Genomic DNA, 109,658 nt, shown 5'->3' on the forward strand with positions numbered 1-109,658 from the left:
AAATAGGTCTTGGTCTTGATGAAGGGGCGGGGATTGGCGACGACGTTGAGGATGCGCTGGTAGAGCCCCTTGGCCGAGATCGGTTTGGCCAGAAATTCGGTAACGCCGGCGTCGCGCGCGACCGTCACGCGTCGCTTCTCCGAATGCCCGGTCAGCATGATGATCGGTGCGTAGGGGTTACCCTTGGATTCCGGCTGGCGGATCATCTGCGCAAGCTCGAGGCCGTCGAAGATCGGCATCGCCCAGTCGGTGATGACGATATCGGGCACATAATGACTGTACATTTCGAGCGCGGTTGCGCCGTCCTCGGCCTCATAGACCTCGCGCGCGCCGAACGAATGCAAGAGCGTCCGCAGGATGCGGCGCATATGCGGATTGTCGTCGCAAATCAGAAATCGCAGCTTGTTGAAGTCGATGCGATACATGGTCCGGCCCGGCCCAGCAAAACGGTATATTGCCGTTAACCATATCGCGGCGCCCGTTAAGGAATGGTTGCGAGGAGGATCTTATGGCGCTGGCCATCGTGGCGTTTTTCGCCGCGAAAATCAGTCTTGTGGCAAGCCAGGGGATCAGTAGCCGAACTGCTCGCGCAGAATGCGTTCCTCGAGGCTGTGACCGGGATCAAACAGCATCCGCATCGAGATCGTTCTGTCGGATAGCACCTCGACGCGGCGGACATCGCGCACCTCGTCATGGTCCGCCGCGGCAGCGACCGGACGCTTTTCGCCCTCAAGCACCTCGAGCACGACGAAGGCGGAATTGGGGAGCAGGGCGCCGCGCCAGCGCCGCGGGCGGAACGGGCTGATCGGGGTCAGCGCCATAAGCGCCGCGTTGATCGGCAGGATCGGCCCTTGCGCCGACAGGTTATAGGCGGTGGAGCCGGCCGGCGTTGCCACCAGGATGCCGTCGGCGATCAATTCTGCCATCCGTTCGTGCTCATCGATCAGGATGCGCAAATGCGCGGCCTGGTTGGTTTGACGGAATAGCGCGACCTCGTTGATTGCGTGATGCAGATGCACCGCGCCATGCACGTCGGTGGCGCGCATCAGCAGTGGATTGATCAGGGATTCCCGCGCCGCCGCCAGCCGCGTATGCAGATCGTGGGTGGTGTATTCGTTCATCAGGAAGCCGACGGTGCCGCGATGCATGCCGTAGATCGGCGTTCCCGTGCGCATATGCGCGTGCAGGGTCTGCAGCATCAGGCCGTCGCCGCCGAGCGCCACCACGACATCGGCGTCCGCGGCGGCGTGATTGCCGTAGAGCTTGGTGAGCTGCGCCAGCGCCGACTGCGCCTCGGCGCCCGCGCTCGCGACAAAGGCGATCCGTTCGTATCGCTTCGAGGTGGCCATCGGACGACGAACTCATGAGTAGCGCCGGATTGCGCCGCGCTCGTCTATACACCTTGGGAAGGCTTGTCGAGATGGTTAAGCGGCCGGTTTTGGGCCGGTAACGTAAACCGACGGTCATCGGAGCGTCATTTTTCCTGCAAGGTCCGGATCGGGTCCCAATCAGCGCCCGGCGGGTTCTGGGCCAATTCCCGCGCCCGCACCGCAAACAGCGATGCCGGGCGATCGATCTCGGCCGAACGGCCGAAACATTCCGCTGCGCGGTCGAATTCGCGCGCCCGCCAATGTGCAAGCCCGTCGGCATAGTTGGCGATCAAGGTCGCTTGCGAGGACTTCAAGTCGGCCGATAGCGCCAGCAACTCGTAGATCTTCAGCGCCCCGGTCCGCCCCTTGACCCTGATGGCGTCGAGTTCGCGCCAGGCGAAGGCTTCGCCCGCCAGCGCAACCGTCGTCTCGGAAGCGATGACGGTGGTGCCGTAGAACTTGTTGGCGCCTTCCAGCCGCGACGCCAGGTTCACGGCATCGCTCATCACCGAGTAGTTGAAGCGCCGCCGCGATCCGAAATTACCGACCAATGCCTCGCCGGAATTGATGCCGATCCGCTGCGCGAGTCTGTACCCCTGGAACAGAGGCGACGAGGCGTTGAGCTCGGCCAGTTGCGTGCAGCAATCCAGCGCTGCGCGCGCTGCATTGGCGGCATGCTCGGGATCGTCGGCCGGCGCGCCGAATACCGCCACGACGGAGTCGCCGATATATTTGTCGACATAACCGCCATGGCTTTCGATGACGTCGGTCATCGCTGAAAGATATTCGTTCATCAGCTCCATCAGGCCGTCGGGCGACATCTTTTCCGCGATCAGCGAAAATCCTTCGATGTCTGAGAAGAACACCGTCACGTTGCGGGTTTCGCCGCCGAGCTCGGGCAGCTTGTTCGACGACAGCATGCGGTTGATCACATGCGGGGCGAGGTAGAGCGCAAAGCTCTTCTGCAAGAGGCGGCGGTCCTTGTCGGCGACGACGAAGCGGAAGCCGATCGTGGCGGCGAGCGCGAACAGGCTTGCGAGGAACGGCTCCGTGATTGGCAGCGCCAGTGCCTGATTGAAGGCGATCGTGGCGCCGGCAACGCTGCTCATGATCACGGCCGCCCAGGCCAGCGCCGCACTGAGCGGTCTTAAGCGCCACGCCGCGATGGCAGCGAGCGAGGCAAACAGGGCGGAGATCAGGAAGCGCCACAGCGGTCCGGGCTCGACCACGGCGTTGCGCTGGATCAGATTGTTGACTGCGGTAGCATGGATATAGACGCCCGCGATCGTGCTGATCCTGTAGCCCGCGGTGACCGGCGTGGTCTCGGCCGCGCAGCGCGGCGTGCGTACGCCCTCGATGCCGGTCGCAAAGCGCTTGGAGGTCTGCCGGCGGTCCTCGATATCGAGAACGCTCCCGAAAATGACGACCTTTCCGGCGAACCAGCGCTTGAAGTAATCCTTGTCGTTCTTGACCGCGCAGGCGCGAAGATCGGCAAAGGAAAAGGTTGGAATGTCGTCGGCGCCGCCCTCGAAATTCAGCGTGATCGTGTTCGGTACCCGACCGGGGACCTGGTAGCCCGCCAGCGTCATCCTGCCGCTCGCGTCGAACTCAGGCGCGGCGCCGAGGGCGCGCGAGGCCAGCTCGACCGCCATCGAGGGCACCCTCGTGCCGTTGACGGCAAAGCTCAGCGGCAGGCGGCGCACGATGTCGTCGTGATCGGTATGAACGTTGAGCGGCCGGATGTTCAGTTGCTGGCGCACCGCGACGCGCTGTCCGGGCGACGGCCTGACCGGCTGGTTGCCGCCGAGAATTTCGCCCAGCACTACCTTGCCGTTGGCTGAAGCAGCCGCCAGCGCCCGCAGGAAGTCGCGATCGAAACCGCGAACCTTCTCGCCCAGCATGCCTTCGCCGAACGGCAGCTGCGATTGCTCGATCGAGCTCGGGATCACCACGTCGAAGCCGGCGACCTTGGCGCCGCCTTCAAGAGTTGCCGTCAGTACGCGGCCGATCTCGCCGGTCCAGGTCAGCATCGGCGAATCCTTGAACGGCGCGGCGCGCAAGCTCTCCTCGTCGATCGCGACAACCACCGCAGGTGATGCGGCCGGATCCTGCCGGCGGCCGAACATCTCCCAGCGCAGTGCGGTGAGAATATCGAGCGAGAGCCCGCGGATCGGTCTGATCACGGGAGAGACCGAAGCCGCCGCGCAGACCAGCGCGATCGCGGCAACGACCATCCTGTTGCGCGTGCTGCGCCTTACCTTCAAGAGGGCAGGTCCGTCACGCCTATTCCAGCCGCAGCAAGCGGCCGACAATCGGCGTTGCACCGGGCTTGGCCTGCGCGTCTACGCGGAACACGATTTGCGACGACTTGAAGCTGGCGGCGTAGAGACCGCCGGGAGCGAGCGCGACATTCTCGCTGGCGAAGTCGAAGAATTTTCCCCTGAGCTGGGTACCGCCCAGATTGATCTGCTGCCGCTCACCAGGAATATCGAGGCGCCGCACGGTGAGTGTCCCGCGTCCCTTGGCTTCCACGAAGGGCGACGAACCGTAAAGCGTGAGCTGCGGTTCTGGCAGCGCTTTGTTGTCGACGCTGCGCAGCACGGTCGCGGCGACTGCCCTCGTTTCGCGCGTGGTCACATTCACCTGGCTGGGATCGCAGTCGGTCTTCTCCACCAGGAGGCCGGCGTCCGCGACAGTGCTCTCATCGGTGCCGATGGTCACGGTGCCGGCTCCGTTGATTGTCTCGCGCCGGCAGGATTTCAAATAACTGAGCACGATCGAGCCGCCGTCGCCGATCTTGATGACGGATTTCGGCGTCACATAGTCCATGAACTCGGCGCCGGTCACCTTGCCCTTGATATCTTCGACGACCGCAACCGGCGACTGCGCCGCGGCCGGAGAAGCCAGCGCCACCAGGCCGAGACAGACAGCAATCGTACGTTTCATTTGTGCAAAACCCCATTAAAAAGCGCAGGTTCATTAGTCGCGCCAGCGCCCGAATGGTTTCATGGATGGCTCAAAATACTTGGCCGTGACGGCGGCGGAACCGACCGATAGCACCTAACCGCCAAAGGGGACAACCACCGGAAGCGGCAGCCATTTTCTCACGGGATGCTGTCGGGATTGTGATTTTCCGACAGGTTTCTCGGTGTTGTGCACCACCGCGCCATTATCGCAGTGTTGCGACGGAAACCGGGGCACGATCGGATCGCGGGGCGCAGGGAGCAAACGACATGACTCTTCGATTCGGGGTGGCGCTGCGCCTTGCCGCCACGCTTCTGATCGTGTGCTACGTAAGCGCTGCGCGCGCCGAGGAAGCGGCGCCGCAGCCGCAACCTGCCGCGAGCCCGTCGCCGTCTCCTCCTGGTCAAAAGGGCGAGGCAGGGCGCGGCGCCGCCGCCGCTCCGCCGCCTGCATCCGAACAGCATCGCCTGCCGCCGGATTCGACCACCAAGCACACGCTGGCGCTGCCGGGACGCACGCTCAACTTTACTGCTACCGCAGGCTCGATCCGCCTGTTCGACGAGAAGAGCGAGCCGCAGGCCGATATCGCCTATACTTCGTATCAGCTCGACGGCGCCGATCGCGCCAGCCGTCCCGTAACGTTTTTCTTCAATGGCGGCCCGGGCGCGTCCTCGGCCTGGCTGCAGTTCGGCGCGGCCGGGCCCTGGCGCGTGTCGATCACGGGCGAGGGCGCGGTGGCGTCGGCGACGCCCGAGCTCTTGCCCAACGCCGAAACCTGGCTCGACTTCACCGATCTCGTCTTCATCGATCCCGTCGGCACCGGCTATAGCCGTTTCGTCGTGTCGGGCGAGGGCGCGCGTAAACGGTTCTACTCCATCGACGGCGACGTCAGCGCGGTTGCGCTGGTGATCCGGCGCTGGCTGGAAAAATACGACCGACTGCTGTCGCCGAAATTCGTCGCCGGCGAAAGCTACGGCGGCATCCGCGGACCGAAAGTCGTGCGCAACCTACAGACCCAGCAAGGCGTCGGCGTGCGCGGGCTGATCCTTGTCTCGCCCTTGTTGGACTATCGCGACTTTTCCGGCTCGAGCATGCTGCAATACATGTTCAGGCTGCCGAGCATGGCGGCGGTGGCGCGCGAGGCCAAGGGAGAAGCCAAGGTGACGCACGCCGATCTCGCCGATGTCGAGCGTTACGCGCAAGGCGAGTTTCTGACCGATCTCGTCAAGGGACAGGCGGATAGCCAGGCCGCGACGCGGCTTGCCGACCGCGTGGCGTCATTGACCGGTATTGATCAGGCGGTGAGTCGTCGGCTTGCTGGGCGCTTTGAGGTCGGCGAATTCCGCCGGGAATTCGACCGTCGCAACGGGCGCATCACAGGGCGCTATGACGGCTCGGTCTTAGGCTTTGATCCCTATCCGGATTCGAACTACGCGCATTTCGGCGATCCTTCCGGCGATTCCCTGAAGGCGCCGCTGACGAGCGCGGCCGTCGACCTCACCAGGCGCAAACTCAACTGGCGTCCGGATGGTTCGTATCACCTTCTCAACGAGGATGTGTACAAGGCCTGGGATTTCGGCCGCGGGCCGGCGGAGTCGGTTTCGCAGCTTCGCGAGATTCTCGCGCTCGACCCAAAAATGAAATTGCTTGTTGGGCACGGGTTGTTTGATCTCGCCACGCCCTATTTTGCCTCGAAGGTCATCCTCGACCAGTTGCCGGCCTATGCGCGGTCGGACCGGGTCAAGCTCGTCGTCTATCCCGGTGGCCACATGTTCTATTCGCGCGACGGCACGCGTCAGGCGTTCCGTGCGGAAGTCGAGAAGGTGGTGAAGTAGGAAAAGAAGAAACCGGCGCAGTCATATGACCGCGCCGGTTGTTTTGTTCGTCATTGCGAGGAGCTCGCGACAAAATTGCACAGCAATTTTGCGCTGAAGCGACGAAGCAATCCATCTATCCGCTATGCCGTGATATGGATTGCTTCGCTTCGCTCGCACTGACGGGGAGACATTCCGCCTCAGTAAACCAATCCGGTGCCTGGCGGCTTTTCCAGCGCGGCGGCGAGCGAGCGATATTCTTCGCTCGAGGTGCCCGCAAGCTGGGCGATCTTGTTCAGGTGAAATTGCGCCTGATCGCGGTTGCCCTGTTCGACCTGCCACAGGCCGTAATATTGCCAGGTCTTGACGTGCGCCGGATCGGCCTTGAGCGCGCGCTCGTACCACATTTGCGAGACCCTGTAGTCGCCGAGCTTGCGATACGAGTAGCCGATCAGGTTGGCGACGGCGGCTGTGTCGTCACGGCCGAGCGCCTTGAGCTGCGCAATCGCAGAGGCATAGTCGTGGCGCTCGTAGATCGCGGCATAGGCGGCGCGATAGCCGTCGGCGAATGCGGTCTGTTCGCTGCCGGGACGGGCTTCGCTGGATTTCTTTTTCTTCTTGTCCGGCGGTGGCGGATCGTTGTCGGGGTTTGCATAGACGACGGTAACGACAGGGGCTGCCGCAAGGGTGAGCGACAACATTGCAAGAGTCAAAAGCCTGATCGCTAGTTTATTCATGCAAGTCTCCTGATGGCCGGTTCGGCGATCCTACACCAAAGTCCGCTGGTTTGAACCCCTGGCGCCCAAGATCATTCCCGCGCACTTCATCTCGATTCCGCCAATTTTCATCGGTGGTGCGTCGTCAACGGACATGACGAAGATGTCATTCAGATGAACGGCGCCCGAAAGTTCGATTCAGGAGAGGTTCAGTGCGCGGCCACTAGCGTCGCCTGCATGATCGGCGAGCACAGCCTGTGATCGGAAATGCCCGCGGGTCGCATGGGGCAGGAATAGGAAAAGGAGACAACCATGCTCAAGACCATTTCCGCAGCGCTCGTTGCCGTTTCCGTTCTCGCCGCACCTGCGATTGCCGGCACGGCAGGCAAAACCGCACAGGCGCCGGTCAACAAGACCGCACAGGCCCCCGCGAACAAGGCCGCGCAGGCGCCCGCCGTCAAGACGGAGCAGGGCAAGGCGAAGGCGCTGAACGCCAATGCAAAGATCGATCGCCATCACAAGCATCAGCGCAAGCATATCAGCATGGTGAAGACGCATGCGAAGCCGGATGTCGCCGTCAAGCACGCGAAGCCGGCCGCGAAGCGCAGCTAGATCTGATTCGCCGGCGCGCGTTTCGCTCCCATTGCCCCGGCGCCGGCGAATGTCAGGCCAGCCCACACGCCATTTGCTTCGCTAATGGCGGTGGGCTGGCGCATGCTCAACTTTTCGAGAGCTCTGTGAAGAGATAACCGAGTTGCGAATTCCATTCTTGCCTCAAGCGGTCTAAGAGACGGCGAATTGGGGCAGGGGAAACTTCGCTTGGGGCGTTTGGTCAAAATTGCGGTGATGGTGTTGCTGCCGCTCATGCTTACGGCCTGTGCCGCCAGCGATGAGGGCAAGCCGATCACCTTTACCGAGGATCGCGGCATCTCCAGCCAACCGTTTCCAAAAAATTACCGCGGCGAAGTCCTGGCGTTTCTGAAGACCTATCTCAACAATCCCGTCGGCGTGCGCGACGCCAGGATGGCCGAGCCGGTCGAACGCGTCATCGGCGGCCGGCAGCGCTATGTCGTCTGTCTCCGTTTTTCGGCGCGCGAGTCCGACGGCGGCTACCGCGAGCCGCGCGAACGCGCCATCCTCTTTGTCGATGGCCGGCTCGATCGCGTCATCGAAAATGCGGCCGAGCCCTGTGCCGGGTTGGCCTACGCGCCATTTCCGGATCTGGAGAAACTGACGCGGTAGGTTGCGCGCTGCTTGGGGATGAGGCGGATTCGGTCCCAGGCGCAGATTTCGAAACCCGTTCTACACGCGAGTGTGATGGTTCGGGATCATTTTTATCGCATGCGACTAAATCGCAAACTTGACATCTGGGGCACGTCATCATTTATAGCGTGTACGATCGAATCGTATCAGATATAAATCTCGGAGTAGGATCCATGCCTCTGCACATCAACCCCGACCGCCGCCGTTTTCTCGGCACTGCCGCCGCGACACTTGCGGCTGCACCGTTCGCCATAAGCGGCGCTGTCTTGGCGCAGTCCGGCGTCGCGATGCCCGGTGCGGGCGCGATCCGGCCGGGCGCCCACACCTCGTTTGCCGCGCTGAAACAGATCGAGGCCGGCGTCCTCAATGTCGGCTACGCCGAGGCCGGGCCTGCGGACGGCCCCGCAGTTATTCTTCTGCACGGCTGGCCATACGACATCTACGCCTTTCGATGTGGTGCCGCTGCTGGTATCCGCGGGTTTTCGGGTGATCGCGCCACATCTGCGCGGCTACGGCACGACGCGTTTCCTCTCGGCGGACACGCCGCGCAATGGTCAGCAGGGTGCGCTCGCGACCGACGTCATCGCGCTGATGGATGCGCTGAAGATCGATAAGGCGCTCATCGCCGGTTTCGACTGGGGCGCGCGGACTGCCGACATCGTCGCGGCGATCTGGCCGGAGCGCGTCAGGGCGCTGGTCTCGGTCAGCGGCTACCTGATCGGTAGCCAGGAAGCCAACAGCAAGCCGCTGCCGCCTTCGGCCGAGCTGCAATGGTGGTACCAGTACTATTTTGCGACCGAGCGGGGCCGGCTGGGCTACGAAAAGTACCGGCGCGAATACTCCAAGCTGATCTGGCAGCTCGCTTCGCCGAAGTGGAAGTTCGACGACGCCACCTTCGAGCGCAGCGCGGCGTCCTTCGACAACCCCGACCATGTCGCCATCGTGATCCACAATTACCGCTGGCGGCTTGGGCTTGCCCAAGGCGAGGCGAAGTATGACGAGCTGGAAAGGCGGCTGGCGGAATTTCCGGTCATTGCGGTGCCGACCATCACCCTGGAAGGCGATGCCAACGGTGCGCCGCATCCGGACCCCAAGGTCTACGCCAAGAAGTTTTCCGGCAAATATGCCCACCGCCTCATCACGGGCGGCATTGGACATAACCTTCCGCAGGAAGCGCCGCAGGCTTTCGCCGACGCCATTATCGAAGTAGCGCGCGCCTGAAGGTAGCGCTCCGTTTGAGGAAGGCTCCGCTGGCGGCCGCGGCTTGCCAGCGGGCCATCTTTGGCGTTCCCGGGGCGGAACCGTGAACGAAATCGGATCACTTTTCGGCGAGGGTTGAACCTTGCCTTAGCCATTCCGGACATCAAATACAGTGGAAAACCCATCACCTTAACGGGGAAAAAAGCCCTGCGTGCGAGGAACTGAAACGGCTTGTTGCTGCGCCGTCACGCTAACGCGCCATCCGGTCGCGGGCCAATGCCGCAAAGCAACCTAAATGAGGTCACGTTGTTTGGATTGGTATCCGCAACGTCTGTAACGGGGATTAGTAGATGAGAAAGATTCTGCTCGGCACTGCCGCGCTGGCCGCCCTGGCGGCTCCAGCTTTTGCGGCCGATATGCCGCCGCGGCCCTATACCAAGGCGCCTGCCTATACCGCGCCTCAAGTCGTCTACAACTGGACCGGCTTCTATATCGGCGGCCATGTCGGCGGCGCTTTTGCAGGCAGCAACTCTCTGCAGAGCAGCGACGCACGCTTCCTGGGCGGCGTTCAGGGCGGCTTTGACTATCAGTTCGCGCCGAACTGGGTGATGGGTGCCGAAGCCCAATACAGCTGGCTGTCGGGCGGCAACAATAATGGCGTGCTGTTTCCCGGCGGGACGCTCGTGACTTCGAATACCGACCAGCTCGGCTCGGTAACGGGGCGGCTCGGCTACACCTGGGGCCCGGCGCTGCTCTACGCCAAGGGCGGCTACGCCTGGCGCGACGGCAACAATCTCGGGGTGTCGGTGGCTGGCGCGCCGGCGGCCTTCACCACCAACGGCAATCACAAGGACGGCTATACCGTCGGTGGCGGCCTCGAATACATGTTCGCCCCGAACTGGTCGGCCAAGGCCGAGTATCAGTACTATAATTTCGGCGACACGACCTTCACGTCAGGTCCTGCCGATATCACCGGCCGTAGCTTCCGCAACGACGAGCACACCGCCAAGGTCGGCGTGAACTACCGGTTTGGTTGGGGTGGCCCTGCCGCCGCCAAATATTGATCAGGACGCTTCACGTCCACACAGCAAAGGCCGGCTCCTGCCGGCCTTCGTCGTTTTGAAGCCGGGCCGCTAGCCCTGTCCGCTACCTGACAGAGTTTGCGTGCGGCAAAAAAATTTTCGCGCTGCACGCAACTTTTCGTCACGATCCGCTATTATGGTCCGGCCGGCTGGGTTGGACATCAAAACATGCGTGCTTTTGCGTTAGCGCTGATCATTTCCGCAGCGGCGTCTCCGTGCCTTGCTCAAACTGTCCTGAAATCTGAACCGTTTATCCTTGCTCCTTATGAAGTCGCCTTCGTGCAGGATCCTTCGTGCGGGGTCGGCAAGGTGCGCAAGGTAACCGGCGCGATCAGGGGACTGCAGCGGCGCAAGGCCTGTGTCACTCTGGCTTCGGAGCAGGCATCGCTGGTCTCGGCGACGCCTTAGAAGATTTACCCATCTCGGATTTCGTCCCCGGCGAACGGGACCGATACGCCGAGAGGGGTCGTTTTGTCCGCCGGGCTGCCGGCGTCCTTTCCTATGATGCCAATTGCAATTCCATCTGCGCTTCGCGCTCGGCGTCGGCCTTGTTGCGGGCGGGGTCTTCATGCGGCTCAAGCTGGCACGGCCGTATCTCGTAGTCATGGTCCAGTACCGGGCGGGGTGCGGTGCCGCCTTCGCCGGAAACGACGTCGACCACTAGGCCGCTCTTCTGGGCGATCTTCCAGACGTCGGCAGCGGTCGGATAGGCCTTGCTCAGCTTGGCATCGTTCGAGAACAGCGCGTAGGGCATTGCTAGCTCCGGTAAAAACGGTCAACGCGGAAGCGGGGTCCGGGTTCAGGCGTGGCTGCCATGTCGCGATTTCACAGGCTGTTTCGGGAGCAAATTGGCTCGTTTCGGCCCATTTTCGTGGTGTCTCTGAGTCTTTAACGAGCCGTAAACTCCGGAAAAAAGAATCCCCGAGACTCATCAGCCAGAATCGCCGGATGTTCCCGGCCATGAGAACGAGCCGCGTCCAAACCTCCTGTGAGCGTGTCCAACTCACGCTGAGCGTTTGCCTGCTGGTCGCCTGCGCGGCCAACATGGCGCTGGTTTACGCCTGGCTGTGAATGTGGCGGCGCCGGGCGGACGCCGGCCGGAATTCAGCTCTACTTCGCCGGTGGCCGCGTTGGTGGATTACCTTCCCTGAGTGCGGCGTGAACTTTCGCCATGGTCGCCGCGCAATAGGCTTCGCGCTCGCGGTTGAACCGCTCCTGGTGCGCGCGGAAATTGGCGACCCGCGCCTTGATCTCGGATTGAAAGTCGTCTCGCAGGTCGACACGCGGAAGAGGGGTAGGTCTCGATACCTCCCGCGGCTTTTCCACCGGCGCCGGGGTTGCGGCCGGGGGCGCGGGCATTCTTTGAGCCAGCAGGGAAGCGACGTCGGGGAACGGCGCAGCCACGACAGTCGATTCGGATGTCTCGATCGCTGGTACGGCAGCCGGCGCAATTACCGTCTTCTCGGCTTCCGGCGCTTTGCCAGTTACCGATTGAACAAACGCCATCGTTTGCGCGATCAGGAGATCGCGTTCCCTCATCCATTTCATTGGAAATCACCTCGGCAGAAATCCACTCCATCAAACGGCTTTTGTGGAATCAAGCGGCCGAGGAGGCGACAGTGGATAACTGCTGCGCTTTTGTACGCAAGGTGACAAAACGGTGACAGTTGGTGACCGTCAGCGTGCGCAAGTGGACAGATGACATCCGCACTTCCGACGTGCCGTCATCGACTGCCGATCTCAGCGCTCGCGGGGATTCGTATTCGGGACAAAGGGCGCGCCGACCACGCGGGCAGGCGGCTGCTCATTGATGTAGATGATTCGCTTGTCGGGTGACGGCGCGGGTTCAACACGACCGCTCGTGCGGTCAGCGAAGCGGACCGGCCTAGTGTCCTCGAATCCCAAGAGGCTGACACCGCCTGCGACGGCCACGCTGACGCAGGTGACCACAGCGAGCAGAACCATGTTGCAGTTTTCTTCGCGAATTCTCATGTGAGGAGAACGGAAGAGGGAAGGGATAGTTCCTGCCAGCAAGCTCGCGTGCGTGGATGCAAGCTAACCATGGCGGCCGTTCGAGCAAAACAGGCGAAAAATTTTGAAGTGATTGTCTCGAGTGCGACAGCATCGTGACATGCACCGAACAATGAGTGCGTATGACAGTTTGGTATTCAATACTACTCACGGCTGTAGCGACGGGGCCGCTCAAAAAAGCTGCAGTGGCGGCAAAACGAACGCACTGACACAAACCTGTGCTTGTCGCATAGCAGGGTGTCCTGTAGGACACGACAAGTTGTCCGCCAGCGAGATGGAATTCGTTGTAGATGGCTGACGCTATCAATTAAGTTGCGCTGGTAAATGAAAATTCCCTTTGGTCCGAAAGGCCTGGTTCAATGGCTGGACAATGAAGAGTATTCGATCGAATTTCAGAGGCTGCTCGGGGCGGCCCAGGAGGGCGGCTCGATGGTCGCCGAATGCTTCGCAGTGGCGCGCCGGATTGATCCGAACGACTATGCCGATTCCTGGTATCGGGAATGGACTGGGATCGCCAATCTCAGCCATGAGCGCGGCAACGCCGCCTTCGAGCGCGGACATGTATTGACCGCGCAAAGCAATTGGCTTCGCGCCATCAATTACTATCACGCATCGACGTTCGCATTCGATCCGGCCGACAACCAGCGGCAGGATGCGCTCAGGGCCATGCGTGCCTGTGCCCGCCGCTACATCGCGCATTTGACGCCGGCGGGCGAGGTGGTCGAGATTCCCTGGCTGGATGGGCACACGCTGGAAGGCTATTTCCTGCCCGCGACGAACAGCTTTGCTCGAACGCCTGTTGTCGTATGCATGGGCGATCCCGGGCATTGGAAGGAAGAATATCTCTTCAAGGTGGCGCGTTACGCCCGCGAGCGCGCCGTGTCCTTGTTGGCTGTCGATCTCCTCGGCTCTGGTACCGGCAGCGAATTCGACGAGGTGATTGGCCGTCCCGATCTGGAAACGTCGGTCAGCTCAGTGATGGACTACTTGAGGATGCGCGACGATGTCGACGAACAGCGCATCGCCATTCTTGGCGACGGGGCAGGATCGTCCTTTGTGGCGCGCGGTGTTGCGCTCGACGGCCGCTTCGCCGCCGTGGTCTGCGACGGCGGGATCTGGGACATGCATGAGCACGCCTTCCTGATGAATCGCCTTGCGCCGGATGGTGCGCGGAGCAGGGGAACAGAAGGAGGCTGGCCCGCACGGCGATTCCACTGCCCGGTTCTGGTCACCGTGGGCGGGCAGGGCTGGCTGGAAAGCGGCGTGGTGGCCGATCTGTTTGAACGATTAAAGGCCCGTCATCCCGGGATTGCCCTGAAGATTTTCGAAAGCTCGGAAACGGCCGCAGCCCAGGGCCATAGCGACAACCCGACGCTGGCCAATGAGTACATCTTCGATTGGGTCGCCGATCGCCTCGAATCAATACCGGCCTGATGCCGCAAGCCTCATAAGCCCATCGCGACCTTCAGGCAGGCCTTCTCGAGCCTGCTCTTGAGTGATGCGAGCTTGTTGGTGAACTCGCTGAGCTCGCGTTCGCTGAATTCGCCGAAAATAAAATTGTTGAGCTCCTCCTGCTGGGAGGCGAGGCCGGCGATGTACTTATACGTCTTGTCCGTCAGGGACATCTGCACGACACGGGCATCCTCGCCCGACGTCCTTCGGCGCATGAAGCCTTTCTTTTCCAGCATCTTCGACTGGGTGGTCACGAAGGACGGGTCGACATGGAGCATCTTTGACACCGTCTTCACGGACACGCCTTCGCCCTGGTCCAGATCAGCGAGCGCCATCAGGATCATCCATTGCGGGCCGCTGACGCCGAGCGCCTTTGCCCAGAAATAGCGAATCTCCTGGAGATGCACGTTGATGGCGGCAATCTCCCAGGCGAACTGCCGGGCGATGTCGTGATTCTTCCCGCCGAGCTCATGCGACTCTCCGCGCTTGGCGCGGCTTGGTGAGTCCGATCCCTTGCGGGGTTCCTGTCCCATGGCGCTTCTTATTCCAGGTCTGCTTAAAGCAGCTTAGCTGATTTAATAACAAATTCATCCCATTGGGGAGCGTCTAGGCAGTCCTCTGGAGAAAAACCATAGGATAGGCGGTGTTGCTGCAGCGACACAGTCGGTCTGCATCGATATAGCTGAGTTCATAAAGTATTTTGATTAAGTAAATTGCGCATGCATAGTTCTGATCGACGGCGAGGGGGGTCCTCGATCGTTCCGTTTTGGTAGTTCGCTCAAGTCCCTCGCGTTCATGCGGGTGTGTCCGACGACGCGAAACGACTGAGCGGTTTTCGAAGGCGAGGGCGGATCTTCCTCTGGGGGAAAAGCCACGGCTCCGTCCTCGCCTTGTTAGAGCAACTTGGAGGTTTAACATGAACTTGATCAAGAGCCTTGTTCTCGGCTCAGCGGCGGGTCTAGTCGCCCTGAGCGGAGCGCAGGCTGCCGATCTTCCCGTCAAGGCCAAAGCGGTCGAGTACGTCAGGATCTGCTCCCTTTATGGCGCGGGCTTCTTCTATATCCCGGGCACCGACACCTGCATCAAGCTGGGTGGCTATCTGCGCGTTGACACCACGTTCAACGGCAACGTCTACGGTGGTCCGGCCTGGTCGGGTGATCTCGGACAGGGCAATCGCTATCGCGATTACTTCGCGTCCCGTTCCCGTATGGCGCTGACGGTCGATACCCGCACCGCCACCGAATACGGCGTTGTCCGCACCTTCGGTCAGGCTGACTTCCAGTTCAACAACTTCGGATCGTCTAACCCCTCAGTCCTAACCTCTGGTTCGAACCCGCTTCATACTCCCGGCGGCGGTTACGTCGCGGTTGAAATGGCGTTCATCCAGTTCGCCGGTTTCACCTTCGGTAAGTCGGCTTCGGCCTACGCGACGCCCTGGAACGGCTATCCGGGCAACAACAACTCGTTCTTGATGGGCGGTCCGGACTACGTCACCGGCGTCAACAACATCCAGTACACCGCTCAGTTCGGCAACGGCGTGTCGGCCAGCATCGGTCTCGATGATCCGACCGTGTTCAGCCGCACCTCGGTGCTGAACCTCAATGCCTCGGGCTTTGCCACTGTCGGCTCCAACGCCTACGGCGGAACGCACGCTCCTGATATCGTCGGCAACATCCGCGTCGATCAGGCCTGGGGTGTGTTCCAGATCGCAGGTATGGCGCACCTCGTGAACGCCTCCTACAACAACCTCACCGGTGCCGCTCCGAACAATCTGTCGGAGATCTCCGGTCACCCCGAAGACAAGTGGGGCGGTGCTGTGACGGCTGCGTTGCAGATCAAGAATCTGCCGACCGGTGCGGGCGACGACATCAAGATCGATGCCACCTACTCGCATGGTGCGACCAAGGCTGTGGTCTCCACGAGCAGCACTTCGCCGAGCTTCGTGATGTTCGGTGATACCGGCGTTGCGGGTGGTTACCAGAGCATCGGTTTCGGCCAGACGGCTGATGGCGTGTACCGGCCCGGCTTCACCGATGGCATCAAGCTGGTTGATGCGTGGGGTATCCGTGGTGCGTTCAACCACAACTGGGATCCCTACTGGTCGACCAGCCTCTGGGGCAGCTACGGTCAGGTCCGCTACGGCGGCTCCGCTACCGACCTGACTTCGGCGCGGGGTGCCTGGTGCGCCGTCTACACTGCTGGCAAGGCCGTGTCTGCAGACTATGCCTGCAACCCGGACTTCAACTTTGCCCAGGTTGGTCTGACCACCCGCTGGACTCCGGTCAAGAACCTGACGTTCTCGGCTGAAGTTGGTGCATTCTTCCTCGATCAGAAGATGCAGGGCTCTGCCATCCTGACGCCGGCGGCTCCGAAGCCGACCGCGATCTACGAGTTCAAGGACCAGAGCACTGTGTTCCTGAACGTTCGCGCTCAGCGCAACTTCTGATCCGATCGTCAGATCGCTCTACGACAAGAGACCCCCAGCGGCAAACCGCTGGGGGTTTATTTTTTGATTCGCGTCTTCGTTTAAGCTTGCTCCGCAAGTCGATCACGCACGCAGGACGCGAGAAGACAGAGACCGATAACAAGTGCTTGAAGAGTTCAAAAAACTAAAAAATATGATTTACTCATGTAACTGCATAATCTAATGTGGCTTCAGGGTAGCCAATGAAATTCCTTGGCCACCTTCTGATAAACCTCCGAAACCTCCGGCAATGCCCTGCCGGAGGTTTTAGTTTTTGGGCAGCTGCATCAGATGCATTGAGGCTCGCCGCATAGGCCGAAGGTTGTTCTCGGCTTGCCGGAGGAAACCGCCCGTTAAGCAGGTAGGGCTTCATCTCAAGGATTGAATATGGTGCCGGCTGAGGGGATTGAACCCCCGACCTTCGGTTTACAAAACCGCTGCTCTACCGCTGAGCTAAGCCGGCGAATTTGAAGCGATGGGGCGCGAGATCTTCCATTGCCCGCGGGTCCGATCTTCGCGGCTCGAATATCAGACTTGCCTGCAAAGGACCAGAACCTCTGCAGCCCTCCAAGCCATCAGACGCGCGAAAAAACGGCCTTTCGACCGCCTTTTTCGCGCAATTCTGCTTGGCGTGACTGACAGATGTGCCTGCGGCCGTCGTCGCGGAACCAGGTGCCGGGGCAGACAAGCCTCGCCGCCGATCGGCGCGCCAGCGATCGCGAGGCGGTGTCGATTTTGGTTGTACGATCTCCCATCAGATGTGAAGTTCCGGCTGCTTATCGTTTGAAGCATCAGGAAAATTCATGCAGGCGACGGCGGCGCACGGGCAGCAATGCGGTGCCTGTTCGATGAAGTCTTGACCTGACAAGTGCTTCCAACTGGTATTTGGTGATGTGATACAGCGAGCAGGGGCGCATGTTTGGAATTCTGGGGCTGGGGTTTTTGCTAGGCATGCAGCATGCGCTCGAGGCCGATCACATTGCCGCCGTCTCCAGCATCGCCGCGCGCCGCAGCCATGTTGCCGATATCGTCAAGCACGGGCTGACTTGGGGGCTCGGCCACACGCTCACACTGTTCGTGTTCGCCGGTGCCGCCATTCTGCTCGGCCGCGCCATTCCGGAAACGGTTGCCCGGCCGATGGAGACCGCCGTCGGCATAATGCTGGTCGGCCTCGGCGCCCATGTGCTGTGGCGGCTGTGGCGCGACCGCGTGCATTTTCACCAGCACGGCCATGCTGACGGAACCGTCCATTTCCATGCCCATAGCCATGCCGGCGAAACCGCGCCGCATGCCCGTAGCGTCCATGCGCACGACCACGGCTTCCGCTGGCGCACGCTCCTGGTCGGCCTGATGCACGGCATGGCGGGCTCGGCCGCGCTTCTGGTGCTTGCGGTCACGCAGGCCTCCAGCCCCGCCGCCGGGCTCGGCTATATCGCGCTGTTCGGGGTCGGTTCGATGATCGGCATGGGCGCACTGTCCTCGGTGATAGCGGTACCGCTGGTGGTGTCCGCGCGCTCGCTCACCTGGGCCAATCGCGCCCTGCAGGGGGCCGTCGGCCTTGCCACCGTCGCGATCGGAATTATGACCGTGGTCGAGACGATCTCGGCCTGACGCAGCCTTGCCGCAGCGCTGCAGGCCGGTGAACAACGATAGAAATCTTGGGAGAGGAAACGGAGATGAAACGCCGAGACTTTCTGGCCGCAAGTGCCGCAAGTTCGCTGGTCGCGATGACGGGCAAAGCGTTCGCGCAGGCCGGACCGCTGACGAAGATCATTTTCCCGTTTGCGGCCGGCGGAAGCGGCGACCTGCTATGCCGCCAGCTGGCGCAATACCTGCCGGCGCTCCTTGATCGCAATTTCATCGTGGAGAATCGCACCGGCGGCGATGGACTGATCGGGATCCGGGCGGTGAAAGGCGCGAACCCGGACGGCACCACCATCCTGATGACGACGGGCCCGACCATGTACCTGCTGCCCATGGTGGAGAACCAACCGAGCTTCGATTCCGCCAAGGATTTTGTGCCGGTCTCGCAGCTCACCCGCTTCGAATTCGCCGTGGTCGCGAGCCCCGCGATCGAAGTCAAAGACTTCAAGGGATTGGCAGCCTGGTTGAAGGCCAATCCCGGCAAGGCGACTTATGGCACTCCGGGTAGCGGCAACATCCCGCATTTCACCGGCTGGCAACTCGAGCAGGCGCTGGGTCTATCGATGACCAAGGTGCCGTATCGTGGATCAGCGCTGATGGTGAACGATCTGATTGCGGGACACCTTCCGTTTGGCATCACCACGGTTTCCGATACGATTACACAGCACCGCGCCGGAGGTCTGCGGATTCTTGCCGTTGCCAGCGAGACTCGTTCTTCGTTCTTGCCAGACATCCCAACCCTGAAAGAGAGCGGCGTCAATCTAGTGGCAGACGGCTGGTACGGCATGTGGCTGCCGGCCGGCAGTTCGCCAGATTTCGCGAAGAAGCTGAGCACAGCCGTCGCCGAGGTGCTTGCGAAACCCGACGTGAAGGAAAAGCTGCTCGCGGTCATGCTGATTCCAGTCGGCTCCACGCCGGAGCAGCTGACGCAGAGGCTCGCGGCTGATCACGCGTTCTGGCAGCCGATCGTAAAGGCGACGGGATACAAGATTACGAACTGAGGATATTGAACCTCATCCTGAGGAGCGCGAAGCGCGTCTCGAAGGATGAAGGCCCCGTCTGTGGCCTCATGGTTCGAGACGCGCTACGCGCTCCTCACCATGAGGGCCTCCATTCTCATCCCACCGGCTTCATATCGATTTTCTTGCGCCGTGAAACAGGGCGATAGGCCCGCATGCCGCGATCCTTCACGCATCGATGGCGGATGGCGCGCGCCACCGCGGCAAGAAAAGTGGTGACCAAATAGTCGAGAACCCGGCCGGCATGGCCGAGCCCCGGGCTATCTTGCTTGGCTTCCAGAACCTGCGTCATGACTGGGTATCCTCGCCACCGGCGAGCGAGTGCTCCCGGTGGCTCAAGAAGTGGCAATACAGTTCGGCCTCACCGCCGCGCCTCGATGACGATGTTGAAGGGCGTCTCGGCGGCGATCCGCACACGCCCAAATCCGGCTTCGCGCAGAACCGCCTCCAGCCGTTTCGGCCCGGCCTGTCCGCCGAGGGCGAGCCCGACCTCCTGCGCCAGCGACACCGGCGTGCAGATCATGGTGGAGCCGGCATAGTAGAGGCGGCCGACCGGATTGAGGTTGTCCTCGAGCGTGTCGCCTGCGCGCGGCTCCACGGCCATGAATGTGCCGTCGGGCGCGAGCGCCTGCAGAATCCGGCTCGCCGCACCGACGGGGTCGCCAAGGTCATGCAGCGCATCGAAACAACAGATCAGGTCGAAGTTACCGCCAATGAAATTCTTGGCTGTCGCGACATCAAATTCCGTCCTGGCTGCCACGCCGTCGCGTTTTGCGGCGTCGCGGGCGCAGGCGATGGAATCTTCGTGGTTGTCGACCCCGAAAAATCTGGATCGCTCGAAGGCTTTCGCCATGAGAATGGTGGAGATGCCATGGCCGCAGCCGATATCGGCGACCCGCGCGCCGCGCTCGAGCTTTTCGATCACGCCGTCCAATGCGGGAAGCCATTCCTGCACCAGATGGGCCTTGTAGCTCACGCCGAAGAAGCGCGCCATTCCGCTGAACAGGCAGTTGCATCGCCCGTGATAGCCGACGGCGCCGCCATTGCGAAATGCCTTGCTCACCTTGGGCTGGTCAACCATCACAGCCTGGCAAACCTCGAACGAGCCCAGCATGTAGACCGGGCTGTCGGGATTGCCGAACACCATGGCCTGTTCCGGATTCATGACGAAGCGCCTGGTCGTCGCGTCGTAATCCAGATAACCGGCGGCGGCGTGCGCGCTCAGCCATTCGCGCACAAGGCGCTCGACTGTTCCGGTGCGGCGCGCCAGCTCTTCCGGTGTCACCGGCCCTGACTCGGCAAGCGCACTGTACAGGCCGAGTTCGTCACCGATACGTACCAGCGGTGCAATCATGGCGGCGCCGAGATCGTCCAATATCCGTGTAACGAACCCTTCCAGCTTCTGCTCGTTCAATTCTCTAACTATCATGTTCATTGCTGCCTCCTTTGGCGCGATGGGACATAAGTCCTCGCGAGGGTGCGGCAAATGACCAGGCTGCCGGATGGCTTGACTGAGCGTCTAAATCATTCCTATTTTTTGCCGTTCGTCCGAAACGCGTGATCGAGCGTCCGATTGGAGCTGTGATTATGGGCGCGGATGCCCTGTCCGATGTGTTGCGCGCGGTACGGCTCAGCAGTGCAATGTTCTTCCATCTCGACGTTCGCGCACCGTGGGTGGCCGCGGCGCCGGCCTCGTCCGCCTGCGCCTCGGCCGTCCTGCCCGGCGCGCAGCATGTCCTTGAGTATCACGTCGTTCTCGATGGCTGCTGCTGGGGCGGCTTGATCGACGAGCCATCGGAGCGGCTCGATGCCGGCGACATCATCGCATTTCCGCAGGGCTCAGCGCATGTGCTTTCCAGCGGGCCCGGCATGCAGGCGGTCCCTGACTTGAGCTATTACCGTCAGCCGACCACGGATCAACTCCCCCATCGGATCAGCCTCGGTGACAACGGTCCTGCCGACGCGCGCATCCTGTGCGGATTTCTCGGCTGCGATGCGCGCCCCTTTAATCCGCTCCTGGAGGCGCTGCCTGCGGTCCTGCATCTGCGAGGAAGCGACTATCGCGACCGTACGAGCCTTGCATTTCTTATCAATGCCGCACGGACCGAAGCTGAAGGACGCCGGGCGGGCGGAGAGGGCGTCCTTGCGCGCCTCGGCGAACTGCTCTTTGTCGAGGCGATCCGCTGCCATATCGAAGCGCTCGGTCCCGAACAGACCGGCTGGCTTGCGGGCCTCGGCGATCGACATGTCGGTCAGGCGTTGAACCTGCTGCATGGCGCCCCTGCGGCAGACTGGACGCTGGATGAGCTTGCAAAGTCAGTGGGCCTGTCGCGCTCGACGCTCGCGCAGCGCTTCACCCATCTCATCGGACAGCCGCCGATGCAGTATCTGACGCGCTGGCGCATGCAGCTTGCGGCGGGCCTACTCGCTTCCGGGCGCGACCCGATTGCCCGTGTCGCAGAGGCGGTGGGCTACGATTCCGAGGCCGCCTTCAATCGTGCGTTTCGGAGGACGGTTGGAACGCCACCGGCCGCCTGGCGGCAGGCGCATATGGTGTCGGAGTAAAGCACCCTGCGGCGTGCGTGCCTTAAATTCAAACGAATCACGGCCGCAGGGTTGAACGGCCACATTTGGGAGAAATTGTCGCAACACGCGGCGGTTCCCGATACCCCCATCTCATTTAGTCGCCTGAATTATTGCATTATTTGTCGATGCTGGCAGCGCATTCGGGCGGGCTGTACAATGAGCCGCCGGCGCTTTGACTTGAACAGGATTCCCAAGTTTAAGTACCGTTGTGTCTCCAACGGGAGTTGGGGCATCGAAGCAGGTTTGCCGGATCTGGTTTGATCCGGCTAGCCGCGTTTGCCGACAGCAGAAGGATAAGCACCGCATGGGTTCATATTTTCGGCGGCAGCTTGCGGATTACGTTGAATACCATCGGGACCCCTGGAATTGCGCGATGCATGTCTTCGGCATCGTTTTCTTGTTCCTGGCCGCTATTCTTCCGCTCAGCCTGTGGTCCATCACCGTGTTCGGTTTCCAGACCAGCGCTGCGACGATCGCTGTCATACCGGTGCTCATCTACTGGTTCCTGCTCGACTATGCGCTTGGCGCTGCCATCCTTGGGGCTGCCATCGTGTTGCTGTCAGCCGCTGCCGCGATCGTCAGTTACATGACGACCGCCGGTATGTGGTCGCTGACGGCTATCCTGATTGTCGTTGGCATCGCATCGCAGATTATTGGGCACCGCGTGTTCGAAGGACGGCAGCCGGCGCTGGTCGACAATCCGGCTCACCTGCTGCTTGGACCAATGTTTGTCATGGCGAAGTTGTTTATCGCGCTCGGCTTTCGGCGCGATCTCGCCATCATCATCCAAGGGCATCCGCAAGTCGCTGCATCTTAATCTCGAATAGTTCAGCTTGAAGTGCACCCATAGATGACACGCGTACTGGTTACAGGCGGCAGTGGGTTCATCGGAAAGCACCTCGTCGCTGCGCTAATCGCGCAAGGCCGGCAGGTGAGGGTGCTCGACCTTCAGCCACCGCCTCGCACCTTGCCGCAGATTGAGTATGTTGGCGGATCGGTGCTTGATCGTGACCTGGTAGGCCGGGCGATGGACGAGGTCGACGAGGTCTACCACCTGGCCGGCTTGCCAGGCATGTGGTTGCCGCGAAAAGCCGATTTTCACACCGTCAATTGCGGTGGCACCGAGATTGTGATTGAGACGGCACGCAAGCGCGGCATCAAGCGCTTCCTGCACTGCTCGACGGAATCGATTCTGTTCCGCGCCTCACCATCGATGGTTCCGGTCGCCGATGATGCCTTGCTGCCGGACGACATGCCCGGCCCATATACGCGCTCGAAAATGCTGGCCGATCGGGTTGCTATGCAGGCGGCCGCATCCGGATATCCGGTTGTTATCGGCTGTCCCACCATGCCCGTCGGGCCTTACGATCACAACGTGACCCCGCCGACGGCGATGCTCAGGTATTTTCTCGGCCAACGCCTGCATTTGCATCTTGATTTTGTCGTGAACCTCGTCGACGTGCGCGACGCCGCCGAAGGGCTGATCCTTGCCATGGAACGCGGACGCGCCGGACATCGCTACGTTCTCGGCGGCGAAAGCATCCCGCTAACGCGGGTTCTCGAAATCATGGCTGAAATCAGCGGCCGTCGCGTCTGGCGCATTCAAGTGAATGGCAAGGTCGCCGAGATAGTCACGGCAACGCTGGAATTCATCGCCGATTACGTGACGCGCCGGCCTCCGTCCGGTACGGCGGAAGGCGTTCGGATCGCATTGCGAGCGGGGGCCTTGTCAATCGAGAAAGCGCAACGCGAGCTGGGCTATGCGCCAGGCCCGGTCGAGCCTGTGTTGCGGGAAACCATTGCGCATCTGCTTGATGCCGGCCACAATCAACCTGAATGGGGCTCAACGCCGAGTACGCGCCCTCGACCGTTTCACGTCGAGCGCCGGGTTGGCGGTTGATCCAATCGCTTAAAATACGGTCCGCGACATGCTGAACGATCCCAGTCAATGGTTGGCTTTCGTCTTGAGTGGCTGGACCACTACGTGGCCCACCCAGTTGCTCGCCATCATCTGGATTTTGTGGGTCATGAGTTGGGTCGTCGCATCGTTCTGGTCCGGGCAAACCAAGAAACACGTGATGACCTGGGAGTCGCTCAAGTACCGCTTCCCGATTCTCCTAGGGGCCATTCTGTTTTTGCCATTGACTGGCAAGATCATCGGGGAGAAGCCGCTCTGGCAGTTTGGCAACCCCGGCATCTACGCGCTGGCGTGTCTTGTCCTTGCGGGGATCTCGTTCACATGGTGGGGGAGAATTCATCTCGGACGTTTCTGGTCAAACGCGATCACGCACAAGGAAGGCCATCAGGTCATTGACACCGGCCCCTATGGTCTTGTGCGCCACCCGATCTATACCGGGCTTATCGCGGGAATGCTGGTGACGGGTATCGCTGTCGGAACCGTGACGGCGATGCTGGGCGCCGTGCTGATCTCGCTCGGGATGGGGTTGAAGGCACGTATGGAGGAAGGCTTCCTCACGGCTGAACTTGGTGAGGATGCCTATGGCTCGTATTGCCGTCGCGTTCCGATGCTGATTCCGTTCCTGCCGCGCACCTGACGCCGCTGCAAGCTACCGTTTCGGCCGCGACGCCACGGATGTCGCGACAGGTGGCGGTGGAGTAAGACGGCGCGGAACCAGAACGCGCTGGCCTTGTGGCAGCGGCGCACTCTCTGAAACCTGATTGGCTTGGGTGAGTGACCACAGCGGTACATGGTTGAGAGCAGCAAGCCGCTGTAAGGTATCGCCCGAACGGGCAGATTGCTGCGTGCCGCTATCCCACAGCTCAATCGGGGCATCGGGAGGAACCACGTAACGGAGCGGCACCGCCTCTCCCTTGGCCGGCGTCGCCGCGAGTTGCGCAATTGCGGTTACCAATTGCTCGTGGATGGAATCCTGCTTGTCGATGTTGATGTGGGTGACTTCCTCGTGCTGCTTCAAATCGAAGCTGGCGTAGTGACCCTGGTAACCTCGCTCCGCCACCACATCGCCGCCGCCCAATATGCTGTCGGACAAGAAAATATTTATGAAACGCTCGACGTTCAGCGGCACTTTCGGGCTTGCCTGAGCCGGATCAATGGTGACCACCAGGCTGACCGGGATGTTTTCGGACTTCAGGATCCCGGCGAACGTCAATGCGCAAAGTCCGCCCATCGAATGACCGATCAGGGCGATCGGAGCGGGATTGTCCCGGAAATCACGAATGGCCTGATCCGCGATCAGCCGGCAAATGGTGAATTCGTAGACGTCGGCCCGGATGCCGGCTTCCTGGAGGCGCTTGGTCAGGCGGTCCATCCCGCGCGAAAAGATCGGGCCGAGCGCGCCCCGGAACAGGTAGACGCGCGCCTGTGGCTGGGTTGTGGCTGGCGGAGCGTCGGGAGCGATTGTAGCGGTGGCGTTGGTCGTGCGTGCGACCGGGCCGGCGAGTGCCAGATTGCAAACTGCAGAGAATATGCAGAAGGAAAGGGCCGCACGGATCACCACGGCCGCAACCTGCGTCGGACTGCTCATGCGCGCTCCATCAGCGATTTTAGGCACACCCCAACGCCGCCCAGCGCTTCGTGCGTGATCTATCGCCGAGGAATTGGCAAATTTGCGGCACTCGTCGCTTGGCGGCCGCCCAGCCCGGCCGCGAGAGCTTCGAGCTTAGAGAAATTTCCCAGGGGCACCTCGCGGTGGCTGGCGGTGGAGGGGCCCCCGTGGCCGTTCTTGGCCGCTAATCAGGGCTACTTTCGACTAGCGGAGGGCGAGCGGTCGCAGCGCCGTGCCGGCCACAGTGCCGCGGATGGCATTTGTGGTCAGGATATAGGCGAACTCGTAGACACGATCGGCGGCGAGCCGCTCGAGGTTATTGAACTCCAGGATGTGAACGCCCTGCTGGACGAGCAGATAGACGTGGACCGGGTTGAAGCTGCCGCCAACGGCCTGAGAGTCGGCCGGCTTCGGCGGCACATATTCGAGCCCGGACGTATCCGAACCAAGCATAAGCGCGCCCTTCTCCTCGACGAGCCACTTCGCGGCTGTCAGGCCGATGCCTGCCGAGTCGTGCTGGCCGATCTTGGCGTGGTCGCGCCCGTTCTCGCCCCAGTAGCGCGCGGTTCCCGTGCGCAGCAGCACGACGGTGCCCGGGGTGACGTCAACGTTCTGCGCCCGCAAAGCGCCCTCGATATCAGCGACAGTGATCTCATAGGAAGATGGAAGGGCCTCCACGTTCTTGAAGCCAGCAACGTCGACCAAGACGCCCCGCGCGATGATCGGCGGGATCGTCGTCACGTCGGCCTTGCGAATGCCGAAGTCGCCGCCCCACTCGTCGGACGTGAAACCGTTGTAAAACTCGTTCTTCGGTCCGTGCGTGATGTGGCCGAGTCCATCAATCTGGGTCGCCACGTTGTCGTTCATGAAGATCGCGTTGCTGTGCCAGGCGGTGATGCCTGTATTGCCGCCCTCCGGCGTGGTGAACGACAGATCCTTCTGGCTCCTTACGCCCGCGGGCGACCGGAAGCTGATGATTTCGCCCGGGCTGTGGCCGGGCCATTTGTATGAATAGCGGTCGTACGGAAGTCCGAGATCGTAGACCTTACCCTGTGTGACGAGCTTCAAGGCGGCCAAACGTGATGCATCGGTCATCTCGTTGAGGTTTCCGACCTCGTCCTGAGGCCCCCAGACCCAGCCCCACCCTTTTCCTTTTGTCCACTTCTTCATGCCGCCGTCCTGCGCATAGCCGGCGCCGGCTGCGAGTGCGAGAACGATCACGGCGAGCAGGAATCGCGAAACTACCTTCATGGAATCCTCCCGGGAACGACATGGATAGCTCAGCTTGGGCAGTCTAGGCCTGAGGTGATCGTGCGATCAACGAGATTGTCGGTCAGCCGCCGTAACGCCACGCGGAGACACGAACGTCAGCTCATGGCCCAACTCGGGCCTCTGGTGAGGTGCGCAATCAGGGCTGCGGACGACTACGTACGCGCCCTTATCTGCAGCGCGAGCTTTATGGGTACAGGGCCCGCTAACGTACCGCTGCGGCGCTAGCGGTGCCTGGTCTCGCCGCGCTTGCCGCTCCAGCGGCTCCAGCCTGCCGCGGTTTCTCTGCCCTCGAAGCTGGTGCGGATCGGCCGAAGACGACAGCGTCAATCTCGCTTATCACCTTCCGCTGTATGATTTGGTTCTTTTCGATGGACATGTGCCCAACGCCAGGCACGTCCTGCACATTCACATTCTCGAGCTTGCCCTGGAATTGGCCGGTCTTCATGACCGGCGTGCCGGCGCCGTTGGCAATGTAGAAGTTTATGTAGCGTCCCACGCGTCCCGAGAGGCTGGTGCGAAACACCGAATCCAGGCCGATTGCGAGCTTCACGGGAGCGCCAAGCTGATCCAGCTTGGCGACCATGTCAGGCAGCGCGGTGGCTCCCGAGGAATGCCCGACCAGAATGATCGTCTTGATCCTGCCGCTCTTGTATCCGGCGGCGGCTTCGTCGGCGAGCGACGACCAAGAGGCGAAGTTCGCGACAGTGACCGGAATGCCCTGCGCCCGCAGCTGTGCCGCAATGTCATCGAGCCCGAGCGAAAAGATATTGAGCACGCCGCGGAGCAGATAGACGTGGGCAGTCGAGGCCGCCGACGCTGAGTTCGGCACTGCCAGCGCGGAACTTGCGCCGATCGGCAGGAGCAGCAAGACGGCGATCGCTATCGCGTGCACTCGCCGCCACGATGCTCGGCGGGAAAAGGATGACCAGCCGACAGATCCGATGTTGCCGCGATAGGGCTTCATTGCGCTCCTCGAAGGACTGCAAAGTGTTTCGCGGGGCGACCGTAGCGCCCGCGCGCTCGGAACTGCAATAAACGTGGCGTGAGCAGCCGCAGTTTACCAACGCGACGTGGCTCCGCCGCAACACTATGTTCCGCCGCCACGATGACCGCGGCCGGGAGCTGTTTAGCGTGGCTGGTCTACCGCTATATCGGTCTCTTATAGCCGGGAGGCATCGACGGCTTCCGCCTGTGGTGTGGCGTTTCCGGACGCGACCTTCGAATCTTTCGAAACAACCTATGAGTTAACTCACAGTCGCCGAACGTAAGATGCGCTAGGCTGTCAACAGACGACCAGCAAGTCTGGGGAGACCGAGGCCATAAGGTACCGTCGCCGGGTCAGCGGCTCAATCTGGCAGTTCTGACCGAACTGCAAATCCGATAGCGACACGCCGAAGGTCCCTGACGTGAATGGCTACTAGTTCAGGCCAGGTCGCAGCAATCCAAAAACGAGCAACGCGTGCCTGACTCCGGTCCGGGACATTCTCGCAATTGAGCAATTGGCTGATGTGCCGACGGGATGCTGGCCGATGGTTTGAGAAACGGGAGGACCAAATGCTGTCGAGGTCGAGCTTATTGCTGGCGCTTGTGGCTTGCTTCGCATTTACCACAATGGCCGACGCCGGGCGGATCGAACAGAAATCGTTCATGAAGAAATCCTACTCGGGGTCGCGGGATCGCCAATATCAAGTCTTCGTCCCTTCGGGCTATACAGGGCAAAGCCCTGTGCCAATGGTGATGGTCCTGCACGGCTGCAATCAGACCGAAACCAACATGATCAACGAGACGCGATTCAAGGACCTTGCGGAGCGCGACAACTTCATCGTCGTCTACCCCTTCATTACAAGTTTTGACCCTATGCCACAGCGCGCACCGAACTGTTGGGGGTTCTTTATCGACGAGCATATCCATGAAGGCGCGGGGGAGGTCGAGGACTTGTACCAGATCGCGCTTGAGGCGGAAGCTGCGTTTAAGATCGATCCTAACCGGCGCTACGTCACTGGCTTGTCTTCAGGCGCCGGAATGGCGGTGGACTTGGCGGTCGCACGCAACGAATATTTCGCGGCCGCGGGATCCGTTGAAGGTCTGCCCTATTCGGAGACTTCGTCCTCGGTCGTATTCTTCGGCTGTAATCTGCAGGGACGTTTCAAGCCGGTCTCCGCAGTCGTCGCCGCCATGCGGGCGGAACAGAGCAGGCCGAACGAGCAGCGACCAATCCCGATCATGGCGATCCATGCCCGCAATGACTGCAAAGTCAATGCAACAGGTTCGGAGAATATTCGGGATTCGTGGCTCGCCCGTTTTGGAATCAACCAAGCGGCTGTCGCGACCACGGACTGTACGGCAGAACGCGTGGCCTGCACGCACACGAAGTACGGGCTACCTCGGCGCTCTGTCGTCGAGACAGTCTTTTACGAAGGCGATCGCGGGTTTAACAGCGCGCATTACTGGGTTGGAGACAACAGCGGACAGTTCGCCAATCCGAACGGACCAAGCGCCAGCGAATTGCTGTGGACCTTTTTCAAAGGCCACCCTTTCGCTGACAATCCACCTCCATCTGTTTCCCTAACGTCCGCCTCGGCCACCGGGACTTCCATAACCGTAACCGGATCGGCCGCTGCTTCGGGCGCGCCGCTCGCGGAGGTTAGCGTGCGATTGGATGGTCAATTCCCACAACCGCAAAAAATCGCCTCGGGAACGACTACCTGGACGGTTGCTTTCGATAATCTGCGCAACAATGCGAATTACCTGCCAGTGGCCACCGTGAAAGACAATGACGGCCTGACGGCGAGCGTGACGGGCCAACCTGTCGCCGTCGGATTGCCACCGACCAACGCCCCGCCTGTGGTCGCTATCGACAACTTATCGACCAGCGGCGATTGCATCACACTGATCGGAAGCGCCTCAGACCCTGACGACCGAGTTGCCAAGGTGGAGGTCCAGCTCGCGACGCGCGGCTTCAAGCCTGCGGATTTGAGTCAGGCGAGTTATCAATATCAAGAGTGCGGATTGCCTGCCGGCACCTATTCGACGCAGGCTCAAGCAACCGACGTTCTGGGCGCAAAAAGCGCCATTGTTTCGGGCCCAAGTGCGAATGTGAGCGATCTGGAGGTCGTTACCGCCAACTGGCAAGTGCATATGAGCGCCGGCAGGCTCCGGGTTTATGGCGCGCGCTGTCCGAGCATGGGTTTCGGCGCTTGCGATGTTGGCTTCTCAAATCTTCTTGGCGCACCAATTCAATCCATTTCCGCTGCTGCGGAAGGCTGCCTCACCGGATTGGTATGTCCATCGGGAGAATATCCCATGAGGGCTTACGGGGCAGGGAGGGGCAGATACGTTCGTGTCTGCGGGATCGCAGTCTTACGGCTTCATCCCGATCTTCTGCCTGATTGCGCCGAGTTCCGCCTCGTCCCAGATGCCGATTAGCACGCCGTTCTTCACCTGCAATTGCTGGGCGGCATAGGCGGCAATCTTCGCATTCGGTGTCGTGACGTGCATCTTCGGATGCAGCGCCCAGTCGAACAGCTCCGACTGCAGCCGCGCCACGATATCGGCGCAGGCAGGATCGGCGCCGCGGTCGACAAATTCCTGCGGGTCGGTTTCGAGATCATAGAGCATCGGCCGGAAGCCGGAGGCGTGGATGAATTTCCAGCGGCCGTCGAACACCATGAACAGGCGGCAGCGTTCGATCGGCTGGTTCAGCATCACGCGAACATCCTGCATGGCGTAGTCGTATTCGGAGAACACCACCTTGCGCCAGTCGGCCGGCTTGTTGCCATGGACCAGCGGCAGCAGCGAGCGGCCCTCCAGGATGTGATCGGGCGGGGTGGCGCCGAAATAATCGATGAAGGTTGGCGCCAGGTCGATCGCCTCGACCAGCGCGTCGCTGACGGTGCCGCGCGTTGAGTTTGCGGCAGGCGAGGGATCGATCACGATTAGCGGGATCTTTGCCGATTGCTCGTGGAACAGATCCTTCTCGCCCATCCAGTGATCGCCAAGATAGTCGCCATGATCGGAGGTGAACATGATCATGGTGGTGTCGAGCAGTCCGCGCGTCTCGAGGAAGCGCATCAACACGCCCATCTGATCATCGATCTGCTTGATCAGGCCCATGTAGGTCGGGATGACCTTCTCTCGCGCCTCGTTGCGCGACATGTTGCGGGAATAGCGCATGTCCATATAGGCGGCGAACACCGGATGGGCGTTGGCGCGTTCCTCTTGCGAGCGGATCACCGGCTGCACGTCGTCAGGCCCGTACATACTGGCGTAGGGCTCCGGCGCAATATAGGGCCAGTGCGGTTTGATGTACGACAGATGCAGGCACCAGGGCCGGCCGTCGTCTTCCGCCTCCGCGATGAACTCCATCGCGCGGCGCGTCATGTAGGGCGTCTCGGAATGCTCATCCGGCACGCGCGCTGCCTTGTCGGCGTGCACCAATAGCCAGCCGTTCTGCAGCGTGCCGTCAGGCGCTTCGCCGGAATTGGCCCAGTGCTCCCACGGATTGGGTGCATCATAGCCATGCTGGCGCAGATAATTGTCATAGGCCGGGCGCGGCCGTCCCGTCGGATGCAGGCCGTCGTCCCGCTCATAGGGCTCGAAGCCGCATTCCGACACATGAACGCCGATGATGGAGTCGGCGGGGATACCGAGATTCTTCAGCCCTTCTACGTCCGGCGCCATATGCGTCTTGCCGACCAGCACGTTGCGCACGCCGATCTTCTTCAGGTGATCGCCGAGCGTGGGCTCGCCGACGCGCAGCGGCCAGCCGTTCCAGTGCGAGCCGTGTGAGCGCATGTAGCGCCCAGTATAGAACGACATCCGCGACGGGCCGCAGATCGGCGACTGGACGTAGGCGTTCGAGAACAACACGCCGCGCCTCGCCATCGCGTCGATGTTCGGCGTCTTGAGCACGGGGTGGCCGGTACAGCCGAGATAGTCGTAGCGAAGCTGGTCGCACATGATCCAAAGGATGTTCTTCGCAGGCTTTTGGGGCGTCATCTCAGGCATTTCGGCTGGCGTTGGGAGGGGGCGGGATGGTGCGATATCGCACGCCATAAGACAATCGAGCGGCGGGACCGTCTAGATGTGTTAACGATTGGATAGCGCGCTTTCTCGCAATTGAGCGGCGATCCAGCCTTACGCGTTAGCCTTACCGGCAGTTTGGCCGGATGCCTTAACCCTTGAATTGCCCTGCTGGATTAAATTGGGACGAGGAAAAACCGGGTCCCAAGCGATGCGTATTGGCGTCACGCTAGCATTTTTTATCGCGACGACGTCGTCCGCCCAGGCTGGCGGCGGCTTCGAGATCGTGATTCCGGGCCGTCCCGGGGTCCCCGTCATCATCAACGGCATCGACGCGTCCTATGCGGTCGTCGAGGGCGACTGGGGTCTCGGCAAAGGCACCCAAGTCGAGCCAACTATTTACGGCGGCCGCTACATCGATCCGGTTCCGCGCGTCGGTCACTACTATCCGAGCGCCGGCCGCATGCCCGGTTACGGGCGACTGGAGATCGAGCCGCCGGCGAACCGAAGGTTGCCGCCGCCGGCCGAGAGCTATCACCAATCCTGGTCGGCGCAGTCGGCGCCGCTGCCTGCGCAATCCAGCGTGCCTGCCGATCCGCCCGAGATCATCTACGCGCCGCGGGATTGGCGGGGGCCGCCGCACCGTCCGCACTGAAAAATACGACAACGAAAAACTTCGACAGGAGAGAGTAATGCGTCAGATACTTAAGGGATTGGTCGCGGCAGTTGCCGTGATGGCTGCAGCGCCCGCGATGGCCTGCGGTTACGCGCCCTGTGCCGCACCGGTCTATGCCGCGCCGGTCGTGGCCTATGGCTATGCGGGCTGGGGCTGCAATCCCTGCGGCTGGGTACGCGAACGTCTGCCCGATCCGGAGCAGCAGTATTATTGGGTCAACCAGGGCCCGACCTATACCGGTCCGGGCAATTTCGCGCCGTATCCGGTCTATCGCGAAGGCACGATCTCCGGCTACGGCTATGGCTACAACCGGCCGTACTATGGCTATCGCGCGCACTACCAGCGCAATGGTTACCGTTACACAGGGCGTTATTACAACGGCCGGCCGGTACTGCGCCGCCACTACTGATCCAGCACAATCCTGAAGCTTCGGCGCCCGTTCGCATTGAGTTGCGAGCGGGCGCTCACCTATTTCATCAAGCCCAATCGACTCGCGCCGATATAGAGCGCCAGCACCGCGGCGTTGGAGACATTCAGGCTCTTGATCTCGCCGGGCATGTCGAGCCGCGCCACTACGCGGCAGGTCTCGCGTGTCAGTTGCCGCAGGCCCTTGCCCTCGGCGCCCAGCACCAGCGCGAGCGGCTGCTGCAATGTCACGGCGCCGAGATCTTCGCAGCCCTGACTATCGAGGCCGACCGTCATGAAGCCGCGGTCGTTCAGCTCGGTCAGCGCGCGGGCGAGATTTTGCACCGTGACCAGCGGCACTAGTTCCAACGCGCCGGAGGCGGATTTGGCCAGCACACCGGTCGCCTCAGGGCTGTGGCGGGCGGTGGTAACGATCGCCTTGACCGCAAACGCCGCCGCCGAGCGCATGATGGCGCCGACATTGTGCGGATCGGTGATCTGGTCGAGCACCAGCACGATACCTTCCTGCGGCAGCGTACCGATATCGGGCGAGGGCAGGGGATCGGTCTCCGCCAACATCCCCTGATGCACCGCGTCGGGGCCGAGCCGCTGGTCGATCGTGGTCGGGCGGACGATTTCGGGCGTAACGCGGGTATCGATATTTTCGTCCGCCAGCCGCCGGGCGGCATTTTCGGTCAAAAACAGCTTTCGGATCCGCCGATCGGGGTTGGCCAGCGCCGCCGAAACCGTGTGCCAGCCGTAGAGAATCACCGGTCCGTCGAGACCGCTGCCGCGCTCGCGCCTATCAGCGGAACGCACGAATTTTCGACCCTTTTCGAAGGGTTTGCCGCCGCCCCGGCGGAACGGCGCTTTTCGGTCGCGATCGCTCATGGGGAGCTTGTGTCACGAGGACCCGAATATGGCAATTTGGCCCTCACGGGCGCATTTTTGCTGGTCCGCCTTGGTTGACTTTGCTACCTCCATTCGCACATAAACGCGCCGGTCGCAGCCGGTTCGATCCGCGCTTTCGGCCTCAGCGCCATATCCATGGTCCGGTCCTCCGCCGCTCGGGCGGCCGGTTCCTGACGCTGACAGACGGGGAAGTGTCCCGAGTGGCAAAGGGAGCTGACTGTAAATCAGCCGCCGTATGGCTTCGAAGGTTCGAGTCCTTCCTTCCCCACCATCCTGTATTTGCAGGCGAATTCTGTCCGGACTGTGCAGGTCTGTAAGCAATCCGTAAGCAACTCTGTAAGCAACCACGATGTCACGATTTGTTCTTGCCGGCGGGCGGCCGGGCGCGATCTGATATTGATATGCCCGCGCTAACCCGCCGCCGCGATCGCTACCGCACCGACTGCTGGCGCATCTCTTTCGAAGATGGCCACGTCGGCGATATCGGACCTCGCGCTGGTGCTCCCGCAGCTCTCGCTCGCGTATCCAACCAGCCCATAGAACGTCCGTAGGACTGTCCCAATTATGGTCCAAATGCGCCGCCCACCGAGCAGACAATAAATATTTATTCACCAAATTGAACATTATCAGGCCGCGCGAATTAAATGGTGCGATCTTTACAAGGATAACCCATCGGAGCCAGCTCATGCATGACCGCCAGCAACAAGAGACCGAAGACCGCCGGAAGTTTCTGATTTCAGCCGGCAGGTTTGCAGCCGTAACGCCTCCAGCCATTACGCTGCTGCTGTCCACTTCCTTGACATCGGACGCAATCGCGCATTCGGGCGCGGGTGGCCATCATGGCAATAACGGTTACGGCAACGGTGGCGGCGACGGGAGTCCCAATGGAAAGAACGATAGATACCGCTAAACGAAGTGCGGCCGTCAAATCGGCCGCTGGTTGAGTGGTTTTCCGGTGACCAAGACCCAAGGCCCGACCCGGAAGAAGGCGGCCCCAGCTTCTTTCCACAGCAGCTGGGGCCGTTTTAAATGCGGGCTATGAACGGTCTACGCTGGCACCTTTTTTTAAAAGGCTGACGGTCGCGAGTGGCCCGCATTGGCTTTGAACGATCTTGCCAGCTGGGTTGAACCTTACGATCGCCTGCACGATTCCATCGGGCACGGCGTATAATTCCACGATCGTATCGCCGTTGACCTGCAGATCTTCAAGATCGCCCGCTGGTTTTTCGATAAACCGTTGCCGCCAATACTCGGTTATTGCGTTATGGCCGATCAAAGTTTTTTGCCCCATGCAGCCACACTCCAGAGTAGCATCAGGCGCATAGAGAACGAGTCTAATGAACCCATCTGAACGAGACGGCAAATAGTTGAATGAGTTCCCGAACCTGACCGCCCCCATCTGAGCAGCAAAAAGCCCTCGCCGTCTCTGAGGCGAGGGCTTTCGTCCAAGCCCTAATAAGTTTTAAGAGATCACGTCAGCGGCAAGGGAATCCGCACTCAACGGTAGCCCTTGCACTTCGTTTCTTCCTTATACTCGCCGTTGCGCTCCCACTTACGCTCGATCTTGCACGGCCCCCGGTAGAATTCCTGCTTGTAGTCGCGATCATAGCCGCGCTCGTAGCCATAGGCCCGGTAGCCGCGCTCGTGTTTCCACCGCCCGTGCCCACTCTCATCTTTCCAGGGATCTGCGGATGCCGGCGTGCCCAGGAGGAGAAGCGCAGAAATCCCGGCAAGAAATAGTTTCATCGATGTCACTCCTGTTAGCGGATGTCCCGAATAATACGAACACTTGCCACTTGTTCCCGCGTCAATCGGGAACTCGCAGTCATTCTCGCCGTTGTGTGCGCGAGAACGTAGGTATATGGCCATGAAGTGGATGCTGGTAGTCCTGGTAGGCGGCGTCATGCCGGTCAATACTGACCTCGTGTTCGACAAGTTCGCCGATTGCCTCAGTGCCGAAGAACAGATGCGCCAACACTACGCTGACGCATTCGACGCTTGGGACCGAGGGGCCGCGACTAAATTTGATCGGCGGCGAGACTACGCCAGAGCTCGCGAATTGCAGGCCAAACGATTATTGAGCAATATTGGTACCTGTGTGCCGCACGGTGGCGCTGATCAGCAGCTTGCCACACCGCAGCAACCTACAAGAACACCTCAGCAGCCCGCCACGTCACAAGCTTCACCCGCACAGCCCTAGCCCCCTCCATGTTGAAGCGCTCGCCATCCAGAAATGGGGGTTGTTCGTCTGGATGTAGACCCCATTTTCGGGAAAAATTGGCAATCTAAGAGCCATGAAGCTATCATGTTGGTCGTGGTTGCCGGGGTAGCCGCGTGCCTTGAGTTCGGCGATCAGCATCTGGTCGGTGGCGCCCGGAAACTGGCTCTTCTCGCGATCGAGTGATGCTCCGAGTTCGCTCATCGCGCCACCCCCAAGCTGATGCGGCGGACGGAATAGGCAAGCCTCCTTCGCCTTTACAATCGCCGTACCACCTCAACCCTGCTTACTGTCCTGCGCCATTTCCGGCAACGCCTCACCCGGCAGGTAAAGTCTGATCGGCCGAATCTCATACACCGCTGACGGATTGACACGGCGCAGATCGCGAGCAATGGCGATGGCGGCATCCTCGTCCGCGCAATTCACCACGTAGAGGCCGAGCAACTGCTCCTTGGTCTCGGCAAACGGCCCATCGATCACCATACCGTCGCCGGGTCCCCGCAAGGTGCGGGCCTCCGCGGTGCCGCCGAGCCGCGCCGCCGGCCCGAGCAGCTTGTTCGCGTTGAGCCGATCATGGACTGCGAGCAGGCCGGTCATCACGGCCGCATCCTCTTCCGCTGTCCAGGACATCACTTCGGCTTCGACGTGATAGGCGAGAATGGCATAAAGCATCATGTGCTCCTTGATCGGCCTTGCCGGACTGTCGACCCTTTAAAGGACGATTCGGCCCTGCTTATTCCGACATAGGGCTCGCGACGAAACATTCCGGAAACACGATATATCGGATTGCCCTTGAACGCGGCACGGCGGGTTCCCGACTGATGAGCAGAACGCGATATAGCGCGCACCTTTCAAGGAGACGGTCATGCGACGCCAACCAGCCACGATCATCTGCGATGCCGCCAGATTGCGCGCACCGTCAGCGTCGTCGCTATCAGGCGATTGGCACGACGTCACCGGCCACCATCGCTATTACGGCAGTTCGGCCACGAATGGCGGCGAGCGCATCGTCGAGAACCGCCGCGGCCGCAGTCCTCGCTTGGTCGATCTCTGCGGCTTTTGATCCAAGACAGGTGCAAGCAAAAGGCGCGGCGGGATGGCTCCCGCCGCGCCCCAACTGTTGAACTCGCTGGTCCAGGGCTGAGAGCGCCCCGTTGCCAGGCCAGAACAAAGCCTAGCGGGCGATCCCAGCGAGGTGACAGCGCTTGGTATAAGACACTGGATCACCTCCTTTCGTTGTTAACGGAAACATCAATATAGGCGGCGAATCAGCCGCTGTTAAGGGTCCGACCGATGGCAGGAGGCTTGGATAGGGCTCCGAGGGCGGTTGAGGCCGCCAGCTTGGCGTGTTAGGTCAACGCCCAAGCGCGGGTGTAGCTCAATGGTAGAGCAGCAGCCTTCCAAGCTGAATACGAGGGTTCGATTCCCTTCACCCGCTCCAGCCTTCGCTCGCGAAGCGGGAGAAGGCTGTCGCGCCGTAGCCCAACGGGCGAAGGCGGGCCTGTGGCCGCGAGCTACGGCCCGGCAAGCCATGGCGCTCGCCGGGAATGAATTTGTTTGAAGAGACGGACAGGCGGCAGGTCTGATGCGCATCATCTACTTCAGCCTCGGTTGGGTGATGGTTGCGCTCGGCGTGATTGGCCTTGTGATGCCGCTGATGCCGGGGGTGGTTTTCCTGATCGTTGCAGCGTGGTGCTTTGCGCGCTCGTCGCCTCGGTTCGAGGCGTGGCTGCTGGATCATCCGACGCTTGGCAGACCGCTACGGGATTGGCGCGCCGCCGGAGCCATCCCGCGGTCGGCGAAGGTCATGGCTTGCATCGGAATGACGATCGGCTTTGTCGTGTTCTGGTACAGCGTCGATCCGTCATTGCCGCTTGCCGCAGGCGTGGCGGCCATGTTCCTTGCCTGCGCCGCCTACGTCGTGTCGCGGCCGGCGATGGCAGATGAAAACGGCATCTAGCCGCGGTATCAGGTCCGGCTTGGTGCGATGAGCCTGCTACAGGTGTCACTCATTCAGAGGAGGTTCATCAGTGGTCTCCTTTCGACGGCCTGAGCGTTGCGCTCGGACGCGTCGCGGTTTGCGACCGATATAAGGGCGTGACGAGCGCAAGTCTCGGCGTATGTTCCTTGGGTAGTGGCGAGCACCGAAGCGGCGCTCGCCTTCCTTTAAGCCGAGGCAATGGCGCCGGAGGTCCGCGGCAGATCAAGGCGCCCATAGTTGGACAGCGTTCCGCCGAGGCGAGTGCGCAGTGCGCCCCTGATTTTTTGCAGTGCGCGAACCTCAATCTGCCGGACCCGTTCGCGGGACACGCCGAAGGTGGCACCCAGGTCCTCGAGGGTTGTCGGCTGTTCAGCCAGGAAACGCGCTCTGACGATGTGGCGCTCGCGAGGCGTCAGACTAGTCAGGGCCTCCTTCAGTGCGGTCCTTACCTGGTTGCGATCTTGCGCCTCCGACAGCAAGGTTTCGGGATCTGGCGCCGGATCGAGCAGCCAATTCTGCATTTCCTCGGAACCGTCTTCCCGCGTCGTGGGCAGGTTGAGTGAAATGTCACCTCGCATCCTCCCGTTCATCTCGACCACCTCGCGGGAATCGACGTTCAGCTCGGCGGCAATATATTTTGCCTGTTCGGGTGACAGGTCGCTGTCCTCGCCTGCGGAAATCCGGCTTTTCAGCTTTCGCAGGTTGAAGAACAGCTTCTTTTGGGCAGCCGTCGTGCCGATTTTCACCAGCGACCAGGACCTCAGAATGTACTCATGGATGGTCGCCTTGATCCACCACATCGCATAGGTGGAGAGCCGAACACCTTTTTCAGGGTTGAACCGCTTTACCGCATGCATCAGGCCCAGATTCGCCTCCGAGATCAGATCGGCGATGGGAAGGCCGTAGCCGCGATACCGCAGGGCCAGCTTCGCAGCCAGCCGGAGATGGCTTGTCACCAGGCGATAGGCCGCTTCGCGATCGCCGTGCTCGTGCCAGCGGCGCGCGTACATGGCTTCGTCGTCCGCACTCAGCAGCGGAAACTCGCGAACGACCGTAAGATAGCGGGAGAGCCCGCCTTCCGAATGAAGCGCAGGTAGATTTGACAGAACAGACAGGGTGCTCATATCCAATTCCTCCTGAGAGCAAAGTGGGTGCGAGCTGCCGAGCATTGCGCTTGGACCCGGAGAGGCGCCCAAGCGCGTCAAGCCGGCGGCGTCCACAAAATGTCGTAACTTCCGGATTGTTCCGTTGAGATTGGCTTGAAAGCCAAAGGCGATCGGCGGCGCACAGGTGGAGGCGGCAGCCGAGGCGTTGCAGCTCAGGCTGCGCGTTCTGAAGCCGGCGCCACGCGCTCGACCGGCGCGTTTGCGCGCTCGAGAGCCAGCAATGCAAGCTCGACCTCGTGAAGGCGCGACGGCCGGCCGTTCTCCGGCATGCCCTCGTTGGTCGCCTGGTCGATCAAATATTCGGTCCAGGCCCAGTCGATCAGGATCGAGCGTTTCGCATCGAGCGAAAGGCTGGCATCGCGCACCACCGCCATGGGTGAAGTCCAGCCTTCCTCGCCACGGCGATCGTGCCGGGCTTCCGCGCCGGCAACGGCTTTGTCGTAGCTTTCCTGAAGGGAACCAAGTCCCAGCCTTGCCAGGGTCGCATCGGAGAAGGCGCGTGTCATCTTATGCGGCATAGCCTGTAGCTCTTTCGCGTTCTGCTCCGGTCCGCCCTCAACGACGTACGGGATTTGCTGCCGCTCGGCATAGCGGATCGCTGCCTTGAGCGTCGGGAAGCTGAGTCCGACAGTCGCGAGCGGATCATCGTCGCCGGTCCATCCCATTAGGGGCTCAACATAGGGTGCGCTTCGACGCTCGAAGACAAGCCGCCAGCCCTTGCTGCGAGAATTTCCGGAGGTCATCGCCGATCGCTGCGGCCGGAAGATGCGGGCTACCGCGTCCCTTGGAAATAGGGACGGGGTCAAGCGCCCGTCGGGCATATGATCGTCATTGGCCGCAAAGGCCGCTTCTCGTCGTGTCTTCTTCAATCCGTTGATCGTGACTGTCTCCATTTTTCCCTCCCATTTCTGGCGAAGGAAAACCGCTTCCAGCCGCGCACGTGTCATTCGTCCGTACCGTTGCGGGCAGACCGGCCAGCCGGTCAGGAGGAGCACCCCTTGCAGATATCCGGAACGATATCCTCGGCCCGAAACGTCGGGCTTGCGCTGATCGCACGGTTGGGCCTCGTACTCCGACTGGACACCGGCTGCTGCGGCCCGTCCGTATGAACGACTGCGCTCGAATTGGTATGCTGCTGAGGCTTCTTCCGCTGCGCACCCGCCGCTTCGCTTGCGACGAACAGCATGGCGAACGCGACGAAAGTTGCGAGTAGACCGCGCATCACTCTTCCTCCCGCATTACTTGTTGCGACGAGCGAGCCTGATGCGCCAATTCCTGACTGTCGCGGCTGTCTGACTGGCCAGTCGCTCCAGCAGACGGACGATTGTCCTGCTCAAACGGAGCGTAGACTGAACGTGAGATGTCATCTTCATAACCACATCCTCCCGAAAGCAACGTGGACTCCTTGGCGCCGTCTCCCTGGGGACCGGGCGCGCCAATCCCGCAAAGGCTTTGGCGGCGGTCGATCTAGGTAAGTTCCGCGCGGGGTCAAGAGGTGCGACGCTCGGACGCGAGGGTGGCGAGAAAATGTGACGCACTCGCAGGTTGTGGCCTTGAAACCGAGCTAAATCCTTCTAGTTCTTTCGGTGTCACAGGCGTGACGCCGGATGCTGTCAGGGTCCGGCCGAGGCGCCGCCGGGGATGTCCCGGCGTTGCTCCTATCCATGTTGCTCACAAGGAGGATGTGGCTATGGGAACCTACGATCTGTCCCCGCTCTGGCGTTCGAGCGTCGGCTTCGATCGCCTGTTCGACCTCGTCAACGACACGATGAACGACAGCGAAAATTATCCGCTGTACAACATCGAGCGTACCGGCGAGGACCAGTACCAGATCTCACTGGCGCTGGCGGGCTTCAGCCCGGAGGAGATCACCATCACCGCGGAGCAATCGAAGCTCACGGTCGAAGGCCGCAAGGCCGACAAGGGTGATCCCGACTACCTGTACCAGGGAATCTCAATGCGGCCGTTCCGCCGCCTCTTCAACCTGGCGGACTATGTCCAGGTGAAGGACGCCGCCTTCGAGAACGGCATGCTGAAGATTGCATTGGTTCGGGAACTGCCGGAGGCGATGAAGCCGCGTCGTATCGCGATCGAGGTCATCGCCAACGACAACCAGCAAATCGAGCAGAAGCAGGCGGCCTGACGGACTTCGCGTTCGAGGCTGCCGAACCGCCCGTGCGCGGCGTGGCCGCGCGCGTGAGCTCTGTCCAGTGAACCTAAAGAACAAAGGAGGACAATTATGGCACTACGCGACCTTATCCCGTGGAACAACGGCTCTCGTGATTTGAGCCTGCACCGCAACGAGCCCAATCCGTTCCTCGCGCTTCATCGTGAGATGAATCGGCTGTTCGACGATGCGTTCCGCTCCTTCGATGTCGCTCCGTTCAGCTCGCAAGCGATGAGCTGGCCGAGCGTCGAGGTCGACGAGACCGAGAAGGAGGTCAAGGTCATCGCTGAACTTCCCGGTCTCCAGGAGAAGGACATCAACATCGAACTGAGGGATGGGCTGTTGACGATCAGCGGCGAGAAGAAGAGCGAGACCGAAGACAAGGAGCGTCGCTTCAGCGAGCGCTACTACGGGCGCTTCGAGCGTTCGATCCCGATCGATGATGTCGATCAGGACAAGGTTGGAGCGTCGTTCAAGGATGGCGTTCTCACCGTGACGCTGCCAAAGCTACCTGCCGCGCAGCAGAAGGTGAAACGGATCGCCATTAACGGCAAATAACCGCGGGCGGGCGGGAGTTTGGTGCTCCCGCCCGTACCGGTGGTTTGTCCCACCAAGGTCAGCCGCCGCTCTGGTCAGAAGCTCGACTGATCTTAGGAAGAGAGTGAATTGAAAGGAGCCAATCAAAGCAGCCAATGTAAGGAGCAGCACAATGAACACTGCCTGGAAAAAAGACATGATCGCCGATGCGGTAAATCTTGTACTCGGCCTGGCCCTGTTCTTGTCACCATGGGCCCTTGGGTTCTCCGCTGAAAGTCCCACTAACTGGAATGCCTGGTTAAGCGGCCTCTTGGTCGCCGCGCTTGCAGTAGCAGCGCTGGCGGTGTTTGCCGAATGGCCGGAGTGGATGTCCCTCGCCGCCGGTGTGTGGGTCGCGCTATCGCCGTGGGTGCTGCAGTTCTCGTCTAATGCAACTGTCACACCACTCCATGTCGTAGCCGGACTCCTGGTGGCGGCCGCTGCTGCTCTGCGGATCTGGTTTGTGCACCAGAGCCATCCGCACGTGACAGCCTAATACCCTGATACTTGGCGAAGGGAGGGGGCTTCTGCCGCCTCCCTTCGTCTTGTAGCTGCGGTGCATCAGGAGATGCCGCCGGCCGTCGTCAATCGTTGATCATGACGGCCGGCCGTCTCGGTAAGCGGTTCAATTGTCCTTGCGCGCGGCCGCCGGGGAAGCCTCGATGCCGTTGGCCGCGGCCGAAAGCGCCGCCATTGCTGATATCTGAAGTTGCGGGGCGGGCTGCTTGCGCAGCATTTTCTGGTAGATCTTGACGTAGTCCGCCGCCATCCGCGCAGCGGAGAAGCGCTCCTCAAAGCGGGCGCGGATCGCGCGGCGGTCCAGCGCCAGCAACTCCGGAACAGCGCGCACCGCCTCGTCGACGCTCGAGACGATCCGGCCGGTCAGCCCGTCCTCGACGATTTCCGGCACCGATCCACACCGGAATGCCAGAACCGGCGTGCCGCAAGCCATGGCTTCGATCATCACCAGGCCGAACGGCTCGGGCCAGTCAATCGGGAACAGGAGGCCGGCCGCCTGGCCCAGGAATTCACCTTTGGCATTGTCGTTAATCTCACCGATGAACTCGACGCCGCCTCCACCGAGCATCGGGGCGATGACGTTTTGGAAATACGCTTCGTCCACCTTGTCGACCTTGGCTGCGATCTTCAGCGGAAGACCCGCCGCGCGAGCAATCGCGATGGCGCGGTCAGGGCGTTTCTCAGGCGAGATGCGGCCGAGAAAGGCGAGATAGCCGCCGTGCGGGTCGAAGCTAGGCGCATGCAGGCCGCGCGGAAGCCCATGATAGACGGTGCCGACGAAATTCACGCCGGTAAGCGGCGCGCGTTGCGCGTTTGATATGGAGACCAGCGGCATGTCGGAAAATCGCCGGTAGAACGGCATGTGATCGGCGAGGTCCTGCCTGCCGTGAAGCGTCGTCAGCGTTCGGCCGCGCTCGGACCGGAACAGCGGGAAGTGCAGATAATCAACGTGGAAATGCAGAATGTCGAAGTCGTCGGCGCGTTCGCGCACCTTGTCCAGCATGATCATGTGGTGGGGAAGATGATCGCGGACGTCAGGATCAAGGCGCAGGGCGCGGGGCGCGCAGGGAACGAGTTCGGCGGAAGTGATGGAATCCTCGCTCGCAAACAGCGTCACCTGATGCCCCTGCCGCACCAGCTCCTCGGTCAGGTAGGCAACGACCCGCTCGGTTCCGCCATAGAGCCGCGGCGGCACGCTCTCGAAAAGCGGAGCAATTTGCGCAATCCTCATCTTGTCTCTCCGTTCGTGCAGTCCAGGCCGGCCTTGCCACCGGGTGGGGCGCCCGGCGTTTGACCGCCTTATTTTCTTGATCACTGTGTGCGCGCTGCCGCACATGGCCGGCAGCGCGAGCCTATGAACTTGGAAGGGCCGGACTGGTTCCAGCAGGTTGTCGGGGAAAAATTCGGCTGATCGCCGCAGAGCCCGGCAACAAGAGACAGTAGCGATCAGCCCAGCCGGCGCATGCGATTTGGCGCAGCCAGGCGCGGTTGGATTCCCTTCGCCAGCCGCAAGGTCGTGCGCCGTGGACATCGGCGCTCGCACGTCGGCACCACGATGGTGTAGCGAGTTAGCGCCGATGCCGTGCATTTCTCGGTCGAAGGGCGTCCGTAGTAACCATGTCACACGGAGCGCCTAGACTCGCCATAAAATCAGTCCGATTGGGACACAATGTCGGCGAGTAGCGTTGAAAACCTACTCGTCTGCGCAACGCGCAATTCAGCAAATAACAAAAATAAAAATGGGGAACACAAAGGGGGGACCGCAATGCGGGCTAATACCGATTCACGTCCACAAACAGGGCAGATCTCCCGGTCTCGGACCGGAGAGGCCGTGCGCCGGCTTCTCGCCGCGCCTCGGCGTAAGGCGGCAGCGGCGCTGATGCTGGCCGCGCTTGCCGCGCCGACGCTCGCGGATAGGGCGTTGTCGGCGCCGGGCGACAACGAGATCCGGATCGGCAACACCATGCCCTATACCGGCCCGGCCTCCGCCTATGGCGTGATCGGCAAGGTGCTCGCGGCGTATTTCGACAAGGTCAATGCCGAGGGTGGCATCAGGGGCCGCAAGATCAATTTCATTTCCTATGACGACGCCTACAATCCGACCAAGACGATGGAGGCAACCCGCAAGCTCGTCGAGGAAGACAACGTCCTCTTTATTTTTGCGAGCCTCGGCACCAACACCAGCCAGGCCGTCCACCCCTATCTGAACTCGAAGAAGATCCCGCAGCTCTTCGTCGCCTCTGGTGCCTCGATGTGGGACCAGCCGCGCGATTTTCCCTGGACCATGGGCTTTCTGCCCAGCTACCAGACCGAAGCCCACATCTATTCCCATTACATCCTGGAGAACCATCCGCGCGGCAAGATCGCGGTGCTCTATCAGGATGACGGTTTCGGCAAGGATTACCTCAAGGGTCTGAGGGACGGCCTCGGCGGGAAGGTTCCGATCGTGGCGGAAGCGCCCTACAAGGTGACGGACACCAACATCGATGCCCAGATCGCTAAGCTGAAGGCCTCGGGCGCCGACATTTTCATGCAGTTCACGACGCCGAAATTCGCCACCATGGCGATCCGCCGGCTGGCCGACCTCAACTGGAAGCCGGTGCATTTCCTCGCCTCGGTGTCTGAATCGGTTTCGGCCGTGATGGCGCCGGCAGGCCTGGAAAACGGCGAAGGCATCATGTCGGCCATGTACCGCCTGGAGGGCGAGGATGCGCAAGCCGCGGGACCTGCGGCGTTCCGCGACTGGAGCGCCTTCATGGAGCGCTATGTCCCGAGCATCAGCAAATCGAACGGCCAGGCAGTCTACGCCTATCTGAACGCCAAGCTCGTCGTCGAAGTCCTGAAGAACTGCGGCGACGACCTGTCGCGTGAAAACATCATGAAGCAGGCCCGCTCGATCAAGGGTCTGCAGATTCCGATGATGGTGCCGGGCATCCTGATCAACACCAGCCCGTCCGATCATGCGACGATCGAGCAGATGCGGATGATGCGCTTCACCAATGGCCACTGGCAGTTCTTCGGCCCGGTGCGCAGCGGCATCGATCCGGGCACCGTCAGCGACTCCTTCAAGACGCTGTTCAAATACGGCACCGCGACCAAGCGTGAACTGGCCAACCAGCTCAACGCCAACACGGTGAGCTTGATGACCGGTTCATTCGGTTCGACCTATGCCCAAGTGGGCGCCGATCTCGCCTCCGTGCTCGACAACGGCACGGCGCTGCGGATTCTTCCCGTGATGGGCCGCGGCTCGGTGCAGGCGGTGGCGGACATTCTGCTGCTGCGCGGCGTCGATGCCGGCATCGTGCGCAAGGACACGCTCTCCTATCTCGACCGCAAGGACTTTGCCAAGGACATCCGCAACCAGTTCGTCTATGTCGCGAAGATGTTCAATGAGGAAATGCACGTCCTCGCGCCCAAGACCATAACCAACGTGCGGGATCTCGACGGCAAGACGGTGGTCGTCGACTTGCCCGACAGCTCGACCTTCGTGACCGCGATCAACGTGTTCGAGCGTCTCGGCATCAGGCCGCACTTGGTCTATCAGGAGCCGCGCCTTGCGGTGGACATGCTGCGCAAGGGTGAAGTCGATGCGATCGTGGCGATCGAGGGCAAGCCAGTGCAGTGGCTGAACCAGATCACCGACCGCAACCTGCATCTGGTTCCGGTCGACTATGCCAAGACGCTGCAGGAGGAATATCTGCCGTCCAAGCTTTCGTCGCAGGACTATCCGAACCTGCTGGCGGATGGCGGGTCGGTCGAGACGATCGCGGCCGAAGCGGTGCTGGCGTCGTATAACTGGGCGCCGAACAGCGACCGCTATCGCCGTCTGGCGCTCCTCGTCGACACCATGTTCGACAAGGTTGCGCAGTTGCAGCGGCCGCCATTCCATCCGAAGTGGAAGGAAATGGCGCCGCGGGCGACGGTGTCGGGCTGGACCCGCTTCAAGGCGGCGCAGGAATGGCTCGACCGCAATATGCCTGCAAGCGCGGCCGTATCGTCGGCATCAGGCGCTGTGCCGGTGCCGCCGGCAGCTGCCGCGCTCTCTCCGCAGGAACGCGATCCCCTCTATCGCGAGTTCCTGGAGTGGCGCGCCAACCGCGCCAAAGCGGCCGGCAACCGGTAGTCACGGCAACTGTTCGAGATTGGAACGGCCTGCCATGTGGCGGGCCGCCTTATTTTGGCCCACGCTTCCTGTTTTGTGCCGCGCGATCGCACCGGCCGACGCCAATTTTCGCGAATCCAAATATGGACGACAGCTGCGCAACTGTCACGCGCATGGACAAGCACGGGTACTGCGCGCAGTTTTGGTAACTCTAATGTCCTAAAATTGTCGTAGCCGAACACACGATCGACTAACTGCGCCAAACGTCTGGCCTTGACACAAAATCAATCCAATTGAGACACAATGTCTCCGAGTGGGCCTGAAACGGTACATCTTTCGCAGCTCGAAAAATCACACAATAGTATTGCTCAAAGGGGGCAGAATGCGGGTTTTGATCAACACTCGTGGGGCAGCGCAATGGTCCGGGTCCGTGGCCCGTGAAGCCCTGCGTCGGCTTTTCACCGCGCCTCGGCGCAGCGCGGCAATGGCACTGGCGCTTGCCGCAATGGCCGGCTCGGCGATGAGCGAACAGGCGTATGCGGCGCCGCCGACCAGCAACGAAATCCGCATCGGCATCACGGCTCCCTATACCGGTCCGGCTTCGGCGTACGGCGTCATCGCCAAGGTCATCGTGGCCTATATGGACAAGGTCAATGCCGAAGGTGGCATCAACGGCCGCAAGGTCAACATGATCACCTATGACGACGCCTACGAACCCACAAAGACGATGGAGATGACCCGCAAGCTTGTCGAAGAGGACCAGGTTCTCTTCACCATGGCGGCCATCGGTACCAACACGAACGCGGCAATCCAGCCTTATCTGAATTCAAAGAAGGTCCCGCAGCTTTTTGCGTTGTCAGGTGCGGCAGCCTGGGACCAGCCGCAGGAGTTTCCCTGGACCATGGGCTTCCTGCCGACCTACATTGCCGAAGCCCAGATTTATGCGCAGTATATTCTCGAGAACCATCCGCGCAGCCGGATCGCCGTCCTCTATCAGGAGGACGGAATGGGCAAGGAATATCTCAAGGGCCTGAAGGACGGTCTGGGCGGCAAGGTGCCGATCGTGGCCGAGGCGCCGTACAAGGTCACCGACACCAATATCGATGCGCAGATGGCCAGGCTGAAGGCCTCCAACGCTGACGTCTTCATTGAGTTCACTACGCCGAAGTTCGCCATCATGGCGATCCGGCGAGCCGCCGAACTCGGCTGGAGGCCGAATCATTTCGTCGCCTCGATCGCCAACTCCTATTCGGCCGTGATTCAGCCGGCGGGCCCGCAAAATGCGGAAGGCGTGTTGTCGGCGGCATACCGGCTGGAGGGCGAGGACTCGGCGGCGGCTGGTGACGCGGCGTTCCGCGAATGGACCGCCTTCATGCAGCGCTATGTGCCGAGCGTCAGCAGGACCAACGGCCAGGCCGTTCTCGGTTATCTGGTCAGCCGATCGCTGGTCGAGGTGCTGAAGAATTGCGGCGACGATCTCTCGCGTGAGAATATCATGAAGCAGGCGCGCTCGCTCAAGGGCATCCAGCTTCCGATGATGGTGCAGGGCATCCTGATCAACACTAGCCCGTCCGACCATGCGCCGATCGAGCAGATGCGCATGATGCGTTTCACCAACGGCCAGTGGCAGCACTTCGGCCCGGTGCGCAGCGGCATCGATCCGGGCGCGGTCAGCGATTCCTTCAAGACGATCTTCAAGTACGGCACCGCCACCAAGCGCGATCTGGCCAACCAGCTCAACGCCAACACGGTGAGCTTGATGACCGGTTCGTTCGGCTCGACCTACGCCCAGGTGGGGGCCGATCTCGCCTCCGTGCTCGACAACGGCACGGCGTTGCGGATTCTCCCGGTCATGGGCCGTGGCTCGGTGCAGGCGGTGGCCGACATCCTGCTGCTGCGCGGCGTCGACGCCGGCATCGTCCGCAAGGACACGCTCGCCTATCTCGACCGTAAGGACTTTGCCAAGGATATCCGCAACCAGTTCGTCTATGTCGCGAAGATGTTCAACGAGGAAATGCACGTCCTCGCGCCGAAGACGATCACCAGCATGCGCGAACTCGACGGCAAGACCGTGGTGGTCGATTTGCCCGACAGCTCGACCTTCGTGACGGCGATCAACGTGTTCGAGCGTCTCGGCATCAGGCCGCACCTGATCTACCAGGAGCCGCGCCTTGCGGTGGACATGCTGCGCAAGGGCGAGGTCGACGCCATCGTGGCGATCGAAGGCAAACCGTTGCAGTGGCTGAACCAGGTCAATGATCGCAACCTGCATCTGGTGCCGGTCGACTACGCCAAGACGCTGCAGGAGGAATATCTGCCGTCCAAGCTTTCGTCGCAGGACTATCCCGGCCTCGTAGCGGAGGGCGGCTATGTCGAGACGATCGCGGCCGAAGCGGTGCTGGCGTCGTATAACTGGGCGCCGAACAGCGACCGCTATCGCCGTCTGGCGCTCCTCGTCGACACCATGTTCGACAAGGTTGCGCAGTTGCAGCGGCCGCCATTCCATCCGAAGTGGAAGGAAATGGCGCTGCGCGCGACGGTGTCGGGCTGGACCCGCTTCAAGGCGGCGCAGGAATGGCTCGACCGCAACATGCCGCTGGCTTCAGGCTCTGCCGTATCGTCGGCATCGGCCGCCGTGCCCGCGCCGCCGCCGGTGGCCGCGCCAGCCGCCACCGCGTTCTCTCCGCAGGACCGCGATCCTCTCTATCGCGAATTCCTGGAGTGGCGCGCCAACCGCGCCAAGGCCGGCCCGGCCAGGTAATCAAGCAACGACGTTCGAGAATTGCAGCGGGCGGCTCCTTTAAAGGGCCGCCCGTTTTGCTGTCAGCAATGAGATGTGTAGGCCGGCATCGTTACCGGCTCACAGAACACCCTTGATGTCCGTCTTCGCGAAGTCGCTGCCGATGTAGAGCAGGGGGCAGCGATGCTGTTTCGCCACCTCATAGGCGAAGCAGTCGCCGAGATTGAGGCCGGCGGCGTGAACGCCTTTTCCCCACCGTGCATAGGCGCGCGCGGCCCTTCGTGCCGAGGCCAGTGAAACGGCGATGATGTTGAGGCCGAGCCCGTCGATCAGACCTTCCATCTCGTCGCCGACGTTGCGGCGGTCCGCGACGATCAATGCCTCGGCGATCGTGACTGCCGAGATCAATATCTCGTCTTCTGTTTCCAGCGCGGCAATGCAGGCGTCGGCTTCGGCTTCACCGAGCACGACGGCCATGAGAGCGGACGTATCGACTGCGATCATCCAGGCAGGCCGTCATCGCCGTACAGAAAATCCTGGCTCCTTGCGGCGGTGGGGCCGGTCGCCGCCTTTGTCGCACCGCTGGCGCGTGCGGCCTCGAGCAAGGCGCGACGTGTCTTCCGGTCTGGCATCGCCGCGACCGGAACCAGACGCACGGCCGGCAGGCCATGACGGGTCAGTATGACTTCATCGCCGGCCTCGGCGCGTCGCACCAGCTCGGTCAACTGTCCCTTGGCTTCGGAGACGGGGATGCGCATAACGTGTCTTGATCCGATCATCTACGGATGAGGAACAATAGACCAATTGGTGGTCCAATTCAATTGCCGCGTGCGGAAATCGAGCGCAAGCGATTGGCGCGGTCGCCAGCGCTTCCGCCCCGTTATGGATACCTACATGCCGACAACGCAGGGCTCAGCCGCATAAAATGGTGTATCGGCAAGCAGCAAAGCGCCGGAGTCATTCCCGCGCCATACGCCAAAATCTTTCGGAGGAAGTTCATGTCGGCTCTGCCACTTTCGGGCATCAAAATTCTCGACCTGACGCGGGTGCTTGCGGGCCCGCTGTCGGCGCAGATGCTCGCCGATCTCGGCGCCGAGGTGATCAAGATCGAGCGTCCGGGCGGCGGCGACGACGCCCGCGCCTTCGGCCCGCCTTATCTGAAGGATCCCGAAGGCAAGAACAATAACAACAACTCGTTCTACCTCTGCGCCAACCGCAACAAGAAGTCCGTCACCGTCAACATCGCGACGCCGGAAGGGCAGGACATCGTCCGCGAGCTCGCCAAGAGCTGCGATGTGATGATGGAGAATTACAAGGTCGGCGACCTCAAGCGATATCGGCTCGATTACGAATCGATCAAGGCGATCAACCCCGGCATCATCTATTGCTCCGTAACCGGCTTCGGCCAGACCGGCCCTTATGCGCCGCGCGCCGGTTACGACGCGATCCTGCAGGCGATGGGCGGATTGATGAGCGTTACCGGGCACATCGATGGTGAACCCGGCGCCGGTCCGATGAAGGTCGGCCCCTCGATCGTCGACTACATGACCGGCATGAATTCCTCGATCGGCATTCTGGCCGCGCTCTATCACCGCAAGGCCAATGGCGGGGAGGGGCAGCATGTCGACGTCTGCCTGTTCGACACCGTGATCGCCGCGCTGTCGCATTACGCGCAGATCTTCCTCGTCAACGGCCAGACCCCGCCGCGGCGCGGCACCTGGGGTAATGGCGGCATGCCGGCCGGCGTATTCCGCTGCACCGACGGCGAACTGATGCTGGTGGTCGGCAATGACGGCCAATTCCAGCGCACCTGCGCCGTGCTCGGCGCGCCCGAGCTCGCGACCGATCCGCGCTTCATCAAGAACAACGACCGCGTCGCCCACGGCAAGGAGATCATGGCGATCTTCGCCGGGCTGTTCCTGAAGAAGCCGGTCGCCTATTGGCTGGAAGAGCTGGAGAAGGCCGGCGTGCCCTCAGGGCCCATCAACGATTTCGCGCAGGTGTTCAACGATCCCCACGTGCAATCGCGCGGCATGAAGGTCAAGGTCAATCACCCCCTCGAGCCTGACCTGTCGCTGATCCGCAATGCCATCACCTTCTCCGGCACGCCGGTGAAGGAATATCGCGCTCCGCCGCTGCTCGGCGCCGATACCAATGACGTGCTGGCGACGATTGGGTACGATGAGGCGAAGGTGGAAGCCTTGAGGGCGCAGAAGATCGTCTAGATCTACCTCAACCGCGTCCTTGGCTCACTCAGCCAGTTCGCGCATGACCTTGATCAGGTCGGATTTTCCCTCGAAGCCGATGCCCGGCAGATCCGGCATGATGATGTGACCGTCTTGGACGCGAACGGAGTCGGGGAAGCCGCCGTAGGGCTGAAAGAGGTCCGGGTAGCTCTCATTGCCGCCCAGGCCCAGGCCTGCAGCAATGTTCAGCGACATCTGGTGCCCGCCATGGGGGATGCAGCGCGACGGCGACCAGCCATGCTGGGCCAGAACGTCGAGCGTGCGGAGATATTCGACAAGCCCGTACGATAAGGCGCAGTCGAATTGCAGCCAGTCCCGATCGGGCCGCATGCCGCCATAGCGGAGCAGGTTTCGCGCATCCTGATGTGAGAAGAGATTCTCGCCCGTCGCCATCGGGCCGGGATAGAATTCCGAGAGAGCGGCGTGAAGCGCGTAGTCCAGGGGATCGCCGGCCTCCTCGTACCAGAACAGCGGGTAGTCGCGCAGCATCTTCGCGTAGGCGATCGCAGTCTCAAGATCGAAACGCCCGTTGGCATCGACGGCGAGCCGCGCTTTCGGACCGATTTCCTCCAACACGGCCTCGATCCGTCCACGATCTTCGTCGATCGACGCTCCACCGATTTTCATCTTCACGACATTGTAGCCGCGGTTGAGATAGCCGCGCATCTCCGCCCGTAGCGCCGAGTTGTCCTTGCCGGGGTAATAATAGCCACCGGCCGCATACACGAAGACGCGGGGATTGGCTTCCCGGCCCTTCTTTTCGGCGAGAAGGCGGAACAGCGGCTTGCCGGCGATCTTCGCGACCGCGTCCCAGATCGCCATGTCGAGCGTGCCGACGGCAACTGAACGCTCGCCGTGGCCGCCAGGTTTTTCATTGGACATCATCGCCGCCCAGATCCGATGCGGATCGAGATTGGAGCCGTCGTCATTGAGAAGGCTCGTGGGCTCGGCCTCGATAATACGATTGCGGAAGCGTTCCCGGATCAGGCCGCCCTGACCATAGCGGCCGTTGGAATTGAAGCCATATCCGACCACGCGGCGGCCGTCGCGCATGACATCCGTCACGACGGCGACGAGGCTAGCCGTCATCTTCGAAAAGTCGATGTAGGCATTCCGGATCGGGGAGGCGATCGGCTTGGTGATCTCGACGACATCGACAATACGCATGGCATTCCTTCCGTGTGGGCTCTCAGATCGCTCGATCCGCCCCCGCTGATTCTGCTATGCCGGAAACGACTATACCGAACCGACTCGCGTCAGCGCCGCCTCTACAATGGGCGTCGGCTACTGCCTTGGTTCATACATCGTTAGGGCTGGATTTCGCGCCGGGCCAATGCTATTCGCGCAATTGGTTATGTTTATTTGGCATTACCGATGGAGCTGATCTGGTTTGAGGACTATCTGGCGCTTGCGGAAACCCTGAATTTTTCCAGGGCGGCGGAGCTGCGCCATGTCACCCAGCCGGCCTTCAGCCGCAGGATTCGCGCGCTTGAGGGATGGGTCGGCGCGGCCTTGTTTACCCGCACGACGCACGGCGTAGCGCTCACGCCGGCAGGCGAGCATTTTCACGATCAGGCAGAGGTTCTGACCCGAGCCCTGCACCAGCTCCGCCGCGACACCCTCGAGGTTTCCGACCGGCGCGTCAGGCCGTTGTCGATCGCGGCGACGCACGCGCTTTCCTTCACGTTTTTCCCGAACTGGGTCCGCCGCAATGATAGGGTTCTGGCGCTCGGAAATCTCAACTTGATCTCCGACAGCATGCAAGCCTGCGAGCAGATGATGCTGCGGGGGGACGCGCAGTTTCTGCTTTGTCATCACCACAAGAACATGAGCAGCCGGATCAAGTCCGGCCAATTCAAGAGCATTGTGGTCGGTGCCGACACGCTGGTCCCGTTGAGCGCGCCTGCCGCAAACGGAGTTGCGCGGTGGCGGCTTCATCGCGGCGAACCGGTGAAATACCTTGCCTATAGTGCGCAATCGGGGTTGGGCCGGATCGTTGCAGCTCAATGGGGAGCGAAGGATCGTCCTTTTGCGCTTGAGACGGTCTTTACCTCGCACCTTGCCGCGACGTTGCTCTCGATGGCCCGCGCAGGTGATGGCGTGGCATGGTTGCCCCGAACATTGGCAGAAGAGGACATCTCGGCCGGGCTGCTGGTTGAAGCCGGCAACCCTGAATTCCAGATCCCAATCGAAATCCGCCTGTTTCGCCCCGTAGCGCGTCAGAGCAGGGCGGTCGAAGCGATCTGGTCGGCTTTCGAACGGAATTGACGTTTGAGACACGGCGATAGCTTCAGCCGTTCAGCGCAGGCCCTGACGGTTGATCAGGATCCGATGGATCTGGATGAACTCGGGCAGCTCGATCAGAAACTCGGGATCACGGTCGAGATGGTGGACCTTGGTCGGCTCGCCCTTGGTGAAGGCGGTCATCGACTTTAGATCGCTCCAGTAGGAAATCGTCGTAAACCAGCTCTCCTGTTCGCGGTCTTCCCGGAATAGCTGGACGCCGAGCGCCGTTTTCTCCAACGGCGGGATTCCTTCCGCTCGAATGTAAGCTTCATAATCATCGGCGATTTCCGGTCGCGTGCGATCGCGCCAGATGCGGGCGATGGTCGGCTGGGTTGGCATGGGCAATTCCTTTGATCTTCAGCCCGACTACAACGACATTGCCGGCTGCGGCGTTCCCCATCAATTGCGCGATACCCCAGTCGGCTGGATGTTTCGCATAACTGGCGCAACCGAGTTTGCGAACAGTTTCGCCACCGGACTGAGCGAACGATCCTTCAGCGCGATCAGGCCGATCGCGCCGCGTGTGGTCGGCAGCCTCACGTCGACGGCGGTTAGTAGCGGATGTTCATTTGGCGTCGTCAGCATGGCTCGGGGATGGATGCCGAGAAAATTGCCGTTGCCGATCAGAACGCTCAGTGAATAGGTGCAGGAGGTCGTGACGGTCGCTTGTGGGAATTTCAGGCCTTGCGCCTCGAACTCGCCGCGCATGATCCCAGTCAGGAAGCCGGTTGCGGGTGGAAACACCCAGGGTTCGCCAACGAGGTCTGCCAGCGACACGTTGCGCCGACGGGCCCACTTGCTCCGCTTGCTACAGATCACCACCAACTCGTCGTGAAACAGTGTTTCCACACTCAGATCTTCATTGCCCGCCATCGAGGCGAGCCGGCTGATGACGATCTCGACGTCGCGCTGGCGCAACTGGCGCAGCAGCACGTCCGTCGGGCCCACGGTCAGTTCGAAGCGCATCCGCGGATAGCGTGGCACCAAATTATTGAACACCGCCGAAGCCACCGCCGACATCGGCGGTGTCGTGGCGATCCGCAACTCGCCGACTTCGGGGTCGGCGAGCGAGGCGATCTCGTTGATGCCCTGCCGCAACTCGTTGAACACGATGGCGCTGCGCTCCAGCAGCGCCCGCCCGTATACCGTCGGCCTAACGCCCTGCGACGAGCGCTCGAGCAGCGGCACGCCGACGGCGCCCTCCAACTCCGCAATTGCGTAGGAAACAGCCGGCTGGGTGATGGCCAGATGCGCGGCCGCCTTCGCCATGCTTCCCGTTTCGGCCGCAGCCTGAAACACCTTGAGGTCGCGAAGCTTGATCCGTCTATCGGGGTCTCCATCCATGCGAGGCCTCCATCAATGGAATTTATCGCCGTATAAGAAGAATGAGACTTCCTTTATGGATAATTGAGGCAGAGGGTTTGGCCGTCAAGACCGTAGCGACCATTCACGAGGCCCCCATGCGCGCGATCCGAATTGTATTGGCAATTGTGCTCGGCCTGATGGCCGATCATGCCGCGGCCCAGACCGGCGACTCCCCGATCCGGATCGTCCTGCCGTTTCAAGCCGGCGGGGTCGGCGATACCGTCTTGCGGATGATTGCGGACTCGATGCGCGTGCAGCTTAATCGCACGGTCATCGTAGAGAGCAGGCCCGGCGCGGCCGGATCCAGTCAGTGAAGGATTCGCCGGCGGACGGCACCGTTCTGCTGTTTACGCCGATTGCACCGATGGTGCTGTTCCCGCACGTCTACGACAATTTGCCTTATGACCCGATCCGCGACTTCCAGCCGATTTCGCAAGTCGGGACCTTCGACCTCGGCGTCGCGGTGGGCGCGCACGTGCCCGCCAGGAATCTCAAGGAACTGGTCTTCTGGTTGAAGAGCCATCCCGATCAGGCGGCATACGGAACGCCTGCAGCAGGATCATTGCCGCATTTCTTTGCGGTGCTGTTTGCGCGCCAGGCCGGTCTCGATCTTCGTCATGTCGCCTACAAAGGCAATCCGCAAGCCATAACCGATCTGATCGGCGGTCACTTGCCGCTGTTCTTTACCTCGACGCAGGATCTGGTCGAGGCCCATAAAGCCGGACGTATCCGCGTACTCGCGACGTCGGGTGGCGCGCGATCGCCCGCGCTGCCGGAGGTGCCGACGTTCACCGAAGGCGGCTATGGCATTCGCGGCGAGGGCTGGTATGGCATTTACGCTCCGGCCGCAACACCGGCCGCACTGATCGCGCAGTTGAACCGCGCCGTGCGCGAAGCGGTGGGCACCCCGGAGTTCGGCAAGCGGCTGACAGCCTTGGGCGTCCAACCCACGGGCACTTCACCCGAAGAGTTCTCAAGAATTCAGAGAGCCGACTCCGAGCTATGGGGACCGGTGGTGAAAGCATCCGGCTTCAAGGCCGAATAGGGCACAAGGAGCGTAGTCACGTAGGATGTGCAAACCACGGCTGCGAAGCGATTTGCTTGCGCGCGCAAGCACAATCTCTGGAAGTATCTGCGACACGATGGCAGGACGAGCAAATCGCTTCTGATTTTCCGAAATCGTGTCAAGCCCCGGAATCAAAAATATTCCGCTTCCGTTCTCACCCAAATCAGCGGCATAACTGCGCCCGTCTCACCGCAAGATGAGGGGCGCTCGCGAACGTCACGAACCCGCGGTGAGATGCGATGGACGCGGATGGCGCGAGAGACGTTGCGCGCCGGAAGCGTACGGTGAAGTCGTGTGGTTCTGGCGCCGTGGTGCTGGCGTTAAGTCCTCAAGTTGCGAAAGCGTCTTGCGGGCGACGGAGGCAAAAGAGCCGTTCTCCGGGAAGAGCACGTTATAAGCCGTAAAGCCATTGCGCAGGGTAGGCCGGGATGCTCCCGCCGAACCTGTATGCTCGTGTGCATCTTTTGCTATGCGCAACGGCACACGAGACCGCGGGTGCGGCGCGCACCCGGCCTTCCCTGCGCCCTCAGATTGGAGAGGGCGGGAAAAGAAGATGCAAACCTCGGGCGATGGGCGTCGCGAGAATGCGAAACTGTATCCACCGTCATTGCGAGCGCAGCGAAGCAATCCATCTATCCCCGAGTCGAGACGTGGATTGCTTCGCTGCGCTCGCAATGACGGTGGCAATCGACTGCATCAGGATAATCCGCTCACAAATCCTGCCGGGTCAGCCTTCCTTGCGGCATCGCCGATCGAACGGGCGGCTTCTTCGCCGGCGCTTCGCCGCCTGTCAGCGCCAACACCGAGACCGCAACCACGCGGTCGACGATGGCATCCACATCATTCAGGTCGCATTTTCCTTCCGACAGTCGGATCAGCCGCTCTTTTTCGCGGATCGTGTGATGCGACATTGCCAGCGCAAAATGCAGGCCCCAATAGAGATCGGCGTCATCGCTATCAGGCATGGCGCGGCGCATGGCGGCGATGAATTTCCGCAAATGATCGACCTCGCGATTCTTGATGCGGCGGATCGGCGGCACCGATTCAATCGAGGCGCGGATCATGAAGCGCGCTGCGGTCGAACCTTCGCGGTCGGGGCCAAGGCAACCGCGCAGGGTGGGGCCGACCAGCGCGTGCAGGATCGCATCGATCGGCGCGCGGCCACCGCCCTTTTCCTCCGCAACCTTCAACTCGTTGAGCCGTTCGCGGTTGGTCGCAAGGCTGCGGGTGACGAACAGTTCCGCAATCAGTTCATCCTTGGAACCGAAATGGTAGTTCACCGCAGCCAAATTGACGTTCGCCTCGGCGACGATGTCGCGAAGCGTTACGTCGCCGAAGCCGCGATCGGCGTAAAGCTTTTCTGCGGCGGCAAGGATGGCAGATCGGGTCCGATCGCTCGACATACCTGGCTCCCGTTCGGGGAGTTGCAATTCAAACAGTTGTATGAAACTATCGTTTGAAGGGCCGGAAATGTCAAGAACGTCTGCGAACGTGTCGCATCTCCGGTCGCGCCGGCCGAAACCGTCAGCCGTATCTGCAAAATGGCTTGCGGACCATCAGCGGCGGGCGGACAGTTGCGCAACGATTTCAGAATAGCGAGGAGCGTCCCATGAATTTCGATATGTCAGAGAAGCAGAAGGACTGGCTGAACCGCGTCCGTGTGTTCATGAACACGCATGTCCGTCCGGCGGTGCCGATCTACAAGCAGCAGGATGCGGAGGGCGAGCGCTGGAAGGTGATCCCGATCCTGGAAGATCTTAAGAAGAAGGCGCGCGCTGAAGGCCTCTGGAACATGTTCATGCCGCCGAATTCGCATGAGGATGATGAATTCCGCGGCGCGGGATTGACCAACCTGGAATACGCGCCGCTCTCCGAGGAAATGGGCCGCATCTCCTGGGCTTCGGAAGTGTTCAACTGCTCCGCGCCCGATACCGGGAACATGGAAGTGTTCATGCGCTACGGCACCAAGGAGCAGAAGCGCAAATGGCTGCGCCCCCTGATGGATGGCGAAATCCGCTCCGCCTTCCTGATGACCGAGCCTGCGGTTGCATCCTCGGACGCCACCAACATCGAGACGCGCATCGAAAGCGACGGCGACCACTACGTCATCAATGGCCGCAAATGGTGGTCATCGGGCGTCGGCGATCCCCGCTGCAAGGTCGCGATCCTGATGGGCAAGACCGATCCGAAGGCGGCGCGTCACCAGCAGCAATCGCAGGTCATCGTTCCGCTCGACACGCCCGGCATCAAGGTCGAAAAAATGCTGCCGGTGTTCGGCTTCGACGATGCGCCGCATGGCCACGCGCAGGTGCTGCTGGAGAACGTCCGCGTTCCCAAGGCGAACATCCTGCTCGGTGAGGGCAGGGGCTTCGAGATCGCACAGGGCCGTCTCGGTCCGGGCCGCATCCATCACTGCATGCGCACCATCGGCAGGGCCGAGGAGGCGCTGGAGAAGATGGTGAAGCGGCTGTCCTCGCGCACCGCCTTCGGCAAGAAGATCATCGAGCATTCGGTCTGGGAGCAGCGCATCGCGGAAGCCCGTATCGACATCGAGATGAACCGCTTGCTGTGCCTGAAAGCTGCTGACATGATGGACAAGGTCGGCAACAAGACCGCGCAGCTCGAGATCGCCATGATCAAGGTGGCGGCGCCGAACATGGCGCTCCGGATCATCGACAATGCGATTCAGGCATTCGGCGGCGGCGGCGTCTCCGATGACGCCGGCCTCGCGGTCGAGTACGCGCATGTGCGCACGCTGCGCCTGGCCGACGGTCCGGACGAGGTGCATAACCGCGCCATTGCCAGACTTGAACTTCGGAAGTATGCAAACGCTACGAACTAACGGGAACGCCAATATGGCGCTCCCCAAAGTCTAAGAAACGTAAGGGAGCGTCATCGTGGCGGACGGCGTCAGGAAAGACGAAGAGTTCTCGGGCACCAAGGAAGTCGAGGAGCGCCATCGCATCAACGAGGCGAACCTCGATGCCTGGATGCGCGAGCATGTCGAGGGCTATCAGGGACCGCTAAAAGTCCTGCAGTTCAAGGGCGGCCAGTCCAACCCGACCTACAAGCTGGAGACGTCGGGCCGTTCCTACGTGATGCGCCGCAAGCCGTTTGGCAAATTGCTCCCCTCGGCCCACGCGGTCGATCGTGAGTTCCGCGTCATCGCCGCACTCGGCAAGCAGGGCTTCCCCGTCGCGAAGGCCTATGCGCTCTGCACCGATGACGCCGTGATCGGCGCGGCCTTCTACATCATGTCGATGGAAGAGGGCCGGGTGTTCTGGGATCCGACGCTGCCGAGCCAGACGCCGGATGACAGACGCAAGATCTTCACCAGCAAGATCGAGACGCTGGCGAAGCTTCACGTCTTCAATCCGGAAGCGATCGGACTCGGCGATTTCGGCAAGCCCGGCAACTATTTCGCGCGCCAGATCGATCGCTGGACCAAGCAGTACCGCGCCTCCGAGACGCAGCACATTCCGGAATTCGAGAAGGTGGCCGAGTGGCTGCCGAGGACGGTGCCGCAGCAGGAGCGCGTCTCGATCGTGCACGGCGACTATCGCCTCGACAACATGATTTTCCACATGACGGAACCACGCGTGCAGGCCGTGCTGGACTGGGAATTGTCCACGCTCGGCGATCCCATGGCCGACTTCACCTATCTGTTGATGCAATGGACCATGCCCGGTCTGGCGAATGCCGATCTCAAGGCGCTGAACATTCCGAGCCTGGAAGAGGCCGCACAGATCTACTGCGACGTCACCGGCATGGCGGTGCCCGATCTCAACTGGTATTTCGCCTACAACATGTTCCGCCTGGCAGGCATCACGCAGGGGATCGCCGGACGCATCCGCGACGGCACTGCGGCCAATGCCAAGGCGCTGGAGTCGGCGGCGCGCACCGTGCCGCTGTCGAAGTCTTCCTGGGAATATGCTCAGAAGGCCGGCGCGACCTGACGCGCGCCGTCAGTTTAGCCGTTAGTTTCCTTGGCACTCTCACCGAATATTCGCGGCAGCCTGCTCATGGCGGTGTCCATGGCTGCGTTCACCACGAACGACTCCATCACCAAGGTGGTGTCGTCCGAGATGAACTTCGGCCAGGTCATACTGGTGCGCGGGCTGTTCGCGATCGTGCTGGTCGCAGCGTTCGCGTGGCAGCAGGGCGCGCTGCGGCCGCTGTATACGTTGATGGTGAAGCCGGTCGCGCTGCGGGTAGTCGGCGAGATCGGTGGCACGATCACGTTCATGGCGGCGCTCGCGCACCTGCCGCTCGCCAACACCTCGGCGATCTTCCAGGCGCTGCCGCTCGCCATCACGCTAGGCGCTGCGGTGATCTTCCGCGAGCCGGTCGGCTGGCGGCGCTGGTCGGCGATCGCCGCGGGCTTCATCGGCGTGCTCATCATCGTGCGGCCGGGGCTCGCCGGCTTCAGCCAGTATTCGCTGTTCGCGCTGGTGTCGGTCGCGTTCTGCGCGCTGCGCGACCTCGCAACCCGAAAAATCCCGGCGAAGATTCCTTCGCTATTCATCACCCTGTTGACGACCGTAACGGTGACGACGGCCGGCGGCGTCATCCTCGTTCCACTCGGAGGCTGGACGCCGCCATCCGCGGGTGCACTCGGCCTGCAGGCTCTCGCCGCCGTGCTGCTGCTGATCGGCTATCAATGCATCATCTCGGCGCTGCGTACCGGCGACATCTCGGCGGTGGCGCCGTTCCGTTATTCCGCGCTGCTGTGGGCGATGCTGCTCGGCTATCTCGTGTTCGGCGACGTGCCCGACGCGATGATGGTGATGGGCGCCGCGATCATTGTGCTGTCCGGCCTCTATGCCTTCTACCGCGAGCGCATCCGCCACCGCGCGCTGGCGGCGGAATCCTCGGGGCTGCCGCCGGAAGGGGTGTGATCGTCATGTCATCCGTCATTGCGAGCGAAGCGAAGCAATCCATCAAGCCGCATCGGCAGTATGGATTGCTTCATCGCGGAGCCTGTCATCGGGCGGCGCTCCGCGCCGGCCCGTTGGCTCCTCGCAATGGCGAGCTAGATCGGCTTGCCCGTATACGGCATCGACGCGGTGAGGCCGCCGTCGACCGGGATCGCCTGGCCATTCACGTAAGACGCCTCGTCGCTTGCCAGAAACAACCCCATCGCCGCGAGCTCGTGCGGCTGGCCGGCGCGCTTCAGCGGATTGAGTTGGCCGATCTTGTCCGAGGTGCCGCGCTCCTTGGCGCGCTCGAACACCGGCTTGGTCATGCCGGTCTCGATCAGGCCCGGGCAGATCGCGTTGATCCGCACGCCGGTGCCGGAGAGCGAATAGGCGGTGGTCTGCACCAGGCTGATGACGCCGGCCTTGCTCGCGCCATAGGGGTGACCGCTGGCGCCGGCCTTGAGACCCGCAACGGAAGCGGTGCAAACGATGGAGCCGGACTTCTGCTTGATCATGTGCGGCATCGAATGCTTGATGGCGAGGAACGGCCCGATCAGATTGACGCGCAGCACCTCCTGCCAGTGCTCGACGGTCTGCTCGGCCAGCGGCACCAGCCCGCCGCTGACACCCGCATTGGCCCAGATCGCATCGAGCCGGCCATATTTCGCGACCGCCTTGTCGATGAACGCCTTCACATCAGCTTCAGAACCGGCATCAGCCATCACAGCCTCGACGGTGCCGCCAGCGTCGCTGACGAGCTTGGCGGTCTCCTTCACGCCTTCAGTCTTGTCGACGATGACGAGCTTGGCCCCCTCCCTGGAGAACAGCACCGATGCTGCGCGCCCGATGCCGCTTCCAGCACCTGTGATGACGACGGATTTGCCTTCGAGGCGGCCCATGAGTCTCTCCCTGATACGATTGCCGCGTCGGCGTCTGCCGCGTCGCGGAATTCAAACAAGATTTCAAACGCCCAAGAATCTTGCCTACCAAAGTCACTTGAGGCGATGAGTGCTGTGACGTACAGCGACGACGGAGAGTATTGAAGGGATATGGCGATGTCCAATGCAGACAAACCGCGGCTGGTGACTACGCGCTGGTGGTGGGTTCGCCACGCGCCGGTGCGCGAAGACGGCGGCTGCATCTACGGGCAAAAGGATCTCGGCTGCGACTGTAGCGATCGCATCGTATTCGAAGCGGTCGGAAAAATCCTGCCGCGCAATGCGGTCTGGTATGCAAGCAACCTGAAGCGCACGCACCAGACCGCCAGCGCGATCTGGGCCGCGGGCTTTCCCAAGCCTGCGGAGATGCCGTACGTGAACGCGTTCGCCGAGCAGCATCTCGGTGAGTGGCAGGGCCTTAATCGCGCGGCGTTCCTCGCCAGCCGCCCTGTCGGCAGCCACTGGTTTGCTGATATCGACGAGGTCCCGCCCGGCGGTGAGAGCTTCATGGATCTCTACAACCGCACCTGCGGCGCGATCGAACGCATCAACGCCGAGCAGGCGGGCAGGGATGTGATTGTCGTGGCCCACGGTGGCACGATCAGGGCCGCCATCGGCCTTGCGCTCGGCGGTCAGCCCGAAAAGAGCATGGCCTTCGATATCGACAATTGTTCGGTCACGCGGCTCGATCATCTCTCGAGCGCCAATTACAGCGGCTGGCGGCTGCCGATGGTCAACCAGCAGCCATGGATTGCGGATGCTTCGCACAATGCCATGCATCAGCCGGCGGGACCCGAGGTAGAGCCGCCGGCGACGAAACTTGGCTGAGCGTTAAGTTGTCGAGAACCGCAAAGACTGCTTAGCTCGAATTCAAGATCAAACCGGCATCGCGCTGGATCAACATCGGGGAGAGAGACATGAGCTTGTTCGATATGACCGGGAAAGTCGCCGTCATCACCGGCTCCACGCGCGGCATCGGCCGGGCCATTGCGGAGCGCATGGCCGAACACGGCGCCAAGGTCGTGATCTCCTCGCGCAAGCAGGACGTCTGCGACCAGGTTGCCAAGGAGGTCAACGAGAAGTTCGGCAAGGGGACGGCAATCGCGATCGCCGCCAACATCTCGAACAAGGAAAACCTGCAGAACCTTGTCGACGAGTCCAATCGCGCGTTCGGCAAGATCGACGTGCTGGTCTGCAACGCCGCGTCCAATCCCTATTACGGTTCGCTTGCCGGCATTTCCGACGAGCAGTTCCGCAAGATCCTCGACAACAACATCGTCGCCAACAACTGGCTGATCAACATGGTCGTGCCGCAGATGATCGAGCGCAAGGACGGCTCGATCATCATCGTCTCCTCGATCGGCGGCTTAAAGGGTTCGACGGTGCTCGGCGCCTACGCGATCTCGAAGGCGGCCGACATGCAGCTCGCGCGCAATCTCGCCTGCGAATACGGCAAGCACAATATCCGCGTGAACTGCATCGCGCCGGGCCTGATCAAGACCGATTTCGCAAAGGCGCTGTGGGACAATCCGGAGACGCTGAAGGCTTCCACCGCGCGTTCGCCGCTGCTGCGGATCGGCGTGCCCGACGAGATCGCCGGCGCTGCGGTGCTGATGGGATCGAAGGCCGGCGACTTCATGACTGGCCAGACCATCGTGATCGACGGCGGCGCGACGATTAGTTGATGCGGGCGGACACGGCTACCACAGACCCGGGTGTCATCGTCCGCCTTTTGCGCAATTGCGCACTGGGGCGGACGATCCAGTAAACGCAACCGTCTCGATTCAGAACGATCGTCACGGCGTACTGGATGCCCCGCCTTCGCGGGGCATGACAGCGGAGGAGGTAAGCGCTTATGTCAGCCTCACTCCACCGCGGCGTAAACCAGATCCCGCAGCAGGTTGCGGATATATTCGCGCTGGCCGGGGCCCTGCATCATGAACACGGTGAAGAGATCCTCGGCCGGATCGATGAAGAAGAACGTGCCGGCCATGCCGCTCCAGAAGAACTGGCCGAGCGAGCCCGGGAAAGGCGCGATGCCGCGATGAGTGCGGACGGCGAAGCCTAGGCCAAAGCCGTGGCCGGGCGGCATCAGCGGCGAGTCGACCTTCACGTCAGGGGTGAGGTGGTCCGATGCCATCAGCTCCAGCGTCTTGCGGCCGATGATCCTGACGCCGTCGAGCGTGCCGCCATTGAGCAGCATCTGGCAGAACCGCGCGTAATCCATGGTGGTCGAGACCAGCCCGCCGCCGCCGGATTCCATCGCCGGCTTCTCGAGCATGTTGAAGAGCTGCACCTTGTCGCCGTTCCAAGGATCGTTCGCGAACGGCTCGGCAAGCCGGCCGGCATTGGCTTCCGGCGTGTGGAACGCGGTCTCGGCCATCTGCAGCGGCGCCAGGATGCGCTCGGTGAGGAACGCGCCGAGCGACTTGCCGGAGACGACTTCGATGATGCGGCCGAGCACGTCGGTCGAACGGCTGTAGTTCCATTCCGCGCCAGGCTGGCAGATCAGCGGCATGCCGGCGATCATGGTGGCGTGCTCGGCATTGGTGATCTTGCGGGTGCGCAGCCGCGACTGCTGGTAGAGCTGCTGGACGAGGCCGTTGCCGGTGTGGTCGTAGGTCAGGCCGGAGGTGTGCCGCAAGAGGTCCTGAACGGTCATCTGCCGCTTCACCGGCACGAGGTCGAGCTTGCCGTTGTTCTCGACGCCGACCTTTTGATCGGCAAACTCCGGAATGAACTTGGCGACGGGGTCGCCGAGGATGAAGTGGCCGTCCTCGACCAGCATCATGATGCCGACCGAGACGATCGGTTTCGTCATCGAGAAGATCCGGAAGATGCTGTCATGCGCCATCGGTGTGCTGGCAGCCGGGCTCTGGCGACCGATCGCATCGAACCAGCCGATCTGGCCGCGCCGCGCCACCATGACCGTGGCCCCGGGAAGGGTTCCCTTGTCGACCTCGCGCTTGAAGGCATCCGACATCCGCTGCAGGCGGACTGTCGAGAGACCGATCGTTTCGGGCTTGGCGTCGGGGAGAGAGGGGGTACGTGGGGCGGATGTCTGCGGGGCAGCGGCGGTCTGCGCGTTCATGGTCTCTCCCGTTGCGCTTGTTGTTGTAACGAGGACAAAGTTTGGCGCATAAGCCCCGCTTTGGATAGGCAGAAAGCCGCTTCGCCCTTGCAATCGGGGTATGCCCTATGCTTGAAACGGCGCGAACCGGCGCACGCCGCCGGTCCATGCAGGAGTGTAGCTCAATTGGTAGAGCACCGGTCTCCAAAACCGGGGGTTGGGAGTTCGAGCCTCTCCACTCCTGCCAGCTAAATCAATCACTTAAGCTGATTTTCGACGACGCCCGGCGGGAAGCCCATACGCCGCCCCAGCGCACACGCCTATGTGGCGCCGACGACCGGCTTTTCAGCCGGCCGGGGGTGGCGGCCGTGGCGCTTCCCTAGCCTTCTACGCGTCGTTGCGATCGCCGGCCTGGCGTTCGGGGCAGGGACGCGGCTCGCGCTGCCATCAGTGAGGAACTTGGCAAGCTCGTGGGACCAACTGGCAGCGACTTCGTCAAGTCGATCCTGGCTCGATCGAGCGATCCAACGTCCGGCGCGACCGCCGTCGGCATCTTCACGGTATTGATAACCGCCTCCGGTGTGTTCGGCGAGATGCGCACGTCATTGAACGCAACGTCAAGGCACGGTGTTGTTCGCAGTGATCTACTCTACAGAGTGATGCCCGATACGATCCATTGGCGTCATCTGCTCCTGGGCGCTTTTGTCACAGCTCTGCTGTTCACCATCGGGCAGTCGCTGATCGGATGGTACCCCGGTCAGGCAGCTCGAACTCGACCTACGGCGCTGCCGGTGCCCTGATCGTCCTGATGCTCTGGGTCTACTACCCGCGCAGATATTCCTGTTTGGCGCCGAACTGACGAAGGCGATCGTTGACGCGCGCCATCCTGCGGCGCGCAAGGAGGGCGAGGAACAATTCGATATCGCCTGAGTTCGCTTGAAAACGACACGAACCTAAGAGGGCGGTGACAACATGGCACGATCCGTAGAGGAGCTACGACGGGATTCCGAAGAGAGCCGCGCGCAGTTTGCGGCAACCGTCGACCGGCTGAGAGACCAGATCGCCGACACGGCGGAAGACATTCGCTACAAGGTCTCGCCGGAGAACATCAAGGCTGAGGTGAGCGGCTTCATTAGTCATAAGACCCATGGCTGGCTGGATGCGCTGAAGCAGCAGGCTATGGACAATCCGATGCAGGCAATCGCCGCCGGCACGGCGGTTGCCGTCCCGGCGCTGCGTCTCGCCCGCGGCTTCCCGCTGCCGCTCTTGATGATCGGCGCTGGCCTCGCGCTGAGTTCGAAGACCGTTCGGGACCGTGCGGCGGAGGCGGCGGAGCCCGCCATTGAGCGGGTGAAGGAGGTCTTCGACGAGACGGCCGAACGGGCGCAATCTCTCGGCGAAGGCATGCGGAGGGCGATGTCCCACGCCGAGCGTCAGACCGCCGACATGGCCGATGAGGCTCAGGGAACGGCGAGCGGCATGGCAGAAGCGGCGAGCGGAATGGCTGGTGATCTCAGGGACCGCGCAGCGGAGGCCGCCGATACCGTGGCGAGCAAGGTCCGGTCCGGCATGGACGCCGCTTCGGAAATGGCAAAGGAGAGAATGGAGCGTGTTCGCTCGAGAGCGCAGAACGTGGCGACTGCTGCACCTGCGACGGCAAGCAGAGTGATCCGCGACAATGCAGCATTGATCGGCGGCATCGGCATCGCAATCGGCGCGATCCTCGCTGCTTCCCTGCCCAATACAAGGGCCGAGGCTGGTGTAATGGGGAAGGCGAGCGACCGCGTGAAGCGCGCTGCCGGAACGGCGGCGCAATCCGGATTCGAGGCCGCCAAAGACGCAGCGTTTTCGGCCGCCGAGGCCGCGGCAAAGAGCGTTTCCGATGCCGACCTTGGCGAGCACGCCAGCCGCATCAGCGAAGGTGTGACTGACAGGCTCAAAGAAGTTACCGACGACATTGTGACGACGGCCTTCGATCCTTCCCAGAACCCGCACAGCTAAAATGAGACGGTCATGAGCGAATTAGATCTTAACACCCGCACCGAGAATTCTTCCCAGAACCAGAATACGGGCTCCGCCCAAGACCTGAAGGATCAGGTGGCGGATGCCAGCGCCGAGGTCAAGCAGCGCGCCGGCGATGCGCTGAAGGCATCGACCGACACGGCCCGTGAGAAGTTAAGAGAAGCGGCCGATGCCGCCAAGGACGCCGCCGCCGGAGCTGCGGATCGTTTCGAAGATAAAGCTAGGGAGCAGCAACGCACAGGCGCGGATTTCGTAGGCCGGTTGGCCGGCGACATCAGGGATGCGGCACGTGCGTTTGAAAATGATATTCCATTCGCGGCGCGCGGCATCAATTCGGCGGCCGATTATGTCGACCAGGCCGCCGACAAGATCCGCAACGGTAGCGTCCGCGATCTCGTCGATGGCGCAGCGGATTTTGCAAGGCGCCAGCCTGCGGCGTTTCTGGGCCTGTCGGTGCTGGCCGGTTTTGCGGCGGTCCGCTTCCTGAAGGCATCGGGCGGCGCGAGCTCTTCAAGTCAAGGCGCGTCATCGTCGTACACGCCATCATCTTACAAACCGTCATCGTCATCATCCTATAGCTCGGGATCGTACAAGGGTGAGGCGTCATGAGCACGAAAACCGATCTTCGGACGATCTCGCATCTCTTCGGCGATGCGCTGTCGCAATTCGCAAAGCTGTTCCAGAACGAAGTCGATCTCGCCAAGGCCGAGATTGGCGAGAAGGTTCAGCAAATCGGCACCGCCGTCGGCCTCATTGCGGCGGGCGCCGTCCTGGTCATTCCCGCAATTGTCATGGCGCTGTTCGCGCTTTCCGCGGCCTTGATCGCGGGCGGCTGGTCGCAGCCGGTTGCTTATCTGATCTCCGCGATTGTTGGCGCCGTGATCGCCGCCATTCTGTTCGCGGTTGGGATGAACCGGCTCGATGCACGCCGCTTGACGCCGCGTGAAACGCTGCGCCAGCTCGAAAAGGACAAAGAGACGGTGAAGGGAATGGTGCGATGAGCGGCTCACAAGGGAGTTTCATAGATGGCCTGACCGCGGCGTGTCGCGAGAATCCGCTCGCCGCGGCTCTGATCGGAGGTGGTGCGCTGTGGCTGCTGATCGGCAGTGACAGGCTGAAGAACGCCGCCGGCTCGGTGACGTCAGCGGCCGCGCCGCTCGCCGATCTCGGTGCGCGCGCCCAGAGGTCGGCGGCTTCCGCCTGGGAGGACTGGGAAGACGCTTACGGCTCCATGCGCAAGCGCGCTTCCCGGATGCAGGACGAAGCCTCGCGCGGCGCCAGCGAGACGGTTCGCAGCGCCAGAACGACCGCTTCCGACGCCGTGTCTGGCGCGTCTGAAACGATGTCGGGCACGGCCGAGACGATGGGGCAGCGTTTCGACGAAGGCGTCGCCGGGGCGCGGGAAATGCTTGACCGGCTGAGCCGGGCGTTGCCGCGGAAGGAGACCTTCATGCAGGTGCAATCCTCGCTTTCCGATCTCCTCGAAAGGCAACCGCTGGTGCTCGGCGCTGTGGGGCTCGCAATCGGCGCCACGGTGGCGGGCGCCATGGCCAGATCCAGTGTCGAGGACGACTGGGTAGGGAACCTGAGCGACAGCCTGAAGACAGACCTGAAGGAGCGGGCCGGCGCTGTGTCGCAAAGTGTCCGGGAGGGCTCCGATACGCTCAAAGCGGAGCTCGCGGACGCCGGCGCGGAGTATGCCGACCGGGTTCAGCAGGCCGGCCGCGATGCCCTCGATGCAAGCCGGGAGAAGCTAAGGCAATAGCTTCTCGGCATACGAAGAAAATGCCTGTCTAAACAGCGGCTTGGCAGGAATCTTTCTGCCAGGCCGAAACTAGCCGAAGAATGCGGAAAGCACCGCAATGTCCGATCGGGCGGGCGCCTCGCCGCGCAGATCGGCGTCGATCACTCGCCGGCACGCATCGACTGTGATGGTATCGCCGAGGTCGTTCGCCGCATCGAGAACGGTCCAGGCCGTCTCGCCCGAAAATCTCTCCTGGTCCTGGCCCACTGGCGCCATGGTCATTCCCTCATTGCCCCGAAGGATCATGAGGCTAACCGACAGCTTTTAAGAACCAGATCGCGCTGTCATGAGGATTTGATGGGAGGCGGTACCCTCGATTAACCAATGGCTTTCCGCCGTCCGGGCCGATCTGCCGAAATAGCCCGCGGGAGGGCCGCGGCACCCCGTATCTTGACCTTTTGCCCGGCTGCCAGTAGATACCCGCTACCTGCTGCCGGCCCGTTTGACGGATATCCGGCGCGGCTTTGAATTCCCCCGAACAATCGAGCCCGCTGTGCGGCTCATCCTTCGAGAGAGGGCTGGGCGTAAGAGGGCTGTTCGGATTCGCTTTAAATCTCAATCGTCTCACGAAGGACGCGGTAACAACGATGGCTTTCAGCCCGTTCAAATTCCTGCAGGAAGTGCGCTCGGAGACCGCCAAGGTCACCTGGCCGACCCGCCGCGAGACGACGATCACCACGATCATGGTATTCGTGATGGTTGCATTGGCTTCGATCTTTTTCTTCCTGTCGGATTTGATCATCCGCTACGTCGTCACTTTCCTCCTGGGCGTCCACTGATGAGCACCGGAACCCTTACGATGGACAAGCGCTGGTATATCGTTCACGCCTATTCGAACTTTGAGAAGAAGGTGGCGGAATCGATCCGCGAGCAGGCGAAGCAGCGCGGCCTCGAGGAACTGTTTGACCAAGTGCTGGTGCCGACCGAAAAGGTCACCGAAGTGCGCCGCGGCCGCAAGGTCGATGCCGAGCGCAAGTTCTTCCCGGGTTACGTGCTGGTGAAGATGAAGCTGACCGACGAGGCCTTCCATCTCATCAAGAACACGCCCAAGGTGACCGGCTTCCTCGGTGCCGAAAACAAGCCGATGCCGATCTCCGAATCCGAGGCAATGCGCATCCTGCACCAGGTGCAGGAAGGCGTCGAACGTCCGAAGGCGTCGGTGTCGTTCGAAATCGGTGAGAATGTGCGGGTGGCTGATGGTCCGTTCGCGTCGTTCTCCGGCGTCGTTGAAGAAATTGACGAGGCGCGTTCGCGCGTGAAGGTCGCGGTGTCGATCTTCGGCCGGGCCACGCCCGTCGAACTGGAATTCGGTCAGGTCGAAAAGGTCTGATCGGAGGCGCGGGGTCTAGCTTCGCGCTAGTAAGGCCGTGGGAGGAAAGGGCGGTTGCCAGCCGCGCTTGAGCCGAACCACGGAACCTGAACCAGCCGGCCGCGGCCGGCGCAACAGGAGTGAAGAATGGCAAAGAAAGTGACCGGATACCTGAAGCTTCAGGTCCCGGCCGGTGCGGCGAATCCTTCGCCCCCGATCGGTCCCGCGCTTGGTCAGCGCGGTCTCAACATCATGGAATTCTGCAAGGCGTTCAACGCGCAGACGCAGAAGGAAGAAAAGAACACCCCGATCCCCGTGATCATCACCATCTACGCGGACCGTTCCTTCACCTTCGAGATGAAGACGCCGCCGATGTCCTACTTCCTCAAGCAAGCTGCCAAGATCCAGTCCGGCTCGAAGGCGCCGGGCCGCGACAAGGCCGGCAAGGTGACGAAGGCGCAGGTGCGCGAGATCGCCGAGAAGAAGATGAAGGATCTCAATTGCGATACCATTGAATCGGCCATGAAGATGGTCGAGGGCTCCGCCCGTTCGATGGGTCTGGAAGTTGCGGGGTAACGGGCCATGGCAATCGGAAAGCGTTTGAAGAAGGTCCGCGAAGGCATCGACCGCGAGAAGCTCTATCCGCTCGCGGATGCCATCAAGATGGTCAAGGAGCGCGCCAAGGCGAAGTTCGACGAGACGATCGAGATCGCGATCAATCTTGGCGTCGATCCGCGTCACGCCGACCAGATGGTTCGCGGCGTCGTCAGCCTGCCGAACGGCACCGGCCGCACCTTGCGCGTCGGCGTGTTCGCGCGTGGTGCGAAGGCGGAAGAAGCCAAGGCTGCGGGTGCTGACGTCGTCGGCGCCGAAGACCTGGTCGAGAAGGTGCAAGGCGGCAACATCGATTTCGATCGCTGCATCGCCACCCCCGACATGATGCCGCTGGTCGGCCGCCTCGGTAAGGTGCTCGGTCCTCGCGGCATGATGCCGAACCCGAAGATTGGCACTGTGACGATGGACGTCACCTCCGCCGTGAAGGGCGCCAAGGGCGGCTCGGTCGAATTCCGCGTCGAGAAGGCCGGCATTGTGCAGGCAGGCGTGGGCAAGGCGTCGTTCTCCGAGGAAAAGCTCGTGGAGAATGTGAGGGCGCTGGCCGATGCCGTGGCGAAGGCAAAGCCCGCCGGCGCCAAGGGCACCTACATCCAGCGCGTGGCGGTCTCCTCCACCATGGGCCCGGGCGTCAAGGTCGAGCCGGGCACGCTGCTCGGCTAGTTCGTTGCGACCTGCGTGAACAGAAAGGGCGGAATCGGATCACCGATTCCGCCCTTTGCGTTTGACCCTCGTTTGCACGATGGTCACCGTGCCGGACTTGCCAAGAGGAACAACAATGCCCGAGAAAGTCCTGATCTACTCGCGTTTTCCCAAGGCGCAGATGGAGCGTTTTGGCGAACGCTACGAGTTGCTGAACGCCGCCGGCAAGCCGCCTAACGAGGTGTTTTCGGCGGACCAACTTGCCGATATTCGCGCGCTGATCACGGCGGATGGTACGCCGCTTCGCAGCGAGGCGATGGACATGATGCCGAAATTGGGCGCGATCATCTGCTACGGTACCGGCTATGACGGCGTTGATCTCGCAGCGGCGGCGAAGCGCAACATCGCGGTCGGCCACAGCCCCGGCGCCAACGCCGCTTCGGTCGCCGATATTGCTGTCACGCTGATGCTGGCCGCAACGCGGCGATTGCTGGTCGCGGACGATTACGTGCGGGGCGGGAGCTGGGCGGCTGCGAAACCTTCGCCGATGATGCGCCCGCAAGCAGGAATGCTCGGCCGCAAAATTGGCGTCTACGGCATGGGCGAGATCGGCCGCAAGATCGCCGCGCGCGTTGCGGCCTTCGAGACCGAGGTCGGCTATTTCAGCCGCAGCCAACGCGACGTGCCGTACCGATATTTTCCGACACTCGATGCGCTGGCCGAATGGTGCAGCGTCCTGATGATCGCGGTGCGTGCCGGCGCGGATACAAATCACGTCGTCAATGCTGATGTCCTGCGCAAGCTCGGCAAGGATGGTTACGTCGTCAACATCTCGCGCGGCTCTGTCATCGACCAGGAGGCGCTGATCGCGGCGCTGACGGACCAGACCATCGCCGGCGCGGGCCTCGACGTCTACGCGAAGGAGCCGCACGCGCCTGATGCGCTAACGGCGCTGCCCAACGTCGTGCTCACGCCGCATATCGGTGGCCATACGCTGGAGTCGCATGTGGCGATGCAGAACTGCGTGCTGGCCAATCTCGACGCCTTCTTCGCCGGCAAGCCGCTGCCTTATCCGGTACCATTAGGCTGACGGCCTCAGTGCAACCCGGCGGCACCCGGCAAATGGCGCAGCTTGTCGGGATTGCGGACGATATAGATCGCGGCGATTTTCTCGCCGTCGATTGCCATGCTCATGGTGTGATCGAGTTCGCCGTCCAGATAGAGCAGGGCGCCGGCTGCGCCGTTGATCATGGCAGGCTCGATGCGCAGGTCATGGCCGGCGTTCTTGGCGGCAATGCCGATGAAGAAGCGCGCGACCTTGTCCGCGCCGATGATCGGATTGCGGGCCGCGGTCTTGCGGCCGCCACCGTCGGTCAGCGCCACCGCATCCTCGCGCAAGAGTGCGGCGAGCTGGGCAACATTGCCGCTGGCGACCGCCTCGCTGAAAGCCTGCAGCAGGCGGGCGTGATTGTCGGGCGCTCGCGCCGGCGCCGGGCGATTATCGCGGACGGTGCGGCGGGCCCGTGAGGCCAGTTGCCGGCAGGACGCTTCGGTGCGGCCGAGCATGGCGGCGATCTCGGAAAACGGCGTGTCGAAGACATCGTGGAGCAGGAACGCCGCGCGCTCCATCGGCGAGAGCCGGTCGAGCGCTAGTAGTAATGCGAACGACAGGTCGTCGGCCAGTTCGGTAGCCGCCTCGGCCGACAGACCCTCTGCATCGAACACGGGCTCGGGAAGCCACGGCCCGACATAGATCTCCCGCTGCGCCTTCGCGCTCTTCAGGCGGTCGAGACAGAGCCGGGTCACTACGGTGACGAGAAAGGCCTCGGGGTTCTGGACGTCCTGCGCGCCGGCAAAGCGCAGATAAGCGTCCTGCACGACGTCTTCCGCGTCGCTTCGGCTGCCGAGCATGCGATAGGCAAGCCCGAGCAGGCGCCCGCGATGGGGCGCCAGCGGGTCATGATCATGCGGCCTGTTTGACGACATCGACATCATGTCCATTCACGGTGACGCGGCGGCACTCCTTGGCATAACCGAGACCCGCCTTCACCATCGGGAACATCCGACCAAGCTGCAGCGCCATCGTGAGATCTATCACGCCTTTCGGGCCCCATTGGGCCTTTACGGCGTCGCGAAATTCCTCGTCGTCGGCAGAGCGGCGCACCACGGCGTCAGCGAACCGGAAGCCAAGCGTGGTCGCTTCATTCATCGCGCGCGGATCGCGGCGCAGAACCGCTTCGATCTGGTCCTTGGCCATGCCGGCTTCCAGCGCCATGTCGACGACGAGTTGCGTGCAGGGGCCGCAATCCTCGGCCAGCGCGCCGACGATTTTGGCGGCGAAACTCGCCTCGACCGGGACCGCCTCGCGGTGTGCGGCGGCCTTCATGAGCGGCGCGAACTTGAAGAAGGCGGCAGGGGATTGGTTCAGCAGCATTTCGAGATAGCTGACGTCATATCCATACCGTTCGGCAAATGCGCGCAAGCTGCGGCGCGCGATCCAACTACGCATGATGTTCTCCTTGGTTGGGGAAGGCGGAATAAAGGGCGGCTGCCGACGGCAGCACGATCGCGAGCAGGTCGAAGGCCGGGTAATGGCTGTGGCCGCCCGCCAAGATCGCGACGTGGAGTAGGGCGTGAACGGCAAGGAATCCGGCGCCCGCGACGGCTGCGGGCCAATACCGGGGACGCCACGCCCGTGCGGCGAGCGCCAGGCCGGCCACGAGGAACGCCGCCCCGATATCCTGGACGAAATGCGGATTGTAAGGTCCGGTGCCCGTTACTCCGGGCACGGTTTCGTACCAGAGCGGGCCGGCCACGAGCATGACCAGCCCGTTCAGAACCGTCGGAATCGCAAGAATCGCTGCCAGTTGACGCCGCATGGGAAGCCTCCTGCGGCCAAGACGAGCCAGGCAGTCCCGGTGTGACGGAACCCGTCAAAAAATTTGGGAACGGGCCAAAATTTTTCCCGACCGGTCGGCAAACTGGTGTGAATTTTGCTCTTGGCAAGCCGCGCGAGACTCGTTAAACAAACGGCTTGCGGGCGTGCTAGCCATTGCTGGCACGCCGGTGCTCGCATTCCGAAATCCCGATACGGTAGGAGATCATTCCTTTCAGGACATCCGTCTGGATTGCTCGAAAGGAAGGAAAACTCATCGCTTCGGTGGAATGCGGCAGGGGTCCTTCGGCTTGCCGAATGATCTCGATCCTGTCCGAGACTGCAGGCGCCCGCGATGAAATGCAAATTTCTCAACGGCTTAATTGTACAGCCTGCATAGACGGGTGAAGACCGGATTTCGCCGTAACGCCGCCGCCCGCGGCGCCATGGCTGATTTGGTTCGAACCTCGACACCCCGCGCCACCTGGTTCGGGAGGGCAGGCTTTAAAGATGTCGTCTGCCTGGCGTGTCCTGAGGACTGGTGTCTTGAGGTCAGGTTTTGGGCGAGACGATGGGTGCAACCCGGCGGTCTCGCTCGCGCGAAGGCCGCCAACCGGAGAGAGCTTGCTGTGGAAAGAGCGGCAAAAAAGGACGCGGTTGAGGCGCTGAACGGGGTCTTTAAGACCACGAGCGTCGCTGTCGTCGCCCACTATTCCGGCCTCACCGTGGCCCAGATGCAGAAGCTGCGCATGCAGATGAAGCAGGCGGGTGCGTCGGTGAAGGTCTCGAAGAACCGTCTCGCCAAAATCGCTCTTGAAGGCACTGACGTCGTTGCCATCGGCTCCTTGCTGAAAGGACCGACCGTGATCGCCACTTCAAACGATCCGGTAGCGGCGCCGAAGGTTGCCATCGAATTCGCCAAGACGAACGAGAAGTTCGTCATTCTCGGCGGCTCGATGGGTAAGACCGTCCTGGATGTGAACGGCGTGAAGGCTCTTGCCTCGCTGCCGTCGCTGGACGAACTGCGCGGCAAGCTCGTTGGCCTCATCGTGGCGCCGGCGACCAAGCTCGCTCAGCTCTCCAACGCGCCTGCGGCCAAGCTCGCGCGCGTCATTCAGGCTCATGCCTCAAAGGGCGAAGCGGCCTGACCCTTCGCTAATCTCAAAACTGGTTCGAAACCAAACGTTTAAGGAAAAAGATCAATGGCTGACTTGCAGAAAATCGTCGACGACCTCTCGAGCCTCACCGTGCTTGAAGCTGCCGAACTCGCCAAGCTCCTCGAAGAGAAATGGGGTGTTTCGGCCGCCGCGGCTGTGGCTGTAGCCGCTCCTGGCGCTGCTGGCGGTGGCGCCGCTGCTCCGGTTGAGGAGAAGACCGACTTCACCGTCGTGCTGGCTGCTGCCGGCGACAAGAAGATCGAGGTCATCAAGGAAGTCCGCGCCATCACCGGCCTCGGCCTGAAGGAAGCCAAGGACCTCGTCGAAGGCGCTCCGAAGCCGCTGAAGGAAGGCGTGAACAAGGAAGAAGCCGACAAGATCAAGGCCCAGCTCGAAAAGGCTGGCGCGAAGGTCGAGTTGAAGTAAGCGTACTACACAGAAAAGTGTGGGGATTCGCGGGGTTAGCCCCTCGAATCTCCACTATTCCGCCCCATATCGTGGCGGCAGCAGGAAAATACGGCAGGCGGTGGGGACGGCAGGGTGTTCCCGGCGTAAGCCGTTGGGAGACAGGCAGATTTCGGGCTTTTTCAGTCCGTGAAGCGATCAGTTGTGACGGGCGGGTGCAGTCATGTGCCCCGCGCGTCGTTTTGCGTTTTGAAGGTCTAAAGTTCGGGGTCAGGATTTAATTCCTGGAGTTGGGCTTTGTTCCTTTAAGCGATTCGAAGATTCAACCCGGGGGCGGCGGCAGTCGTGCTTCGGAAGGTTCGCCCAAAAGGGCGACGAAAATGAGAGGCCACGATGGCGCAGCAGACATTCACCGGTCGCAAACGCGTTCGCAAGTTCTTCGGACACATTAAGGAAGTCGCCGAGATGCCGAACCTCATCGAGGTTCAGAAGGCGTCCTATGACCAGTTCCTGATGGTCGACGAGCCCCAGGGCGGCCGGCAGGATGAAGGCCTGCAGGCGGTGTTCCGCTCGGTGTTCCCGATCTCGGATTTCTCGGGCACCTCGATGCTCGAATTCGTCCGCTACGAATTCGAGCCGCCGAAATACGACGTCGACGAGTGCCGCCAGCGCGGCATGACCTATGCTGCGCCGCTGAAAGTGACGCTGCGCCTGATCGTGTTCGATATCGACGAGGAAACCGGCGCCAAGTCCGTCAAGGACATCAAGGAGCAGGACGTCTACATGGGCGACATCCCGCTCATGACCATGAACGGCACCTTCGTCGTGAACGGCACCGAGCGCGTCATCGTCTCCCAGATGCACCGTTCGCCCGGCGTGTTCTTCGACCACGACAAGGGCAAGACCCATTCGTCCGGCAAGCTGCTGTTTGCCGCGCGCGTGATTCCGTATCGCGGTTCCTGGCTCGACATCGAGTTCGACGCCAAGGACATCGTGTTCGCGCGCATCGACCGCCGCCGCAAGATTCCGGTGACGTCGCTGATGTATGCGCTCGGTCTCGACGGCGAGCAGATCCTTTCGACCTTCTACAAGAAGATCAACTACAAGCGCGCCAAGGATGGTTGGCGCGTGCCGTTCGACGCCAACCGTTTCCGCGGCTATTCCACGGTCAACGACCTGATCGATGCCGACACCGGCAAAGTCGTGCTCGAGGCCGGCAAGAAGCTCACCGTCCGCGCCGCCCGCCAGCTCCAGGAGAAGGGGCTGAAGGCGCTTCGCATGTCGGATGAGGAACTGGTCGGCAATTACGTCGCCGAGGACCTCGTCAATCCGAAGACCGGCGAAATCTATGCGGAAGCCGGTGAAGAGATCACCGACAAGCTGCTGAAATCGCTGAACGAGCAGGGCTACAAGGAGCTGCCGCTGCTCGACATCGACCATGTCAATGTCGGCGCCTACATCCGCAACACGCTCGCCGCCGACAAGAACATGACGCGCGAGGACGCGCTGTTCGACATCTACCGCGTGATGCGTCCGGGCGAGCCGCCGACGCTCGACTCGGCGCAGGCCATGTTCCAGTCGCTGTTCTTCGATGCCGAGCGCTACGACCTTTCCGCGGTCGGCCGCGTCAAGATGAACATGCGCCTCGAACTCGATGCGCCCGATACCCATCGCACGCTGCGCAAGGAAGACATCCTGGCTGTCATCAAGACGCTGGTCGACCTGCGCGACGGCAAGGGCGAGATCGACGACATCGACCACCTCGGCAACCGCCGGGTGCGCTCGGTCGGCGAACTGATGGAAAATCAGTACCGCATCGGTCTGCTCCGCATGGAGCGTGCGATCAAGGAGCGCATGTCGAGCGTCGACATCGACACTGTGATGCCGCAGGACCTGATCAACGCCAAGCCGGCGGCTGCCGCCGTGCGCGAGTTCTTCGGCTCCTCGCAGCTCTCGCAGTTCATGGACCAGACCAACCCGCTGTCGGAGATCACCCACAAGCGTCGTCTCTCCGCGCTTGGCCCGGGCGGTCTGACCCGCGAGCGCGCCGGCTTCGAGGTGCGCGACGTGCACCCGACGCACTACGGCCGTATCTGCCCGATCGAGACGCCGGAAGGTCCGAACATCGGCCTGATCAACTCACTGGCGACGTTCGCGCGCGTCAACAAGTACGGCTTCGTCGAAACGCCCTATCGCAAGGTCAAGGACGGCCGCGTCACCGACGAGGTCGTGTATCTCTCGGCGATGGAGGAGGGCCGGTATCGCGTGGCGCAGGCCAACGTGCCGCTCGACGCCAAGGGCCGTTTCACCGAAGACCTGATCGTCTGCCGTCACGCCGGCGAAGTGCTGCCGATCACGCCCGACAAGGTCGACTATATGGACGTGTCGCCGAAGCAGCTCGTTTCGGTTGCCGCGGCGCTGATCCCATTCCTCGAGAATGACGACGCCAACCGCGCGCTGATGGGCTCGAACATGCAGCGCCAGGCGGTGCCGCTGGTTCGCGCCGAGGCGCCGTTCGTCGGTACCGGCATGGAAGGCGTGGTGGCCCGTGACTCCGGTGCTGCGATCGCCGCCCGCCGCTCCGGCGTGGTCGACCAGATCGACGCTACCCGCGTCGTGATCCGCGCCACCGAAGATCTCGACCCCACCAAGTCGGGCGTCGATATCTACCGGCTGATGAAGTACCAGCGCTCCAACCAGTCGACCTGCATCAACCAGCGTCCGCTGGTGAAGGTCGGCGACATCGTCAAGAAGGGCGACATCATCGCCGACGGTCCCTCGACCGATCTCGGCGAGCTTGCGCTCGGCCGCAACGTGCTGGTCGCGTTCATGCCGTGGAACGGCTACAACTTCGAAGACTCGATCCTGCTCTCCGAGCGTATCGTGAAGGACGACGTCTTCACCTCGATCCACATCGAGGAGTTCGAGGTGATGGCCCGCGACACCAAGCTCGGACCTGAGGAAATCACCCGCGACATTCCGAACGTTTCGGAAGAAGCGCTGAAGAACCTCGACGAAGCCGGTATCGTTTATATTGGTGCGGAAGTGCGCGCCGGCGACATCCTGGTCGGCAAGATCACGCCGAAGGGCGAAAGCCCGATGACGCCGGAAGAAAAGCTGCTGCGCGCCATCTTCGGCGAAAAGGCCTCCGACGTCCGCGACACCTCGCTCCGCGTGCCCCCGGGCGTGCAGGGCACGATCGTGGAAGTCCGCGTGTTCAACCGTCACGGCGTCGACAAGGACGAGCGTGCGCTGGCGATCGAGCGGGAAGAGATCGAGCGTCTGGCCAAGGACCGCGACGACGAACAGGCGATCCTCGACCGTAACGTCTATGGCCGTCTGGCGGACCTGTTGGAAAACCGCCAGGGCATCGCAGGTCCCAAGGGCTTCAAGAAGGACACCAAGATCACGCGCGCCGTGCTCGAGGAGTACCCGAAGTCGCAGTGGTGGATGTTCGCGTCGCCAAACGACAAGCTGATGGCCGAAATCGAAGCCATGCGGAAGCAGTACGACGAATCGAAGAAGGGCCTGGAACAGCGCTTCCTCGACAAGGTCGAAAAGCTGCAGCGTGGCGATGAGCTGCCGCCCGGCGTGATGAAGATGGTCAAGGTCTTCGTCGCGGTGAAGCGCAAGATTCAGCCCGGCGACAAGATGGCCGGCCGTCACGGCAACAAGGGCGTGGTGTCCAAGATCGTTCCGATCGAGGACATGCCGTTCCTCGAGGACGGCACCCATGCGGACATCGTGCTCAATCCGCTCGGCGTGCCCTCGCGCATGAACGTCGGCCAGATTCTGGAGACGCATCTCGGCTGGGCCTGCGCCGGCCTCGGCAAGCGCATCGGCCAGACGATCGACGGCTATTATCAGAAGCAGGATCTCAAGCCGTTGCGCGAGACCCTGAAGAAGATCTATGGCGACGATGAAACCATCAAATCGCTGAACGACAACGAGCTGATGGAGCTTGGCAAGAACCTGAGCCACGGCGTGCCGATCGCGACGCCGGTGTTCGACGGTGCCAAGGAAGCCGACATCGAGGAGATGCTGAAGCTCGCGGGCTTCGACGCCTCCGGCCAGTCGACCGTCTATGACGGCCGCACCGGCGACGCCTTCGATCGCAAGGTGACGGTGGGCTACATCTACATGCTCAAGCTGCACCATCTGGTCGACGACAAGATCCACGCGCGTTCGATCGGTCCGTACTCACTCGTCACCCAGCAGCCGCTGGGCGGCAAGGCGCAGTTCGGCGGCCAGCGCTTCGGTGAAATGGAGGTGTGGGCGCTGGAAGCTTACGGCGCGGCCTACACGCTGCAGGAAATGCTGACCGTGAAGTCGGACGACGTCGCCGGCCGTACCAAGGTGTACGAGGCGATCGTGCGCGGCGACGACACGTTCGAGGCCGGTATTCCGGAATCGTTCAACGTGCTGGTCAAGGAAATGCGCTCGCTCGGCCTCAACGTCGACCTGCACAATTCCAAGATGGGACCGGCGCCGACGTCAGAGGCGGCCGAGTAACGCCAACGGTTCCATGTCCGGCCCAAGCGCGACGACAGCTTGGGCCGGTCCTTCGCGCTCCGCTCGGATGTTGAGCGGGGTGCGGGCCAAGAAGAATTTCGAATTTGCTGCCGGTGACGACCGGCACGCGAGGAGAAGACGATGAACCAAGAAATTATGAATCTCTTCAATCCGACGACCCCGGCCCAGGTCTTCGACCAGATCCGGATCTCGATTGCGTCCCCGGAGAAGATTCTGTCCTGGTCCTACGGCGAAATCAAAAAGCCGGAGACCATCAACTACCGAACCTTCAAGCCGGAGCGCGACGGCCTGTTTTGCGCCCGCATCTTCGGGCCAATCAAGGACTACGAGTGCTTGTGCGGCAAGTACAAGCGGATGAAGTACAAGGGCATCATCTGCGAAAAGTGCTCGGTCGAGGTGACGCTGTCGCGCGTCCGCCGCGAGCGCATGGGCCATATCGAACTGGCCGCGCCGGTTGCCCACATCTGGTTCCTGAAGTCGCTGCCGTCCCGCATCGGCCTTCTGCTCGATATGACGCTGAAGGATCTCGAGCGCATCCTGTACTTCGAATACTACGTCGTGCTGGAGCCGGGCCTGACCGCGCTCAAGGACCGTCAGCTCCTGTCGGAAGACGAGTATCTGAAGGCGCAGGACGAATACGGCCAGGACTCGTTCACCGCCATGATCGGCGCGGAGGCGATCCGCGAGCTGTTGAAGGGCCTTGATCTCGAAAAGCTCGAGCAGTCCTTGCGCGCCGAGATGCAGGAGACCGACTCCGAAATCAAGCACAAGAAGCTCGCCAAGCGTCTGAAGATCGTCGAGGCGTTCCGCTATTCCGGGAACAAGCCCGAGTGGATGATCCTGACCGTGGTGCCGGTGATTCCGCCGGACCTGCGTCCGCTGGTGCCGCTCGACGGCGGCCGCTTTGCGACGTCGGACCTCAACGATCTCTATCGCCGCGTCATCAACCGCAACAACCGCTTGAAGCGGCTGATGGAGCTGCGCGCGCCCGACATCATCATCCGCAACGAAAAGCGCATGCTGCAGGAGGCCGTCGACGCGCTGTTCGACAACGGCCGCCGCGGCCGCGTCATCACCGGCGCCAACAAGCGTCCGCTGAAGTCGCTGGCCGACATGCTCAAAGGCAAGCAGGGCCGCTTCCGTCAGAACCTGCTCGGCAAGCGCGTCGACTATTCGGGCCGTTCGGTGATCGTGGTCGGTCCCGAGCTGCGCCTGCATCAGTGCGGCCTGCCGAAGAAGATGGCGCTCGAATTGTTCAAGCCGTTCATCTATTCGCGGCTCGACGCCAAGGGCCTGTCCACCACCGTGAAGCAGGCGAAGAAGCTGGTCGAGAAAGAGCGTCCGGAGGTCTGGGATATCCTGGACGAGGTGATCCGCGAGCATCCGGTGCTGCTCAACCGCGCGCCGACGCTGCATCGCCTCGGCATTCAGGCGTTCGAGCCGGTGCTGATCGAGGGCAAGGCGATCCAGCTTCACCCGCTGGTTTGCGCCGCGTTCAACGCCGACTTCGACGGCGACCAGATGGCCGTGCACGTTCCGCTGTCGCTGGAAGCGCAGCTCGAAGCGCGCGTCTTGATGATGTCGACCAACAACATCCTGCACCCCGCGAACGGTCAGCCGATCATCGTGCCGTCGCAGGACATCGTGCTCGGTCTCTATTACCTCTCGATCATGCGTGAAGGCCTGCCCGGCGAGGGCAAGATCTTCGGCGACATGGCCGAGCTCGAGCACGCCCTGCATTCGAAGGTCATCCACCTCCACACCAAGATCAAGTACCGGTGGGAGGGCACCGACGAGGAAGGCAAGACGACCAAGCGCTGGATCGAGACCACTGCTGGCCGCGTCATGCTCGGCAACGTGCTGCCGAAGCACCCGCGGATTTCGTACGACATCATCAACAAGCTGATGACCAAGCGCGAAATCTCCGGCGTGATCGATCAGGTCTATCGTCACTGCGGCCAAAAGGAGACGGTGATCTTCTGCGACCGCATCATGGCGCTCGGCTTCTACAACGCGTTCAAGGCCGGCATTTCGTTCGGCAAGGACGACATGGTCGTGCCGCACGGCAAGTGGAAGATCGTCGAGACCACCCGTACGCTGGCGAAGGATTTCGAGCAGCAGTATAATGACGGTCTGATCACCCATGGCGAGAAGTACAACAAGGTGGTCGACGCCTGGTCGAAGGCGACCGAAGAGATCGCCAAGGAGATGATGAAGGAAATCTCCTCGACCAAGAAGACGCCGAAGGGTGCCGACGCCGACATCAACTCGATCTACATGATGGCGCATTCGGGCGCGCGCGGTTCGCCGGCCCAGATGCGTCAGCTCGCCGGCATGCGCGGCCTGATGGCGAAGCCGTCGGGCGAGATCATCGAGACGCCGATCATTTCCAACTTCAAGGAAGGCCTCTCGGTGCTCGAGTACTTCAACTCGACCCACGGCGCCCGTAAGGGCCTCGCGGACACCGCGTTGAAGACCGCGAACTCCGGTTACCTGACCCGCCGTCTGGTCGACGTCGCGCAGGACTGCATCATCACATCCGATGACTGCGGCACCAAGCTCGGCATCAAGATGCGCGCCATCGTCGATGCCGGCACCGTCGTGGCCTCGCTCGCCTCGCGCATCCTCGGCCGCGTGGCCTGCGATGACGTGCGCGATCCCGCGTCCAACAACGTCGTGGTCAAGCGTGGCACGCTGATGGAGGAGTCGCATGTCGACGCCATCCAGCAGGCCGGCATCCAGGAGGTGAAGATCCGCTCGGCGCTGACCTGCGAGCTCGTCAACGGCATCTGCGGCAAGTGCTACGGCCGCGATCTGGCCCGCGGCACGCCGGTCAACCACGGCGAGGCGGTCGGCGTCATTGCCGCCCAGTCGATCGGTGAGCCCGGCACGCAGCTGACGATGCGCACGTTCCACATCGGCGGCGCGGCGCAGATCAACGAGCAGTCGTTCGTCGAGTCGAACTTCGAAGGCAAGGTCACCATCAAGAACAAGTCCATCGCCCGCAACAGCGAAGGTCACTTGATCGCGATGGTGCGCAACATGGTCGTTGCGATCGTCGATGCCGACGGAACCGAGCGTGCGACCCACCGCATCCAGTACGGCGCGCGCATGCACGTCGACGAGGGCGACATGGTCAAGCGCGGCCAGCGCATCGCGGAATGGGATCCGTATACCCGTCCGGTTCTTACCGAAGTCGAGGGCACCATCGGGTTCGAGGACCTGGTGGAAGGCCAGTCGATCTCGGAAACGCTCGACGAATCCACCGGTATCGCCAAGCGCGTCGTCATCGACTGGCGTGCGTCGCGGGGCGGGGCGGATCTGCGTCCGGCGATCGTCGTCAAGGGCAAGGACGGCAAGGTGCTCAAGCTGCCGCGCGGCGGCGATGCCCGCTACATGCTGTCGGTCGACGCCATCCTGTCGGTGGATACCGGCGCGAAGGTCAAGGCCGGCGACATCCTGGCGCGTATCTCCACCGAAAGCGCCAAGACGCGTGACATCACCGGCGGTCTGCCGCGGGTGGCCGAACTGTTCGAGGCCCGCAAGCCGAAGGACGCGGCGATCATCGCGGAAATCGCGGGCACCATCCGCTTCGGCCGCGACTACAAGAACAAGCGTCGTATCTCGATCGAGCCGATGGACAAGAACGAGGAGACGCGCGAGTACCTGATTCCGAAGGGCAAGCACATCCATCTGCAGGACGGCGACATCGTCGAAAAGGGCGATTTCATCGTCGAAGGCAATCCGGCGCCGCACGACATTCTGGCGATCAAGGGCATCGAGGAACTCGCTGCCTATCTGGTCAACGAAATCCAGGAGGTCTACCGGTTGCAGGGCGTGCTCATCAACGACAAGCACATCGAGGTGATTGTCCGTCAGATGCTGCAGAAGGTCGAGATCACCGACCAGGGCGATACCGACATGATCTCGGGCGAGCAGGTCGACAAGATCGAGTTCGATGCGCTGAACCTGAAGGCCAAGGAAGAGGGCAAGAAGCCCGCTACGGGAACGCCGGTTCTGCTCGGCATCACCAAGGCGAGCCTGCAGACCCGCTCGTTTTTCTCGGCTGCCTCGTTCCAGGAAACCACTCGCGTGCTCACCGAAGCCGCCGTCAACGGCAAGGTGGACCCGCTGGAAGGTCTCAAGGAGAACGTCATCGTTGGCCGCCTGATCCCGGCGGGCACCGGCGCCTCGATGGCCAAGATCCGCGAAGTCGCGGTCAAGCGCGACCGCCTGATCCTCGACGAGCGCGAGAAGCAGGCTGCGATCGTACCGACGGCTCCGGAAGCGGAACCGCTGGCGCTGCCGCCCGCGGAGTAACGGTTCTGTTCCGTTCAACAAAAAAGCCGGCCGCAAGGCCGGCTTTTTCTTTTTGTGGGCGGCGAGCGCAGGCTTCACCCGGACGGGTGACGCCTGCTATCAAGTGCGGGATCGTCCTGCCGTAACGGTAATGCTTGCAATTGCTCATGAGCGATGTGGCTCATCTTGAACCTCTGATCGACCGCATCTACGAGGCGGGACTCATTCCATCCCTTTGGCCGGCGCTGCTCGGCGAACTCGGTGCGGCGGTCGGCGGCAATGGCGGCTTTCTGTTCGGCGTGCGCGACGGATATGTCAGCGCGGTCAATTCCGTCGAATATGACGAGCTCATGCCGGTTTTCCTGAACGAGGGGTGGAGCGAGCGCGATCCGAATCTGCCGCGCGCCATTGCCCTCAATCGCGCGGGCTTCGTCACCGACTATGATCTCCTCTCCGAGGAGGAGATGGCGACCAACGATGTCTACTGCAATTTCTACCGCAAACACGGCCTCGGCTACCGGGCCGGGACGATCATTCCGATGCCGGTCGGCGATTCAATTGCGATCGTGCTGCCACGGCATCAGGATCGCGGCCCGGTGCCGCAAGAGGTCGTTCATCTGCTGGACGGGCTGCGGCCGCATCTGGCCCGGGCCTCGCTTGCGGCAAACCGCCTCGGCTTCGAGCGAGCGCGCGCTCAGGTCGACGCATTGCAGGCGCTGGGTCTACCGGGTGCGGTGCTGCGGGGCCCCGGCCGCCTGCTGGCGGCAAACGGCCTGTTCGATGCGCTGATACCGTCGCTGTTTCAGGATCGCGCCCAGCGCGTGACGATTGCAGATATTGCGGCCGACGCGCTGCTTGGCGAAGCGCTCGATACGCTGCCGCCTGCCGGCAGCCGGACCGTGAAGTCGATACCGGTCGCCGCCACGGCGGCTCACGTGCCGATGGTTCTGCACGTCGTTCCCGTCCGCGGCTCCGCGCGCGATGTTTTCACGCGGGCCGCCGCACTGTTGGTGGTGACGCCGGTCGACCGCGCCGCGGTGCCGACCGCGAAGGTCCTGCAAGGCCTGTTCGACCTGACACCGGCGGAAGCGCGGGTGGCGCGGGGTATCGGCCAAGCCGAGAGCATCGATGCGCTCGCCGACGCGACGGGCGTCAATCGGGAGACGGTGCGCAGTCAGCTCAAGGCCGTCCTGTCGAAGACCGGCCTGTCGCGCCAGCAGGAGCTTGTCAGCCTGCTCGCCGGCAAGGCGTTCCGAGGGGGCTAGATAGTCCGCGTCGGCAGGCTCTAGGTAACCAAGCCCGACTTTCCCCTCGGCGGAGTAGGTTTTCCGCAAGAATACGGTGCGAAGACAAAAGGCTGGCGCAAGGCGGCCTTTTTGCTGCTTTGTTTAATTGCTGCGTTGCGGGGACCTGCTTTGTTCATCTTCCCTTCAGGGTGAAAAGCGCCTTTGCTATGCGGTTAAAACCGGCTGATTTCCCTATGGCAGGGGGGCCGGAGGGCGACGGAAACGACATGTTGGATCTTGCAATCGTAGGCGGCGGCCCGGGCGGGCTGATGAGTGCGTGGTATTTGAAGAAAAAGCTCGGCGATCTCTGCCGCGTCACGATTTACGAGGCATCCGACCGCCTCGGAGGCAAGATCGTTTCGCGCAAGTTCGATTCCGCGCCGGCGATGTATGAAGCGGGCGTTGCCGAAATCTACGATTACTCAATGACCGGCCCGGATCCCCTAAGGGAACTGATCCAGCATTTCGGCCTGCAGACCATCCCGATGGACGCCGAACAGGTGCACCTTGACGGCGCCCTGCTCAACGACGTCTCGGGCATGCGCCGCAAATATGGCGAGAAGACCGCGGCGGCGATCGAGGCGTTCCGCAAGCGCTGCGCCGAGATCATGTCCCCGATCGAGTATTACGAGGGCGTCGGCGCCCACGACAACGAGCACCCCTGGGCCTACATGACTTGCGAGGAAGTGCTGGACAAGGAGGTCGACGATCCCGTCGCCAAGCGCTTCTTCAAGGTGATGGCGCGCTCCGACATCGCGACCGAGAGCCACAACACCAACGGCCTGAATGCGCTGAAGAACTTCGTGATGGATATCGACGGCTATATCGGCCTGTACTCGATCCAGAACGGTAATGAGCAATTGATCGAGTGCCTGCGCTCGGAAGTCGATGCCGACATCCAGCTCAATCACCGCGTGCTCAAGGTCGGCAAAACTTCTGCTGGCCGCTATCAGCTCAACATGATGAACGGGAAGGGGCCGGAAACGCGGGATTTCGACCTGGTGCTGATGTGCCTGCCGCATTCCTGGCTCGCCACCATGCGTTGGGATGGCGAAGAGCTGCGCAAGTCGATGGTCAAGCACGTCGCCTATTTCGACAGGCCTGCGCACTACTTGCGAATTTCTATCCTGTTTGACGAGCCGTTCTGGGACGAGAAAATCCACGGCGCCTGGTTCATGTCGGAAGCGTTCGGCGGTTGCTGCGTCTACAATGAAGGCGCCCGCCACGATGTCGGCAAGCACGGCGTCCTCAACTGGCTGATCGCGGGCTCGGACGCGCTGGCCTTTGCCAATCTCAGCGACCAGGAACTGATCGACGCTGCGCTGAAATCGCTGCCACCCTCCCTCGGCAATGCCCGCAATCATTTCATGGAAGGAAAGATCCACCGCTGGTTATCGTCGGTGAACGCGTTGCCAGGCGGCCTGCCGGTGCGCGACGTCATGACCAATCATCGCCCGGAGCCGAAGGAGCATCCGGGGCTCGTCGTGGTCGGCGACTATTTGTTCGATTCGACGCTCAACGGTCTGCTCGACTCCTCCGACGCTGCCACCGATATCATTCTCACCGAGATGATGCGGTTGCGCCGTGCCCGCGCCCAGCAGGGCGTGGCATCGTCCGACAAGATCGATCGTGATTATTTTGAGAACTACCGCGGGCTCGGTCCTTACAGCGAAGTCTGGAGCCGGTTTACCGATCCGGACTATCTGATGGAGCTGATCAAGATCGTCTGGAACCGGGCCAAAGGCTACAAGCTGCTTGTTGCCGGCTCCGCCAGTGGTGAGTTGGTCGGCGCGCTGCGCGAGCGCGGCGTTGACGCCTGGGGCATCGAAAACAACCGGGCGATCCACGCCAGGACGCCGAAGGCGCTGCGTAAGTTCAACAAGCTCGGCTCCATCGTCGACATGCCGTTCAAGGACGACACGTTTGATTTCGTATTCGAAACCAGCCTGTGCCACGTCACCGAAAGGCAAGTCCCGCGGGCGGTGCGCGAGCTCAACCGCGTCGTGAAGACCGGATTGGTGTTCGGGTCAGTGACGTCGGACATGGCTCCCGCCCTGATCGACCGCTACGACCTGTTGCGCGGTGTGAAGAAGCTCGGCACTTGGTGGGAATGGTCCGAACTGTTCTTCGGCAACGGCTTCGACCTTGCGATGCACCGTCGCGATTGCACCGACGCGGTGTGGGCCGCGACGCTGGCGGCCAACAAGGGGCCAGGGCAGTGGTACGCCGACGCCGACAGCCTGCGCTATTCGTTCTTCGACAAGATCGAATCAGACGACTGAGGCTCAGGCCGGTTCTGATCGATAAGGAAACCGGCCGCTCCATTTGTTTTGCCGAATTCATCCTGATCGCTTAGGATCGCCACGGCGGCGTTTTGGCGCTGCCGCGTTCGATTTGCGGTCATGCCGGCCGTGCAGCATCGGTTGGTTTCATGGCGCCCCAGCCTCCTTCTTCGGATGATCAGAATCCCGTTCCCGCGGATGATCCTGAGCGCGTGAAGAAACTCGCGTCCGAGGCTGCTGCGCCCATTGCCGGCGGCAAAACGGCCGGCACGCCCCCGGACGATGACAAGGACGAGGAAAAGGACGAGCTGGAGCTCGACGACGATGATGATGAGGAGGACCTCGTCGTCTTCACCGCCAAAGAAGCCGCCGGCGCGCTGGCGACCATCCTCGGCTTCGTCAGGCCGTATCTCGGCAATTACAGGAAACTGGTCGCCTTCGTGACCTTCGGCGTTCTCGTCGAGACGCTGTTCAACGTCATCATGCCGCTGAGCCTGAAATTCCTGATCGACGACGCGCTCGGGGAGGAGGATTTCCAGGCGCTCTACAAGATCCTGGGCGTACTCGCGGTCGCCGGCATTATCACGTCGATCATCGCGGTCTGGTACGAGCGCTGGGACGCGCGGCTCGCCGCCTGCATCATTGCCGATGTGCGGACAAGGCTGTTCGAGCACGTCCAGAATCTGCCGTCTTCTTATTTCGCGCGCACCAAGCGCGGCGAAATCCTTTCGCGCTTCTCGATCGACCTTGCGGCCTTCGAAGGCTCGGTCAAAACCTTTGCCAACAGCGCCGCTCTGCCGTTCCTAGAATTGGTCGCCGGCATCATCCTGATGCTGTTCCTGAACTGGCAGCTTGCGGCGGTGGCGCTATTGGTATTCCCGATCACCCTGATCGGGCCGCGCATTCTCACGCCGAAGGCGGTGCAGGCGAATTACGAGCAGAAGCTGAACGAGGCCGCTTTGCTCGCCACTGTGCAGGAAAACGTGGCGGCGCAGGCGGTGATCAAGGCGTTCAGCCTGCAGCGCCGCACGCTCGGCTGGTTCACGATGCGCAACCAGGATGTACGCATCAAAACAGCGTCCGCCGTATTCCTTTCCACCATGGTGGAGCGCACCGTCACCATTTCCGTGCTGCTGTTGCACCTCGTGGTGCTCGCGATCGGCGCCTATCTTGCCACCAAGGGCCAGATCACCATCGGCACGTTCGTCACCTTCGAAAGCGCATTTTGGGAGGTGTCCTACAACATCGCGCATCTCATGCATTTCATTCCGGTGTCGATTCAGTCGGCGGCGGCCGTGCGGCACATCCAGGAACTGCTTGATGAGCCGACCCGCGGCGCCGACCGGCCGGGCGCGCCGGATTTGCCGCCGCTCACCAACGACATCTCCTTCGAGCGCGTCACCTTTGCCTATGAAGGCAGCCAGACGCCGGTGCTCGACAATTTCAGCCTCAAGCTCGATGTCGGCAAGCGCATCGCGATCGTCGGCCCCAGCGGCTCAGGCAAGAGCACGCTGCTCAATTTGATCCTGCGTCTTTACACGCCGGACGAGGGACGGGTGGCGATCGACGGCGTCGACATCCGCCGCGTCACCCGCGAATCGCTGCGCCGGGGCATGGCGGTGGTGTTCCAGGAGAACATGCTGTTCAACATGTCGATCCGCGAGAACATCCGGCTCGGCAAGGAAGGCGCCACCGACGAGGAGGTCGAGGAAGCCGCGCGCAAGGCGGAGATTCACCGCTACATCATGAGCCTGCCGCAGAAATACGACACGCCGGTGGGTGAGCGCGGCGACACGCTCTCAGGCGGCCAGCGCCAGCGCATCGCGATCGCGCGTGCGATCATCCGCAATCCTTCGCTGCTGCTGCTCGACGAAGCGACTTCGGCGCTCGACCAGACCACGGAAGCCGCGATCAACCGCACGCTTCTGAACGTGGCGGAGGGGCGCACCATGATCTGGTCGACGCATCGCCTCACATCGGTAGTCGAGATGGACGAGATCATCGTGATTTCAGGCGGCAAGGCGATCGAGCGCGGCTCGCATGCGCAATTGCTGGCGGCCAACGGCGTCTATCGCAAGCTCTGGGACGACCAGGGCCATACAGCGCACAACGCCGCGGCTCAGGCCGACGACGACAATGAAGAGGATGATGACGACGAGGATGATGACGAGGAGTGAGCAGGGCGGTGTAACCCGGCGCTGATCCGGCTCAGCACCGCGCCGAGATCGTGTCGCCGGTGGACAAGGCGATCTTCTGCCGCTCCACGCCGGTCGAGACATCGACTGCCTTGGTGTAGACGAGTTCGGCGGGAGGCGGGATTTCGGCGCTGATAGCGCCGATCAGCGCGTCGTACATGATGCCGTATTGGCGGCTCGGCTTCTTGTCGAGCAGGTAGCCGAATCGCGCGATCCAGTTTTCACCGTCATGGGTGGCCGAGCGCAGCACCGAATCGGCGATTCCGGTCTGGTAGAACCGGCCGACCCGCTCGTCGCCGCTGATTTTTCGACGCGGAAGAAGGGATAGACCTGATGCGGGTCGATCAGATGGTCGGAATTCCCGCGCGCCCGAGCATGGCGGCGGGTCGAGCCGGCGAGGCCGCCCCCGATGATCGCAATGTCGTGTATTTCATCTGGAATCTCAGCCGGCGTGCGACATTTTTGCACCCGGAAAGGCAAACAAATGCTTAGCTGGCTGCCGGACTGCTATTTCTTGGTGTATTTACCCGGATAAAATTTGGGGTTGGGGAGAGGCGGCCAAAGGCAGGCGTGTCACAATTTCGGGCTTTCCGAATTTGCGGCAAACGCTGAATCCGCAGCCAGCATAGGCGTTTCCAGCGTTCTCCTTTTGCTTGACTTAGCTATCCACCGCTTATAGAAGACGCCCACTTAACGACAGGCGGTGAGCAACGCCAGCGTCGGAACGGAACACCCATCAAATCCTTATTGGACTGGACGGGCACCAACCTCGACGAATGCCGCTCAAACGCTGTCGATCATACTGCTAGGCAATGCCAGGACGATTTTAGTTCTCTTGAGCGCGTCCTCTTGAGAGTGAACTCGGATGCATGACCTCGATGGTGGGCCGGACGGCGAAAGCTGATCGGTCTTCGGTTGCGGTCCTCTGTGGCGTCGAAGCGCTTTCCGCTCAGCGATGGGTGGTTGGCGCGATTTCGTTTTGCGCGAATGTTTTTTATTCGCGCAGGGCGGGCCGAACGGAACGGCTAGTTCCGAGAAGAATTTGCGAGATCATCAAGGTTTCGCGCGAACTAAAGGGTGAAGGCTGACATGCCGACGATCAACCAGCTGATCGCAAATCCGCGCGTAGTGCAGAAGTCGCGCAAGAAGGTGCCGGCGCTGCAGCAGTCGCCGCAAAAGCGTGGCGTTTGCACGCGCGTCTACACCACGACCCCGAAGAAGCCGAACTCGGCGCTTCGTAAGGTCGCCAAGGTGCGCCTGACCAACGGCTTCGAGGTGATCGGCTACATCCCGGGTGAGGGTCATAACCTGCAGGAGCACTCGGTCGTCATGATCCGCGGCGGTCGCGTCAAGGACTTGCCCGGCGTGCGCTACCACATCCTCCGCGGCGTCCTCGATACCCAGGGCGTCAAGAACCGTAAGCAGCGTCGTTCGAAGTACGGCGCGAAGCGTCCGAAATAAGCGGGAACCGACAAGATGTCTCGTCGCCACTCTGCCGAAAAGCGTGAAGTCAACCCGGATCCGAAGTTCGGGAACATCGTCATTACGAAGTTCATGAACTCGATCATGTACGACGGCAAGAAGTCCGCTGCCGAAAACATCGTCTACGGCGCGCTCGCCATGATCGAGGCCAAGACCAAGCAGGGGCCGCTCACGGTGTTCGAGCAGGCGCTGGAAAACGTCATGCCGACCATCGAAGTGCGGTCGCGCCGCGTCGGTGGCGCCACCTACCAGGTGCCGGTCGAGGTTCGCTCGACCCGCCGTCAGGCGCTGGGCATTCGCTGGATCATCACTGCAGCGCGCGAGCGCAACGAAAAGACGATGACGGAGCGGCTCTCGGCCGAGCTGCTCGACGCGTCGAACAACCGGGGGAACGCGGTCAAGAAGCGTGAAGACGTGCACCGGATGGCGGAAGCCAACCGTGCCTTCTCGCACTATCGCTGGTAACGGCGAAAATCGGAATCAAGGGAACAGACCATGCCCCGCCAACATGCCATCGAGGACTACCGCAACTTCGGTATCATGGCGCATATCGACGCCGGCAAGACCACGACCACCGAGCGCATCCTCTATTACACCGGCAAGAGCCACAAGATCGGCGAAGTGCACGAAGGTGCCGCGACGATGGACTGGATGGAGCAGGAGCAGGAGCGTGGCATCACGATCACCTCGGCTGCGACCACCGCGTTCTGGAACGGCAAGCGCCTGAACATCATTGACACCCCTGGCCATGTCGACTTCACCATCGAAGTCGAGCGCTCCCTTCGCGTGCTCGACGGCGCGGTATGCGTGCTCGATTCTAACCAGGGCGTTGAGCCGCAGACCGAAACTGTCTGGCGCCAGGGCGACAAGTACAAGGTTCCGCGCATCGTCTTCGCCAACAAGATGGACAAGACCGGCGCCGACTTCTTCAAGTGTCTCGCCGACATCGTCGACCGCCTCGGCGCCAAGCCGATCGCGATTCAGCTCCCCATTGGTGCGGAGAACAACTTCAAGGGTCTCGTCGACCTCGTGAAGATGAAGGGCATCATCTGGAACGATGAATCGCTCGGCGCCAAATTTGACTATGTCGACATCCCGGCCGACCTCGTCGACCAGGCCAAGGAATACCGCGAGAAGATGGTGGAAGCCGCCGTCGAGCTCGACGACGACGCCATGGCGGCTTACCTCGACGGCAAGGAGCCGGACGAGGCGACGCTGAAGCGTCTGATCCGTAAAGCTGTGCTGACCGGCGCATTCTATCCCGTGCTGTGCGGCTCGGCCTTCAAGAACAAGGGCGTGCAGCCGCTGCTCGATGCCGTCGTCGACTATCTGCCGTCGCCGCTCGACGTGCCCGCGATCAAGGGCACCGACGACAAGGGCAACGAGGTCGTGCGCAAGGCGGACGACAAGGAGCCGCTCGCGCTGCTCGCGTTCAAGATCATGGACGACCCCTTCGTCGGCACCATCACCTTCTGCCGTATCTATTCGGGCATCCTGCAGAGCGGCACCGGCGTCATCAACTCGACCCGCGAGAAGAAGGAGCGCATCGGCCGCATGCTGTTGATGCATGCGAACAACCGCGAAGACATCAAGGAAGCCTACGCCGGCGACATCGTCGCGCTGGCGGGTCTGAAGGAAGCGCGCACCGGTGACACGCTGTGCGATGCCAACAACCCGGTGATCCTCGAGAAGATGGAATTCCCGGAGCCGGTGATCGAAATCGCGATCGAGCCGAAGTCGAAGGCCGACCAGGAGAAGCTGGGCGTGGCGCTGGCCAAGCTCGCCGCGGAGGATCCGTCCTTCCGCGTGTCGACCGATCACGAGTCCGGCCAGACCATCCTCAAGGGCATGGGCGAACTCCATCTCGACATCAAGGTCGACATCCTCAAGCGCACCTACAAGGTCGACGCCAATATCGGCGCGCCGCAGGTGGCGTTCCGTGAGCGCATCACCAAGCGGGTCGAGCACAGCTACACCCACAAGAAGCAGACCGGCGGTACCGGTCAGTTCGCGGCCGTGACGCTCGTCGTCGAGCCGAACGAGCCCGGCAAGGGCTACGAGTTCGAATCGAAGATCGTTGGTGGTGCGGTGCCGAAGGAGTACATCCCCGGCGTCGAAAAGGGTCTCGAAAGCGTGCTTTCGTCCGGTGTGGTTGCGGGCTTTCCCGTGGTCGACGTCAAGGTGCAGCTCATCGACGGTAAGTTCCACGACGTCGACTCGTCGGCGCTGGCCTTCGAAATCGCCACGCGGGCCTGCTTCCGCGAGGCGCTGCAGATGGGCAAGTCCGTTCTGCTCGAGCCGATCATGAAGGTCGAAGTGGTGACCCCGGAGGACTATACTGGTTCGGTCATCGGTGACCTGAATTCCCGGCGCGGTCAGATTCAGGGCCAGGACATGCGTGGCAATGCCAACGTCATCAACGCGATGGTGCCGCTCATGAACATGTTCGGGTACGTGAATAACCTGCGCTCGATGAGCCAGGGACGCGCGACCTTCACGATGCAATTCGATCACTACGCCGAAGCACCGGCGAACGTGTCGGCAGAAGTCCAGAAGAAGTTTGCCTGATTGTCGTTGGTTGCAAGCTAACGACTGAACGGAGAGTCAAATGGCCAAAGCAAAGTTTGAACGTACTAAACCGCACTGCAACATCGGAACCATCGGTCACGTCGACCATGGCAAGACCTCGCTGACCGCAGCGATCACCAAGGTGCTGGCTGAGACCGGCGGTGCGACGTTCACGGCATACGACCAGATCGATAAGGCGCCGGAAGAGAAGGCGCGCGGCATCACCATCTCGACCGCTCACGTCGAGTACGAGACCAAGAACCGCCACTATGCTCACGTCGACTGCCCCGGCCACGCCGACTACGTGAAGAACATGATCACCGGTGCGGCGCAGATGGACGGCGCCATCCTGGTCGTGTCGGCCGCTGACGGCCCGATGCCGCAGACCCGCGAGCACATCCTGCTTGCCCGTCAGGTCGGCGTACCCGCGCTCGTCGTGTTCCTCAACAAGTGCGACATGGTCGACGATCCGGAACTGCTCGAGCTCGTCGAGCTCGAAGTCCGCGAGCTGCTCTCGAAGTACGAGTTCCCGGGCGACAAGATCCCGATCATCAAGGGCTCGGCGCTCGCCGCCCTCGAAGACAAGGACAAGAAGCTCGGCCACGACGCGATTCTCGAGCTGATGCGCAATGTCGACGAGTACATTCCGCAGCCGGAGCGTCCGATCGACCAGCCGTTCCTGATGCCGGTGGAAGACGTGTTCTCGATCTCGGGCCGCGGCACCGTCGTCACCGGCCGTGTCGAGCGCGGCGTGATCAAGGTCGGCGAGGAAATCGAAATCGTCGGTCTGCGCGACACCCAGAAGACCATCGTCACGGGCGTCGAAATGTTCCGCAAGCTGCTCGATCAGGGGCAGGCGGGCGACAACATCGGCGCGCTGCTCCGCGGCACCAAGCGCGAGGAAGTCGAGCGCGGCCAGGTGCTGGCGAAGCCGGGTTCGGTCAAGCCGCACACCAAGTTCAAGGCTGAGGCCTACATCCTGACCAAGGAAGAGGGCGGTCGTCACACCCCGTTCTTCACCAACTACCGGCCCCAGTTCTACTTCCGCACCACCGACGTGACCGGCGTCGTGCACCTGCCCGAAGGCACCGAGATGGTGATGCCGGGCGACAACATCGCGATGGAAGTGCACCTGATCGTGCCGATCGCGATGGAAGAGAAGCTGCGCTTCGCGATCCGCGAAGGTGGCCGCACCGTCGGCGCCGGCGTCGTCGCCGCCATCATTGAGTAAAAGCGAACAGGGAATAGCGAGTAGCGAGTGGATCGGCTCCATTCGCTATTCGCTGCTCACCACTCGCCCTACGCGACAAAGAAAGACAAACGGCAATGAACGGCCAAAATATTCGCATCCGTCTCAAGGCGTTCGACCATCGTATCCTCGATACGTCGACCCGCGAGATCGTGAACACGGCGAAACGTACCGGTGCCCAGGTTCGCGGACCCATTCCGCTGCCCACCCGCATCGAGAAGTTCACCGTCAACCGTTCGCCGCACGTCGACAAGAAGAGCCGTGAACAATTCGAGATGCGCACCCACAAGCGCCTTCTCGACATTGTCGACCCGACCCCGCAGACCGTCGATGCGCTCATGAAGCTCGACCTGGCCGCCGGTGTCGATGTCGAGATCAAGCTCTAATTTTCAGATCGTCCGACGTTAGCGGACAGAAAGAACAGGAAGCACGCCGATGCGCTCCGGAGTGATCGCACAAAAGGTCGGGATGACGCGGGTCTTTACGGAGACCGGCGAACATATCCCCGTGACCGTGCTGAAGCTGGGCAACTGCCAGGTGCTGGGCCACCGCACGAAAGAGAAGAACGGTTACGTCGCGCTGCAGCTCGGTGCCGGTACCCGCAAGACCGTCTATATGCCGAAGGCTGAACGCGGCCAGTTCGCGGTCGCTAAGGTCGAGCCGAAGCGGAAGGTCACCGAGTTTCGCGTGTCGGAAGACGCGCTGATTCCGGTCGGCGCCGAGATTCAGGCGGACCATTTCGTCGTCGGCCAGTTCGTCGACGTCACCGGCACCTCGGTCGGTAAGGGCTTTGCCGGCGGCATGAAGCGCTGGAATTTCGGCGGTCTGCGCGCCACCCACGGTGTCTCGATCTCGCACCGTTCGATCGGTTCGACCGGCGGACGCCAGGATCCCGGCAAGACCTTCAAGAACAAGAAGATGCCCGGTCACATGGGCGTCGACCGCATCACCACGCTGAACCTGCGCGTGGTGCAGACCGACGTCGAGCGCGGCCTGATCCTCGTCGAAGGCGCCGTTCCCGGCTCCAAGGGCGGCTGGATCGCGGTGCGCGACGCCATCAAGAAGCCGTTGCCGAAGGATGCTCCGAAGCCCGGCAAGTTCAAGGTCGCCGGCGGCGAGCAGGCTCAGGCTCCGGCCGAGCAGGAGGGCGCGTGAGATGGAACTGAAAGTCACGACCCTTGAAGGCAAGGAAGCCGGATCGGTCCAGCTCTCGGACGCGATTTTCGGTCTCGAGCCGCGCGCCGACATCATCCAGCGTTGCGTGCAATGGCAGCTCAACAAGCGCCAGGCCGGTACGCACAAGGCCAAGGGCCGCGCCGAAATCTGGCGCACCGGCAAGAAGATGTACAAGCAGAAGGGCACCGGCGGAGCCCGTCACGGTTCGGCTCGCGTGCCGCAGTTCCGCGGTGGTGGCCGCGCGTTCGGCCCCGTTGTTCGCTCTCACGCGACCGACCTGCCGAAGAAGGTGCGCGCGCTGGCGCTCAAGCATGCTCTGTCGGCGAAGGCCAAGGACGGCGGGCTGATCGTGATCGACAGCGCAGAGGTCAAGGAAGCCAAGACCAAGGCGCTGGTCGGCCACTTCTCAGGTCTCGGCCTGACCAATGCGCTGATCATCGATGGCGCTGAGCTGAACGCCGGTTTCGCGACCGCGGCCCGCAACATTCCGAATATCGACGTGCTGCCGATCCAGGGCATCAACGTCTACGACATTCTGCGTCGTCAGAAGCTGGTGCTGACGAAGGCGGCAGTCGATGCGCTGGAGGCGCGCTTCAAATGAAGAATATCGATCCGCGCCATTACGACGTGATCGTCGCACCCGTCATCACCGAAAAGGCGACGGTTGCGTCCGAGCACAACAAGGTCGTGTTCAAGGTCGCCAACAAGGCGACCAAGCCGCAAATCAAGGAAGCCGTCGAGAAGCTGTTCGACGTCAAGGTGAAGAGCGTGAACACGTTGGTCCGCAAGGGCAAGACCAAGGTGTTCCGCGGCAATTTCGGTTCGCAGTCGGACGTGAAGCGGGCGGTTGTGACCCTCGAAGAGGGCCACCGCATCGACGTCACCACCGGACTATAAGGCGACTTAAGCGATGGCATTGAAAACATATAATCCGACGACGCCAGGCCAGCGCCAGCTGGTGATGGTCGACCGTTCGGCCCTCTACAAGGGCAAGCCGGTGAAGGCGCTGACCGAGGGCAAGCTCGGCAATGGCGGCCGCAACAACACCGGCCGCATCACCGTGCGCTTCCGCGGCGGCGGCCATAAGAAGGCTTACCGCCTGGTCGACTTCAAGCGGAACAAGGTCGACGTGCCCGCCATCGTCGAGCGGCTGGAATACGATCCGAACCGCACCGCGTTCATTGCGCTGATCAAGTATCAGGACGGCGAGCAGGCCTACATCCTGGCGCCGCAGCGGCTCGCTGCGGGCGATACGGTCGTCGCCGGCAACCATGTCGACGTGAAGCCCGGCAATGTCATGCCGCTCGGCAACATGCCGGTCGGCACCATCGTCCACAACATCGAGATGAAGATCGGTAAGGGCGGCCAGATCGCGCGTTCGGCCGGCACCTACGCTCAGATCGTCGGCCGCGACCAGGAGTACGTCATTCTGCGCCTGAACTCGGGCGAGCAGCGCCTGGTGCACGGCCGTTGCCGCGGCACCATCGGTGCGGTGTCGAACCCCGACCACATGAACATCTCGATCGGCAAGGCCGGCCGCACCCGCTGGATGGGCTGGCGCCCGCATAACCGCGGCGTCGTCATGAACCCGATCGATCACCCGCATGGCGGCGGCGAAGGCCGCACCTCGGGCGGCCGCCACCCGGTCACCCCGTGGGGCAAGCCGACCAAGGGCAAGAAGACCCGGTCGAACAAGTCGACCAACCGATTCATCCTCCTAAGCCGCCACAAGCGGAAGAAGTAAGGAACGCCGGACATGGTTCGTTCAGTCTGGAAAGGCCCGTTCGTCGAAGCCTCTCTGCTCAAGAAGGCAGATGCTGCGCGCGCGTCCGGCCGTCACGACGTCATCAAGATCTGGAGCCGCCGCTCGACCATCCTGCCGCAGTTCGTCGGCCTGACGTTCGGCGTCTACAACGGCCAGAAGCACGTGCCGGTCTCGGTCAACGAGGAAATGGTGGGTCACAAGTTCGGCGAGTTCTCGCCGACCCGCACCTTCCATGGCCACTCTGGCGACAAGAAAGCCAAGAAGGCTTGAGGAATAGACGATGAGCAAACCAAAGCGCGAACGTAGCCTCGCGGACAACGAGGCCAAGGCAGTCGCCCGGATGCTGCGCGTCAGCCCGCAGAAGCTCAATCTGGTCGCGCAGCTGATCCGCGGCCGGAAGGCGTCGGCAGCGCTCGCCGACCTGCAGTTCTCGCGCAAGCGGATCGCGGTCGACGTCAAGAAGTGCCTGGAATCGGCGATCGCGAATGCCGAGAACAACCATGACCTCGAGGTCGACGATCTCGTCGTTGCCGAGGCCCATGTTGGCAACGGCATCGTCATGAAGCGTTTTTCGCCGCGCGGCCGTGGCCGCTCGGGCCGTATCTATAAACCGTTCTCGCACCTGACCATCGTGGTTCGTCAGGTCGAGGCCGAGGCTGGCGCTTAAAGAGGGCGCAGGAGAAAACGATGGGTCAAAAGATCAATCCAATCGGGCTGCGTCTCGGCATCAACCGCACCTGGGATTCGCGCTGGTTCGCCGGCAAGAGCGAATACGGCAAGCTCTTGCATGAGGACGTCAAGATCCGCGAGATCCTGCACAAGGAGCTCAAGCAGGCGGCGGTGGCCCGCATCGTGATCGAGCGTCCGCACAAGAAGTGCCGTGTGACGATCCATTCGGCGCGTCCCGGTGTCGTGATCGGCAAGAAGGGCGCAGATATCGACAAGCTGCGCAAGCGCGTTGCCGACATCACGGCTTCCGACGTCGTCATCAACATCGTCGAAATCCGCAAGCCCGAGCTCGACGCCACGCTGGTCGCTGAATCGATCGCCCAGCAGCTCGAGCGCCGTGTTGCCTTCCGCCGCGCCATGAAGCGGGCGGTGCAGTCGGCAATGCGTCTCGGCGCCGAAGGCATCCGCATCAACTGCTCGGGCCGCCTCGGCGGCGCGGAAATCGCGCGCATGGAATGGTACCGCGAAGGCCGCGTACCGCTGCACACGCTGCGCGCCGACGTCGACTACGGCGTGGCGACGGCGTTCACGACGTTCGGCACCTGCGGCGTCAAGGTCTGGATCTTCAAGGGCGAAATCCTCGAGCACGATCCGATGGCCCAGGACAAGAAGATGGCCGAGGGCGAGGGTGGTTCGCGTCCGCGCCGCGACGCTGCCGCAGCGTGAGAAATTAGAGAAGGTTTGAGGGCTTAAAGCCATGATGCAACCAAAGAAAACGAAGTTCCGGAAGGCGCATAAGGGCCGTATCCACGGCGTTGCGTCTTCAGGTGCGACGTTGTCGTTCGGTCAGTTCGGCCTGAAGGCGATGGCGCCCGAGCGCGTCACCGCCCGCCAGATCGAAGCCGCGCGCCGCGCGCTGACCCGTCACATGAAGCGCGCCGGCCGCGTCTGGATCCGCGTATTCCCTGACGTGCCGGTGTCGAAGAAGCCCGCCGAAGTCCGCATGGGCTCGGGCAAGGGCACGCCGGAACTGTGGGTGGCGCGGGTCAAGCCCGGCCGTGTGATTTTCGAGATCGACGGCGTCAACGTGCAGACCGCGAGAGAAGCGCTTACGCTCGCCGCCGCCAAGCTGCCGATCAAGACGCGCTTCGTCGCGCGCATTGCGGAGTAATTGTCATGGCCCCGATGAAAGTGGAAGACATCCGCGCGATGAGCGACGACCAGAGGGAGGAGGCCGTCCTCAATCTGAAGAAGGAACGTTTCAACTTGCGTTTCCAGCGCGCCACCGGGCAGCTGGAGAACACCTCGCGTCTGCGCGAAACGCGCCGCGACATTGCCCGCATCAAGACCATCGCCGCGCAGCTTCGCGCGAAGAAGAAGTAAGGGGCCGCCTATGCCGAAACGTACCCTCCAGGGCGTGGTCGTGAGCGACAAGCAAGCCAAGACGGTGGTGGTGCGCGTCGATCGCCGCTTCACCCATCCGATCTACAAGAAGACGATCCGCCGTTCCAAGAACTACCACGCGCACGACGAGAACAACGAGTTCAAGCCGGGCGACGTGGTGTGGATCGAGGAAAGCAAGCCGATCTCGAAGTTGAAGCGCTGGACCGTGGTCCGGGGCGAGCAGAAGAAAACCGCCTGATAACTTCGGCTCAGTCGAAGTAATTCAGGAAAATTTTGAGCGCGATAGAGCGCAGAAAGAGGACGAGGTGCATCAATGATTCAGATGCAGACCAACCTCGACGTGGCCGACAATTCCGGCGCACGCCGTGTCATGTGCATCAAGGTGCTGGGGGGCTCCAAGCGCCGCTATGCCACCGTGGGCGACGTTATCGTCGTGTCGATCAAGGAAGCGATCCCGCGCGGCAAGGTGAAGAAGGGCGACGTGATGAAGGCCGTCGTGGTTCGGGTCCGCAAGGATATCCGCCGCGCCGACGGCTCGGTCATCCGCTTCGATCGCAACGCCGCCGTCTTGATCAACAACCAGTCGGAGCCGGTCGGCACGCGTATCTTCGGGCCCGTGCCGCGCGAGCTGCGCGCCAAGAACCACATGAAGATCATCTCGCTTGCGCCGGAGGTGCTGTGATGGCTGCCAAGATCCGCAAGGGTGACAAGGTGATGGTGCTGACCGGCCGCGATAAGGGCCGGACCGGCGAAGTGTATGAGGTCCGCCCTGCCGACAACACGGCGCTGGTGCGCGGCATCAACATGGTGAAGCGTCACCAGAAGCAGACCCAGAATCAGGAAGGCGGCATCATCTCCAAGGAGTCGCCGATCCACCTGTCCAACATCGCCTATGTCGGCAAGGACGGAAAGCCGACCCGCGTGGGCTTCAAAATTCAGGCTGATGGCAAGAAGGTACGCATTGCCAAGAGCTCGGGAGCAGAGATCGATGGCTGATACCGCTTACGTGCCGCGCCTGCGCGCGGAGTATGACCGGACCATTCGTGGCCAGCTGACTGAGAAGTTCGGCTATGCCAACGTCATGCAGGTGCCGCGGCTGGACAAGGTCGTGCTCAACATGGGCGTCGGCGATTCCGTCAATGACCGCAAGAAGGCCGAAACCGCGGCTGCCGAATTGACGCTGATCGCCGGTCAGAAGGCGGTCGTGACCTATTCGCGGATCGCGATCTCGACCTTCAAGCTGCGCGAGAACCAGCCGATCGGCTGTAAGGTCACGCTGCGCAAGGCGCGGATGTACGAGTTCATCGATCGCCTGGTGAACGTGGCGCTGCCGCGCGTGCGCGACTTCCGTGGCCTCAACCCGAAGAGCTTCGACGGCCGCGGCAACTATTCGCTCGGCATCAAGGAGCACATCATTTTCCCCGAAATCGATTTCGATAAGGTTTCGGAAGCCCGCGGCATGGACATCACGGTCTGTACCACGGCCAAGACCGACGACGAGGCGCGCGCCTTGTTGACCGCTTTCAATTTCCCGTTCCGGCAGTGAGACGCCCTTAAAGCCTCTCAAACGCGGAAACCCAGGAGCCAAGCATGGCAAAGAAGAGTTCGATCGAGAAGAACAACCGGCGCAAGCGGATGGCCAAGAACGCCGCGCCTGCGCGCGCGAAGCTGAAGGCGATCATCGCCGACAAGACCAAGCCGATGGAAGAGCGGTTTGCGGCGACGCTGAAGCTCGCCCAGATGCCGCGCAATTCGTCGCCGACGCGCATCCGCAACCGCTGCGAACTGACCGGTCGTCCGCGCTCGAACTACCGCAAGAACAAGCTTTCCCGCATCGCGCTGCGTGAGCTCGGCTCCAAGGGCCTGGTTCCCGGGCTCGTCAAGTCGAGCTGGTAAGGAGGGTCGTCAGGATGTCAACGCACGATCCGATTTCCGATCTCATCACCCGCATTCGCAACGCGCAGATGCGTTCGAAGTCCAAGGTCACGAGCCCGGGCTCGAAGATGCGCGCCAGCGTGCTCGATGTGCTGAAGGCGGAGGGCTATATTCGCGGCTATGCCAGCGTCGAGCACGCCTCGGGCCGTAGCGAGCTCGAGATCGAGCTGAAATATTTCGATGGCGAGCCGGTCATCCGCGAGATCGAGCGGGTGTCCAAGCCGGGCCGCCGGGTTTACGCCTCGGTGAAGAACCTGCCGCGCGTGAACAACGGTCTCGGCATTTCGGTGTTGTCGACGCCGAAGGGAATCATGGCTGACCACGACGCGCGTGACGCGAATGTGGGCGGCGAAGTTCTCTTCACGGTGTTCTGAGGAAGGATTTTTAGCCATGTCACGTGTTGGCAAAAAGCCTGTCGCGATCCCGTCCGGTGTAACGGCGACCGTCGAAGGGCAGACCGTCAAGGTGAAGGGGCCGAAGGGCCAGCTTCAGTTCGTCGTGCATGACGACGTCGAGGTGAAGTTCGAGGGCGGGGCGGTCAAGGTCGCGCCGCGGTTCAAGACCAATCGCGCGCAGTCGATGTACGGCACCGCGCGCGCGCAGGTCGCAAACCTCGTCGAAGGCGTCACCAAGGGTTTCGAGAAGAAGCTCGAGATCACCGGCGTTGGTTACCGCGCCGCGATGCAAGGCAAGAACCTGCAGCTCGCGCTCGGCTACAGCCACGACGTCATCTATCCGATCCCGGAAGGCATCACCGTCGCGGTGCCGAAGCCGACCGAGATCACGATCACGGGCACCGATTCCCAGCGCGTCGGGCAGGTGGCCGCCGAGATCCGCGCCTACCGTCCGCCGGAACCCTACAAGGGCAAAGGCGTGAAGTACGCCAACGAATTCATCTTCCGCAAGGAAGGCAAGAAGAAGTAACGGAGCCGGTCATGTCACTGAAGGTCACGAATGCCCGGCGCAAGCAGCGCGTGCGCAACGCGCTGCGCCGGTCCGCCAATGGACGCCCGCGCCTGTCGGTGTTCCGTTCGTCGAAGCACATCTACGCCCAGGTCATCGACGACCAGAAGGGCGAGACGCTGGCTTCCGCCTCGTCGCTGGAAAAGGCCATGCGCGAGAGCGGCAATACGGGCGCCAACATCGATGCGGCCAAAGCCGTCGGCAAGCTGCTGGCGGAGCGCGCCGTCAAGAACGGCGTCAAGGAAGTGGTGTTCGATCGCGGCGGCTATCTCTACCACGGGCGCGTCAAGGCGCTCGCCGATGCAGCCCGCGAGAGCGGACTGAGCTTCTAACGAACCGGTTTGGACATTTACGAGGACAGGGGCTTTCTTCCCCTAAAGATTGGAAAACACCATGGCAGGTGAACGCGAACGCGGCGGACGCGAACGGAGCAGGGATCGCGAGGAGCGCGACAGCGAGTTCGTCGACAAGCTCGTCCACATCAATCGCGTGGCGAAGGTCGTCAAGGGCGGCAAGCGCTTCGGCTTTGCGGCGCTGGTCGTGATCGGCGACCAGAAGGGCCGGGTCGGTTTCGGCCACGGCAAGGCGCGCGAAGTGCCGGAGGCGATCCGCAAGGCGACGGAATCGGCGAAGCGCAACCTGACGCGCGTGGCGCTGCGCGAAGGCCGCACGCTGCATCACGACATCGCCGGCCGTCATGGCGCGGGCCGCGTCTATCTGCGTGCCGCTCCGGCCGGTACCGGCATCATCGCCGGCGGTCCGATGCGCGCGGTCTTCGAAACGCTCGGCATCCAGGACGTGGTGGCGAAGTCGATCGGCTCCTCGAATCCCTACAACATGGTTCGCGCGACCTTCAACGCGTTGAAGCATCAGGATTCGCCGCGCTCGGTTGCGGCGCGCCGCAACATCAAGGTGTCCACGCTGCAGTCGCGCCGCATCGGCGGCGACGCCGAGGCGGTGGCTGAATAACCGGCGCTGTTCAGACGCTTATTGGAGTTAAGACGATGGCCAAGGCCGCAAAGACGATCAAGGTCGAGCAGACCGGCAGCGCGATCCGCCGCCACCATTCGCAGCGTTCGACGCTGATCGGCCTCAAGCTCAACAAGATCGGCCGGATTGCCGAACTTCCGGATACGCCGGAGGTTCGCGGTATGATCACCAAGGTTCAGCATCTCGTCCGCGTCGTCGGCGAGAAGTAAGTCAGGCAAGACGGAAGCATGATCCCGAAAAGTGGGGACCGGTTTTCGGTCAAGATCATGCTTCAAGGATAAGGAAGCTAACGATGAAGCTCAGCGATATCGCCGACAACGCCGGCTCGCGCAAAAAGCGCATGCGCGTCGGCCGTGGCATCGGTTCGGGCAAGGGCAAGACCTCGGGCCGCGGCGGCAAGGGCCAGACCGCGCGTTCGGGCGTACGCATCAAGGGCTTCGAGGGCGGTCAGATGCCGATGCATCGCCGCCTGCCGAAGCGCGGCTTCAACAACATCTTCAAGCTCGACTTCGCCGAGGTCAATCTCGACCGCCTGCAGCAGGCGATCGACGCCAAGAAGATCGACGCCAAGGATACGGTTACCGCCGAATCGCTGGTGAAGGCTGGCGTGATCCGTCGCGCCAAGGACGGCGTGCGGCTGCTCGGCCGCGGCGAACTCAAGGCCAAGCTCGCGATCGAGGTGTACGGCGCCTCCAAGTCCGCGGTTGCGGCGGTTGAGAAGGCGGGCGGCTCGGTGAAGATTCTTGCCCCGGCCAAGAAGGAAGAAGGCGAGGCGGCGTAACATCTGCGTCATCGCCCGCGAAGGGCGGGCGATCCGCCTCGCGGATGATGGACTTATCGAAGCCGAGCACCAAATAATGTCCGGCGTCTGCCGATGGCCCCGGGAAGGGCCTCGGTCTCGGAGGCGACGGGAGAAAGCCTGAACATGGTCTCAGCAGCAGAACAACTTGCGGCAAACCTCAATTTCGGCGCTCTGGCGAAAGCCGACGAACTGAAGAAGCGCATCTGGTTTACGTTGGGTGCGCTGCTTGTTTATCGGCTCGGTACCTATATCCCGCTACCCGGCATCGACCCCAGCGCCTGGGAACAGGTGTTCAAGTCGCAGGCCGGCGGCATTCTCGGCATGTTCAACATGTTCGCCGGCGGCGGCATCAACCGCATGGCGATCTTCGCGCTGAACATCATGCCGTACATCTCGGCATCGATCATCATCCAGCTCCTGACCACGGTCTCCCCGCAGCTCGAAGCGCTGAAGAAGGAAGGCGAGGCCGGCCGCAAGACGCTGAACCAGTACACCCGCTATCTCACGGTGGTTCTGGCCACCTTCCAGGCCTACGGCATCGCCATCGGACTTCAGGGCGCCGGCAATGTCGTCAGCGAACCCGGCATGTTCTTCCTGCTTTCGACGACGATCACGCTGACCGGCGGCACCATGTTCCTGATGTGGCTCGGCGAGCAGATCACCTCGCGCGGCATTGGCAACGGTATCTCGCTGATCATTCTGGCCGGCATCGTGGCCGAGCTGCCCTCGGCGCTCGCCAACATGCTGGAACTGGGCCGGCAAGGCGCGCTGTCGACCGGCCTGATCCTGGTCGTGATCGTGATGGCGGTCGCCGTGATCGCCTTCATCGTGTTCATGGAGCGCGCGCAGCGGCGGCTTCTGATCCAGTATCCCAAGCGCCAGGTCGGCAACAAGATGTTCGAGGGCCAGTCCTCCCATCTGCCGCTCAAGCTCAACACCTCGGGCGTGATCCCGCCGATCTTCGCCTCGTCGCTGCTCCTGCTGCCTGCGACGGTCGCGAACTTCAATGCCGGCAAGGGGCCTGAATGGTTCCAGTGGCTGAACACCCAGCTCAGCCATGGCCGTCCGCTGTTTTTGATCCTCTATCTGGCGCTGATCGTGTTCTTCGCCTTCTTCTACACGGCGATCGTGTTCAACCCGACCGAGACCGCCGACAATCTGAAGAAGCACGGCGGCTTCATTCCCGGCATCCGCCCGGGCGAGCGCACCGCCGAATATATCGACTACGTGCTGTCGCGCATTACCGTGGTCGGTGCGATCTATCTGGCGATCGTCTGTCTGATTCCCGAAATCCTGATCTCCTACGCATCGGTGCCGTTCTACTTCGGCGGAACCTCGCTTCTGATCGTCGTCAGCGTGACCATGGATACGGTGGCGCAGGTGCAGGGTTATCTCTTGGCCCATCAGTATGAGGGGCTGATCAGGAAGTCGAAGCTGAGGGGCCGCCGCCGCTGATCAGCAGATAGGCATGGTCTGAAATTCCAATAAAGGTGTGCGGCATTCGCTCACCAAGCCGGGGGGCGAATAGTCATGAGATTGATCCTTTTGGGACCGCCGGGGTCGGGGAAGGGTACCCAGGCGCAGCGGCTGGTACAGCGCTATGGGATCGTGCAGCTCTCGACCGGCGAGATGCTGCGCGCCGCCGTGGCTGCCGAGACGCCGGTCGGGCTTAAGGCCAAGGACCTGATGGCCAACGGCCAGCTGGTGCCCGACGATGTCGTGGTCGGAATCATCTCTGACAGGATCGATCAGCCGGACGCCGCCAAAGGTTTCGTCCTCGATGGGTTCCCGCGTACGGTGCCGCAAGCCGAGGCGCTGGATGCGCTCTTGAAGAAAAAACACCTCAAGCTCGATGCCGTGGTCGAACTGCGCGTCAATGAGAGTGCGCTTTTGCAGCGCGTCGAAACCCGCGTCGCCGAGATGCAGGCGCGCGGCGAGGAGGTGCGTGTCGACGATACGCCGGAAGTGCTGATCAAACGCCTTGCCGCCTATCGCTCGCAGACCGAGCCGCTGATTCACTACTATTCGGAGCGGCGCAAGCTCGCCACCGTCGACGGGATGATGACGATCGAGCAGGTGACGCGCGAGGTTAACCGGATTCTGTCCGCCGTCGGCGCGCTGGAACCCAAGGCGGCCCCGGCCCGGAAGGCCAGGGGAGCCACCAGAAAGACCGCCAGGCCAGCGGGCAAGAAGGCCGCCAAAGCGGCTAAAAACACTCGCAAGACCGTTAAAACGACCTCCAGAGGGCCCAGGAAGGCCGTCAAGACGGCTGGTCGGAAGGCTGCCGTGGCCGCCAGGGGACGGGGCACCGCAAAGGCCAAAAAGGCGTTCAAACGGACCGCCCCGAAGGCGGCTAAAAAGGTCACGAAAAAGCGAGCTAAGCGTTAGAGGCGGTTGACGAAACCGAGTTGAATCCATTAATAAGCCCGCATCCAAGTCGGATAGTTTTATGACGATGCCGGGCCCCGAAGCAGATGAGGGGAGGGCGTCGTGTTCGCGTTTGCGGACACCTGCCCGAGTTAGCAAGAACATAGCCCGGTCCATGGGGGACCGGCGACAGGAGAGAAGTCCGTGGCCCGTATTGCCGGCGTGAATATCCCGACCAACAAGCGCGTCCTGATCGCGCTTCAGTACATCCATGGCATCGGCCAGAAGAATGCCGCCGACATCATGGAGAAGGTCAAGATCCCGCTCGATCGTCGCGTCAGCCAGCTGAGCGACCAGGAAGTCCTGCAGATCCGCGAAGTGATCGACCGCGACTATCTGGTCGAAGGCGACCTTCGCCGTGAGACCGGCATCAACATCAAGCGGCTGATGGACCTCGGCTGCTATCGCGGCCTGCGTCATCGCCGCGGCCTGCCGGTGCGCGGCCAGCGTACCCACACCAATGCGCGCACGCGCAAGGGCCCGGCCAAGGCGATCGCCGGCAAAAAGAAGTAATTAAGCGAACAGCGGATGGGGAGTAGCGAATGGTTCTATTCGCCACTCACCATTCGTCTTTTAGGTGTAGCCGCTGGCAGTACGGCGGCGCTTGAGATCACAGGAAGGTTTAGATTAATGGGCAAGGAAGCCACCCGCGTACGCCGCCGCGAACGCAAGAACATCGCCTCCGGCATCGCGCATGTGAATTCGTCTTTCAATAACACGACCATCACCATCACCGATGCGCAGGGCAACACCATTGCCTGGTCGTCGGCCGGCACGATGGGCTTCAAGGGCTCGCGCAAGTCGACCCCCTACGCCGCGCAGGTCGCGGCCGAAGACGTTTCCAAGAAGGCGCAGGAACACGGCATGCGCACGTTGGAAGTGGAAGTTGCCGGCCCCGGTTCGGGCCGCGAATCGGCGCTTCGTGCGCTGCAGGCGGCGGGCTTCACCGTCACGTCGATCCGCGACGTGACCACGATCCCGCACAATGGTTGCCGTCCGCGCAAGCGCCGGCGCGTTTGATGTTCGATTGCGGGCGGTTCTGCCGCCCGCGATTGTTTTTTGGAATTTTCCGCGGACTGATCCGCGATCTCCAACGCCAGTGATCGGAATACCCATCGACTGGCACATGGGTGACAAAGTGACGATCCAGAAAAATTGGCAAGAACTCATTCGACCGAACAAGCTGCAGGTAACGCCGGGCTCCGACACGACCCGGTTTGCGACCGTCGTCGCCGAGCCGCTCGAGCGCGGTTTCGGCCAGACGCTCGGTAACGCGCTGCGTCGTATCCTGTTGTCGTCGCTGCAGGGCGCCGCCGTGCAGTCGGTACATATTGACGGCGTGCTGCACGAGTTCTCTTCGATCGCTGGCGTTCGCGAGGACGTCACCGACATCGTGCTCAACATCAAGGACATCTCGATCAAGATGCAGGGCGAAGGCCCCAAGCGCATGGTCGTGAAGAAGTCGGGTCCCGGCGTCGTCACGGCCGGCGACATCCAGACCGTCGGCGATATCGTCGTGCTCAATCCCGAACTGCAGCTCTGCACGCTGGACGAGGGCGCGGAAATCCGCATGGAGTTCACGGTCGCTGCCGGCAAGGGCTATGTTGCCGCCGAGCGTAACCGCCCCGAGGACGCGCCGATCGGCCTGATTCCGGTCGACAGCCTGTTCTCGCCCGTGCGCAAGGTCTCTTACAAGGTCGAGAACACCCGCGAGGGCCAGATCCTCGATTACGACAAGCTGACCATGACGATCGAGACCAACGGCGCGATCACGCCGGAGGACGCGGTGGCCTATGCCGCTCGCATCCTGCAGGATCAGCTCAACGTCTTCGTGAACTTCGAAGAGCCGCGCAAGGAAGTCGCCCAGGAGATCATCCCCGATCTCGCCTTCAACCCGGCCTTCCTCAAGAAGGTGGACGAACTCGAACTGTCGGTGCGTTCGGCAAACTGCCTGAAGAACGACAACATCGTCTATATCGGCGACCTCGTGCAGAAGAGCGAAGCGGAAATGCTCCGCACCCCGAACTTC

116 protein-coding genes, 4 tRNA genes and 3 pseudogenes (2 of these 123 running past the window's edge) are annotated in these 109,658 nt (G+C 62.0%); 86 read left to right on the forward strand and 37 right to left on the reverse strand.

The genetic code is table 11. The features are described from left to right. The 4 genes from J6524_RS19725 to J6524_RS19740 form a co-directional block, all read right to left on the reverse strand. Positions 1-425: the 5' portion of a response regulator gene (locus tag J6524_RS19725; RefSeq protein ID WP_225673489.1), read on the reverse strand. Its footprint begins 121 nt before the window's first position; the window shows 425 of its 546 coding nt (coding positions 1-425); its start codon is at positions 423-425; the stop codon falls past the left edge of the window. Positions 426-569: 144 nt separating this feature from the next. Beyond that, on the reverse strand, positions 570-1,349 hold the full coding sequence (locus tag J6524_RS19730; protein ID WP_225673490.1) for an NAD kinase: 780 nt from the start codon (positions 1,347-1,349) through the stop codon (positions 570-572). 125 nt (positions 1,350-1,474) lie between these two features. After that, on the reverse strand, positions 1,475-3,604 hold the full coding sequence (locus J6524_RS19735) for an adenylate/guanylate cyclase domain-containing protein (protein WP_225673492.1): 2,130 nt from the start codon (positions 3,602-3,604) through the stop codon (positions 1,475-1,477). 49 nt (positions 3,605-3,653) lie between these two features. Then, complete coding sequence (locus tag J6524_RS19740; protein ID WP_225673494.1) at positions 3,654-4,316, reverse strand: hypothetical protein; 663 nt, start codon at positions 4,314-4,316, stop codon at positions 3,654-3,656. Between the two features lie 287 nt (positions 4,317-4,603). Here J6524_RS19740 and J6524_RS19745 point away from each other — a divergent pair, with 287 nt between their 5' ends. Continuing rightward, the gene (locus J6524_RS19745) at positions 4,604-6,169 is read left to right on the forward strand and encodes a S10 family peptidase (RefSeq protein WP_225673495.1); all 1,566 of its coding nucleotides are present in this window, start codon (positions 4,604-4,606) and stop codon (positions 6,167-6,169) included. A gap of 179 nt (positions 6,170-6,348) precedes the next feature. Here the strand turns inward: J6524_RS19745 and J6524_RS19750 are convergent, their stop codons facing one another. Next, the gene (locus J6524_RS19750) at positions 6,349-6,885 is read right to left on the reverse strand and encodes a hypothetical protein (RefSeq protein WP_225673497.1); all 537 of its coding nucleotides are present in this window, start codon (positions 6,883-6,885) and stop codon (positions 6,349-6,351) included. A gap of 291 nt (positions 6,886-7,176) precedes the next feature. On the opposite strand from J6524_RS19750, the gene J6524_RS19755 reads away from it, so the two are divergent. The 5 genes and pseudogenes from J6524_RS19755 (at position 7,177) to J6524_RS19775 (ending at position 10,817) form a co-directional block, all read left to right on the forward strand. Then, positions 7,177-7,476, forward strand: coding sequence for a His-rich protein BRANT (locus J6524_RS19755; protein WP_225673498.1), 300 nt, complete (start codon positions 7,177-7,179; stop codon positions 7,474-7,476). A gap of 234 nt (positions 7,477-7,710) precedes the next feature. Next, positions 7,711-8,106, forward strand: coding sequence for a hypothetical protein (locus J6524_RS19760; RefSeq protein WP_225674030.1), 396 nt, complete (start codon positions 7,711-7,713; stop codon positions 8,104-8,106). A gap of 194 nt (positions 8,107-8,300) precedes the next feature. After that, positions 8,301-9,348: pseudogene (locus J6524_RS19765) on the forward strand (alpha/beta fold hydrolase). Between the two features lie 329 nt (positions 9,349-9,677). Then, entirely contained in the window at positions 9,678-10,391 is a 714-nt protein-coding gene (locus J6524_RS19770; protein ID WP_225673500.1) for an outer membrane protein, read from the forward strand. 186 nt (positions 10,392-10,577) lie between these two features. Continuing rightward, on the forward strand, positions 10,578-10,817 hold the full coding sequence (locus J6524_RS19775) for a DUF6719 family protein (protein ID WP_312002429.1): 240 nt from the start codon (positions 10,578-10,580) through the stop codon (positions 10,815-10,817). A 91-nt stretch (positions 10,818-10,908) separates the two neighbouring features. Here the strand turns inward: J6524_RS19775 and J6524_RS19780 are convergent, their stop codons facing one another. The 3 genes from J6524_RS19780 to J6524_RS19790 form a co-directional block, all read right to left on the reverse strand. Beyond that, positions 10,909-11,163 (reverse strand): hypothetical protein, encoded by a 255-nt coding sequence (locus J6524_RS19780; protein WP_225673504.1) that lies wholly within the window; start codon positions 11,161-11,163, stop codon positions 10,909-10,911. A 356-nt stretch (positions 11,164-11,519) separates the two neighbouring features. After that, the gene (locus J6524_RS19785; protein WP_225673506.1) at positions 11,520-11,957 is read right to left on the reverse strand and encodes a hypothetical protein; all 438 of its coding nucleotides are present in this window, start codon (positions 11,955-11,957) and stop codon (positions 11,520-11,522) included. Between the two features lie 192 nt (positions 11,958-12,149). Further along, the gene (locus tag J6524_RS19790) at positions 12,150-12,374 is read right to left on the reverse strand and encodes a hypothetical protein (RefSeq protein WP_225673508.1); all 225 of its coding nucleotides are present in this window, start codon (positions 12,372-12,374) and stop codon (positions 12,150-12,152) included. A 390-nt stretch (positions 12,375-12,764) separates the two neighbouring features. Between J6524_RS19790 and J6524_RS19795 the strand changes: the two genes are divergently transcribed. After that, positions 12,765-13,874: an alpha/beta hydrolase gene (locus J6524_RS19795; protein ID WP_225673510.1), complete on the forward strand. Its 1,110-nt coding sequence runs from the start codon at positions 12,765-12,767 to the stop codon at positions 13,872-13,874. Between the two features lie 11 nt (positions 13,875-13,885). On the opposite strand, the gene J6524_RS19800 is transcribed toward J6524_RS19795, so the two are convergent. Then, positions 13,886-14,425 carry a MarR family winged helix-turn-helix transcriptional regulator gene (locus tag J6524_RS19800; protein WP_225673513.1) on the reverse strand — a complete coding sequence of 180 codons (540 nt, stop codon included), beginning with the start codon at positions 14,423-14,425 and terminating at the stop codon, positions 13,886-13,888. Positions 14,426-14,808: 383 nt separating this feature from the next. Between J6524_RS19800 and J6524_RS19805 the strand changes: the two genes are divergently transcribed. Next, a complete protein-coding gene (locus J6524_RS19805) occupies positions 14,809-16,338 on the forward strand; it encodes a porin (protein ID WP_225673515.1) in 1,530 nt (509 codons plus the stop codon). 406 nt (positions 16,339-16,744) lie between these two features. Here the strand turns inward: J6524_RS19805 and J6524_RS19810 are convergent. Next, positions 16,745-16,819: transfer RNA gene (locus tag J6524_RS19810), tRNA-Thr, on the reverse strand. Positions 16,820-17,271: 452 nt separating this feature from the next. Between J6524_RS19810 and J6524_RS19815 the strand changes: the two genes are divergently transcribed. After that, positions 17,272-17,967: a sulfite exporter TauE/SafE family protein gene (locus J6524_RS19815; protein WP_225673517.1), complete on the forward strand. Its 696-nt coding sequence runs from the start codon at positions 17,272-17,274 to the stop codon at positions 17,965-17,967. A 65-nt stretch (positions 17,968-18,032) separates the two neighbouring features. After that, entirely contained in the window at positions 18,033-19,001 is a 969-nt protein-coding gene (locus tag J6524_RS19820) for a Bug family tripartite tricarboxylate transporter substrate binding protein (RefSeq protein WP_225673518.1), read from the forward strand. 115 nt (positions 19,002-19,116) lie between these two features. On the opposite strand, the gene J6524_RS19825 is transcribed toward J6524_RS19820, so the two are convergent. Continuing rightward, positions 19,117-19,311 carry a hypothetical protein gene (locus J6524_RS19825; protein WP_225673520.1) on the reverse strand — a complete coding sequence of 65 codons (195 nt, stop codon included), beginning with the start codon at positions 19,309-19,311 and terminating at the stop codon, positions 19,117-19,119. 69 nt (positions 19,312-19,380) lie between these two features. Next, the gene (locus tag J6524_RS19830; RefSeq protein WP_225673522.1) at positions 19,381-20,454 is read right to left on the reverse strand and encodes a class I SAM-dependent methyltransferase; all 1,074 of its coding nucleotides are present in this window, start codon (positions 20,452-20,454) and stop codon (positions 19,381-19,383) included. 152 nt (positions 20,455-20,606) lie between these two features. Here J6524_RS19830 and J6524_RS19835 point away from each other — a divergent pair, with 152 nt between their 5' ends. From J6524_RS19835 to J6524_RS19850, 4 genes are all read left to right on the forward strand, one after another. Further along, a complete protein-coding gene (locus J6524_RS19835) occupies positions 20,607-21,584 on the forward strand; it encodes an AraC family transcriptional regulator (protein WP_225673524.1) in 978 nt (325 codons plus the stop codon). A gap of 325 nt (positions 21,585-21,909) precedes the next feature. Beyond that, positions 21,910-22,422, forward strand: coding sequence for an Mpo1 family 2-hydroxy fatty acid dioxygenase (locus J6524_RS19840; protein ID WP_225673526.1), 513 nt, complete (start codon positions 21,910-21,912; stop codon positions 22,420-22,422). 33 nt (positions 22,423-22,455) lie between these two features. Then, a complete protein-coding gene (locus tag J6524_RS19845) occupies positions 22,456-23,505 on the forward strand; it encodes an NAD-dependent epimerase/dehydratase family protein (protein WP_225673528.1) in 1,050 nt (349 codons plus the stop codon). Positions 23,506-23,533: 28 nt separating this feature from the next. Then, positions 23,534-24,160 carry a methyltransferase family protein gene (locus J6524_RS19850; RefSeq protein WP_225673530.1) on the forward strand — a complete coding sequence of 209 codons (627 nt, stop codon included), beginning with the start codon at positions 23,534-23,536 and terminating at the stop codon, positions 24,158-24,160. A gap of 12 nt (positions 24,161-24,172) precedes the next feature. On the opposite strand, the gene J6524_RS19855 is transcribed toward J6524_RS19850, so the two are convergent. The 3 genes from J6524_RS19855 to J6524_RS19865 all read right to left on the reverse strand — a co-directional run bounded on the left by J6524_RS19855 (position 24,173) and on the right by J6524_RS19865 (position 27,368). Beyond that, positions 24,173-25,111 (reverse strand): alpha/beta fold hydrolase, encoded by a 939-nt coding sequence (locus tag J6524_RS19855; protein WP_225673532.1) that lies wholly within the window; start codon positions 25,109-25,111, stop codon positions 24,173-24,175. Between the two features lie 225 nt (positions 25,112-25,336). Then, entirely contained in the window at positions 25,337-26,383 is a 1,047-nt protein-coding gene (locus J6524_RS19860; protein WP_225673534.1) for a cyclase family protein, read from the reverse strand. 223 nt (positions 26,384-26,606) lie between these two features. After that, a complete protein-coding gene (locus J6524_RS19865; protein ID WP_225673536.1) occupies positions 26,607-27,368 on the reverse strand; it encodes a hypothetical protein in 762 nt (253 codons plus the stop codon). Between the two features lie 590 nt (positions 27,369-27,958). On the opposite strand from J6524_RS19865, the gene J6524_RS19870 reads away from it, so the two are divergent. After that, positions 27,959-29,830, forward strand: a complete 1,872-nt coding sequence (locus J6524_RS19870) for an extracellular catalytic domain type 1 short-chain-length polyhydroxyalkanoate depolymerase (RefSeq protein ID WP_225673538.1) — start codon at positions 27,959-27,961, stop codon at positions 29,828-29,830. Here J6524_RS19870 and J6524_RS19875 read toward each other — a convergent pair. Continuing rightward, positions 29,765-31,402 (reverse strand): alkaline phosphatase family protein, encoded by a 1,638-nt coding sequence (locus J6524_RS19875; RefSeq protein WP_225673540.1) that lies wholly within the window; start codon positions 31,400-31,402, stop codon positions 29,765-29,767. The genes J6524_RS19870 and J6524_RS19875 overlap by 66 nt on opposite strands. Positions 31,403-31,637: 235 nt before the next feature. On the opposite strand from J6524_RS19875, the gene J6524_RS19880 reads away from it, so the two are divergent. Then, positions 31,638-32,081 carry a hypothetical protein gene (locus J6524_RS19880; protein WP_225673542.1) on the forward strand — a complete coding sequence of 148 codons (444 nt, stop codon included), beginning with the start codon at positions 31,638-31,640 and terminating at the stop codon, positions 32,079-32,081. Between the two features lie 37 nt (positions 32,082-32,118). Beyond that, positions 32,119-32,511 carry a hypothetical protein gene (locus J6524_RS19885; protein WP_225673543.1) on the forward strand — a complete coding sequence of 131 codons (393 nt, stop codon included), beginning with the start codon at positions 32,119-32,121 and terminating at the stop codon, positions 32,509-32,511. A 59-nt stretch (positions 32,512-32,570) separates the two neighbouring features. Here J6524_RS19885 and rlmB read toward each other — a convergent pair whose 3' ends face one another. After that, positions 32,571-33,398, reverse strand: a complete 828-nt coding sequence (gene rlmB / locus J6524_RS19890; protein WP_225673546.1) for a 23S rRNA (guanosine(2251)-2'-O)-methyltransferase RlmB — start codon at positions 33,396-33,398, stop codon at positions 32,571-32,573. Positions 33,399-33,604: 206 nt separating this feature from the next. Here rlmB and J6524_RS19895 point away from each other — a divergent pair. Together J6524_RS19895 and J6524_RS19900 are read left to right on the forward strand one after the other, a co-directional pair. Continuing rightward, positions 33,605-33,690 (forward strand) — tRNA-Tyr (locus tag J6524_RS19895). Between the two features lie 414 nt (positions 33,691-34,104). Next, a complete protein-coding gene (locus tag J6524_RS19900; RefSeq protein WP_225673548.1) occupies positions 34,105-34,329 on the forward strand; it encodes a hypothetical protein in 225 nt (74 codons plus the stop codon). A 126-nt stretch (positions 34,330-34,455) separates the two neighbouring features. Here the strand turns inward: J6524_RS19900 and J6524_RS19905 are convergent, their stop codons facing one another. Further along, positions 34,456-34,710, reverse strand: coding sequence for a hypothetical protein (locus J6524_RS19905; protein ID WP_225673550.1), 255 nt, complete (start codon positions 34,708-34,710; stop codon positions 34,456-34,458). A gap of 206 nt (positions 34,711-34,916) precedes the next feature. Continuing rightward, positions 34,917-35,165: a hypothetical protein gene (locus J6524_RS19910; protein ID WP_225673553.1), complete on the reverse strand. Its 249-nt coding sequence runs from the start codon at positions 35,163-35,165 to the stop codon at positions 34,917-34,919. A gap of 121 nt (positions 35,166-35,286) precedes the next feature. Here J6524_RS19910 and J6524_RS19915 point away from each other — a divergent pair, with 121 nt between their 5' ends. Then, positions 35,287-35,619 carry a hypothetical protein gene (locus J6524_RS19915; protein ID WP_225673555.1) on the forward strand — a complete coding sequence of 111 codons (333 nt, stop codon included), beginning with the start codon at positions 35,287-35,289 and terminating at the stop codon, positions 35,617-35,619. On the opposite strand, the gene J6524_RS19920 is transcribed toward J6524_RS19915, so the two are convergent. Further along, entirely contained in the window at positions 35,602-35,841 is a 240-nt protein-coding gene (locus J6524_RS19920; RefSeq protein WP_225673556.1) for a hypothetical protein, read from the reverse strand. The two genes, J6524_RS19915 and J6524_RS19920, sit on opposite strands and share 18 nt — an antisense overlap. Before the next feature lie 72 nt (positions 35,842-35,913). Beyond that, complete coding sequence (locus J6524_RS19925; RefSeq protein WP_225673558.1) at positions 35,914-36,309, reverse strand: YciI family protein; 396 nt, start codon at positions 36,307-36,309, stop codon at positions 35,914-35,916. A 193-nt stretch (positions 36,310-36,502) separates the two neighbouring features. Here J6524_RS19925 and J6524_RS19930 point away from each other — a divergent pair, with 193 nt between their 5' ends. From J6524_RS19930 to J6524_RS19940, 3 genes are all read left to right on the forward strand, one after another. After that, positions 36,503-36,700: a hypothetical protein gene (locus J6524_RS19930; RefSeq protein WP_225673560.1), complete on the forward strand. Its 198-nt coding sequence runs from the start codon at positions 36,503-36,505 to the stop codon at positions 36,698-36,700. 304 nt (positions 36,701-37,004) lie between these two features. Then, positions 37,005-37,078: transfer RNA gene (locus J6524_RS19935), tRNA-Gly, on the forward strand. A gap of 144 nt (positions 37,079-37,222) precedes the next feature. Further along, a complete protein-coding gene (locus J6524_RS19940) occupies positions 37,223-37,597 on the forward strand; it encodes a YbaN family protein (RefSeq protein ID WP_225673561.1) in 375 nt (124 codons plus the stop codon). 206 nt (positions 37,598-37,803) lie between these two features. Here the strand turns inward: J6524_RS19940 and rpoH are convergent, their stop codons facing one another. Beyond that, the gene (gene rpoH / locus J6524_RS19945; RefSeq protein ID WP_225674031.1) at positions 37,804-38,742 is read right to left on the reverse strand and encodes an RNA polymerase sigma factor RpoH; all 939 of its coding nucleotides are present in this window, start codon (positions 38,740-38,742) and stop codon (positions 37,804-37,806) included. A gap of 194 nt (positions 38,743-38,936) precedes the next feature. Beyond that, a complete protein-coding gene (locus tag J6524_RS19950) occupies positions 38,937-39,677 on the reverse strand; it encodes an NADH dehydrogenase ubiquinone Fe-S protein 4 (protein WP_225673563.1) in 741 nt (246 codons plus the stop codon). A 797-nt stretch (positions 39,678-40,474) separates the two neighbouring features. Here J6524_RS19950 and J6524_RS19955 point away from each other — a divergent pair. The 3 genes from J6524_RS19955 (at position 40,475) to J6524_RS19965 (ending at position 42,023) form a co-directional block, all read left to right on the forward strand. Next, positions 40,475-40,927: an Hsp20 family protein gene (locus tag J6524_RS19955; RefSeq protein ID WP_225673565.1), complete on the forward strand. Its 453-nt coding sequence runs from the start codon at positions 40,475-40,477 to the stop codon at positions 40,925-40,927. 96 nt (positions 40,928-41,023) lie between these two features. Next, positions 41,024-41,509, forward strand: a complete 486-nt coding sequence (locus J6524_RS19960) for an Hsp20/alpha crystallin family protein (RefSeq protein WP_225673567.1) — start codon at positions 41,024-41,026, stop codon at positions 41,507-41,509. A 151-nt stretch (positions 41,510-41,660) separates the two neighbouring features. Beyond that, positions 41,661-42,023 carry an SPW repeat protein gene (locus J6524_RS19965; RefSeq protein WP_225673569.1) on the forward strand — a complete coding sequence of 121 codons (363 nt, stop codon included), beginning with the start codon at positions 41,661-41,663 and terminating at the stop codon, positions 42,021-42,023. Between the two features lie 129 nt (positions 42,024-42,152). On the opposite strand, the gene J6524_RS19970 is transcribed toward J6524_RS19965, so the two are convergent. Continuing rightward, positions 42,153-43,277: a glycosyltransferase family 4 protein gene (locus J6524_RS19970; protein ID WP_225673571.1), complete on the reverse strand. Its 1,125-nt coding sequence runs from the start codon at positions 43,275-43,277 to the stop codon at positions 42,153-42,155. A 600-nt stretch (positions 43,278-43,877) separates the two neighbouring features. On the opposite strand from J6524_RS19970, the gene J6524_RS19975 reads away from it, so the two are divergent. Together J6524_RS19975 and J6524_RS19980 are read left to right on the forward strand one after the other, a co-directional pair. After that, positions 43,878-46,169, forward strand: a complete 2,292-nt coding sequence (locus J6524_RS19975) for an ABC transporter substrate-binding protein (protein ID WP_512699571.1) — start codon at positions 43,878-43,880, stop codon at positions 46,167-46,169. 463 nt (positions 46,170-46,632) lie between these two features. Continuing rightward, positions 46,633-48,909, forward strand: a complete 2,277-nt coding sequence (locus tag J6524_RS19980) for an ABC transporter substrate-binding protein (RefSeq protein WP_312002422.1) — start codon at positions 46,633-46,635, stop codon at positions 48,907-48,909. A 99-nt stretch (positions 48,910-49,008) separates the two neighbouring features. Here the strand turns inward: J6524_RS19980 and J6524_RS19985 are convergent, their stop codons facing one another. Then, positions 49,009-49,392: a type II toxin-antitoxin system VapC family toxin gene (locus J6524_RS19985; RefSeq protein WP_225673573.1), complete on the reverse strand. Its 384-nt coding sequence runs from the start codon at positions 49,390-49,392 to the stop codon at positions 49,009-49,011. Further along, positions 49,389-49,646 (reverse strand): type II toxin-antitoxin system Phd/YefM family antitoxin, encoded by a 258-nt coding sequence (locus tag J6524_RS19990; RefSeq protein ID WP_225673575.1) that lies wholly within the window; start codon positions 49,644-49,646, stop codon positions 49,389-49,391. The genes J6524_RS19985 and J6524_RS19990 overlap by 4 nt, the downstream gene beginning before the upstream one ends. Before the next feature lie 240 nt (positions 49,647-49,886). On the opposite strand from J6524_RS19990, the gene J6524_RS19995 reads away from it, so the two are divergent. Beyond that, complete coding sequence (locus tag J6524_RS19995; RefSeq protein WP_225673578.1) at positions 49,887-51,113, forward strand: CaiB/BaiF CoA transferase family protein; 1,227 nt, start codon at positions 49,887-49,889, stop codon at positions 51,111-51,113. A 24-nt stretch (positions 51,114-51,137) separates the two neighbouring features. Here the strand turns inward: J6524_RS19995 and J6524_RS20000 are convergent, their stop codons facing one another. Continuing rightward, positions 51,138-52,301, reverse strand: a complete 1,164-nt coding sequence (locus J6524_RS20000; RefSeq protein WP_225673580.1) for a mandelate racemase/muconate lactonizing enzyme family protein — start codon at positions 52,299-52,301, stop codon at positions 51,138-51,140. A 207-nt stretch (positions 52,302-52,508) separates the two neighbouring features. On the opposite strand from J6524_RS20000, the pseudogene J6524_RS37185 reads away from it, so the two are divergent. Together J6524_RS37185 and J6524_RS20005 are read left to right on the forward strand one after the other, a co-directional pair. After that, positions 52,509-52,634 (forward strand): annotated as a pseudogene (locus J6524_RS37185) (LysR family transcriptional regulator); the annotation flags it as partial. A gap of 150 nt (positions 52,635-52,784) precedes the next feature. Then, a complete protein-coding gene (locus J6524_RS20005; RefSeq protein ID WP_249789558.1) occupies positions 52,785-53,402 on the forward strand; it encodes a LysR substrate-binding domain-containing protein in 618 nt (205 codons plus the stop codon). Positions 53,403-53,432: 30 nt separating this feature from the next. On the opposite strand, the gene J6524_RS20010 is transcribed toward J6524_RS20005, so the two are convergent. Beyond that, positions 53,433-53,759: an antibiotic biosynthesis monooxygenase family protein gene (locus J6524_RS20010; RefSeq protein ID WP_225673584.1), complete on the reverse strand. Its 327-nt coding sequence runs from the start codon at positions 53,757-53,759 to the stop codon at positions 53,433-53,435. Positions 53,760-53,819: 60 nt separating this feature from the next. After that, positions 53,820-54,764: a LysR family transcriptional regulator gene (locus tag J6524_RS20015; RefSeq protein WP_225673586.1), complete on the reverse strand. Its 945-nt coding sequence runs from the start codon at positions 54,762-54,764 to the stop codon at positions 53,820-53,822. A gap of 77 nt (positions 54,765-54,841) precedes the next feature. Here J6524_RS20015 and J6524_RS20020 point away from each other — a divergent pair, with 77 nt between their 5' ends. Together J6524_RS20020 and J6524_RS20025 are read left to right on the forward strand one after the other, a co-directional pair. Then, positions 54,842-55,099, forward strand: coding sequence for a type 2 periplasmic-binding domain-containing protein (locus J6524_RS20020; protein ID WP_225673588.1), 258 nt, complete (start codon positions 54,842-54,844; stop codon positions 55,097-55,099). Next, positions 55,096-55,830: a tripartite tricarboxylate transporter substrate-binding protein gene (locus tag J6524_RS20025; RefSeq protein WP_225673590.1), complete on the forward strand. Its 735-nt coding sequence runs from the start codon at positions 55,096-55,098 to the stop codon at positions 55,828-55,830. The genes J6524_RS20020 and J6524_RS20025 overlap by 4 nt, the downstream gene beginning before the upstream one ends. Before the next feature lie 731 nt (positions 55,831-56,561). Here J6524_RS20025 and J6524_RS20030 read toward each other — a convergent pair. Then, positions 56,562-57,254, reverse strand: coding sequence for a TetR/AcrR family transcriptional regulator (locus J6524_RS20030; RefSeq protein WP_225673592.1), 693 nt, complete (start codon positions 57,252-57,254; stop codon positions 56,562-56,564). A 206-nt stretch (positions 57,255-57,460) separates the two neighbouring features. Here J6524_RS20030 and J6524_RS20035 point away from each other — a divergent pair, with 206 nt between their 5' ends. From J6524_RS20035 to J6524_RS20045, 3 genes are read left to right on the forward strand one after another with little or no spacing between them, the layout of a single operon-like run. Next, positions 57,461-58,693: an acyl-CoA dehydrogenase family protein gene (locus J6524_RS20035; protein WP_225673594.1), complete on the forward strand. Its 1,233-nt coding sequence runs from the start codon at positions 57,461-57,463 to the stop codon at positions 58,691-58,693. 55 nt (positions 58,694-58,748) lie between these two features. After that, positions 58,749-59,807: a phosphotransferase family protein gene (locus J6524_RS20040; RefSeq protein ID WP_225673596.1), complete on the forward strand. Its 1,059-nt coding sequence runs from the start codon at positions 58,749-58,751 to the stop codon at positions 59,805-59,807. A gap of 30 nt (positions 59,808-59,837) precedes the next feature. After that, on the forward strand, positions 59,838-60,749 hold the full coding sequence (locus J6524_RS20045; RefSeq protein ID WP_225673598.1) for a DMT family transporter: 912 nt from the start codon (positions 59,838-59,840) through the stop codon (positions 60,747-60,749). Positions 60,750-60,883: 134 nt separating this feature from the next. Here the strand turns inward: J6524_RS20045 and J6524_RS20050 are convergent, their stop codons facing one another. Continuing rightward, the gene (locus J6524_RS20050) at positions 60,884-61,669 is read right to left on the reverse strand and encodes an SDR family NAD(P)-dependent oxidoreductase (protein WP_225673599.1); all 786 of its coding nucleotides are present in this window, start codon (positions 61,667-61,669) and stop codon (positions 60,884-60,886) included. A 156-nt stretch (positions 61,670-61,825) separates the two neighbouring features. On the opposite strand from J6524_RS20050, the gene J6524_RS20055 reads away from it, so the two are divergent. Both J6524_RS20055 and J6524_RS20060 read left to right on the forward strand, forming a co-directional pair. Continuing rightward, positions 61,826-62,536: a histidine phosphatase family protein gene (locus J6524_RS20055; RefSeq protein WP_225673601.1), complete on the forward strand. Its 711-nt coding sequence runs from the start codon at positions 61,826-61,828 to the stop codon at positions 62,534-62,536. 89 nt (positions 62,537-62,625) lie between these two features. Further along, complete coding sequence (locus J6524_RS20060; protein ID WP_225673603.1) at positions 62,626-63,393, forward strand: SDR family NAD(P)-dependent oxidoreductase; 768 nt, start codon at positions 62,626-62,628, stop codon at positions 63,391-63,393. 179 nt (positions 63,394-63,572) lie between these two features. On the opposite strand, the gene J6524_RS20065 is transcribed toward J6524_RS20060, so the two are convergent. After that, positions 63,573-64,799: a serine hydrolase domain-containing protein gene (locus J6524_RS20065; protein ID WP_225673605.1), complete on the reverse strand. Its 1,227-nt coding sequence runs from the start codon at positions 64,797-64,799 to the stop codon at positions 63,573-63,575. A gap of 150 nt (positions 64,800-64,949) precedes the next feature. Between J6524_RS20065 and J6524_RS20070 the strand changes: the two genes are divergently transcribed. From J6524_RS20070 to J6524_RS20095, 6 genes are all read left to right on the forward strand, one after another. Beyond that, positions 64,950-65,025, forward strand: a tRNA-Trp gene (locus J6524_RS20070). Positions 65,026-65,248: 223 nt separating this feature from the next. Next, positions 65,249-65,578 carry a hypothetical protein gene (locus tag J6524_RS20075; protein ID WP_225673607.1) on the forward strand — a complete coding sequence of 110 codons (330 nt, stop codon included), beginning with the start codon at positions 65,249-65,251 and terminating at the stop codon, positions 65,576-65,578. Positions 65,579-65,750: 172 nt separating this feature from the next. Beyond that, complete coding sequence (locus tag J6524_RS20080; protein WP_225673609.1) at positions 65,751-66,779, forward strand: DUF3618 domain-containing protein; 1,029 nt, start codon at positions 65,751-65,753, stop codon at positions 66,777-66,779. Positions 66,780-66,791: 12 nt separating this feature from the next. Next, complete coding sequence (locus J6524_RS20085; protein WP_225673611.1) at positions 66,792-67,409, forward strand: hypothetical protein; 618 nt, start codon at positions 66,792-66,794, stop codon at positions 67,407-67,409. After that, the gene (locus tag J6524_RS20090) at positions 67,406-67,801 is read left to right on the forward strand and encodes a phage holin family protein (RefSeq protein WP_225673612.1); all 396 of its coding nucleotides are present in this window, start codon (positions 67,406-67,408) and stop codon (positions 67,799-67,801) included. Before J6524_RS20085 ends, J6524_RS20090 begins: the two co-directional genes overlap by 4 nt. Continuing rightward, positions 67,798-68,565, forward strand: a complete 768-nt coding sequence (locus tag J6524_RS20095; RefSeq protein ID WP_225673614.1) for a hypothetical protein — start codon at positions 67,798-67,800, stop codon at positions 68,563-68,565. The genes J6524_RS20090 and J6524_RS20095 overlap by 4 nt, the downstream gene beginning before the upstream one ends. A gap of 69 nt (positions 68,566-68,634) precedes the next feature. Here J6524_RS20095 and J6524_RS20100 read toward each other — a convergent pair whose 3' ends face one another. Then, positions 68,635-68,820 carry a hypothetical protein gene (locus J6524_RS20100; protein WP_225673616.1) on the reverse strand — a complete coding sequence of 62 codons (186 nt, stop codon included), beginning with the start codon at positions 68,818-68,820 and terminating at the stop codon, positions 68,635-68,637. A gap of 371 nt (positions 68,821-69,191) precedes the next feature. Here J6524_RS20100 and secE point away from each other — a divergent pair, with 371 nt between their 5' ends. The 5 genes from secE to J6524_RS20125 all read left to right on the forward strand — a co-directional run bounded on the left by secE (position 69,192) and on the right by J6524_RS20125 (position 72,257). Beyond that, a complete protein-coding gene (gene secE, locus J6524_RS20105; protein ID WP_057834227.1) occupies positions 69,192-69,383 on the forward strand; it encodes a preprotein translocase subunit SecE in 192 nt (63 codons plus the stop codon). A gap of 20 nt (positions 69,384-69,403) precedes the next feature. Further along, the gene (gene nusG, locus J6524_RS20110; RefSeq protein ID WP_225674036.1) at positions 69,404-69,934 is read left to right on the forward strand and encodes a transcription termination/antitermination protein NusG; all 531 of its coding nucleotides are present in this window, start codon (positions 69,404-69,406) and stop codon (positions 69,932-69,934) included. A 126-nt stretch (positions 69,935-70,060) separates the two neighbouring features. Continuing rightward, a complete protein-coding gene (gene rplK, locus J6524_RS20115; protein ID WP_011088164.1) occupies positions 70,061-70,489 on the forward strand; it encodes a 50S ribosomal protein L11 in 429 nt (142 codons plus the stop codon). 6 nt (positions 70,490-70,495) lie between these two features. After that, positions 70,496-71,188, forward strand: coding sequence for a 50S ribosomal protein L1 (gene rplA / locus J6524_RS20120; protein ID WP_225673618.1), 693 nt, complete (start codon positions 70,496-70,498; stop codon positions 71,186-71,188). A gap of 115 nt (positions 71,189-71,303) precedes the next feature. After that, entirely contained in the window at positions 71,304-72,257 is a 954-nt protein-coding gene (locus J6524_RS20125; RefSeq protein ID WP_225673620.1) for a 2-hydroxyacid dehydrogenase, read from the forward strand. A 5-nt stretch (positions 72,258-72,262) separates the two neighbouring features. Here J6524_RS20125 and J6524_RS20130 read toward each other — a convergent pair whose 3' ends face one another. The 3 genes from J6524_RS20130 to J6524_RS20140 are packed head-to-tail and all read right to left on the reverse strand — an operon-like array spanning position 72,263 to position 74,046. Further along, positions 72,263-73,153 carry a sigma-70 family RNA polymerase sigma factor gene (locus J6524_RS20130; protein ID WP_225673622.1) on the reverse strand — a complete coding sequence of 297 codons (891 nt, stop codon included), beginning with the start codon at positions 73,151-73,153 and terminating at the stop codon, positions 72,263-72,265. Next, positions 73,131-73,676, reverse strand: a complete 546-nt coding sequence (locus J6524_RS20135; RefSeq protein ID WP_225673624.1) for a hypothetical protein — start codon at positions 73,674-73,676, stop codon at positions 73,131-73,133. The genes J6524_RS20130 and J6524_RS20135 overlap by 23 nt, the downstream gene beginning before the upstream one ends. Continuing rightward, positions 73,669-74,046 carry a hypothetical protein gene (locus J6524_RS20140; protein WP_225673626.1) on the reverse strand — a complete coding sequence of 126 codons (378 nt, stop codon included), beginning with the start codon at positions 74,044-74,046 and terminating at the stop codon, positions 73,669-73,671. Before J6524_RS20140 ends, J6524_RS20135 begins: the two co-directional genes overlap by 8 nt. 625 nt (positions 74,047-74,671) lie before the next feature. Here J6524_RS20140 and rplJ point away from each other — a divergent pair. The 7 genes from rplJ to J6524_RS20175 all read left to right on the forward strand — a co-directional run bounded on the left by rplJ (position 74,672) and on the right by J6524_RS20175 (position 90,181). Continuing rightward, a complete protein-coding gene (rplJ, locus tag J6524_RS20145) occupies positions 74,672-75,190 on the forward strand; it encodes a 50S ribosomal protein L10 (RefSeq protein ID WP_225673628.1) in 519 nt (172 codons plus the stop codon). 54 nt (positions 75,191-75,244) lie between these two features. Next, on the forward strand, positions 75,245-75,625 hold the full coding sequence (gene rplL / locus J6524_RS20150) for a 50S ribosomal protein L7/L12 (protein WP_225673630.1): 381 nt from the start codon (positions 75,245-75,247) through the stop codon (positions 75,623-75,625). A 372-nt stretch (positions 75,626-75,997) separates the two neighbouring features. Then, complete coding sequence (gene rpoB / locus J6524_RS20155) at positions 75,998-80,116, forward strand: DNA-directed RNA polymerase subunit beta (protein WP_225673631.1); 4,119 nt, start codon at positions 75,998-76,000, stop codon at positions 80,114-80,116. Between the two features lie 141 nt (positions 80,117-80,257). After that, on the forward strand, positions 80,258-84,457 hold the full coding sequence (gene rpoC / locus J6524_RS20160; RefSeq protein WP_225673633.1) for a DNA-directed RNA polymerase subunit beta': 4,200 nt from the start codon (positions 80,258-80,260) through the stop codon (positions 84,455-84,457). A gap of 146 nt (positions 84,458-84,603) precedes the next feature. Further along, positions 84,604-85,701: a helix-turn-helix transcriptional regulator gene (locus tag J6524_RS20165; protein ID WP_225673635.1), complete on the forward strand. Its 1,098-nt coding sequence runs from the start codon at positions 84,604-84,606 to the stop codon at positions 85,699-85,701. Positions 85,702-85,949: 248 nt separating this feature from the next. Further along, the gene (locus tag J6524_RS20170) at positions 85,950-88,004 is read left to right on the forward strand and encodes an FAD-dependent oxidoreductase (RefSeq protein WP_225673637.1); all 2,055 of its coding nucleotides are present in this window, start codon (positions 85,950-85,952) and stop codon (positions 88,002-88,004) included. 149 nt (positions 88,005-88,153) lie between these two features. After that, positions 88,154-90,181 (forward strand): ABC transporter ATP-binding protein, encoded by a 2,028-nt coding sequence (locus tag J6524_RS20175; RefSeq protein WP_225673639.1) that lies wholly within the window; start codon positions 88,154-88,156, stop codon positions 90,179-90,181. 37 nt (positions 90,182-90,218) lie between these two features. Here J6524_RS20175 and J6524_RS38025 read toward each other — a convergent pair. Beyond that, positions 90,219-90,628, reverse strand: a pseudogene (locus J6524_RS38025) (FAD-dependent oxidoreductase); the annotation flags it as partial. Between the two features lie 660 nt (positions 90,629-91,288). Here J6524_RS38025 and rpsL point away from each other — a divergent pair. The 30 genes from rpsL to J6524_RS20335 all read left to right on the forward strand — a co-directional run. Continuing rightward, positions 91,289-91,660 (forward strand): 30S ribosomal protein S12, encoded by a 372-nt coding sequence (gene rpsL, locus J6524_RS20190; RefSeq protein WP_008969396.1) that lies wholly within the window; start codon positions 91,289-91,291, stop codon positions 91,658-91,660. Between the two features lie 15 nt (positions 91,661-91,675). After that, positions 91,676-92,146, forward strand: coding sequence for a 30S ribosomal protein S7 (gene rpsG / locus J6524_RS20195; protein WP_225673645.1), 471 nt, complete (start codon positions 91,676-91,678; stop codon positions 92,144-92,146). A gap of 30 nt (positions 92,147-92,176) precedes the next feature. Continuing rightward, on the forward strand, positions 92,177-94,249 hold the full coding sequence (gene fusA, locus J6524_RS20200) for an elongation factor G (protein WP_225673647.1): 2,073 nt from the start codon (positions 92,177-92,179) through the stop codon (positions 94,247-94,249). 40 nt (positions 94,250-94,289) lie between these two features. After that, positions 94,290-95,480, forward strand: coding sequence for an elongation factor Tu (gene tuf / locus J6524_RS20205; protein WP_225673649.1), 1,191 nt, complete (start codon positions 94,290-94,292; stop codon positions 95,478-95,480). A gap of 95 nt (positions 95,481-95,575) precedes the next feature. Next, the gene (gene rpsJ, locus J6524_RS20210; protein ID WP_002712302.1) at positions 95,576-95,884 is read left to right on the forward strand and encodes a 30S ribosomal protein S10; all 309 of its coding nucleotides are present in this window, start codon (positions 95,576-95,578) and stop codon (positions 95,882-95,884) included. A 49-nt stretch (positions 95,885-95,933) separates the two neighbouring features. Beyond that, positions 95,934-96,653 carry a 50S ribosomal protein L3 gene (rplC, locus tag J6524_RS20215; RefSeq protein WP_225673651.1) on the forward strand — a complete coding sequence of 240 codons (720 nt, stop codon included), beginning with the start codon at positions 95,934-95,936 and terminating at the stop codon, positions 96,651-96,653. Between the two features lies 1 nt (position 96,654). Beyond that, on the forward strand, positions 96,655-97,275 hold the full coding sequence (gene rplD / locus J6524_RS20220) for a 50S ribosomal protein L4 (RefSeq protein WP_225673653.1): 621 nt from the start codon (positions 96,655-96,657) through the stop codon (positions 97,273-97,275). Next, positions 97,272-97,571 carry a 50S ribosomal protein L23 gene (locus tag J6524_RS20225; RefSeq protein WP_225673655.1) on the forward strand — a complete coding sequence of 100 codons (300 nt, stop codon included), beginning with the start codon at positions 97,272-97,274 and terminating at the stop codon, positions 97,569-97,571. The genes rplD and J6524_RS20225 overlap by 4 nt, the downstream gene beginning before the upstream one ends. A 13-nt stretch (positions 97,572-97,584) precedes the next feature. Next, the gene (gene rplB / locus J6524_RS20230; protein WP_225673657.1) at positions 97,585-98,418 is read left to right on the forward strand and encodes a 50S ribosomal protein L2; all 834 of its coding nucleotides are present in this window, start codon (positions 97,585-97,587) and stop codon (positions 98,416-98,418) included. Positions 98,419-98,430: 12 nt separating this feature from the next. Further along, positions 98,431-98,709: a 30S ribosomal protein S19 gene (gene rpsS / locus J6524_RS20235; RefSeq protein WP_024509042.1), complete on the forward strand. Its 279-nt coding sequence runs from the start codon at positions 98,431-98,433 to the stop codon at positions 98,707-98,709. 10 nt (positions 98,710-98,719) lie between these two features. Continuing rightward, positions 98,720-99,106, forward strand: a complete 387-nt coding sequence (gene rplV / locus J6524_RS20240; protein ID WP_225673659.1) for a 50S ribosomal protein L22 — start codon at positions 98,720-98,722, stop codon at positions 99,104-99,106. A gap of 20 nt (positions 99,107-99,126) precedes the next feature. Then, on the forward strand, positions 99,127-99,834 hold the full coding sequence (rpsC, locus tag J6524_RS20245) for a 30S ribosomal protein S3 (protein WP_225673661.1): 708 nt from the start codon (positions 99,127-99,129) through the stop codon (positions 99,832-99,834). A 31-nt stretch (positions 99,835-99,865) separates the two neighbouring features. After that, positions 99,866-100,279 (forward strand): 50S ribosomal protein L16, encoded by a 414-nt coding sequence (gene rplP, locus J6524_RS20250; RefSeq protein WP_225673663.1) that lies wholly within the window; start codon positions 99,866-99,868, stop codon positions 100,277-100,279. Positions 100,280-100,284: 5 nt separating this feature from the next. Continuing rightward, a complete protein-coding gene (gene rpmC / locus J6524_RS20255; protein ID WP_225673665.1) occupies positions 100,285-100,491 on the forward strand; it encodes a 50S ribosomal protein L29 in 207 nt (68 codons plus the stop codon). A 10-nt stretch (positions 100,492-100,501) separates the two neighbouring features. After that, the gene (gene rpsQ / locus J6524_RS20260; RefSeq protein ID WP_011473866.1) at positions 100,502-100,750 is read left to right on the forward strand and encodes a 30S ribosomal protein S17; all 249 of its coding nucleotides are present in this window, start codon (positions 100,502-100,504) and stop codon (positions 100,748-100,750) included. Between the two features lie 75 nt (positions 100,751-100,825). After that, entirely contained in the window at positions 100,826-101,194 is a 369-nt protein-coding gene (gene rplN, locus J6524_RS20265; protein WP_011473865.1) for a 50S ribosomal protein L14, read from the forward strand. Continuing rightward, the gene (rplX, locus tag J6524_RS20270; protein WP_225673667.1) at positions 101,194-101,508 is read left to right on the forward strand and encodes a 50S ribosomal protein L24; all 315 of its coding nucleotides are present in this window, start codon (positions 101,194-101,196) and stop codon (positions 101,506-101,508) included. Before rplN ends, rplX begins: the two co-directional genes overlap by 1 nt. After that, entirely contained in the window at positions 101,501-102,058 is a 558-nt protein-coding gene (gene rplE, locus J6524_RS20275) for a 50S ribosomal protein L5 (RefSeq protein ID WP_225673668.1), read from the forward strand. Before rplX ends, rplE begins: the two co-directional genes overlap by 8 nt. Before the next feature lie 44 nt (positions 102,059-102,102). Beyond that, positions 102,103-102,408, forward strand: a complete 306-nt coding sequence (gene rpsN, locus J6524_RS20280) for a 30S ribosomal protein S14 (protein WP_225673670.1) — start codon at positions 102,103-102,105, stop codon at positions 102,406-102,408. A 14-nt stretch (positions 102,409-102,422) separates the two neighbouring features. Further along, positions 102,423-102,821, forward strand: coding sequence for a 30S ribosomal protein S8 (gene rpsH / locus J6524_RS20285; protein WP_225673672.1), 399 nt, complete (start codon positions 102,423-102,425; stop codon positions 102,819-102,821). 16 nt (positions 102,822-102,837) lie between these two features. Next, positions 102,838-103,371, forward strand: coding sequence for a 50S ribosomal protein L6 (gene rplF / locus J6524_RS20290; protein WP_225673674.1), 534 nt, complete (start codon positions 102,838-102,840; stop codon positions 103,369-103,371). Positions 103,372-103,382: 11 nt separating this feature from the next. Further along, a complete protein-coding gene (gene rplR / locus J6524_RS20295) occupies positions 103,383-103,742 on the forward strand; it encodes a 50S ribosomal protein L18 (protein WP_225673676.1) in 360 nt (119 codons plus the stop codon). A gap of 61 nt (positions 103,743-103,803) precedes the next feature. Beyond that, a complete protein-coding gene (rpsE, locus tag J6524_RS20300; RefSeq protein WP_225673678.1) occupies positions 103,804-104,379 on the forward strand; it encodes a 30S ribosomal protein S5 in 576 nt (191 codons plus the stop codon). Between the two features lie 35 nt (positions 104,380-104,414). Beyond that, positions 104,415-104,609: a 50S ribosomal protein L30 gene (gene rpmD / locus J6524_RS20305; protein WP_225673681.1), complete on the forward strand. Its 195-nt coding sequence runs from the start codon at positions 104,415-104,417 to the stop codon at positions 104,607-104,609. 83 nt (positions 104,610-104,692) lie between these two features. Then, positions 104,693-105,181, forward strand: a complete 489-nt coding sequence (gene rplO, locus J6524_RS20310; RefSeq protein ID WP_225673683.1) for a 50S ribosomal protein L15 — start codon at positions 104,693-104,695, stop codon at positions 105,179-105,181. Between the two features lie 144 nt (positions 105,182-105,325). Continuing rightward, positions 105,326-106,657, forward strand: a complete 1,332-nt coding sequence (secY, locus tag J6524_RS20315; RefSeq protein ID WP_225673685.1) for a preprotein translocase subunit SecY — start codon at positions 105,326-105,328, stop codon at positions 106,655-106,657. Between the two features lie 75 nt (positions 106,658-106,732). Further along, positions 106,733-107,590 carry an adenylate kinase gene (locus tag J6524_RS20320; protein WP_225673687.1) on the forward strand — a complete coding sequence of 286 codons (858 nt, stop codon included), beginning with the start codon at positions 106,733-106,735 and terminating at the stop codon, positions 107,588-107,590. Between the two features lie 183 nt (positions 107,591-107,773). Further along, positions 107,774-108,142 (forward strand): 30S ribosomal protein S13, encoded by a 369-nt coding sequence (rpsM, locus tag J6524_RS20325; RefSeq protein WP_225673689.1) that lies wholly within the window; start codon positions 107,774-107,776, stop codon positions 108,140-108,142. A gap of 117 nt (positions 108,143-108,259) precedes the next feature. Next, a complete protein-coding gene (gene rpsK, locus J6524_RS20330; protein ID WP_006021048.1) occupies positions 108,260-108,649 on the forward strand; it encodes a 30S ribosomal protein S11 in 390 nt (129 codons plus the stop codon). A gap of 106 nt (positions 108,650-108,755) precedes the next feature. Further along, positions 108,756-109,658: the 5' portion of a DNA-directed RNA polymerase subunit alpha gene (locus J6524_RS20335; RefSeq protein WP_225673691.1), read on the forward strand. 129 nt of this gene lie beyond the right edge of the window; only the first 903 of its 1,032 coding nucleotides appear in the window; the start codon lies at positions 108,756-108,758; its stop codon lies beyond the right edge, outside the window.

Source organism: Bradyrhizobium hereditatis (genome assembly GCF_020329435.1).
GTDB classification, from domain to species: Bacteria; Pseudomonadota; Alphaproteobacteria; order Rhizobiales; family Xanthobacteraceae; genus Bradyrhizobium; species Bradyrhizobium hereditatis.

What these genes read in the sequence shown, in the direction of transcription:
- J6524_RS19730 (WP_225673490.1), bottom strand. Translation starts at nt 1,349, where the DNA reads ATGGCCACCTCGAAGCGATACGAACGGATCGCCTTTGTCGCGAGCGCG.
- J6524_RS19735 (WP_225673492.1), bottom strand. Translation starts at nt 3,604, where the DNA reads ATGGTCGTTGCCGCGATCGCGCTGGTCTGCGCGGCGGCTTCGGTCTCT.
- J6524_RS19740 (WP_225673494.1), bottom strand. Translation starts at nt 4,316, where the DNA reads ATGAAACGTACGATTGCTGTCTGTCTCGGCCTGGTGGCGCTGGCTTCT.
- J6524_RS19745 (WP_225673495.1), top strand. Translation starts at nt 4,604, where the DNA reads ATGACTCTTCGATTCGGGGTGGCGCTGCGCCTTGCCGCCACGCTTCTG.
- J6524_RS19750 (WP_225673497.1), bottom strand. Translation starts at nt 6,885, where the DNA reads ATGAATAAACTAGCGATCAGGCTTTTGACTCTTGCAATGTTGTCGCTC.
- J6524_RS19755 (WP_225673498.1), top strand. Translation starts at nt 7,177, where the DNA reads ATGCTCAAGACCATTTCCGCAGCGCTCGTTGCCGTTTCCGTTCTCGCC.
- J6524_RS19760 (WP_225674030.1), top strand. Translation starts at nt 7,711, where the DNA reads ATGGTGTTGCTGCCGCTCATGCTTACGGCCTGTGCCGCCAGCGATGAG.
- J6524_RS19770 (WP_225673500.1), top strand. Translation starts at nt 9,678, where the DNA reads ATGAGAAAGATTCTGCTCGGCACTGCCGCGCTGGCCGCCCTGGCGGCT.
- J6524_RS19775 (WP_312002429.1), top strand. Translation starts at nt 10,578, where the DNA reads ATGCGTGCTTTTGCGTTAGCGCTGATCATTTCCGCAGCGGCGTCTCCG.
- J6524_RS19780 (WP_225673504.1), bottom strand. Translation starts at nt 11,163, where the DNA reads ATGCCCTACGCGCTGTTCTCGAACGATGCCAAGCTGAGCAAGGCCTAT.
- J6524_RS19785 (WP_225673506.1), bottom strand. Translation starts at nt 11,957, where the DNA reads ATGAAATGGATGAGGGAACGCGATCTCCTGATCGCGCAAACGATGGCG.
- J6524_RS19790 (WP_225673508.1), bottom strand. Translation starts at nt 12,374, where the DNA reads ATGGTTCTGCTCGCTGTGGTCACCTGCGTCAGCGTGGCCGTCGCAGGC.
- J6524_RS19795 (WP_225673510.1), top strand. Translation starts at nt 12,765, where the DNA reads ATGAAAATTCCCTTTGGTCCGAAAGGCCTGGTTCAATGGCTGGACAAT.
- J6524_RS19800 (WP_225673513.1), bottom strand. Translation starts at nt 14,425, where the DNA reads ATGGGACAGGAACCCCGCAAGGGATCGGACTCACCAAGCCGCGCCAAG.
- J6524_RS19805 (WP_225673515.1), top strand. Translation starts at nt 14,809, where the DNA reads ATGAACTTGATCAAGAGCCTTGTTCTCGGCTCAGCGGCGGGTCTAGTC.
- J6524_RS19815 (WP_225673517.1), top strand. Translation starts at nt 17,272, where the DNA reads ATGTTTGGAATTCTGGGGCTGGGGTTTTTGCTAGGCATGCAGCATGCG.
- J6524_RS19820 (WP_225673518.1), top strand. Translation starts at nt 18,033, where the DNA reads ATGAAACGCCGAGACTTTCTGGCCGCAAGTGCCGCAAGTTCGCTGGTC.
- J6524_RS19825 (WP_225673520.1), bottom strand. Translation starts at nt 19,311, where the DNA reads ATGACGCAGGTTCTGGAAGCCAAGCAAGATAGCCCGGGGCTCGGCCAT.
- J6524_RS19830 (WP_225673522.1), bottom strand. Translation starts at nt 20,454, where the DNA reads ATGAACATGATAGTTAGAGAATTGAACGAGCAGAAGCTGGAAGGGTTC.
- J6524_RS19835 (WP_225673524.1), top strand. Translation starts at nt 20,607, where the DNA reads ATGGGCGCGGATGCCCTGTCCGATGTGTTGCGCGCGGTACGGCTCAGC.
- J6524_RS19840 (WP_225673526.1), top strand. Translation starts at nt 21,910, where the DNA reads ATGGGTTCATATTTTCGGCGGCAGCTTGCGGATTACGTTGAATACCAT.
- J6524_RS19845 (WP_225673528.1), top strand. Translation starts at nt 22,456, where the DNA reads ATGACACGCGTACTGGTTACAGGCGGCAGTGGGTTCATCGGAAAGCAC.
- J6524_RS19850 (WP_225673530.1), top strand. Translation starts at nt 23,534, where the DNA reads ATGCTGAACGATCCCAGTCAATGGTTGGCTTTCGTCTTGAGTGGCTGG.
- J6524_RS19855 (WP_225673532.1), bottom strand. Translation starts at nt 25,111, where the DNA reads ATGAGCAGTCCGACGCAGGTTGCGGCCGTGGTGATCCGTGCGGCCCTT.
- J6524_RS19860 (WP_225673534.1), bottom strand. Translation starts at nt 26,383, where the DNA reads ATGAAGGTAGTTTCGCGATTCCTGCTCGCCGTGATCGTTCTCGCACTC.
- J6524_RS19865 (WP_225673536.1), bottom strand. Translation starts at nt 27,368, where the DNA reads ATGAAGCCCTATCGCGGCAACATCGGATCTGTCGGCTGGTCATCCTTT.
- J6524_RS19870 (WP_225673538.1), top strand. Translation starts at nt 27,959, where the DNA reads ATGCTGTCGAGGTCGAGCTTATTGCTGGCGCTTGTGGCTTGCTTCGCA.
- J6524_RS19875 (WP_225673540.1), bottom strand. Translation starts at nt 31,402, where the DNA reads ATGACGCCCCAAAAGCCTGCGAAGAACATCCTTTGGATCATGTGCGAC.
- J6524_RS19880 (WP_225673542.1), top strand. Translation starts at nt 31,638, where the DNA reads ATGCGTATTGGCGTCACGCTAGCATTTTTTATCGCGACGACGTCGTCC.
- J6524_RS19885 (WP_225673543.1), top strand. Translation starts at nt 32,119, where the DNA reads ATGCGTCAGATACTTAAGGGATTGGTCGCGGCAGTTGCCGTGATGGCT.
- rlmB (WP_225673546.1), bottom strand. Translation starts at nt 33,398, where the DNA reads ATGAGCGATCGCGACCGAAAAGCGCCGTTCCGCCGGGGCGGCGGCAAA.
- J6524_RS19900 (WP_225673548.1), top strand. Translation starts at nt 34,105, where the DNA reads ATGCATGACCGCCAGCAACAAGAGACCGAAGACCGCCGGAAGTTTCTG.
- J6524_RS19905 (WP_225673550.1), bottom strand. Translation starts at nt 34,710, where the DNA reads ATGGGGCAAAAAACTTTGATCGGCCATAACGCAATAACCGAGTATTGG.
- J6524_RS19910 (WP_225673553.1), bottom strand. Translation starts at nt 35,165, where the DNA reads ATGAAACTATTTCTTGCCGGGATTTCTGCGCTTCTCCTCCTGGGCACG.
- J6524_RS19915 (WP_225673555.1), top strand. Translation starts at nt 35,287, where the DNA reads ATGAAGTGGATGCTGGTAGTCCTGGTAGGCGGCGTCATGCCGGTCAAT.
- J6524_RS19920 (WP_225673556.1), bottom strand. Translation starts at nt 35,841, where the DNA reads ATGAGCGAACTCGGAGCATCACTCGATCGCGAGAAGAGCCAGTTTCCG.
- J6524_RS19925 (WP_225673558.1), bottom strand. Translation starts at nt 36,309, where the DNA reads ATGCTTTATGCCATTCTCGCCTATCACGTCGAAGCCGAAGTGATGTCC.
- J6524_RS19930 (WP_225673560.1), top strand. Translation starts at nt 36,503, where the DNA reads ATGCGACGCCAACCAGCCACGATCATCTGCGATGCCGCCAGATTGCGC.
- J6524_RS19940 (WP_225673561.1), top strand. Translation starts at nt 37,223, where the DNA reads ATGCGCATCATCTACTTCAGCCTCGGTTGGGTGATGGTTGCGCTCGGC.
- rpoH (WP_225674031.1), bottom strand. Translation starts at nt 38,742, where the DNA reads ATGAGCACCCTGTCTGTTCTGTCAAATCTACCTGCGCTTCATTCGGAA.
- J6524_RS19950 (WP_225673563.1), bottom strand. Translation starts at nt 39,677, where the DNA reads ATGGAGACAGTCACGATCAACGGATTGAAGAAGACACGACGAGAAGCG.
- J6524_RS19955 (WP_225673565.1), top strand. Translation starts at nt 40,475, where the DNA reads ATGGGAACCTACGATCTGTCCCCGCTCTGGCGTTCGAGCGTCGGCTTC.
- J6524_RS19960 (WP_225673567.1), top strand. Translation starts at nt 41,024, where the DNA reads ATGGCACTACGCGACCTTATCCCGTGGAACAACGGCTCTCGTGATTTG.
- J6524_RS19965 (WP_225673569.1), top strand. Translation starts at nt 41,661, where the DNA reads ATGAACACTGCCTGGAAAAAAGACATGATCGCCGATGCGGTAAATCTT.
- J6524_RS19970 (WP_225673571.1), bottom strand. Translation starts at nt 43,277, where the DNA reads ATGAGGATTGCGCAAATTGCTCCGCTTTTCGAGAGCGTGCCGCCGCGG.
- J6524_RS19980 (WP_312002422.1), top strand. Translation starts at nt 46,633, where the DNA reads ATGGCACTGGCGCTTGCCGCAATGGCCGGCTCGGCGATGAGCGAACAG.
- J6524_RS19985 (WP_225673573.1), bottom strand. Translation starts at nt 49,392, where the DNA reads ATGATCGCAGTCGATACGTCCGCTCTCATGGCCGTCGTGCTCGGTGAA.
- J6524_RS19990 (WP_225673575.1), bottom strand. Translation starts at nt 49,646, where the DNA reads ATGCGCATCCCCGTCTCCGAAGCCAAGGGACAGTTGACCGAGCTGGTG.
- J6524_RS19995 (WP_225673578.1), top strand. Translation starts at nt 49,887, where the DNA reads ATGTCGGCTCTGCCACTTTCGGGCATCAAAATTCTCGACCTGACGCGG.
- J6524_RS20000 (WP_225673580.1), bottom strand. Translation starts at nt 52,301, where the DNA reads ATGCGTATTGTCGATGTCGTCGAGATCACCAAGCCGATCGCCTCCCCG.
- J6524_RS20010 (WP_225673584.1), bottom strand. Translation starts at nt 53,759, where the DNA reads ATGCCAACCCAGCCGACCATCGCCCGCATCTGGCGCGATCGCACGCGA.
- J6524_RS20015 (WP_225673586.1), bottom strand. Translation starts at nt 54,764, where the DNA reads ATGGATGGAGACCCCGATAGACGGATCAAGCTTCGCGACCTCAAGGTG.
- J6524_RS20030 (WP_225673592.1), bottom strand. Translation starts at nt 57,254, where the DNA reads ATGTCGAGCGATCGGACCCGATCTGCCATCCTTGCCGCCGCAGAAAAG.
- J6524_RS20035 (WP_225673594.1), top strand. Translation starts at nt 57,461, where the DNA reads ATGAATTTCGATATGTCAGAGAAGCAGAAGGACTGGCTGAACCGCGTC.
- J6524_RS20050 (WP_225673599.1), bottom strand. Translation starts at nt 61,669, where the DNA reads ATGGGCCGCCTCGAAGGCAAATCCGTCGTCATCACAGGTGCTGGAAGC.
- J6524_RS20055 (WP_225673601.1), top strand. Translation starts at nt 61,826, where the DNA reads ATGTCCAATGCAGACAAACCGCGGCTGGTGACTACGCGCTGGTGGTGG.
- J6524_RS20060 (WP_225673603.1), top strand. Translation starts at nt 62,626, where the DNA reads ATGAGCTTGTTCGATATGACCGGGAAAGTCGCCGTCATCACCGGCTCC.
- J6524_RS20065 (WP_225673605.1), bottom strand. Translation starts at nt 64,799, where the DNA reads ATGAACGCGCAGACCGCCGCTGCCCCGCAGACATCCGCCCCACGTACC.
- J6524_RS20080 (WP_225673609.1), top strand. Translation starts at nt 65,751, where the DNA reads ATGGCACGATCCGTAGAGGAGCTACGACGGGATTCCGAAGAGAGCCGC.
- J6524_RS20085 (WP_225673611.1), top strand. Translation starts at nt 66,792, where the DNA reads ATGAGCGAATTAGATCTTAACACCCGCACCGAGAATTCTTCCCAGAAC.
- J6524_RS20090 (WP_225673612.1), top strand. Translation starts at nt 67,406, where the DNA reads ATGAGCACGAAAACCGATCTTCGGACGATCTCGCATCTCTTCGGCGAT.
- J6524_RS20095 (WP_225673614.1), top strand. Translation starts at nt 67,798, where the DNA reads ATGAGCGGCTCACAAGGGAGTTTCATAGATGGCCTGACCGCGGCGTGT.
- J6524_RS20100 (WP_225673616.1), bottom strand. Translation starts at nt 68,820, where the DNA reads ATGGCGCCAGTGGGCCAGGACCAGGAGAGATTTTCGGGCGAGACGGCC.
- secE (WP_057834227.1), top strand. Translation starts at nt 69,192, where the DNA reads ATGGCTTTCAGCCCGTTCAAATTCCTGCAGGAAGTGCGCTCGGAGACC.
- nusG (WP_225674036.1), top strand. Translation starts at nt 69,404, where the DNA reads ATGGACAAGCGCTGGTATATCGTTCACGCCTATTCGAACTTTGAGAAG.
- rplK (WP_011088164.1), top strand. Translation starts at nt 70,061, where the DNA reads ATGGCAAAGAAAGTGACCGGATACCTGAAGCTTCAGGTCCCGGCCGGT.
- rplA (WP_225673618.1), top strand. Translation starts at nt 70,496, where the DNA reads ATGGCAATCGGAAAGCGTTTGAAGAAGGTCCGCGAAGGCATCGACCGC.
- J6524_RS20125 (WP_225673620.1), top strand. Translation starts at nt 71,304, where the DNA reads ATGCCCGAGAAAGTCCTGATCTACTCGCGTTTTCCCAAGGCGCAGATG.
- J6524_RS20130 (WP_225673622.1), bottom strand. Translation starts at nt 73,153, where the DNA reads ATGTCGTCAAACAGGCCGCATGATCATGACCCGCTGGCGCCCCATCGC.
- J6524_RS20135 (WP_225673624.1), bottom strand. Translation starts at nt 73,676, where the DNA reads ATGCGTAGTTGGATCGCGCGCCGCAGCTTGCGCGCATTTGCCGAACGG.
- J6524_RS20140 (WP_225673626.1), bottom strand. Translation starts at nt 74,046, where the DNA reads ATGCGGCGTCAACTGGCAGCGATTCTTGCGATTCCGACGGTTCTGAAC.
- rplL (WP_225673630.1), top strand. Translation starts at nt 75,245, where the DNA reads ATGGCTGACTTGCAGAAAATCGTCGACGACCTCTCGAGCCTCACCGTG.
- rpoB (WP_225673631.1), top strand. Translation starts at nt 75,998, where the DNA reads ATGGCGCAGCAGACATTCACCGGTCGCAAACGCGTTCGCAAGTTCTTC.
- rpoC (WP_225673633.1), top strand. Translation starts at nt 80,258, where the DNA reads ATGAACCAAGAAATTATGAATCTCTTCAATCCGACGACCCCGGCCCAG.
- J6524_RS20165 (WP_225673635.1), top strand. Translation starts at nt 84,604, where the DNA reads ATGAGCGATGTGGCTCATCTTGAACCTCTGATCGACCGCATCTACGAG.
- J6524_RS20170 (WP_225673637.1), top strand. Translation starts at nt 85,950, where the DNA reads ATGTTGGATCTTGCAATCGTAGGCGGCGGCCCGGGCGGGCTGATGAGT.
- J6524_RS20175 (WP_225673639.1), top strand. Translation starts at nt 88,154, where the DNA reads ATGGCGCCCCAGCCTCCTTCTTCGGATGATCAGAATCCCGTTCCCGCG.
- rpsL (WP_008969396.1), top strand. Translation starts at nt 91,289, where the DNA reads ATGCCGACGATCAACCAGCTGATCGCAAATCCGCGCGTAGTGCAGAAG.
- rpsG (WP_225673645.1), top strand. Translation starts at nt 91,676, where the DNA reads ATGTCTCGTCGCCACTCTGCCGAAAAGCGTGAAGTCAACCCGGATCCG.
- fusA (WP_225673647.1), top strand. Translation starts at nt 92,177, where the DNA reads ATGCCCCGCCAACATGCCATCGAGGACTACCGCAACTTCGGTATCATG.
- tuf (WP_225673649.1), top strand. Translation starts at nt 94,290, where the DNA reads ATGGCCAAAGCAAAGTTTGAACGTACTAAACCGCACTGCAACATCGGA.
- rpsJ (WP_002712302.1), top strand. Translation starts at nt 95,576, where the DNA reads ATGAACGGCCAAAATATTCGCATCCGTCTCAAGGCGTTCGACCATCGT.
- rplC (WP_225673651.1), top strand. Translation starts at nt 95,934, where the DNA reads ATGCGCTCCGGAGTGATCGCACAAAAGGTCGGGATGACGCGGGTCTTT.
- rplD (WP_225673653.1), top strand. Translation starts at nt 96,655, where the DNA reads ATGGAACTGAAAGTCACGACCCTTGAAGGCAAGGAAGCCGGATCGGTC.
- J6524_RS20225 (WP_225673655.1), top strand. Translation starts at nt 97,272, where the DNA reads ATGAAGAATATCGATCCGCGCCATTACGACGTGATCGTCGCACCCGTC.
- rplB (WP_225673657.1), top strand. Translation starts at nt 97,585, where the DNA reads ATGGCATTGAAAACATATAATCCGACGACGCCAGGCCAGCGCCAGCTG.
- rpsS (WP_024509042.1), top strand. Translation starts at nt 98,431, where the DNA reads ATGGTTCGTTCAGTCTGGAAAGGCCCGTTCGTCGAAGCCTCTCTGCTC.
- rplV (WP_225673659.1), top strand. Translation starts at nt 98,720, where the DNA reads ATGAGCAAACCAAAGCGCGAACGTAGCCTCGCGGACAACGAGGCCAAG.
- rpsC (WP_225673661.1), top strand. Translation starts at nt 99,127, where the DNA reads ATGGGTCAAAAGATCAATCCAATCGGGCTGCGTCTCGGCATCAACCGC.
- rplP (WP_225673663.1), top strand. Translation starts at nt 99,866, where the DNA reads ATGATGCAACCAAAGAAAACGAAGTTCCGGAAGGCGCATAAGGGCCGT.
- rpmC (WP_225673665.1), top strand. Translation starts at nt 100,285, where the DNA reads ATGGCCCCGATGAAAGTGGAAGACATCCGCGCGATGAGCGACGACCAG.
- rpsQ (WP_011473866.1), top strand. Translation starts at nt 100,502, where the DNA reads ATGCCGAAACGTACCCTCCAGGGCGTGGTCGTGAGCGACAAGCAAGCC.
- rplN (WP_011473865.1), top strand. Translation starts at nt 100,826, where the DNA reads ATGATTCAGATGCAGACCAACCTCGACGTGGCCGACAATTCCGGCGCA.
- rplX (WP_225673667.1), top strand. Translation starts at nt 101,194, where the DNA reads ATGGCTGCCAAGATCCGCAAGGGTGACAAGGTGATGGTGCTGACCGGC.
- rplE (WP_225673668.1), top strand. Translation starts at nt 101,501, where the DNA reads ATGGCTGATACCGCTTACGTGCCGCGCCTGCGCGCGGAGTATGACCGG.
- rpsN (WP_225673670.1), top strand. Translation starts at nt 102,103, where the DNA reads ATGGCAAAGAAGAGTTCGATCGAGAAGAACAACCGGCGCAAGCGGATG.
- rpsH (WP_225673672.1), top strand. Translation starts at nt 102,423, where the DNA reads ATGTCAACGCACGATCCGATTTCCGATCTCATCACCCGCATTCGCAAC.
- rplF (WP_225673674.1), top strand. Translation starts at nt 102,838, where the DNA reads ATGTCACGTGTTGGCAAAAAGCCTGTCGCGATCCCGTCCGGTGTAACG.
- rplR (WP_225673676.1), top strand. Translation starts at nt 103,383, where the DNA reads ATGTCACTGAAGGTCACGAATGCCCGGCGCAAGCAGCGCGTGCGCAAC.
- rpsE (WP_225673678.1), top strand. Translation starts at nt 103,804, where the DNA reads ATGGCAGGTGAACGCGAACGCGGCGGACGCGAACGGAGCAGGGATCGC.
- rpmD (WP_225673681.1), top strand. Translation starts at nt 104,415, where the DNA reads ATGGCCAAGGCCGCAAAGACGATCAAGGTCGAGCAGACCGGCAGCGCG.
- rplO (WP_225673683.1), top strand. Translation starts at nt 104,693, where the DNA reads ATGAAGCTCAGCGATATCGCCGACAACGCCGGCTCGCGCAAAAAGCGC.
- secY (WP_225673685.1), top strand. Translation starts at nt 105,326, where the DNA reads ATGGTCTCAGCAGCAGAACAACTTGCGGCAAACCTCAATTTCGGCGCT.
- J6524_RS20320 (WP_225673687.1), top strand. Translation starts at nt 106,733, where the DNA reads ATGAGATTGATCCTTTTGGGACCGCCGGGGTCGGGGAAGGGTACCCAG.
- rpsK (WP_006021048.1), top strand. Translation starts at nt 108,260, where the DNA reads ATGGGCAAGGAAGCCACCCGCGTACGCCGCCGCGAACGCAAGAACATC.